The following is an 87095-nucleotide window of genomic DNA, read 5'->3' on the forward strand; positions in this document are numbered from 1 at the left end:
CTGGCTCCCCTACATATACTTAGATTTTTTCATAAATCAAATACTAGTCCTATAGGTGAATAATATGATGTGATGATTGTGATACAAACTAATCATTGTGTAATTCAATGAATCAGAGCAATCTATCGTTACCATCTGGATGTATCCTTCGCAAGGCAACCTCTGCGGATAAGTGGTCGATTCGATTGCTGGTGTTTTCAGCGAAACTCGACCCAAGCCAATTAAATTGGCAACAATTTTGGGTAATTGAATGTGATTGCAATCTGGTAGCTTGTGGACAGCTACGTAATTTCTCAGAGGCGCAAGAACTTGGTAGTTTGGTCGTTGCGTCAGCTTGGAGAGGTCGCGGTTTGGGTACTTTGCTAACGCAACATTTGATTAATACAGCAACGCAACCACTTTATCTTGAATGTTTAGGTGAACGATTGGCGCAGTTTTACAGTCGCTTTGGTTTTGTGCCAATATCTTTTGAAGACTTGCCACAGTTTCCCAGGACAAGCGACTTATCTACGCTCAAGAGTAAATTTAGATTTTCGCAATTAGCTAAAAAACTGCTGAGAGTTCCTGTGGTGTTCATGGAACATCGAGGTAATTCGTAATTCGTAATTCGTAATTCGTAATTAAGATTCGCAAAAAAAGGCTTGATACAAGCTGTTCCCAACCCTTTACTTTCCCCCATTCCCCATTTTCAAATCTGAGGTTTAGCAAAAATCGTTAGTAAGACAGGCCCTAGTAAATAGTGGTGATTCAAACACAACAGCCTAGCAGAGGAGCCAAGAAGTTGACGTTGATTTGGGCTGTAGAGTCTAATTCCACGGGGAGAGATTGGCAATACTTGAGGTTCTGTCTCTTTTTTAGAGGTAATATCAACCAAGTAGAAGCGTCCACCGGGAGAAAGTACCCGTGCTATCTCACTAACCACCTGTTTAGGTTCCAAATAGTGCAAGAAGCTGATAGTGCTGAAAACAGCATCAAATTGACCATCAGCAAATGGAAGAGACTCAGCTTTCCCCTCGATATAAATTAAGCGTGGACGGTGGCGGTTGCTTTGTCTTGCTACCCGCAACATATTACTAGATAAATCCAATCCGGTGCCTTGCAGGTCGGGAAACTCAGTAGCGAGGCGCTCAAGTAAGCGTCCAGTACCACAGCCTATATCAAGTACATTTGCTGGCTTTGGTAAATCGACGTATTCCAGCAACCGTTTGTGAATGGCTCTGTAAAATACTGAGGGAAATAGCCAGTCGTAACTTGGTGCCCAGCGGTCAAAAAGGAACTTTTTGTTGTTAAAAAAGTCATTAGTCATTAGTTTCCGCAGTTTCCCTGAAGCTCATTGCTTTTTTAGGGTAAGTTTAGCTGCGCCTCCAAGAAGTTGTTTATAGCTTTGCAGTCTAGCAATATCTAGCCTAGCGTTTGGCACAATAACATTTCACGAAATTCTTGTTAAAAATACGTTGGTAGGGACATACAGGTATAAGCTCTTACAGGCGATTCATTTGTTTGTTGCAAAAATTTTTGGTAATGGTATCAATCATCCGGAATCTTGGCAATCGAATCTGTAGTTAACAGTGTGCTTAGAGACTCATTCTATTTCTGTAGAGAACTAAAGAACGAGTAATAAGTGCATAAAACTATAGAACCTAACCGTATATATTTATAGCGGTTCAAATAGAACAAACTCAATTTAGCTTGAAACTATTAAGGTGAAACATTATGACAAGCTTTATTCAAACCCGGTTACACAATGATCTACTGCATCCAGTCCGCGAGTGGTTGGAAACCATAGAAATTCATAACTCCAAATTAGCTCATTTTCTGTGTAAAGCTATTCCTGCTCAATGTCCCTTTGAACGAGATATCACGCTCTTTAGCCGTAAGCTATTTCACATTCCTCCGATGTGTAAATTAAATCCCCTATACGAGGAAGTAGTGGGTTTGCGTTTTAAAGCGCTCTGTTATCTAGCCGATGAATGCGGTGAAGATGTCACAGCTTATTGCTAATATAGCGATGCGATTTTATTTCTGAAATTATTTGCGTAGGAAGGCAATAGGCAATAGGCAATAGACAAGAAGCCTCTTTGAGTTACACTGAATTTTTTCACGCAATCAAATATGAGTCCTATAGCCAGTTGACTTGTTATTTGATCAAGGAGCGATCGGTAATTGCAGATTTACGGTTGTTACTTACCCAGGTTTATACTAAGCTAACGTACACCTAATTTAGATGTTTAGCTATTTTAAGTAGCTGGCACCACGAAGACAGTGTTTCCAGACCGTATTTTTGCTTACCGTACCCTGCTTAAATCATTAACATTATCATGACGCACATCTTACTGGTTGAAGATGAAGTCAAACTGGCACGATTTGTCGAATTGGAATTGAATTATGAAGGCTATCAAGTCAGTATTGCCTACGATGGATTAACTGCACTCACCGCAGTGCGTAAGTTACATCTAGATTTAGTAATTTTAGACTGGATGTTGCCAGGTTTATCGGGGTTGGAAATTTGTCGCCACTTGCGAAGTCTTGGTGATAAAGTACCAATAATCTTATTAACCGTCAAAGATGAAGTGAGCGATCGCATTGCAGGCTTAGACGCTGGTGCTGATGATTACCTCGTTAAACCCTTCAGTGTTGATGAATTATTAGCTAGAGTTGGCGCACACCTGCGAAGAAGCCGCCAAGTAGACGGCGCAGATGTTTTAGAATTTGAAGGTCTGAGTTTAAATCGTCGCACGCGCCAAGTGTACCGAGATCAGCGGTTAATTGAGTTAACTGCCAAGGAATTTGACTTACTAGAATATTTACTGGCCCATCCGCGACAGGTAATTACGTGCGATCGCATTTTACAAGAAGTCTGGGGTGACGGCTTCATGGGCGATGCCAATATCATTGAACTTCAGATGCGCTACCTACGTCTGAAACTTGAAGCTAATAACGAAAAATGCCTCATTCAAACTGTGAGTGGTGTCGGTTACACATTGCATGATTGAATTGGGGATGGGGCATGGAGCATGGGGGATGGGGCATAAGTCATTCTCCCTCTGCTTCCTCATCTCCCTAATTTCCCTAATCTCCCCTAGCTTCTTGTTCTTTTTCCAATTCAAATAACGGTAAAACCCCAAAGTTTTCTAATTTAGAAAGATTTGGGGTTTTTGGCAATCTGAGTAAAAACTCATCCAACTTAGGGTTAATTATATTAGGATGCACAAAGCTATCATCATCTAAAATCTTCTAAAACTGCATGACCTATCTAGAAACAGCAGCGCAATTCTACCGCGAAGTTGCCGAAACCCCGCAAGTTGGACTTTGTTGTGTACAAAGTACACCCCTGCAACTACCAGGCTTGAAAATTCCTTTGCCAATGCAGGAAATGAACTATGGTTGTGGCACTACCGTTCACCCCACTGAACTAGGAAACCAACCTACTGTGCTGTATGTGGGTGTTGGCGGCGGCTTAGAAGCGTTGCAATTTGCTTATTTTTCCCGTTATGCAGGCGCTGTAATTGCCGTTGAACCGGTTGAGGCCATGCGGGAAGCGGCCGCACGCAATCTGGAAATTGCTGCTCAAGAAAACCCGTGGTTTGACACCAATTTTGTAGAAATCCGCGAAGGCGATGCTTTTAACTTACCCGTTGCTGATGCCACTGTTGATATCGTGGCGCAAAACTGCCTTTTCAACATCTTTGAACCAGAAGATTTAACCCGTGCTTTAAAAGAAGCGTATCAAGTATTAAAACCAGGTGGACGGTTGCAGATGAGCGATCCAATTGCCACTAGTCAAATTCCAGCGCATCTTCAACAAGATGAACGACTGAGAGCCATGTGTTTATCAGGCGCACTCACCTATGAAGAGTATACTGAACGGATTACAAATGCTGGCTTTGGTCAAGTTGAAATTCGCGCCCGTCGTCCTTACCGTCTACTAGATTCCCAGACTTATAATTTAGAAGAACATCTACTTTTAGAAAGCCTAGATTCTGTATCCTTTAAAGTTGCTATTCCAGAAGATGGCGCTTGTATCTTTACTGGGAAAACAGCGGTTTATGCTGGCTTGGAACCCTTCTTCGATGACTCAGCAGGCCATCTACTCCAGCTAGGCATTCCCGCAGCCGTATGTGATAAAACCGCTGCTAAACTTGCGGCTATCAAGCCAGCAGAAATAATTATTACAAATTCAACCTGGCACTATAGCGGTGGTGGTTGCTGTTAATTTATAAACCCCAAAATGTTGTTAATTAGTCTATTTATTGCCACGCTTTTTTTAGGATATTCCAATGGTGCGAATGACAACTTTAAAGGGGTAGCAACGTTGTTTGGTAGCCGAACTAGCAGCTATCAAACAGCAATTCTGTGGGCAACGTTTACAACTTTCGCTGGTGCAATTGCTGCCACTTTTCTGGCAAGTACACTAATTAAAAACTTCTCTGGGAAAGGACTAGTGCCTGATGCGATCGCTAATGCACCGGAGTTTCATCTGGCAGTTGCGATCGCTGCTGGTTTAACTGTGCTCATAGCCACCTTCATGGGGTTTCCCATTTCCACAACTCACAGTTTAACAGGTGCGCTAGTTGGGGCTGGATTAGTTGCGATCGGACTCAAAGTTAATTTTGCAGCTTTGGGAACTTCCTTTATTTTGCCTTTATTACTCAGTCCAATCATTGCTATTCCCTTGGGAGCAGGAATTTATAGCTTATCTGGCTATATCAATTCTAAATGGAACCTAGCAGTCAATCAGAAAATGATTGATACTTGCCATTTTCTCAGCGCTGGAATTGTCAGTTTTGCTAGAGGATTAAATGATACTCCCAAGATTTTCTCACTCATTCTAGTTATTGAGTATTTTTCGATTCAGGGAGGAATGATCACGATTGCGATCGCAATGGCACTCGGCGGTTTACTCAACTCCCAAAAAGTTGCTGTCACCATGAGTGAAAAGATTACCTCAATGAATCATACTCAAGGCTTATCAGCAAATATAGTAACTGGAGTTCTAGTCATTGCAGCTAGTTGGTTTGGGCTTCCAGTTTCCACAACTCACGTTTCAGTTGGTTCTATTTTTGGAGTTGGATTGACTGGTAAAAAATCCAATATGCGTGTTTTTTATCAGATATTATTATCATGGATTTTAACCCTGCCTACTGCTGCAATTATTAGTGGAATAACCTACAGATTATTACAAGGTTAAAAAATAAATATATTTTGGTTTTAGAAATAATAAATCATGCAACTTCAATCAAAATCTACACTAGGTTCAACAGTCACACCATTTAGAAATAAACTCAATTCTCCTTTGACAAAAAAGGAAATCACTGTTTTACAAATTAATCTAGGTAAGCGTTGTAACCTTGCCTGTACACACTGTCATGTCGAAGCTGGGCCAAAACGTACAGAAGAACTTTCTCCTGAAATTTGCGAACAATTGATTTCGCTAATCCATAAATTTCCCGAAATTAAAATTGTAGATTTGACTGGTGGCGCACCAGAAATGAATTATGGATTTAAGCCATTGGTTGAAGCAGCAAGAGCAACTGGTAAGCAGGTGATTGTCCGATCTAATTTGACCATTTATTTTGAAGATGGATTCGCTGATTTACCAGAATACTTTGCTCAACATCAAATAAGAGTTGTAGCTTCTCTACCCTGCTACTTAGCAGATAATGTTGATAAAATGCGTGGTGCTGGTGTTTTTGATAGTTCAGTCAAAGCTTTGCAGTGGCTTAACCAACTTGGTTATGGTAAAGAGCCAAATTTAATTTTGGACTTGATATTTAATCCCCAGTTGCCCACGGATGAAAAATTTTCCTTAGCTCCCGAACAGATCAACCTAGAACGAGATTACAAAATGTTCTTGCAAGAACATTTTAATATTGTATTTAGCAACCTCTTCACCATTACCAACCTACCAGTTGGTAGAACCAAGATGCATTTAGAACGCAGAAAACTGTACACCAGTTATTTGCAGTTTTTAGAGTCGCATTTTAATCCCGATACAGTTGAACATTTAATGTGCCGTGATGAACTTTCGATTGACTATCTGGGCAATGTATATGATTGCGACTTTAACCAAATGATGAATTTACCTGCGAAAAATCGCAATGGTGAAGTCTTGTCAGTTAGCAAACTGTTAGAAGCCGACAGTTTAGACTTAATTAGTGAGATACAAACTGCTGCTTATTGCTATGGTTGTACTGCTGGATGTGGTTCTAGTTGTGGTGGTGCTTTGCTCTAAGGTGAACTAAAAGATAAAATTAAAACGAGTCAATATAGTTTGAGCTAGCAGCCTGTAATCTGATCACACCTTACGCTTGAGAGTGTCATCGCCATAAAAGTCTGTTACCAAAATTGTTACGAGTGCGTTGTTGTTGGGCAGTTACTTTATCATGATATATAGTTAAGCTCCTTACACCACACAGAAAACCGTGAAACAGTATGTTTCACGGTTTTTTTTGTTGCTAACCACAAATCAATAACGCGTTCTGTAATCACTTCACTACTTTACCCAGAGACTGTGCCTAAATCCAATCTCCATTCCTGTTTGAGCAATTCCTGGAAAGTCTTTTCCCGAATCATCATCTGCTCATACAGCACAAGCAAAAATTCTTGAGCTTGTTCATGAGACATATGTTGCACTTTGTCGGCAAAGCAACGGATATTAAATTCTTGCTCTAATGATAATTTCATGGGCTGATTCATCTTTGGATTTTGTATTAATTGAGGGCGAAAACAAGGAGCTAGATACTACCTAGATGTCTTGGAGTAACGTAGACTCCTTGAAAAAAAATGAAATTAAGTTAGCTTGATCAGGATTCCAGGTATCTACATCAGTTCTTTTAGATGCTGACTTGAAAGGTTAGGTTATGTGAGAACGAAAAATTAGGCACTTCCAAGCGTGTTTGCGATCGCTCCAAGCTAGAGTGTTTGATATGTTGAATCCCCAGAATCCAAATTCAGGCTTTCTAATCACCGTCTCCGGATTTTAGTTAGTAGCCAACCTACACAGAAATATTAAAGTAGGTTGCCCAAAGAGTTCCGGTTACTCCAAGAGCGATTAAGAAGTATGTAAAAAATCTGCCTAATTCAGGTTCTTGTCCTAGCACCTTGTCTTCTTTACCAGCAGTGAAAAATAATGACCAAGCTTGATTGGCATTAATTTTCTCAAAGTTGTTAAAACTAGGTCTAAAAACGACTGTTCCAAGCAAATTTTTGTTGGGATAATCAAAATCGGTTTTCATGATGTTCTCTCTATTGTTTTATTGATTTGACAAGCAATTCTTGTCGTGTATTAACTAAATTACTTAGCAGAATTTAAGTGATTATTGTGCATTCTGGCATCAGGCATTTTTGCCCTTCTTAGATTCGTCCTTAGGGTGATTCATTTCAAATCTGTCTAAGCATATCGGCTTAAAACTTGGCCGGCATCCATATTGGCTGCTTCGCAACGAGTAGCGTTGTCGCTGTATATCTTTTATTATAGCTATGTTTCGGAATATTTAGTTTTATTTCAGCAAATGGATAAATACTTGACTTTTTTCATATCTACCTTTACATATGCTCCTTGTTGTCAAACATCGCAGTTTTCCCTCAGACATAACTTTGTGTCCACCCTCTTGCGCTAAAGTTGCAAATGAACGTGCATCTAAAGCCAGGAGGAAAGAGTTGTGAAAGCAGTCTTGATGACAGCAGCTGGCAGTCCCGAAGTTCTGCAACTACAAGAAGTGCCAAACCCTGCTGTTCCTGTAGGAAATACTGAACTTTTAGTGCGTTTGGTGGCGGCTGGCATTAACCCCATTGACACTAAACTTCGTAGCCGAGGCACTTTCTACCCCGATCGCACACCGACAATATTAGGATGTGATGGTGCTGGTATAGTCGAAGCAGTGGGTGCTGGGGTTCAGCGTTTTCGCACAGGCGATGAGGTATATTTTTGCTATGGCGGATTGGGCGCACACCAAGGTAATTATGCTGAATATACCGTTGTGGATGAGCGGTTTGTGGCACGTAAACCCGCGTCTATCTCTTTTGCCGAAGCCGCAGCAGCACCTTTAGTCTTAATCACAGCCTGGGAAGCTTTATACGAACGGGGACGATTGGAACCTGGGGAAAGAGTTTTGATTCATGCGGGTGCTGGTGGTGTCGGGCATGTAGCAATTCAATTAGCGAAACTCAAAGGTGCTACTGTTTCTACCACAGTGGGTTCTGAAGAAAAAGCTAATTTCGTCAAACAACTAGGTGCAGATCATGTAGTTTTTTACAAACAAACAGACTTTGTACAAGCAGCATTAGATTGGACTAACGGCGAAGGCGTAGACTTGGCTTTTGATACCATAGGCGGCGAAACCTTTCACAAAACTTTCCCCGCAGTGCGAGTCTATGGTGATATTGTGACGATTCTCGAACCAGATGCTAATACTGTTTGGAAAACTGCTAGACAACGCAATCTCCGCATTGGTTTAGAATTAATGCTCACACCAGCGTTGCTAGGATTAGAAGAAAGCCTCCAGCACCATGCAGAAATTCTCAAACAATGTGCCACTTGGATCGATGAAAGCAAATTAAAAATCCATGTTAGCCACAAATTCCCTTTAGAAGAAGCGGCTAAGGCGCACCAACTAATTGAAAGCGGTTCTGTGACAGGTAAAATTGTTCTACTCATTAGCGACGATTGATCGAACAATTTGCATAATTTATTTTTTAAACACAAATGCACCCAGAGGTTAAACCCAAAGATACCCAGAAAGCTCTCTCTGCGTACCTCTGCGCTTCCCTTTGCGTTCCTTTGTGTTTTACTTCTCCTCCTCCCCCTACCTACTTCAGCAGCACAAACACAACCAGAACGCACACCCTTAACTCTGGAATTATTACAAGAACGTCTACGCACACCCACACTCCGCGAAGGCAATTTGACGGTAGATTTGCAGAAGATGGTGATTGATTTGCGCCCAGAAAACGCTAGCTTTCGTGATGCTTTTTACCAACTGCTGCGAAAAGGATTAGGTGCAAAACCTCTGGGTTTAGACCTCAGCTATGCCCTAATTTTGGGGGATTTCGTGGGCAGCGATTTGGGTTTAAGAACACCCTTGTACGCCCAAGCCATTGCTGCGATTTTCACCACTACCGAACAAGAAGAACTAGAGCGTTTGCGCTTCGTTTGTCTGGAATCACTCACGAACTCCAAAGATTGTCGATCGCTCTTAGGAACAAAGTCAACTCCATCGATTGAAATTGCCGTCTTTCGTGGTGTCCTGACACTCGTGCAAACTCGTTTCAATGGCGAAATGAGGCTCTCTAATACATTCTTTCTTCAGTCTGTGGATGCCCAAGGTGCAACTTTTCTCCAATCTTCTAATTGGGCTGAAACCCGATTTGGTCGTCCTGTCAGCTTTAGCGGTGCTAAATTCAAGCAACCAAGCAATTTCCAGGGCAGTATTTTTTTTGACAAAGCTAATTTTAAACAAACTCAATTCCAAGAACTCGCTGATTTTCAAGGCAGTATCTTTGAAAAGACTGCCAACTTTAACCAAGCAACTTTTAAGCAATTGGCTAAATTCAATAGTGGGCAGTGGCAAGAGAATGCTGATTTTTCTGATGTCCACTTTGCGAATCAAGCCCAGTTTACTAAAGCAAATTTTAATCAGTTCCTCCTTTTAACAGATGCAACTTTTGAGCAAGCTGTGACATTTCGAGAAGTGGAGTTTAATCAATCGGTGAATTTGCAAGGGGCGAGCATTCTTAACCAAGCAGATTTTAGCGATGCGAGGTTTTCTCCAGAAGCTTGTTTAAGCGTACCTGGTTTAACTTTTAACTCTAATCAAGCGAAAATTTTAGGTAATCCTGGTCAGATTGGTAAAATGTTTTGCATCCCTACATTGCAAGGTAATGAAAACATATTGCGGAATTTGGGGCAAAATTTCCGTCAACAACAACAAGTTGCCGATGCTAACGAACTGGAATACACAAAACAACAACTGCGATTAGTAGAAATGAGTCGCCGTTTGACAGCTACAAATATTAATAGTGCATCCGTCGCAAGTTTGATTAATCTGGGTTTTTCTGCAACTCAAGCCGAAGCGATCGCCCAGCGTCGTCTGATAAAATCATTTCGCAGTAGCAATGAGTTACTCACCTTAGCAGACATCGATTTAGAAAAATACACACAACTGAGCGATCGCTTAATTGTTGGCGAACCCCTTTCTATCGTTGGGTGGTTACTGCAAGCTTGGAGTTGCTTGGGGTTGAGTGTACTGCTGTTGTTGAGTGGCTATGGTACAAATTTTTGGTTAGTGTTTGGTGTGGGAGGAGTTGCGATCGCTTATTTCGGCTTACTGTTTTGGTTAGTGGATCGCTATCGTCGGCTGCATCCCGTACCAATTATTCCCACATCCTACGAAACCATTTCAATATTAGTGAGTTTTAGCGTTTTAGAATCCTTCAGCTTACTAGCCATCTTTCGCAATGCTCAACAACCTTGGCTGACATTGGGTTGTCTTTTAATTATTATTGTCCCCATCCCAATGGCTTTATTGATTCGGCTTTACCAACAAGGCCGTTATCACGATTTAATGGACGTTTCTTACTTCACAGAAGACGGCACATTTCGCCAGTTACGGTTGCTGATTGGACGTTTGCCAGTGATACCAAGGAATCAGACATTTCGGGAACGATATATGCCTCTGTTGTGCGATCGCCGTTGGAACTGGCTCAACTACTATGATTTTAGTCTTAACAACCTAGTTAAATTAGGATTTAACGACATTCGCCTGCGAGACGAACACCTACCTGGCATCATTTCTGCACTTGCTTGGTATCAATGGAGTTTAGGTTTAATTTACATCACTCTCGTTTTGTGGACACTTTCCCGCACAATTCCGGGATTGAATTTGCTGATTTATCTGAAGTAATCGCTGCACGAACCTTTTTTCAAGGCACTTCGTAGTGGTGCTAATCTGATGCAACCTATTGTGGGGTAACAGTAACGGTGTTATTTATTATCAGTCTCGCGGTATAAGTAAGTGGCGTAAATAATTAAAGGTTTGTAGTGAGGGTTGAAGCCTTTACTACGAAGTAATTTCAATGTATTTAACATTAGTTGATATAGTTTAAGTTATTCTCACCGACTTACTTAATCTAAGATAAAAGTGATAGAATTTCGGATAAATGCAGATTAATTAAATATCTAAAAAATTGGCAAATTTATCAAAAGATTCTTCATTGCAATATAGTCTTTAAACCAAATTAAATTTTATTATACATACATCTAAGTTAACTTTTTCAAATTATTGTCTAGAAGTATCTACAAGTTTGATAAATATATCAAAATATTTTTCATTGCCCTTCAAAATTAAATCACATAGATTGTAAGTGTGAAGTGGCATTGATTAAAAATTGATTATCTACACCTAATTAAAGATAACCAAATAATCTAATAGCTACCAACTAGTTTTGCTAACAAAAATACAGCAAATAAGTCATGAACTAAACTTAATTTCTGTCTATTTTATGTTGCGATGCTAGCAAGATTTTTATCCAAACAATAGCGAGGATTAATCCTAATGGCAGAAGATATGAGTAAGAGTGGTAGCGGTCAGTCCTCTACTAGCGGGAACGATGCGATTGGACAATTTGGACAATCACCTTTCGGTCGCTTGAAAGAAGTTGTCCCTGAGAAAGACCTCCCCAAGATATTCAGTGGTGTTGGTGATGGAGAAGGTGGCGGTAGCCCATTTGGTGGCGGTGCTGCTGGTGGTGCTGCTGGTGCTAGCAGCGGTGGCAGTCAGCCTGATTTACCCTATGGTGGTAATCCTTTCGCTGGTGACAACTTCTGGAATATCTTTGCAGGCGGTGTAAACCCATCAAACCCATCCGCAGGCGGTGGTGGTAACTCACCCGCAGGCGGCAACACAGGCGGCAACCCATCCGCAGGCGGTGGTGGTAACTCACCCGCAGGCAGAGATCCTTTGACTGGTGCTAGTAGCCAGACCTATGGTATTAGCACAACTGAAATACCGGACGGGTTCACTTTGAGGGCTACTATTGACAAGCTAATTGACTCAAGGCTTGACAAAGAACTGGGTGGCGGTGCCGGTGGCGGTAACCCATTTGGTGCCGATGGCGGTGTCGGTGGCGGTAACCCATTTGCTGGCGGTACCAGTGGAAGTAACCCATTTGCTGGCGGTGCCGGTAGCGCTAATAACCCATTTGGTGACGGTGCCGGTGGTGCTAATAACCCATTTGGTGGCGGTGCCGGTGGTGCTAATAACCCATTTGGTGGCGGTGCCGGTGGCGCTAACCCATTTGGTGGTCGATAAATTCCGTTCGCTTAATAGAATTCTTGCGAGAATCAGCAGATAAGAGGAGAACAATAATGAGTTCTTCAGTACATAGTATGCTAGTACAGCTTGGCGCAAATAAACATACCATCCGATAAAGCTGAAAAGCGTGTATTATCAATGATGTGCCTTATGTACTAGTGTGCTATTTTACGCCCTGTAACTCTTTACAGATAAGGATTTAGGCAATATTTTCTGTTACTTTGACAGTCAGATAATTAAAGCCTTTATTTTAGAGAGATTTTGTGTTTAGCAAATTCATAATTGGTATCAAAAGTGCTAAATAGCCCATAATTTTTTAACTAAAAATAGGATAATCAGTACCAATGGAAGAGTCTGCTGTCAATCCCCTTAATGGTGGAGTTAATCCCTTAAGTGTAGGTGGTGCTAGCAACCCATATAACGGTAATTCCTTTGCTGCCAATGGCAGTTTGTCTGCTGAAGGCAGCCTGTTGACGGGTGGTAGCAATCTGTTATTAGGTAACGGTAACAATTCCTCCATTGCAGGTGGCGGTATTAACCCGTTTGCAGGCGATGGTGGCAGTGGGCTTCAGCAATTAATCTTTGATCGATTAAAGTTAATTTTGGGTGATAACTTTTTCAAAGATATTGACAACACATTGGCAGGAGGTAGTAACCCGTTTGCAGGCGGTGGAAACCCGATCACAGGAGGTAGCAACCCATTTGCAGGCGGTGGTAATCCGATCGCAGGAGGTAGCAACCCATTTGCAGGCGGTGGTAATCCGATCGCAGGAGGTGGAAACCCGTTTGCAGGCGGTAGCAACCCATTTGCAGGCGGTGGTAATCCATTTGCAGGAGGTGGAAACCCATTTGCAGGCGGTAGTAATCCATTTGCAGGAGGCAGTAATCCTTTTGCAGGCGGTGGTAATCCGATCGCAGGAGGCAGTAATCCGTTTGCAGGTGGTGGTAATCCGATCGCAGGAGGTAGCAACCCATTTGCAGGCGGTGGTAATCCTATCGCAGGTGCTGGAAGTTTGCTTCAACAATCACCTTTCGATCCGTTGAAAGAAGTCCTTGGTAATGGAAATAATATACCCTTTAGTAACGGTGGGAATACATCTAATCCGGGTAGCCAACGCTTTAATGAGGGCAACGCACCGATTGGTAATGGTAACAGGAACTTTGGTGATAATAACGCAACTATTGGTAATTTTAACTCGGATTATGGCAGTGACAGCGCAACCATTGGGAATGGTAACTGGAACTTTAATAATGACAACACAACCATCGGTAATGGCAACTGGCTATTTGGAAAGAGTAATACAACTCTTGGTAACGGCAACTGGTATTGGGACGACGGAAGTAATAATTCAACATTAGGTAATGGTAATTGGCACTTCGGCAGTGACAACGCAACCATTGGAAACGGCAATTGGGACTTTGGTACAAATAATACAATTATTGGTAATGGTAACTGGGTTTTTACCAGTGGAAATGAAATTATTGGTAATGGCAATTGGTTAGCGAATACTGATAATACAAAAATTGGAAACGTCAATAATCTCAGCAGTTTACAGTTATCCCCACTAGGGATCAAGACTGATGTTAACAATCTGATTGACTCTCTTATAGGTAAAATAGGTCAAAATTTTCTTGGGTTTACAGAAAATTTTGATGAATCGAGTAGCCAAACCTTTAACCGCCTCATCTCTTCTAAAAGTGTTGGTAATGATACTGATATATCTATCGATATTGAGCAACTTTTGGCATCACTTAGCCCAATTCAAGAAAATTTCATCAATTATCAGCCTCTGCAAAACCCTCAGCCTGTCCCAGAATCTGCTTCTTCAGTGCCATTGGTAGTAATGGGACTCGTGTGTTTGCTGTTGTCACTATTCAAAAAACAACAACACTGTTAAGGTAAATTCAATCCTTCTAAGCTTATTGCGATCGCAACCCTATGTAATATAGCGGTTCTCGTTTACGTGAGGTACATCCGTAGGGGCACGGCACTGCCCATTGGTGTAAACTTAACGTGAAAGCCCAGTCTGATAAGCATTTCAAAATTTTTCGATGTACCATCTAGATTTTAGATCCCCTCTAACCCGCCTTAAAAAGGCTACCGTGTATACACAAGTGGGATGTAAAGTAGGTACAGAGGATTTTCAAGAGGCAAAAACAGTGGATAATCCCATCTTACGTAGCAATTTATCGGGGCGTTGGGGGGATCTTCCAGGATCATCTTAACAAGGACTTATTAGGTGTTAACTGGCTCTCAAAACGGCTGTAAACAACTTGAGTTGGATACCAAGAAGAAAACCAGTACAAATCTTGAATAACTTTGCAATAACTACTCCCATCTGCTAACTCAAAGTGAACCAGACCTAAATTATTAAATCCAACTACTTCTCGCCCCTCTTGAACCCAACGAAATTTCCAAAACATCAGGGGTTGTAACCATTTCCATTTAGCATTTTCGGCACGTTTCCAGGGAGCTATCAATGATGAGATATCTGCTTTGAAGCGAGAAGTCTGAACGCTGTTTCGAGGTATCCACTCCAGCACACAATGCCACTCAGAGTTAGTTAGCATGTGGCGATTATGGTCTAATTGTTTCTCTGAAACTTCTACCATATTGGGTGGATTAATCCAACCTATCCAATGACGCACCTTTTCTGGTAGTAGCCAATGTTTCAATCGTGTATGAATGAGCCGCGTCAAAATCTCTTCATTCTTCAATGCACTAGCGGTTAACTGCACTAAGACAGACTGTAATTTGGAATGAGTGCGTGCATAAGACAAGTGAGCAACAGAACTGTAGTGGATATCCCCAGATAGAATAATCACTTGTTGACGTTCTTCAAACAAGGTAGTTAGAAATTTCGCCAGTGCTTCAGTATTAATGTTCCAGGCATCTCCAACATCTGTTGAAAAAACTTTCTCCTGTTGTAACTGCCAATGATGAATCCAATCAATCACTTGTAATCCAAATACATTTGTGGGCGCAATCACAAATGTAGTTTGAATCTGAGTTTGTTCAACTATTTCTTGTAAAGGTAAAACTAGTTGTTGCTCAAAGGCTTTTGGACACAGCAGCATGGGCGGCGCGATCGCTTTTTGATCGGCTGGATAACCGCGCCAAGTCCGTGTATCCAGCACAATTACTTCATGGCAATTGCTCCTGACTATGTAGTTCCAAGTGATTGCTTCAGGATGTCGATCCAGAATGAATACTGCACCATCTCGGACTAAAATAGGTAAGTTTGTGTGGGGATCGTTGGCTGGCATACCTACATAGCGAGCGATCGCCTCATTAGCCTTTGCATCTCTCCCTTGAGAAACTGACCAAGCTTGTGCAGCCGCTAACAGCTTTTCACCAGATTGACCTTCTGCAAATTGCTCAGGCGTATTGCCCCAACCCTGAAACACCGTGTAAGCTAACAATGCATTTTGGACTATTCTTCGTCCCAAAGGATGTCCCAGAACTCGCAAACACCAAGCTTGGTTTAAATTCCAGTCATCAGTAACATCATGGTCATCAAAGATGGTGTACATGGGAATATTGGCAAGGGCACGGCGCACTTTCCAAAGCGTATAAATAAATTGTCGCAAATGCCGGACTTGTCGGTTCCAGTTCTTGATGGCTTTGCTCTCACGCGTTACTTGGTGTCCTTTGGGAAATGCGACCGGCCAACACACTGGCGACCAAGCTAGTAAATAAGTAGCGTAATATTCACCGAGACTGAAAAGATGACTGTTAACTTTCTCAGGTTTATTATGTAATCCTGCGGTTAAGCCAGCTTGATTTGTCGCCACATCAGCCCGTTCTCCAGGGGGTAGCTGCTGGGGAGTGCAGTATACTCCATTCACAGGAAGTTGTTCCTCCCAACCCAAGAGGGCATCACCAAGAGTGCTGGCAACCCACAAAGATGGTTCTGCTACATCATCGCCGTAAATTTGATCTCCGGTGAGGAATAACTGGTGCGGACGGTGTTGGGGTTGATTTGCTTTTGCCTCAATCAAACCGTCGAGAATCGGCAGTGCATCAAATCCATGACCATGAGGTTTACGGCAGGAAGCATGGATAATTTGCAAATCTTCTAGACGGTTTGGCGGCAGAACAAAGGTTGGTTTTTGATGTTCAAAGTAGCTGATGCTGACTGTCAAAGAGGAGTTTGAGCATAATGCTTGTTGCAGCGTTTGCAAGCTTTGGTCAGCAACAGTAAATTGCAGGTCGTATGCATAGATGCGGTTATTAACTAAACGATACCCTTCCGTAGACCGAGCCGTTATAGCAGCAATGTGAAGATACTTGCCCAAAGCGATGGTAGAGCGTTGCCCCTCTAATAAGCAATTTCCTAGTGCTTCACCATCATTTGTTGTGTCATAAACCTTGAGTTCTATCTGACAAGACTGTTTCAGTGCCACCCATACCGTCACTGAGTCGAGTTCAGTATGTTTTAAAATTGGCCCCGCCAAAATTAGTGGCAGTTCTCGTAAAAACTCGTCCCCAACTTGATACTTCATTGCAAACAGTTGACAAAGTGATGGTGTTTTGGATGATTCTGCTTTATTTATAATCCAATCACCAAATGGGGACGAGTGTTTCGCCAGTCCTCAATCATAATGAGCGATGCCTTTGGCGGGCTAGGCTTACGCAAAACTGTAAAATATGCTCATCAACTGTAAAACCAACCACTTGCCTAAATCACTAGGGTGAAAACCGACAGTATCTTTTATCGCATCTTTCAAAGCTTCCCCAGCACCTTCTTTGAACTCATTAACCAACCGCCATCACTGGCCAATGCTTACCAATTTTCTTCAGTCGAAGTCAAACAACTGGCATTTAGAATTGATGGTGTATTTTTACCCAATACTCCAGAATTACCCATTTATTTTGCTGAGGTGCAATTTCAACCCGATAAAAAAATTTATTCCCGTTTATTCGCCGAGATATTTAACTATCTCGACAAGACTGAATTAACTAACACTTGGCGTGGTGTTGTCATCTTCCCCAATCGCAATGTTGATAGTGGAGATACAGACAGATACGCAGAATTACTTAACTCACAACGAGTGACTCGCGTTTACCTGAACGAGTTAAGCTCAATTCCCACATCATCAATCGGGATTGAGACAGTCAAACTAATCATAGAACCAGAATTAACTGCAACAACGAAAGCTATAGAGATTGTAAACAGCGCCCGAAAAGAAATTTTCAATGCCGCCCAACAGAGGGAAATTATACAATTGATAGAAACGATATTAATCTACAAATTGCCGCGCTTGAGCCGGGAGGAGATGGGAAAAATGTTCGGATTAAGTGAGTTAAAGCAAACTAGATTTTACCAAGAAGTTTTTGCAGAGGGAAAAGAAGAAGGCAAAGAAGAGGGTAAAGAACAAGGCAAACTAGAAGGCAAGTTAGAAACAATACCTCAGCTATGGGCGTTAGGATTGACTATTGAACAGATAGCCCAAGCATTAGGTTTGGACGAACAAGTTGTTAGGCAAGCTGTACAACCGAAATCATAAAATGATGGAGAGTACCCAAAATGCTTTGCTGGTTTTGGCAATTTCCCTATGGAGATTGCATATAAGGATATGCTGTGGGACGGGCGAAATGCCTATCCCACAAGAGTCATTATTTTAATTAATTCCGAGCGATACCTTCGTGACGTGCTGCTTGTTGTACAGCAGCAGCAACAGCAGTAACGACACGCTCATCAAAGACGGAAGGGATAATATGTTCCCGATTCAAGTCTGAAGGCTTGACTAAAGAAGCGATCGCATTTGCAGCTTCTAGGTACATTGTGGTGGTAATTGTCTGGGCCCGACAATCTAAAGCACCACGGAATACCCCAGGAAAAGCTAAAACGTTATTGATTTGATTCGGGTAATCACTGCGACCAGTAGCGATGACAGCTACATCTTTACTGATTAATTCTGGTTGAATCTCTGGAATCGGATTTGCCATTGCAAACACAATTGGATCTTTCGCCATCGATTGCACCATTTCTGGTGTCAAAACTCCCGGTGCGCTAACTCCAATAAATACATCTGCCCCTTGCATTGCACCTGCTAATGTACCCTGAGCTTTCACGGCAAATTCGAGTTTTTCTTCTGTCAAATCGGTGCGACTAGTAGAGATAATCCCTTTAGAGTCACACATCCAGATTTTTTCTGCCCCAGCTTTCCTCAGTAACCGAGCGATCGCCACTCCAGCCGCCCCAGCACCATTAATCACGATGCGGATTTCCGCCATTGCCTTTTGTACCAGCTTTAGAGAATTGAACAACGCTGCCAAGGTGACAATTGCTGTACCATGCTGGTCATCATGAAAAACGGGGATATCTAACTCTTGGCGCAATCTCTTTTCAATCTCAAAGCAGCGAGGTGCAGCGATATCCTCTAAGTTCACACCCCCAAACACCGGAGCGATATTCTTAACTGTCTGAATAATTTCATCTGTATCTTGGGTGGCAAGGCAGATGGGAAAAGCATCTAGCCCCGCAAATTCCTTGAATAGCATTGCTTTGCCTTCCATGACTGGGAGAGCAGCAGCTGGGCCGAGATTTCCCAAACCCAAAACAGCGCTACCATCGGTAACAATGGCAACAGTGTTTTGTTTTATGGTTAGCTTGTAAACTTCCTCTGGATCTTGAGCGATCGCTGTACAAATTCGACCAACTCCAGGTGTGTAAGCCATTGCTAAATCAGACACACTTCTTAAAGGAATTCTACTAGCAATGCTGATTTTGCCACCGCGATGCAAATTAAAGGTGCGATCGTAGACGCTGAGTAACTTGATGTCTGGCAATGCTTTTACTGCTTGCACAATGGTTTCAGCATGTTCGGTACTAGCAGCATCAACGGTAATATCGCGGGTGGACTCTTTGCGGGTTTGCTCGATTAAATCAATTTGACCAAGATTACCGCCAGTGGTTGCGATCGCCTGGGTTACGGATGCTAACATCCCTACACGATTGGGAATTTGCAAGCGCAGTGTCAAACTAAAACTAGAATTAGGAGTTAGGTCAGCCATGTTGATTTTGGATTTTAAGTTTTAGATTTTATATTGAATTGAGACAAAAACTAAAATCTGAGATTTGTAATCAGTGGAAATACAATGAATCTAAACCTCAGTAGTTAGTTTACTCACTAGTCACAGTTTTGATAATTATTTTTATTTATACCAATGCATTTACTAAAATATATGAGTAACAATTTAGTAATTGTACCCAAATACACCAGATATTTTTTTAAAATTTTATCTGTGTCACTATTTGTATAACTATAACTTCATAAAAAAAGCACCCTCCAGACGGAGAGCGCAGTGAATTTTAACTTACAATTAACCGTGAATTGCAGGTGCTTGCAAAGCCACTGGCACTGCTTCACCAGCCGCCAAATCCAAGGGGAAGTTGTGAGCATTACGCTCGTGCATCACTTCTATACCCAAATTGGCCCGGTTTAGCACATCTGCCCATGTATTAATTACATGGCCTTTAGAGTCCAGAATTGAGTGGTTAAAGTTGAACCCGTTGAGATTAAATGCCATCGTACTGATGCCCAATGCCGTCAACCAGATACCAACTACAGGCCAAGCGGCTAAGAAAAAGTGCAAAGAACGCGAGTTGTTAAAGCTCGCATATTGCCAGATTAACCGCCCAAAGTAACCGTGAGCCGCTACAATACTATAGGTTTCTTGTTCTTGACCAAACTTGTACCCATAGTTTATAGATTCAGCTTCAGTTGTCTCTCTGACTAGAGAGGAAGACACCAAAGAACCGTGCATCGCGCAGAACAGCGCACCACCGAACACCGCCGCTACGCCCAGTTGATGGAATGGGTGCATGAGGATATTATGCTCGGCTTGGAACACGAACATGAAGTTAAATGTGCCGCTAATGCCCAGAGGCATCCCGTCAGAAAAGCTACCTTGACCAATAGGGTAAATTAAAAAGACAGAAGTCGCAGCAGCTACAGGAGCGGAGTAAGCTAGGCAAATCCAGGGACGCATCCCCAAACGATAGCTTAACTCCCATTGCCGACCGAGCCAGCAGAAAATACCAATCAAAAAGTGCAAGACAATGAGTTGATAAGGCCCGCCGTTGTAGAGCCATTCATCCATTGAAGCAGCTTCCCAAATGGGATAGAAGTGCAAACCAATGGCATTAGATGTGGGTACAACAGCACCAGTGATGATGTTATTGCCGTATAATAAAGAACCAGAAACTGGCTCCCGGATGCCGTCAATATCAACGGGTGGTGCAGCAATAAAGGCAATAATGAAACAGATGGTAGCGGTCAATAGGGTAGGAATCATTAAAACGCCGAACCAGCCGATATAAAGCCGATTGTCGGTGCTAGTAATCCATTGACAGAAACGATCCCACAGTTTGCCGCTTTCGCTTCTTCCTAGAGTTGTGGTCATAGCTGTGTTGTTTATAAATCACTGACAACAAACTTTCCCAATTTTTAAGAATTGAGAATTAAGCTGTTTTCAAAGACTTTCGCTAAATACCTTCCCCCTAATCGCCGGGACTCTCTGGAATTACCTCACACGAAAAATGCTGTTAACTAATTTCCCAAGGGAGACTGTCTGAAAAAAGGGAAAACTTTCCCGGCTTCTAATATCACGTTTTACATTAATAATTTGTATTTTTCAAGACATTATTTTTAAGTTTTGCTAAGTTAAATGCTCAAGAAACTCAGCGTGTTCTTTTGAATTCAATCCTTGTTGCAACACTGCTAAAACTTTCGTCATATCTCCTGTAATTAGTGAGGTGACATCTAACCATAAACCCGGAAATACTCTACTTCTAATCACACTATCTGCATCTGCCACAAGTGGTAAATATTCACCATTTTGCAAGCAGAACCAGTCGAGTTTCTTTTCTAAAGTTTGCCACACGATATATTCCTGCACTCCGTTGCGGCGGTACGCGCGTTTTTTATCGTACAAATCAATAGATGCACTACTGGCTGCTACTTCTGCTACTAATTCCGGTGCGCCTTCTACGTAATCATCTTCAGTGATTTGTGCTTGTCCCCTGGCTGGTTTATCTATCAACAGCAAAACATCAGGCTGTGGTTCATTATCTAAATCTAAGCGGACGGTAGCATTATCGCCTAGTTCTACGCCTGGGGTGGAAACTTTGTAATTCCCTAACCAGATAATTAAGTTTCCATGAGGTAAACAATGACTTCTAAAACGCAGGGGTGATGCTACGTAGACGACTCCTTCAATTAATTCTGCTTTTTTATCGGGCATTGCTGTATAACGACGCTCGAATTCGTGGCGGGTTAAGCGATCGCCACTTTCTAAAGGAGGAATAAAAGCGCTATTATCTAAGCCATGTTCCACAGAAGCAGCCATTACCTGATTCCTCATCCGCAGGAGTTGTAGCTTGAATCTAACAAAAAAAGCGCCCCCCATTTCTGGAGGGCGCTTTTTATTTAGCTAATACTGAAGTATTAACCGTTGATAGCAGGAGCAGTCATTGCTACAGGAGTAACTTCACCAGCAGCTAAGTCTAAGGGGAAGTTGTGAGCGTTACGCTCGTGCATTACTTCCATACCCAAGTTAGCGCGGTTGATTACGTCTGCCCAGGTGCTGATAACGCGACCTTGGGAGTCAATTACTGATTGGTTGAAGTTGAAACCGTTCAGGTTGAATGCCATCGTGCTGATACCCAAAGCGGTGAACCAGATACCGACGACAGGCCAAGCTGCGAGGAAGAAGTGCAGTGAACGGCTGTTGTTGAAGGAAGCGTATTGGAAGATTAGACGACCGAAGTAGCCGTGGGCTGCAACGATGTTGTAGGTTTCTTCTTCTTGACCGAACTTGTAACCGTAGTTAAGAGATTCAGTTTCGGTGGTTTCACGCACCAAAGAAGAAGTTACTAGAGAACCGTGCATTGCAGAGAACAAGGAACCGCCGAATACACCAGCCACACCTAACATGTGGAAGGGGTGCATCAAGATGTTATGTTCTGCTTGGAACACAATCATGAAGTTGAAGGTTCCAGAGATACCCAAAGGCATACCATCAGAGAATGAACCTTGACCAATTGGGTAGATCAAGAATACTGCGGTAGCAGAAGCCAAAGGTGCGCTGTAAGCTACGCAAATCCAAGGACGCATACCTAAGCGGTAAGAAAGTTCCCACTGACGACCCAGGTAGCAAGCGCAACCGATCAAGAAGTGGAAAATTACCAATTGGTAAGGGCCACCGTTGTACAACCACTCATCTAAGGAAGCTGCTTCCCAAATTGGGTAGAAGTGCAAACCGATAGCGTTAGAGGAAGGAACAACTGCACCAGAGATGATGTTGTTTCCGTAGATCAAGGAACCTGCAACAGGTTCGCGGATACCATCGATGTCTACTGGAGGTGCTGCGATGAAAGCGATTACAAAGCAAGCAGTAGCAGCTAGTAGGGTTGGGATCATCAATACACCAAACCAACCGATATAAATACGGTTGTCAGTGCTGGTAATCCACTCGCAAAAGCGATCCCATACGTTGGCGTTTGAGCGCCGTTGTAAGGTTGTGGTCATTGTTTTATAAGTGCTATGGGTTGTTAAATATGGAACAAGCAGATTTATTTTTCGCCTGTTGAAATACAGTCTACATGAATTTACTTTGACCCGAACTGTGGCTTAATATTCTGTAACAAAATAGTTTAAAAAGCTCATCGAACTGTAAAGTTTTTCTACTATAAACAATAGTCATAGATTGAGGCTTTGTAAGCTATTTCAATACCAAACTAGCTATAACTTTCAATGACGCGATCGCCTAGTTAATTGTCTTTACATTTATTTACAAATACCCTGGTTCAAAAATTCTAAGTTTTGTCGATTTGTAACGAAATAATAAGTTGTAAGTTGTCTAATGTTTCTGTTGATTGTTTGTAGAAACTTAAAAATCAAAGTATATGTAGGGCAAACTGCCTTCAGGAGCGAATAACCAAACAGCGTAGAAACATAGAGGGATGAAGACAAGCTTAAGAGGCCAGTTAAACTCTAACTTCAGCATTCGGTTGAAGAAATAGACTACAGTCATTAGGGCAGCTATAGCTAGAAGTACCCAAGTGAGTTGGTATTGGCTCATATTCAAGGCATCAACATAAACCTTTTGAGCAAACTGGGCATCAGCAGGATAACCCCAAAGATGCCGAATTACTAAAGAAGAGTCTTGGAGATTAGGTAGGCGGAACCAAATCCAAGAGGTAAAAACCATCAGTTGGGTCAATAACCAAGCGACAAAGATACCTAGAGGATTTTGCCAGAATTGTTCTAGCTTTTCAAAGCGATCGCTCATAGTATCTGTAAGTCGATGAACCACCAAGGCTAAACCGTGGAATATGCCCCAAACTACATAACCCAAAGCAGCACCATGCCAGATACCAGCGATTAACATGACAATAAATAAATTCCAGCAGGTACGGACTAAACCCTGACGGGAACCACCCAAAGGAAAGTAGACATAGTTACGTAGCCAATCTCCTAGAGTCATGTGCCAGCGCCGCCAAAATTCGGAAATATTGGTGCTGAAATAGGGAAAGTCGAAATTCTCAGGTAGAACCAAGCCGAAAAGCAAAGCACTACCACGGGCAATGTCTACATAACCGTTGAAATCTAGATATAACTGCAAGCCATAGGCGAATGTAGCTAACCACAGATCGTTACTACCCGCCCGTTGTAGGTTCCCAAAACATAAATCAACGAAAATCCCCAGGTGGTCTGCAAATATACCTTTTTTAACTGCGCCCCTAGCAATTAACCACAGTGCCTCAGCCACTCTATCACTACTGGGGAAGTCTACTGTATTGAATTGATTTGCTAAGTTGTGGTAGCGCGTAATTGGGCCTGAAATCAGTTTGACGAAGAATAATTTGTAGGTAGCAAATTTGATAAATTTATCAGTAGCAGGGGCACCGCGATAAACATCTACTAAATAAGCAATGCATTCAAAGGTGAAAAACGAAATACCTAACGGTGCAATCAACTTAAAAGAGCTATCTGGTGAGTTTGTTTGCACATGAAAAACAAACTTAAATAAAGGGGTAAAATACTTAAATGCTAATAATAGTAAAACGTTTAGTATTATACCTAACCACAAAACTTTTAGACGACGGCGATTCCAGTCACCTTGGGCAAATTGCCACTCTTCATTAGAAATTTGCCAGTCAAGGGAATGTTTTCCTGGCGATGTGTTGTTACCAATCTCTAGCCCCACCCGGAAATTAATAAACGTCAATGCTAATAGTAATGGTATGTACTGGATGTGCAAAGATGCGTAGAAAACCAAGCTGGCAATTAGTAACGTCCACAATCGCAGTTTCTGTTGTGCTAAAGACCAGTAAATTCCTAACACACTCAATAAGAACAGCCCATAGAAAATTGATATAAAGTTCATTTTTTTGTCATTTTTCATTTGTCATTGGGCATGGGGCATTGGGCATTGGGCATTGATCAATAATTAATAGTTATTCTTCCCCTGCTCCCCCTGCTTTCTCATCCCCACTCCCTACTCCCTACTCCCTACTCCCCTACTTCACTGGCCAAGGAATCATCGGGTCATTAGCCAACTTTTTGGAGACTTCGTATGCCCCAAAACGGTTGAGGTGGCTGGGGTCAGAAAAGTAGTCATTTGCTTTTGGCCACTGTTGGCTTAAATCTCGATAAATAAAGTTGGGACTAGTAGCTAGACGCAACATATATTCCTGAAATTCTTGCTCATGTTGTTTACGCACTGGATCTAGATAATCTCCTGTGAGAGGCATGTTGACAAACACTAAGGAAATTTTCTGAGACTGGGCAAACTGAAGCACTTCTTGAAAGGCAGCATCTTGCTGTCCTTCTATTTGGAAAGATTTATAGTCGTTGTCGTAATTTCCGGGAACTCTAGAATGTTTTTGATAGTATCTAGCAGGATTGAAGCGAACAGACAAAGGTAGAAAGCCATCAAAATCAACTGCTTGCTGAGAAGTACTCTCATCTGAAGTACCATCTGTTAGCTGCCTTTGTGATGCAACTGTTTGATTGTGACCAAGTAAAAGCAGTTGTTTTTGCAGTAAACTTTTAATTTGGTCGCGGTTTGGGTAGCTAGTAGAAAGAGATGCTATAGCCTGATTTAACGACTGATTGACAGCTTCATAGGCGCTAATCTCCTGTTTTTCTTCTTTTATTTTTTGTTCTCCCGAATTGGCCAGATTTTCAGGCGTATCACTGCTATTTGCAGTTGTTGGCGGTTTTTGGAATACTTGTTTATAACCAGCCGATGCAGCGATGGATTTAAAGGTCATATCCTCACGTCCGCCGTTGAAAGCACGGGCCCCATCTGCCCAGAGAATAATTTTAGGCAGTTCTGATGGTTCCAGTACGTGGCGAATCACAAATTCTACAACTTGTGCGGTAGCACCGTTGATCCCAAAGTTAAACACGTCAACATTTGGATAGCCTTGAGTCGCTAAAGCTTTAGAAAGTGCTGCTGGATCTACTCCCCTGAGGGCGCGGGAGGAGCCAATAATTAACACATCTGGAGGAGTACCAGTTGTAGCCAAACGCTGTTTATATAATGCTAGTTGCTCATCTAATTGCCTGACATTGAAACTTGGCATCTGCGATCGCGCTGCTAAAAGAATAGCGGTAGCGGTTGCTTTCTCCTTCAGTGGTGCGGCTGCCAAATTATTTGTCGGAGTATCATCACTTTGGGTAAACTCAGAAGCGTTAAATACAGAACTCTGATTTGAAGGAGATTTTTTCTTGGAAGTGCTGGTAAAAAATGTGGTTTTCTCACTCTGAGTTTTCCCAGATGTCAAAGATGCCTTTTGCCCAGAAGAAGATGGAAGCGAGACATTACCGACTTTTGGTGTCGGCGTAGTCCGTGCAATCATTCGACCCAACACCCAATCAGTTTGGAGGGTAAGTAATAATCCCAGTGTCCCCCAAACTAAAGCAATCTTAAGTCCTTGAACGTCAGGGCTTTGTTCTGCTGACTGGTGGCTTTCGGTAAATAGTTGGCTTTGCAACAGGAATTTTTTCGCAGTTGCACTAGCCGTTGCCATCCAATCTCGCGCTACTTCGGTAACAAAATTTTGAACTTCTTCTGTAGTTAAGTCGGGGCGCAAAATTGGCTCACTAGTCTCAGACGTTACCAGATCATCAATGTATTTAGAAGTGGCAGCAAATTCTGGAGTTGCTTCTGGCACTAAACGTTGGCGATGCTCAAGATCAATGCCATAGTGCCAAAAAGGTTCTTTATTCCCAGCACGGCGACCGTATACACGTACTCCCATAATACCAGGAATTTTTAAATGGCGGATAAACTGCGTAATTTTACTTGCTACTTGTTGACGCCCTGGACATACAGGTGCATCGCACATGATGTGTAATAAATCATGTTTGTTCAGCAGCAGTATGCGAATTCCGCCTGTCAATAGACGCCAATCTAGGTCAGGATTGAGTAAACGCTCTAGTAAAAATACGATGGCTGGTTCATCGCCAGTATTTGCCAAATCTAGCGGTGATGTGGCAAAGGCGGGATACTTTGCAGCGGGTAAAGCCATCCAATCAATCCAATTAGGTTCCTTGTCGCCTGCTTTTTGTCCGTACACAGTAGCGGCGAGAATGCCTTGAGGAGCGATCGCTTCTAGCTGGGGTAAAATCGCCTCTAAACATACTTCTTTGTCGGGTATTGGGGCAGTTCCTAAGGGATCAAAAGCTGGGATACAAAAGATATGTAGTGTTGATTCTTTGAGAGAAACTTGTACACCAACTTTTAACCCTGACAATACCTCAGTTAATAATCGCGCGATCGCTTGGACATCTCCCCAACGCGCCCACTCTTTCAGCATCACCTCTGGTGGTGTCAAATCCACCCTTAGCAGCCAATCGGGTGCAGTTTCGCCACTCACTTGGGAAACAATTACTGCATCTTGGTAGCCGGAAAGCTTGAGATAACGCAACTTTTGTGCTATTGGTTCAGCAAGCAATGATGCATCAGGACTATAGCTCGACTGGCAAAATATCCACAGGCGATTTTCTTCCGGCTGAGAGTTCTTTGGCTGATATGGCTTAATCTTTGCCTGTACCGATACACCTAATGTACTCAGAGTTTCGCTGAGATATCGAGCGATCGCCTCTGGGTTGCCTTGGCGTGCCAAACTTTCGTTAGAGACAATCAGCGCCCCACCCGATTGTTTTAATTTTTCCGAGTCTGCTAGCAGCGCTTGCTCCACCTGCTCCAGATGCTTATCTATTTGATTCAAGTAAACCCGATGGCACCATTTGGGGCGCTGTTCCCCTTTTCTGCGCCCATAGACAAATACTTGATATATTGAGGGTTGTTCATTGCTTGTGAGGATATCTAAGTTTGTTTGCTGTAGTGCTTGCAGCAAGTCAGACAAAGTGCGCCAACGCTGAGGACATTCTGTACCTTCACAAAGAATATGAAGGTCATTTCCCCGCAACCGGACTTTCACCCCGAAAGTGTTTATCCCTGTTGCTTGGCTTACCCATTGCACTAAGGATTGCTGGCTATCTGGTAATACTGCTGTTTTCATGGGAAGTTAACTTTACAGGAAGCGATTGTTGGGGGATAGTGCCTGCACTTGTAAACTAGAACCATAGGTCTATCACACTCTGACGTTTTTTTTTAACAATTTTGTTACCTTCGTAGCTCACAAAATCGGACAAGATAGTCTTGTACAGGTTGCAAGTCTGACTAATGTTGAGTTTTGCGTTTATTTTACTAATAGGGAGTCATAAATTAGAAGTTATAAGTTAGCAGCCGGGAGTCAGAATAATTCTATATGACTGGCTGATGACTTGTCGTTTAAAGCCGGACTAGCGTCCCACTAAGCTAACGACCCTGATGGGCAAAACAAACAACAAGCTTATCTCATTTCAACTCCATCCCTTTATTGTTGGAGTCATCTTAACTCGTGTACAGACACGATTAATCGCGTCTCTACTAATATTTCCCATAACCAAGAATTAGCAATGCCTCCTGCCAACCAACAACCCTCAACTAACCCCGCATCTAATCTCGATTTATTTAACATTCCCCAGTCTTTCCTTTTACAAATAGGTACAGCGTCTATATTACTGCTGCTCATTACAGGAAAAACCACAGTAAGAGCACTAGAAGCCATAGGGGAAGCCAGTGAAGAATTGTTTCGAGGCGATCGCCTACCCATTCTCGACTTCCCAAATGAACACGAAATCAATCAAGATGAGAAGATATACAACAAATAATTATTTGCTCAGGAACAACCCGGTGAGCATTAAGTGCAAAACCTAGAAGCGTAAACAGTAATTAGCTTTACAACAATAGAGAATATGGGTTCCCTTTTATACTCTTCGTCTCAAACTGCGGATATATACCCGGTGTCGGAATTATTTTTGCGTCATCGTCTCCAGGTAGTGGAAGAATTGTGGGAGTCAGTTCTCCGGCAAGAATGCGGTCAAAACATGGTAGATTTGTTGCGTCAGTTGCGCGATTTATGTTCACCAGAAGGACAAGCAACAAATGACCAAGCATCATCAGCCGTAAAATTGATTGAACAACTAAATATCAACGAAGCAATTCGCGCGGCTCGTGCTTTCGCTCTGTATTTTCAGTTGATTAACATCATAGAGCAGGAATACGAACAACGGCAGCAATTGAGTCGCTATGAGGCAGAAACAGAGCCTACAGACGCAGAAACAGCATCCAATGTCAATTATTCGTCCAATCAAAGAGAAGATGACGCGCCTGTTAGCAAGGGAATAGCAGCAGAATTGCTGGCAAAGAGTTATCTAGAAAAAGCGCAAGTCAAACCAAAAGGTACTTTCGCTGCTTTGTTTCCCTATTTATTCAAACTGAATGTACCACCCCAGCAAATTCAACGTTTAATTGCACATCTAGATGTGCGTTTAGTTTTTACAGCGCACCCGACGGAAATTGTTCGCCATACCATCCGAGATAAGCAGCGCCAGGTGGTACAACTTCTGCAAAAACTGGATACCTTGGAAAACCATTTTGGTGCTACCACCGGGGGATATGCTTGGGAAGCAGCAGATGTCCGCGAACAATTGCTTGAAGAAATTCGCCTGTGGTGGCGCACAGATGAACTTCACCAGTTCAAACCCACTGTGTTAGATGAAGTAGATTATGCGCTGCACTACTTCCAAGAAGTATTATTTGATGGTATTCCTCAACTTTATAAACGTTTCAAACACACTCTATCTAGCACCTTTCCTTGGCTAGAACCACCGAGTAAAAACTTTTGCTCTTTCGGTTCTTGGGTAGGCTCAGATAGGGATGGAAACCCATCAGTTACGCCCGAAATCACCTGGCAAACAGCTTGCTATCAGCGCAAAATGGTGTTGGGGAGATATATTCAGTCAGTGAAAAATCTGATTGAATTGTTGAGTGTGTCGATGCATTGGAGCGATGTCTTACCAGATTTGCTGGAATCTCTAGAATTGGATCAGTCCCAATTGAGTGAGGTGTATGATGCACTGGCACTGCGTTATCGACAAGAACCATATCGGCTCAAACTGGCTTATGTGCTGAAACGGCTAGAAAATACTCGCGATCGCAATTTAGCTTTGTACAATCGGGAAACGCCAAAAAATCAAGAAAGCCCCCTGTATCGTTCGGGAGCCGATTTTTTAGCAGAACTGCGGATGATTCAGCGCAACTTGACAGAAACAGGTTTAAGCTGTCGAGAATTAGAAAATCTAATCTGTCAGGTAGAGATTTTTGGTTTTAACTTGACACAGCTAGATATTCGCCAAGAATCATCCCGTCATGCCGATGCCCTGAATGAAATACTTGAATACCTGCAAACATTACCTCAACCTTACAACGAACTATCTGAGGAGCAAAGAGTCGCTTGGCTCACAGGAGAACTGCAAACCCGCCGGCCATTAATTCCAGCAGAATTGCCATTTTCCGAAAAAACCAACGATGTAATTGAAACCTTTCGCGTCGTGCGATCGCTGCAACAAGAATTTGGTCTAAATATCTGCCAAACTTACATTATCAGCATGTGCCGCGACGTGAGCGACGTGCTGGAAGTACTACTGTTAGCCAAAGAAGCCAGACTTTTTGACCCCGCCATTGCTGTCGGAACTATTCAAGTTGTCCCCCTATTTGAAACAGTAGAAGACTTACAACGCTCCAGAAGCGTTATGCGGAAACTCTTTGAACTCCCCTTATATCGCGCTTTGTTAGCCGGCGGCTACGAACAGACAAAAACAGAAAGCGTTGTCATGGATGAAAATTCATCCCCCCCTGCCTCCCCTGCCTCCCCCTCCCCCTCCCCCCTCACCCCTAACTTACAAGAAGTAATGCTGGGGTATTCTGATAGCAACAAAGACTCTGGGTTTTTAAGCAGCAACTGGGAAATTCATAAAGCTCAAAAATCACTGCAACACATAGCAGAAGGCTACGATCTAAATTTGCGGATTTTCCACGGACGCGGCGGTTCTGTGGGACGGGGTGGCGGCCCTGCTTACGAGGCAATTTTGGCTCAACCAGGTCATAGTATCAATGGGCGAATCAAGATTACCGAACAAGGAGAAGTTTTGGCTTCCAAATACTCGTTGTTGGACTTGGCTTTGTACCACATGGAAACCATCACCACTGCTGTAATTCAAGCTAGCCTGCTGCGGACAGGGTTTGATGATATTGAACCCTGGAATGAGATTATGGAAGAATTAGCAGTGCGATCGCGTCAACATTATCGTGCCCTAATCTACGAACAGCCAGATTTTGTTGACTTCTTCCACCAAGTAACTCCAATTGAAGAAATTAGCCAACTACAAATTAGTTCCCGTCCAGCCCGCCGTCCATCTGGTAAGAAAGATTTAAGTAGTCTGCGAGCTATTCCTTGGGTATTTAGCTGGACACAAACCCGCTTTTTGCTGCCTTCCTGGTACGGCGTTGGCACAGCATTACAAGAATTCTTGAACGCAGAACCAGAAGAACACTTGAAATTACTGCGCTACTTCTACGTTAAGTGGCCGTTCTTCAAGATGGTGATTTCTAAGGCCGAGATGACTTTGGCAAAAGTAGACATGCAAATGGCACACCACTACGTCCAAGAACTGTCAAAACCAGAAGATCAAGTTCGTTTTGCGAAGGTGTTTGACCAAATTGCCAGCGAGTTCTATCTGACAAGAGATTTGGTGTTGAAAATCACCGATCATAATCGGCTGTTAGATGGCGATCCTGTCTTGCAACGATCTGTGCAGCTACGCAATGGCACAATTGTCCCCTTGGGATTTATCCAAGTTTCCCTACTCAAGCGTCTACGCCAGTCGATGAATTCTAATGCTACTTCTGGAGTCATCCACTCTCGTTACAGCAAAGGCGAGTTACTGCGAGGAGCATTGTTAACTATTAATGGGATTGCAGCCGGAATGAGAAATACAGGTTGATGGGGAGTGGGGAGTGGGGAGTGGGGAATGAGGGGGCAAGGGGAGCAGGGGAGGCAGGGGAAGTAGAGGAGAATAATTAATAACCAATGACAAATGACTAATGACAAATGACTAATGACTAATGACTAATGACTAAAAATAGAATTTTAGTTTGCACTTTTTTAGCGCTGTCATCAGGTTTTTTTGGTGCTTACACTAGTGGGCAAATTACCATAATGCTGCATAGCCAAAAATGCCAAAACCAACCCTGGGGTTTAAAGGAGATGTGCAATGCTTGGATGACACCAGGAGCAATATGGCAAGGTAGCACAACAGGACTATGGACAGGCACTATCTTAGGAGCGTTTGTTGGTGGTTTAGTGACGCGACAAGCTCGTGATTAGTCTAGCGTGAGTTCGATGAACCTCTCCCTGCCTTGAACTAAAGTTCAAGTCTGTCCCTCTCCGAGTCGGAGAGGGAAGGTTTAGTGTCAACAAGACTGGTAAAATCTAGCCATAGCGAAGAAGAGTAAATCACCATGTCTACCGAAACTAACCCAGGAAATCAAACTACCACAGGTGCTGATGCGATTGATGAAGCGATCGCACAAGGAATTGATTTTGATGGTTCTCCCATTCCGCCTGCCAAGCTAGAACTTTATGGTAAAGTTATGGCGCTAGAAGGCAATAGACAGCGCAGTGGCGTATCTAATACGATGCGATCGCGTATTGTGCGAATTGGTGCAAAACACATTCCCCAAGCAGAACTCGACCAATTACTTGTAGATGCTGATTTCGCACCCCTAAAAGAAAAAGAAATTGCCTTTTTTTATAGCGGAAAATAAATTATGTTGACGAGTTTCGACTTCTCTGCGAGACGCTACGCGTTAGCGGAGCTTCCGGCAGGGAAGTAGAAACCAACGGCTATGGTAGTTTTATTACTACAATTCACCTTAAAACTCCAAATGTGTGTAACATCGTGTTGTTTTATTGATTCCAAAAAATGACTGCAAATCTGTTAGTGCGACTTAGACAAAAAATATCCAAAAAATAGCCTCAAGCCTATATAAAGATGGGCTTTGGCATCGTTTTGCTTGTTTAATTAATATATCTGGGTTTGGGGTATTTTTGAGCATTTGATGTATTTACCTTACTCTACATGGGTTTGAGGCTTGTTTCTACCTCCAAAATATTTAAGTTAGGTTAATTTGATCTTTAATTAGCAGCAAACAAAATCTTTACTCAAAATTCAATCTATCAAAATAGTGAATTCGTTTAATAACTAATGACGCAAGAACTTCTATCTAGGGATCGATATGGCTCATGAGCTAAATGAAGTAGAAATAGTATACTAAGTCACATGAGATTGTATTCTATGAAATTGAATTATGTTACAAAACAGCTTTCTACAGTAAAACGCTGGATGGCTACAACACTGTTTTGTATGTTAGCGATCGCCTTCGTTTGGCAAGGTGCATTTTTATCGAACACTTCAGCAATGGCTGCTCCTCATGCAACCTTGATTGCATCATCAAACGCAGGCGATAAAGTTCAAGAAAAAACCAGTAAAGATGCTGGACGAGCCAAAAATTTCATCGAAGATACAAAAGATAAAGTTAAGGAAGCTGCCAAGAGCAACGCCAGTAAAGTTGATCAAGCAACAGACAATGGTAGTTTTGTTGAGCGCAAAGCAAAGAGAGATGCGGCTACAATTCAAAGAAGAGCAGACGAAGATTCGGCTCGGACTAAAGAAGCCGTAGACAACACAAAGAATGTTGTTGAGCGCACTGTTGATAATATCAAAGATGCTTTTGGTAAATAGTAATCCTATTTGATTTGGTTCAAATCCAAAGCTTTAGATTCCCGACTTTTGCAAGAAGTCGGGAATCTTACTGTTTACGAATAATTTAAGAAAGTCTAAATTTATTTATTGCACAGATTAATTTATCAAGAAGGGGAAGGGGGAAGGGGGAAAGGTAAAAACCTCGCCTTTTGTAGGTGGCTTAAATTAATTGCGAATTGCGAATTGCGAATTGGTTTCATCCACTTTGTGATGTGATTCTAATCGGCATGTTATTTGCTTGGCAAAAGCGAGTGATCTAGTTAAGAAATTTTCGCAAACTGCTGCTGAATACTTGTTTTTGATACGACCCTGACACGGTTTTTAAGTAGCATCACTTATTGACAAATGTGCTGTAAGCTTAACTGATTGCAATCTTGTTGGGACGAATTGTTAATGGATAACAAATTTTTCACCATTATTAATTACGAAGTTATACTTTCCGCTACAACTTAGTAACAATGTAAGAGTCTGATTATGTGAACAACCCGACCGTGGGAAAATCAAAATACCGAAAACCTGAAGTTAGAGAGGAAAACCCTATAATATGCATCTGAGCGAAATCACCCATCCTAATCAGTTGCACGGTTTATCTGTTCGCCAACTGCAACAGATTGCCCGTCAGATTCGAGATAAGCATCTCCAAACCGTAGCAGTTAATGGTGGACACTTGGGGCCAGGGTTGGGTGTTGTAGAGTTAACACTAGGACTTTACCAGACACTGGACTTAGATCGGGATAAAGTGATTTGGGATGTAGGACACCAGGCTTATCCCCACAAACTGCTTACAGGGCGCTACGATCGCTTCCACACCCTCAGACAAAAAGACGGAGTTGCAGGTTATCTCAAACTCTGTGAAAACAAGTTTGACCATTTTGGGGCTGGACATGCTTCTACAAGTATTTCAGCAGCGTTGGGCATGGCTTTAGCGCGAGACTTAAAAGGGGAAAAATTTAAAGCCGTTGCTGTTATTGGCGATGGAGCGCTGACTGGGGGTATGGCTTTAGAAGCCATCAACCATGCCGGACACATGCCGAAAACTAATCTGTTAGTTGTTCTCAACGACAACGACATGTCTATATCTCGCAACGTCGGCGCGATTCCCCGCTATCTGAACAAAATGCGCCTCAGCCAACCGGTGCAATTTATTAAAGATAATCTTGAGGAACAGTTTAAACAAATTCCCTTCGTGGGTGAATCACTGTCTCCCGAACTCGGACGTATCAAAGAAGGTATGAAACGCTTGGCTGTTCCCAAGGTAGGTGCAGTTTTTGAAGAACTCGGCTTTACCTACATTGGGCCAGTGGATGGGCATAATCTCGAAGAATTGATTGCCACCTTCCAACAAGCACATCAGATACCAGGCCCAGTTTTGGTACATGTAGCAACAGTCAAAGGCAAAGGTTATGAAATTGCCGAACTAGATCAAGTTGGCTACCACGCCCAAAGCCCCTTCAACGTAGCAACTGGCAAAGCTATTCCTTCTAGTAAACCTAAACCCCCGGCTTATGCCAAAGTCTTTTCTCACACTCTGGTGAAACTTGCCGAACAAAACCCCAAAATCGTTGGGATTACTGCGGCTATGGCAACGGGGACAGGCTTAGATAAACTTCAAGCAAAACTGCCCAATCAATATGTTGATGTAGGTATTGCTGAACAACACGCTATCACCCTAGCAGCAGGGCTGGCAACTCAAGGGATGCGCCCCGTAGCTGCCATTTATTCTACCTTTTTGCAACGCGCCTATGACCAGATAATCCATGATGTCTGCATCCAAAACCTCCCAGTCTTCTTCTGCTTAGATAGGGCAGGAATTGTCGGAGCTGATGGCCCCACCCACCAAGGTATGTATGACATCGCTTATCTGCGTTGCATTCCCAACATGGTAATGATGGCACCCAAAGATGAAGCAGAAATGCAACGCATGATAGTAACTGGTGTTAACCATACCAGTGGACCGATCGCCATGCGTTATCCTCGTGGCAATGGCCACGGTGTGCCATTGATGGAGGAAGGTTGGGAACCGTTAGAAATCGGCAAAGGAGAAATTTTGCGGACAGGCGATGACGTGTTAATTGTCGCCTATGGCACAATGGTCTATCCAGGGATGCAAGCTGCTGAACTTCTCAGCGAACACGGCATTGAAGCAACTGTAATTAATGCGCGTTTCGTTAAGCCTTTGGATACCGAGTTGATTTTGCCTTTGGCTAAGAAAATCGGTCGCGTTATTACTTTAGAAGAAGGTTGTATTATGGGTGGCTTTGGTTCTGCGATCGCAGAAGCCTTAATGGATGCAGATATTCTAGTTCCTGTCAAGCGATTTGGTGTTCCAGATGTGTTAGTAGATCATGCTGAACCCAATGAATCTAAGACAGAATTAGGTTTAACTAGTCATCAAATAGCAGAGAGAGTCTTGCAAGCTTTCTTTCAACAACAACTATCTGCTGTTGTCTAGTTAGTTTAATCCACAATAGTTTTATGAAAATAACCCCGAACCTTGGGGTTATTTTCATGAAGATACAAGAAAGCTGCGATCGCATATTTAATCTACCTATGCTTGTCTACCTAGATGAACGAGAAGACTATGGAGAGGAACGGTATCTCGGCATTGGACTCCTTGATGGACGAATTGTAGTAGTTATTTACACAAGCCAGGTGAAGAAATGGTTCGGATCATCTCATTAAGAAAGGCACTGTCTCACGAACGAAAAAGCTATGAACAATACCTCAAGAACTGATTGGGTTAGAGTCGATGCAATGAGTGACGAAGACATCGACACCTCAGATATTCCATTCTTGTCAGAAGAATTTTTTGCTAAAGCACAATTGCGAATGCCCAAGTCACCTGTAACAATAACAGTTAAGGTAGATCCTGAAACTTTTGCTTGGTTCAAAGAGCAGGGAGAGACTGCCGAACAGCAGATGGCTGTAGCATTAAAGATTTATGCAGAAGCACACAAAGCTTATCCAGCGTCTGAGGCGAAGTCAACCTAATACAATACTAAATTGGATGTCTTTAACAATAACTTCAGTGCAGCAAACAAGCGATGTCTACGATGGTCACTGAGCTTGTCGAAGTGCGGGCTATTCGGCGTCGCACTCGGCTTGACGCTAGAATATTAGTCGCAATCTTGTAGAGATGATTGGCAATGAAAATTAAAGCAGTTATCTGGCAAGAAGACGGCGTGTGGTGTGGTTGTGTACCTGCCCTACCAGGATGTCACACTTGGGGAGACAGCTATGAACATTTGTTAGAAATGTTACAAGATGCAATTCCAGTTTGGTTAGAAGTTGCCAGTCAACGAGAAGATCAGCTTGATTTAGCATCATTCTCATTACATTACGCAGCTTCAATTTTCCCTGAAAGTGAGCAGACAGTTTAGTGACATTCAACCCCGGTCATGTAGTCACAGTTCATTTTCCCGATGTCACTGGTATGAGTTGAGCAATTTACTCATGAACTACTGCTAATTTCTACAATTGCTTCTCCTTGCCGCAGTCGTTCTATTGCATCAGGTAAAGCGATGGCAAGTAGTCGCTGCAAATTGCGATTTGTGACATTACCACAAGTCAGCCAAAGAATTTGAGGTGGTATTCCTAAACGACAGGCCAAGTCAACAAAATCGCTATCTTTGGTCATGATTACTGCCTTAGCAACTCGTGCTGCCTCAAAAATTTCCACATCTTTAGCATCTCGTAATCCAAGCTCTCTTAGGGCAGTAGCCTCTACGTCAAAAGTCTCAGTCAGCCAAAGTGCTAATGTAGGAGGCAACTGAGCATCAATCCAAATTGTCATGCTGTCAAGCGAGGAAAGTCAGTTCGCCGTGCTGCAAACAATAGACAGGCTTGGATATCTTCGAGTTCAAGATCGGGAAAATCCTCTAAAATCTCAGAAACACTGACATTCTCAGCCAACATTTCTAAAATATCACTCACACGGATCCTCATGCCTCGAATACAAGGACGACCACCACACTGACCAGGAGTTTGAGTAATGCGAGTCAACAAATCAACCCTTGAGTTCATGCAAGTATTTTAATATCGGGTACTTTTATTTAACTCTAGTTCTGCGAATATTTTTGATGCAGGTTTTGGTAAATATATTTATTAAGCAACCCGCTTTTACGATTTCTATGGTCAAGGTATTAGTTGCTTTATAGATATAATTCCCTAGCCAGGAACCTAATTAACGTTAAGGCAGCGAAAATTACAAAATCTGGTGAATCTATAACAAAGTTTCTGGATCAACACCTAGCGCATTCAACCTTTCAATTAACATTTTCACTTTTTGTTCTGCTTCCACACGCCGCTGTTCTTCAAAAGCTGTGCGTTCTTCGGCTTCCCTGATGCGTTCTTCTGGTGTCAGCAATCTTTGCCCTTCCTCGTCATACCAGTACAGCCACTCTCGCACTATACCTTGATAAATTCCCCGTTCTCGCCCAATTCCTAAGCCAATCTCTGGTAGCCAAACAGGATTTCCTGATATTAAGATATATTCTCCATCAACTAAGTGATACACCTCCAAAGGTGTTTTTTTATGCCGAAGGGGACTATATACAACGTAGTATAAAATTCCTAATTCTTTGGCATAAAATTCTTTCTTAGTGCTATATTCTTCGCGATAAATTTGAGAAACAACTTCTAATGCTAAAATTGGCTGCTTCTTTTCTTCCCACAGCACATAACTTAGACGTAAATCCTCATCAACGAAGCGTTTAACTCCTAAGCTGAGAAACCCATCAGGGACAACGGCTGGTTTGTCTGGGTGATAATAAATACCCATATCAACACCAAAGAACCAATCCCAACGATCGCACCAAACTAAAGCTAGTGTTGTTTTCAGCAAGCCAGGAATTAAATTTTGAAGTTCATTATCCACAGGGGTGTCATTGGAGTCGGGTAGCTCTTCGGAAGATGGCAAACAATGCAGCGGATTGTAGTTTAACATGAGCGGTTTTGCCAAATCTGATTCTAGATAGATTGTAGGTAATCTATTGACACTGCGATCGCAGCGCAAGAATAAAGAACCATTTTTAGCGTAGTGATAGCCTGTTATAGACATCGCCTCTGGATCTTTTCTCAGTAGTCACAGACTTGTTATTGCAAGATTTTACATTAAAGTCGTGGTTTTTCAATACTGACTACCAGAGTCTTTAAAGTCTTTAAATGACAATAGCCAGAAAGGGCAGAATATTTTTTTGGTATTGTACATTGCGTTCCCAAAGAAAGCGTACCAAAAAAGGGCAGGTTTTGTACCTACCCTGAAAGTTATATTAATTTAAACTAAACTCGCGATCGCAACTTAATTACCAATTTGGGGCGCACTCAAAGAAACCTTTAACGTTTCTTCTTTTTGCTGTGCTAATGTCGGCACGGAATCACGCAATCTTGCCGTCAATTGTACAGTTGTAGCGTCATACATCTGAGTCAGCAATTTTGGATAGAAACCAATACCAATAATTGGAATTAACAAACAGGCAATGATAAATACTTCACGGGGTTCGGCATCTATCAAAGCTTGGTGAGAAACTAATTCCTCGTTTTCTTTACCGTAGAAAATTTCTCGCAACATCGACAGCAGATAAATTGGAGTTAAAATTACTCCCACTGCCATCAAGAACACTACAATGACTTTGAAGGTAGAGCTATAAGCATCGCTAGTAGCAAAGCCGACAAATACCATTAATTCTGCCACGAAACCGCTCATCCCTGGCAATGCCAAAGAAGCCATTGAACAGGTGGTGAACATGGCGAAAATTTTCGGCATTCTCTTAGCGACACCGCCCATTTCATCCAACATCAGGGTGTGGGTGCGATCGTAAGTTGCGCCAACCAGGAAGAACAAACTCGCCCCAATTAACCCGTGGGAAACCATTTGCAATACTGCTCCACTCAATCCCAAATCGGTGAAGGAGGCAATACCAATCATCACAAAGCCCATGTGAGAAATTGAGGAGTAGGCAATTTTTCGCTTTAGGTTTCGCTGGGCAAAGGATGTCAAGGCAGCGTAGATGATATTAACTACCCCCAAAACTACCAACACTGGTGCAAAATAAGCGTGGGCATCGGGGAGCATTTGGGCATTCATCCGAATTAAGGCGTAACCGCCCATTTTCAGGAGAATACCTGCTAATAACATGTGTACGGGGGCTGTAGCTTCACCGTGGGCATCAGGTAGCCAAGTGTGCAAGGGAATAATCGGCAACTTGACGGCGTAAGCAATCAGGAAGCCAGCATATAGGGCAAGTTGGAAATTCAGGGCGAAGTCTTTTAGGGCGATCGCTCTCATGTCGAACGTCACCGTATCGCCGTAAAATCCCATTGTCAGGGCAGACAGCAAAATAAACAGCGAACCGCCGGCGGTGTATAAAATGAATTTGGTCGCTGCATATTGCCGCCTTTTGCCTCCCCAAATCGACAGCAGAAAGTATATCGGTACTAGTTCCAGTTCCCACACCAGGAAAAATAACAGCATATCCTGGACAGCGAACACGGCAATCTGACCGCCATACATCGCCAAAATCAAGAAGTAAAATAGCTTGGGCTTGAAGGTGACAGGCCAAGCTGCTAAAATCGCCAGCGTGGTAATGAATCCAGTCAAAATAATTAGGGGCATGGACAAGCCATCAGCCCCTACTGACCAATTCAAACCCAATTGTGGTACCCAGGGGTAACTTTCCACCAATTGCAAATCTGGATTGGAGAAATCATACCCAGTATAAAAAGCATAAACAATTAGTGCAAAATCTATCAGCCCCACGATAAGGGAGTACCAGCGCACTGTTTTGCCTTCTTTATCAGGAATGACGGGAAGAAGTAGCGACGCGGCTATCGGAAACAGAATAATCGTCGTCAGCCACGGAAAATTAGCTATATTCATCACAATTCGTCTGCTATCAAAATCATGTTTGGCAAAAAGTCACTAGTTATTAAGTAACAGCTTTTTGGGGATTTCGTCTTCCTCGTTAGGTTGATTTAATTAAATTAGCAATCCCTCATTTTTTTCGCTTAGGAGTCTTTTTTGACATTTGGGGTGCGGAATGTGCGTTGTGATACTCCCGGTTAAATCAAAAATTTACCTAAAAAAGCCGGTAAAATTATAGATTAGGGGCGCGATCGCAATGATAAAGCTCTTCTTCTACTTGTTCAAGGGGATAGAGAGTCAATATTTGCTTTCGCAAAATTAAGAATTTCGATAGTTCTCTGAATAATCTGATCCGCATCAGCTTGAGTAATATTAGGATCAGTATTATAGTCACCGCGTAAACGAGTTCTTTCTGCATCAATTAAATAACGATGAAATTCACGAGGAACTCGTTGTGACGTGCAAATCTTTCTCCAAAAGCAGCAATTACGGCTGAATGTTTAGAGTAAGCCAGTCCTTCCCCTTCTAAAAAAGCGGTAGCAATATAAAACATCGCGTAATAACCACGAGATGCTGCAAATTCAGCAAAACCTTTTTGGTTGAGTTCTTCGGCGGCTTGCAAACTTCTCTCCGCTTTTTCTAGGAGTCTTTGTTGTTCAGGGGTCATATTAATAACCCATCTTGTCTGACATTACGAAAGAAACCACTATTATAATTTTCTAGTTGTTCACTAGTAGCAAAAGCACAACTAATTAAAACATTATATTCTAAACATAAATCAGCAATAATTTGACTTATTTTTTCACTTTCTTGAGAATAGTTAAAGACATCTTTCAATACAATTAAAATATCAATATCTGAGTCAGGTTGTGCTGTTCCTCTGGCTTGTGAACCAAATAAAGTTGTTTTAAGTTTTCGCGTATTTTGGGTAAAATTGTTGAAATTGGTTGATATAGCATAAGAAATCAACAATTACTTAGTTTTATGCCTATATTAACTCAAAAGCGATGTCTTCTCTGCGTAGGGCAGCATATCGTAGCGATCGCAGTTATGACTAAATAGCTTGTCTTCACTTTTTAATAGAGAAAGCGCGATCGCCCGCGATCGCATATCATTTATCTACTGTGTAGTCTGTCTCCCATAGCAATAACTTCATGCCTTTCTCCGATTTCACTAATCCTTACCAAAATCCGGCTAACATACCACAGAAGTATCACCAGCATATAAATCTACTAAAGTTATTTAAAGCTGATGGTTCTTATGTGCGTCCAGCAGAAGACCCTGTGGCGATGTGGGCGCTTCAGATTTTGGTAGAAGAGTACGGTGTTCCACTAGAGGCATGAGATTATGTTTGAACCGCCAGATAATGTAAAAGAAGACTTGAATATTTAACAAAATTTAGGAGGTTAAAATCCCCTACTAATTGATTTCTGAATTCTATTCTCGACCAATCCAGTAGACAGGTTTACGTTTGTGATGTGCTATAGCTAGAATCCGAATTAAATTATCATCAACAACACGGTATAGGAGTGAATAAGGAAATTTAGGCAGAATCAGCCGACGAACAAATCCTCGAACTACTACACCAGCAGCAGGATAACGCATAAGGAGATTGATTGCACCTTCTACTTCTGTCAAGTAATCTAGCCCTAGCCCCTGATTTTGTTCCTCGTAATAACTTGCGACATCAACCAGTTCTTGCTCTGCCAATGGATGAAATACAACTCTTGTCATTGTAAAGATGCACGAACTCGTTGAAACACTTCTTCAGCCGGAATACCAGTAATTTGATTGGTGTTCATATCTTCATCACGCTTCTGGGCTTCTTCAGCCCAACTAGCCGCAATTTCTCGATCTATTCCACTTTCTTGACCCAACCTTTCCAGTAATCTTGCTAATAAAATCACTTGAGAATCTTTTGGAAGTGCAAGAACTTCGGCTTCAAGCTGTTCAAGGGTCATAGTGAGTACCTAAACTCTCTAGTATAATTACCTCTTATTCTAAGCATTAGCCAGCTTCATAACTAAGCATCTTAATAATATGTTTTGCAAGTTGCTCTTTGATTTCTCTATGTCTGGGAACAGCTTGATAAATTTTTGTTATTGGATTCTGATACCAATCATGTTTGCCACCATGACAAACGAAGATACAACCCATTTCTTCAATCTTACTGATTAAATCTCTTCATTTCATGAAACTTCAAGTTCTGCAACTTTACGAATATTTTGGATATTTCCACTTGTTAATTCACTGTAAATATCGAGTAGATTTTCTCTTAGCTCCTCTTCTGTTTTACCCTGAGTCCAATAGTCAGGATATTCTTCGAGATAACCTAACCACATATCATCATCTTGCCAGTAAATGTATTTCTTCTTTGTCATGTGCCTATTCGCTGCCTTTTTCTGAACTACGAGGTTTTTGAGTACTCTAGAAGACTGTATATTAAATTACTGAACTATTAGGCAAAAAAAAGGAGTCTAATTTAGACTCTTAAAAAAAACTTAGAGGTGGACATCCGTCCACCCCGATTAAAATCAGGTAACACCAAAGACAATCACTAAGCCCAAAACCGCCCCAAACACAATCAAGGCATAGAATTGAGCGCGACCGTTTTCTAGGTACTTCAGACCTTCACCGCTAACAAGGGTAAAAAAGCCTGTGAGGTTAACAGCACCATCGACAACGCGGAAGTCAACTTCCATAACCTGTCTAGCTAGGCGACGCAAGCCGAGGACAAAAACCCGATGGTAAATGTCATCAAAGTACCACTTGTTGAGAGATAACTCATAAAGTGGTTTAATTTGAGCAGCGATCGCACCTGGGTCAATTTTACGGCGCAAATACATCAGCGAAGCCAGGGTAATCGCAATCAAAGAAATTCCGACTGAGGCACCCGCCATAATGTAGAATTCCGTCGGATTGAACTCGGCAGACTTTTCTATAACTTCGGAGAGAGTTTCACTAGGAGGAAAGATAAACTCTTCAAAATAATTGGCGTAGGGAGTTCCCACCAAACCAATCAAAATCGAAGGCACAGCCAAAAGTGCCAACGGCAGTGTCATTGTCCACGGCGATTCGTGGGGGGAGTCGCTGTGATGCCCGTGGGAGTCATGGGAATCATGATGCTGACTAGTTGCCGCCAATTCTCCTTTCTTCATCGCCCCAGGCCCAAAATTCGGGGCTAGTTCTTCTGACTCTAATTCCAGGACAATTGTGGCCGCAGCTTTTTTAAGTTTTTCCTTGATTTTCTCGTCAGTACCCCGGAATTTGCCTTCAAATGTCATGAAATACATTCTGAACATATAGAAAGCTGTAATCCCGGCAGTTAGCCAGCCAATCAACCAGAGGAGTGGGTTAGCCTCAAAAGCCTTACCCAGAATTTCGTCTTTTGACCAGAAGCCAGCAAAGGGTGGAATACCAGAAATTGCCAAGCAACCAATTAAGAAAGTAGTTGCTGTGACAGGCATATACTTTCGCAGTCCGCCCATCAAGCGCATATCTTGCGCTAAGGCGGGGTCGTGCCCAACGACACCTTCCATGCCGTGAATTACAGAACCTGAACCCAAGAACAGCATCGCCTTGAAATAGGCGTGGGTCATCAGGTGGAATAGTCCAGCACTGTAGGAACCTATTCCCATTGCCATCACCATGTAACCAAGTTGGGAAATGGTGGAGTAAGCCAAGCCCTTTTTGATGTCGTTTTGGGTAATGGCAATAGTTGCCCCCAAAAACGCCGTAAACGCCCCAGTAAATGCAATGACATTCATTGCAACTGGAACGCCTTCAAATACTGGGTACATCCGGGCAATGAGGAAAACACCCGCTGCCACCATTGTTGCCGCGTGAATCAAGGCAGAAATGGGGGTGGGGCCTTCCATCGCATCTGGTAGCCAGACGTGGAGAGGGAATTGGGCTGATTTCGCCACTGGGCCTAAGAAAACTAAAATCGCAAACAGGACAGCGAGAAAATTGCTGATAGAACCTGATTCTACGAGTTGGGCGAGGCGATCGCCCATGATATTAAAATCAAAGCTTCCTGTTGCCCAGAACAGCCCTAAAATGCCGAGTAATAGACCAAAGTCGCCCACCCTATTGGTTACAAACGCTTTTTGAGCGGCATCTGCTGCTGACTTGCGATCGTACCAAAAACCGACCAGCAAGTAGGAACACATCCCGACCAGTTCCCAGAATATATAAACTTGTACTAGGTTGGGGCTGACCACCAGACCTAACATTGAGGAGCCAAACAAACTCAGATAGGCATAAAACCTCACGTAGCCGGGATCGTGAGCCATGTAGCCATCGGTGTAAACCATGACTAAGCAGGCTACTGTTGTGACAATCACCAGCATTAGGGCTGTCAGGTGGTCAATAGTGTAGCCCATGCTCAGGTGAAAATTACCTGCTGCCGCCCACTCAAAGGTGCGAATATAAGACGGATGTCCTTGAATTTGACTCCACAACAAGGCAAACGACAGTGCCATAGCTGCTGCCATCATGGAGATAATCACCACAGCATTAAGCTGGCGGAGGCGGTTTGTCACCTGATTCAACGAGATTAACCCTAGACCGACCAGCATTGCCCCAAGAAGAGGGAACACCGGAATCAGCCAGGCATACTGATAGATTACTTCCATCACTGACGCCTACTTTTAAAATTCTTGATTTAGCGTGTCGAAACTGTTAATAATTGTGACACACACCCTTTAGGATAAAATAACCCACCCAAGACTGAGTTGGGTGGGGTGTTAAGCATGGTTTTATATTTGGTCATTAGTCATTGGTCATTGGTCATTGGTCATTAGCCCCATGCCCTATGCCCTATGCCCTATGCCCTATGCCCTATGCCCTATATCCATCAGGCTGACCGACACTCTAAATCCAGTGTTTTTGAATTCTTATAAATTTTCGGGTAATTGCTGTAGCTAGCTTTAATATCTTCTAAAGCTAGACGTAAATCCTCTCTGCCGCGAAAACCTTCCAAGCGATGCCGAACAGTGCCATTTTCAATCAATAGTAAAGTTGGCAGTGACTTTAGCCGATAAGTAGTAGACAATTTAAAATTTTGATCGGCGTTGACCCCAACTAATTTAATTTCTTCGCCACATTGGGCTTGAAATTGCAATAGCAGTGGGTGGATAATCCGACACAAGCCACACCAAGGTGCTTCAAAATTAACTAAAACAGGAATAGGAGATTCTAAAACTTCTTGAGTAAATGTCCGCTCACTAACCGACAACACCATGACGCCTCTTGGATTATAAGGTTTTTATATCAAATTACCTAGTCAGCACTGAAGTGAAGGAATGGCAAGTCAGTAACTGCCGATAGATGCTTTCAGGAACCAAATTTCAGGACACAGAATAATTGGGCAAAAAATGAATGTATTGATATGTCTCTGATAAAAAAGCCAGAGGGACTCTTACGGTGGCTTTTTTGAATGTTAAGCTCCTGATTGCCGTAGCCGCCTGGGTATTTGACTGAATCTGCCATTTATTCCCCAGGAAAGACAACGGGCCTTCAACTACCAATATAAAATCTTAAGCTAACTGAACGCACCCCCATAGATAGACGTTTGAACTTATCCTACATTGATTTGGGACAATTGATAACCTGAAACGCTCATCTATTTTGGATTTTATGCTGATACTGGGGATCGCCTAGATTTCCCATTTTATCTTACTGGTTGCTTCCAGCAACAGAGGGTGCGACCACCAAAGCAAAGCTATAAAAATAGCAACTCCTAAATAGGAAGGGCGAATAAATTCCTGCCACTTGATAGATTGACGTCCGTCAATAATTGCTTTAAAGGGAATAATTGAAGTCCGTTGTTTAGCAATTTCAAAAGCTTCCCCATAACGATGTAAGAGACGGCGATCCCCGTGCCAAACTCCAAACAAGTGATGCAACACCAATCCAATGGAAGTCACAAGGGTAAAGGTAGTACCTAGCCACAGAGTATGAGCAACACACCAAATTATTTGTCCTACCATCTGGGGATGACGGGTAATCCGAATAATTCCTGTTTCGTAGAGATGAACTTGGGGCTTTTGAATGGCAGCAATTTCTAGTAGATTGAAGGTAGCAGGATATAAAAATAAAAACGAGATCGCTGACAGCAGCCAAACAAATTCTCGTACTCCTGGCACTCCTTGTACCTGCCAAAGTTGCAAACCATCATAGCGATGCCCAAAAAAGTAAATAATTAATATCACAGCCAACGGTAGGCTGACTAATGCAAAGAGAATGCGATAAAGCCTTGGACCAATATATTTTTCGGCCCTTGGACGCAAAGCAGCGCCTCCACTGTGAGCGATCGCAAACACTATTTGTAACCCCAGTATGACAAAATGACTGGGTGTCAACCAAGAAATCAACAGCATATCCACAGGTGAAGTAATTTAAATAAAATTGAATTCAGTACAACCAATACCACAAAGTATTCAAAAGGAGACTTTAGTCAAGATGTTGTGCTACTGTCTTTTTCGAGTTAAGCCTTCAAGTTTAATATGTAACAAATCATGCCCAGCTGATTGCTGCCAAACCTGATTTGTTGCGTGCATCCGCTCCTTTTAAAGTTTGTGGATTGAGCCTTATGTCTGACCTTCCTTTCACTTTAGATCAGTTACGTATTTTAAAAGCGATCGCCCAAGAAGGAAGCTTCAAGCGTGCCGCTGATAGTCTTTATGTCTCCCAGCCAGCCGTGAGCTTGCAAGTGCAAAACCTCGAACGGCAACTAGATGTCCCTCTATTCGACCGTGGAGGGCGACGCGCCCAATTAACCGAAGCAGGGCATCTACTCCTAAGTTACGGTGAAAAAATCCTCAGTCTGTGTCAGGAAACCTGCCGCGCGATCGAAGATTTACAAAATCTCCAAGGCGGGACTTTGATTGTCGGTGCTTCTCAAACTACTGGCACTTATCTTTTGCCCAGAATGATCGGTATGTTCCGACAAAAATATCCAGATGTGGCAGTGCAATTACACGTCCACTCTACCCGGCGGACTGCTTGGAGTGTTGCTAACGGACAAGTTGATCTGGCAATTATCGGTGGTGAAATTCCCAGTGAACTCTCAGAATCTTTGGAAGTTCTTTCTTACGCTGAAGACGAACTAGCGCTAATTCTACCTATCTTTCATCCCTTTACCAAACTGGAAAAAATCCAAAAAGAAGACCTCTACAAATTACAATTCATTGCCCTAGATTCCCAATCTACTATCCGTAAAGTCATTGATCAAGTGTTAGCACGCTGTGAAATTGATACCAGACGTCTTAAGGTTGAAATGGAATTGAATTCCATTGAAGCAATTAAAAATGCTGTGCAATCTGGTTTGGGAGCTGCTTTTGTTTCAACTAGTGCGATCGCTAAAGAGTTACAAATGGGTGTTCTGCATCGTACCCCCATTGAAGGTGTCGTCGTCAAACGGACACTGTGGCTGATTTTTAATCCTAATCGGTATAGATCCAAGGCCGCAGAAGCTTTTAGTCGCGAAATTTTGCCCCAGTTTGCTAATCCTGGATGGAGTCAAGATGTGTTAACATTGGCACAAAAAAACATAGTGTTAGCTACATTGGATGGAGCAATGCCCACCTCCTCCGGCGAGGGCTAACAATCTGGTTATTAGTCCTAACCTTTGGGCGTCTATGTTATTTGTCCTGTGTTTTTTTTAAGTGACCAATGGCCAAATAATTCGTAATTCGTAATTCGTAATTATTATCTCATAGCTTTTCCTGTAGCGTACCGTAGGTAAGCTAAGAATTTGACATCAGTAAAAAAGTTTCCTGTTCCTGATCAAGAAGTTTAGTTTCTATATAACCTGAATGAATTACGAATTACGTAGCTTGCTCCTCGCCGGAGGCGAGTATTATCAATTACGAATTATTTTGACTAATGACTAATCACGAAAATGGAAGTTTACTGTACCCGTCCACGTTGCCCACGCCCACAAAACTATTTTGCTGATTTAGATGATATTACGACGCTGAAAACAACGCAGCAAAAGTACTGTACTACCTGTGGTATGCCATTGCTGCTAGATGGTCGATATGTCCCCATGAAGCTGCTGGGAAGGGGGGGATTTGGTGCAGCCTTTTTGGCACGCGATCGCCGAATACCAGGAATGCGCCAATGCGTAGTTAAGCAGTTTCAACCATCGGGAAATTTAACCTTAAATCAACTGCAACAAGCACAGTTGATGTTTGAGAGAGAGGCAGAAGTTTTAGCACAACTTGGTAACGATCACGAGCAAATTCCTGACTTGTTTGCCTTTTTCCCAGTCATAGTAAATAGCTTGCAACCAGGACAGCAAGACCAGTTTTTTTACTTAGTACAAGAATACATTGATGGGCAAAACTTAGAAGAAGAATTAGTTCAACAAGGCAAATTTTCTGAACAGCAAGTGTTGGAGGTGCTGCAAGAAATCCTGAAGGTGCTAAAGTTTGTCCATCATAGAGGCATTATCCACAGAGATATTAAACCCTCTAACATCATGCGCCGTCGTGATGGGAGACTTTTTTTACTAGATTTTGGTGCAGTTAAGCAAATAACAAATGCTGCACTTGGTTCTGCTGCTTCTTCCACAGGAATTTATTCTATGGGATTTGCACCGCCTGAACAGATGGCTGGAGGTCAAGTATTCCCATCTACAGATTTATACGCCTTGGCTGTAACTCTTGTTACTCTATTGACAAATAAGGAAGCAGTTCAACTATTTGATGCCTATAGCAACCAGTGGAAATGGCGAACCCAAGTGACTGTCAGCCCTCGCCTTGCTGACATATTAGACAAAATGCTGCTACCTGCTGCTAATCAGCGCTTCCAGTCAGCCCAGGAAGTTATAGATGCACTTAACTCACAGGCGGTTCAAGCCCCTACACAACTTAATTCGCCCTCTGTAACACTTCCGCCACAACCGGCAAAAGGTTCTAATCCCGTCGTTCCCCGCCGTCCACCAACTCAACCAGCGTTTTCTACAATGGAATTATTGGGTGGGGCGGCATTTAGTGGATTTGAAGGAGCATTGATAGCGATCGCTCTCTTCAGTCTCGTAAAAGAACCAATAGTTACTTTAAGTGTTGCATGTGTGATTTTAGGAATACTTATATATGCCCAAACCAGGCGATGGATTGAAAAGTTCGATTTATTAATTATTCCGGCAATTACTTTTGCGATTATTTTTTTTCTTCCCTTTTTACACGGGGGTCTTGGTATCCTGGAAGTAGTAATTTTATCAGTTGCATCAGCCTTAGTAGCCATTTCACTGACAGCTATATTTAGACTTATTTATAAATTATTATCTCTGATACTTTAAAACTTTTTCTTTATTCAAATTTGTTCATGTCACAAAAGAATGAAACCACAATTTTAGCTTTGGCACTGCTGCTGACAGTTGGCATAGTTGGCGGTGGAATTTGGTGGTTTACTAATGGCTCTGTAGTCAAAATTGGTAATAACATCATTCCAAGTTCGGAACTAGGCAGCAATCCATCCCTACAAGACCGCATTAGTTTTGGGGAAAAAACTTTGACTCCAGGTACGGTTGCTCCTGCAAAAAAAGAGGGCGTACAGGCGATCGCAGCTAAAAGTTATGATAAAGCGATCGCTAATTTCACAGCTGCCCTAAAACTCAACCGTAACGATCCAGAAGCGCTGATCTTTCTGAACAATGCCCGCATCGGTTCTTCCAAAAGCTACACCATTGTGGCTTCTGTACCAGTAGGCACTGACCCGAATGCTGCTTTAGAAATTTTACGTGGCATCGCCCAAGCCCAAAATGAAATTAATACCTCTGGAGGAGTCAAGGGAGTGCCGTTGAGGGTGGGGATAGCCAACGACAACGACAATCCAGAAATAGCCAAGCAAATCGCTTCTAACCTAGTCAGTAATTCAGAAGTATTAGGTGTAGTTGGGCCTAATACTAGCGATTCCACCTTAGCAGCAGGTACTATTTATACTTCTGGACAACTTGTAGCAATTTCCCCTACCAGTACATCTGTAAAAATTTCTAACTTTAGCCCCTACATTTTTCGCACGGTTCCCAGTGATTTCATGGCTGCTAGAACTTTAGCCAACTACATGGTGAAAACCTTGCAGAAAAAAAATGCAGCGGTTTTCTTTAATTCTCAGAGTAACTATAGCCAGTCTTTAAAGTCAGAGTTTGTTTCATCTGTTTCCCTAGAGGGTGGACAAGTATCCAGCGAATTTGATTTGTCTCAGGTGGGTTTTAGTGCCGCTAAAAATGTAGAACAAGCAACTAAACAAGGTGCAGAAGTATTGATGTTAGCTGCTAACACTGAAACTTTGGACAAAGCGCTGCAAGTAGTTCAGATTAACCAGAAACGGTTAACTTTACTGGCGGGAGATGATGTTTACACCGTCAAAACTTTAGAAATTGGCAGAGAACAAGCTACAGGGATGCTAGTAGCTGTTCCCTGGCATATTGATGGCGATCGCAATTCAGACTTTCCTCAGAAATCCCGGCAGTTATGGGGCGGTGATGTGAGTTGGCGAAGTGCCCTTAGCTATGATGCTACTGTAGCTCTGATTGCGGCATTAAGACGCAACCCCACACGTTCTGGAGTCCAACAAGCACTGTCTTCCTCTGACTTTTCTGCCACTGGCGCTTCTGGTACAATTCGGTTTTTAGCATCAGGCGATCGCAATGCACCAGTCCAACTTGTAAAAATCGTTCCTGGTTCTCGCTCTCGAACTGGTTATGACTTTGAACAAGTCCGATAATCAGCAATAAAAAACTAAAAATTAACCAATAGTTAACCTAAAAAAACCCTCAAAATGCGAAATTGAGCTTTATGGGGAAAATTTTAGGTCAAATAGCAACTTATTTATCCTTACCAACACTCAAGCCTTGAGAGAAAAGACGAATAATCCAGGAAAAATTTATTATACTTTGGCTTCTAAACTAGTCAGAAGTGAGGATTTGTCAGTATTCGTTAACAAAACACCCGTCCTCCCAATACAATCTCAAGTAGCAAGCACCTATCAAGTCAAGCACTTATATTGAATGGACGCACGGGTAATTCTACTATGTCCCAAAAAAATGAAACAACTATTCTTGTTTTATCCATCCTAATCACGGCCGGGCTAATAGCTGGCGGTTTTTGGTGGTTTACTAGAAAGTCTGGTGTTGACCTAAATACAATCAACTCTAGTAACAGCAAAACGCCCCAAACCGGATCAAAACAGTCTAGTGGCAATACTTTCACTTCAGTAGAGGAAGTTCCTACAGGATTATTCAATTACGGAGGCAGTACATCTTGGGCACCAATTCGGCTGGTAGTTGATTCGGCAATTCAAGCGGCGCGACCAGAACTTCGGCTGCGTTATGTAGAACCCAGCAGTGCATCTCCTGGTTCTGGTACTGGCATCCAGTCACTAATAGACGGTCAACTAGTCTTTGCTCAATCCTCCCGACCAGTTTTAGATCAGGAGTTAAGCCGTGCCCAGCAGCGTGGGTTCAGTTTGAAACAAATTCCTGTGGCAATTGATGGTTTGGCAGTCGCAGTTAACCCTAATCTCAATATCCCAGGAATAACGGTAGAGCAGTTAAAGTCAATTTATACAGGCAAAATCAATAATTGGAGCCAGGTGGGCGGCCCCAATATTCCAATTAAACCCTATTCTCGCCGTATTGCTGATGGCGGTACAGTCGAACTTTTTGTCCAAGACATATTGGGTGGTCAAGCTTTCAGCCCCAATGTGGAATTTATCTCCACAACCACCCAAGCCTTGCAAAAATTGGCTGGTAGTCCTGGTAGCATTTACTACGCTTCGGCCCCAGAGGTGATTCCTCAATGCTCAATCAAGCCCTTGCCGTTGGGGCGGACGCAAGGGCAATATATTGCTCCATACCAAGAACCATCTGTCCTCCCGTCCGAATGTCCTGGTAAACGAAACAAATTGAACATTGAGGCTTTCCAATCAGGAAAATACCCGATTACCCGCAATCTGTTTGTGGTGGTGAAACAGAATAATCAGATTGAGCAGCAAGCAGGTGTCGCTTACGCCAACTTACTGCTGACTGAGCAGGGACAGGAACTGATTACCCAAGCTGGGTTTGTCAAAATTCGCTGACAACTGCGATTGCACTCAGGCAGAGTGGCGGAAATCGCCGCTCTGAACTGTGCTTTAACCAGCTCTATTAATCGACTCTGCTGGCAAGCAAATTAGATTATCCCCTTGGGTAAGGATTAAGCCACGTTGACGTAGCTTACCCATCAAACGGGTGACGGTGACACGGGTCGAACCAATCGCGCTCCCAATTTGGGCATGGGTGAGGGGGAAGGGCAGACAATAGCCGCGAATCACATCAGGATCAGTGTCGCTCATTGCTGGCTCTCCATATTCCTCAATTAACAATGTGAGAAATCCTAAGAGTCGGTCAATTGTGCGGCGTTGTCCCAAGGCACTCAGCCACAGTAGCTTACGCTGGTGCTGATACCTAAAGGCATCCATAACTTCACGACGGAAGTGAGGCCAGTTGTCTAAATCATGCCAGTACATCCACAACACCGCAGTTTGGTCAACATGGGCGTAGGACTGGAGTGTAAATGGTGATTGAGCAACAATTTCAAATGGCTGTCCCGCTCCCACAAAACCCAAGAACGCTTCTTCTGGGGTTCTGTTAATTCGTCGAGACGTTAGCTGGCTAGCAGTCGCACTAACTTGGGCGGTTCCTACCATACGGATCGCACCCCTTTGCACCAAATATAGCAATCCAGGCCGGGCTGGAATGCGCTCATCTTTGCTAAAGGTACGGCAGCGGTAGTGTTCTTGAGCCCAGTCAAGAATGCGTTGCCAAGTTAAAAAAGGCCGTGATGCCTCAGAAAAGGAGGATGGAGATTGCATAGGTAACAAAGAGCGTTCGGCTGAAGACAAAGACGTGATCAAAAGGTGCAAGGAGTGTCTTTGTGTTGGCGAGGCAGGCATAACGCCTAACAGCGCCAGCCAATCCAAAGAATAGAAAGCAAATTACTCTCTACTCTTTTGTTATACTTCCTACTGTACAATGATGGTAGTAAAGTTTACTTACTATTCATCGATTATTCATTAAATTTTATCCTCTTCTCATTTTTCTTCATCTGAATTAAATTTATATCGCAAGATAGATGACAGAAAATCAACTAATATATTTTACATGATTATATACATAAAGTTACGTGCATCATAAATTACTAGTTAGCAAGTATACGTCAATTAAACAGCTAGTATGTAGCTACTTACTAAATGCACCAAGTATTAATACTTACGACGTAAAAAATTTATGCATAAAAGCCGAAAATAAACATCTATATAAAGATAGAGATAAAAACAATGTTCTATATATCTCAAGTGTGGCTCTAAGACTATCAAAATCTCAGAATCGAAAAGTTATGGAGCTTGCCAGTGCGATCGCCTCTGATTTAGCAAAGAATTGTTGCGACGTTTTTAGCGTCCAAATTGTTCCCCCTGGGTGGATACATTTTGAATTGACTGACTCGGCGTTAGCGAGTTGGTTACAAAATCTGGCAGTGGGGAGCCTAGAGGGAGAGGCGGAGATGGGAGTAGGGGAAGATGAGGGAGATGAGGGGACAAGGGGACAAGGGGACAAGGAGAATAACCATGCCCAATCCCCAATGCCCAATCCCCCATCCCCAATATCTAATTCATTGTTTACTTTTCAGTACGTCCATTCACGTTGCTGTTCGCTAGTGCTACTGGCTTACCGAGAGGGATTGATTAAACTTAGAGAACCAGTTCCAAATACTAGTCCAGCTTTTTGGGATGTTATCTCTCCTAACCCTTTACCTTGGCTCAATGGTGATGGAACACTGCGGCTAAATCATCCAGATGAGCGTCGTTTAATTGCCGAGTTAGTAGAAGTGCTAGACACCATAGAGGGCGCTGATGTTAAGAGTTCTGTGAAATGGGAAAAATTAGCGCTGAGTTTGAGCCAAGCTTTTGAAAACTTCTGGTCTAATTGCCGGATTTGGGGTGAGGTAAAAATGACCTCACCAAAGCTAGCCCAAGCTAGACTCGGATTGCTTATGGCTACTCAGTCAGTATTAAGATATGTGCTAGAGGAAAACTTGGGTATTTTTGCGCCCTTGGAGTTATAAATCGGTAATGTCGCTTAGACAGAAATAAAAACTTTTATAATAGCTATTGACTCAATGCATCACCTCAGCTACATTAGCAGGTGTGTGAGGAGCGAACCAGCTAGGGCACCGAGACGAAACACGGCCAGTCGTCGGTGTCCTTTCTGATTTGTATGGGTTAGGTTTGAAATAGTGCCCTCATTACAGCAAAAACTTTGCAATTGCTACTGCTGCTCCGTCTTCCTCTACGCTAGGAGCTACCCACTGCGCGATCGCTTGCACTCCTGCTGGTGCGTTGCCCATAGCTACACCGAGGCCAACATACTCCAGCATTTCCAGATCATTGAAGTTATCGCCAATAGCCATGACGTTGGCTATCTGTAATCCTAGCAATTCTTCAGCTAGGTAACGCACAGCAGTTCCCTTGCTCACAGAGGCGTTAGTTGCTTCAAAGAAGGTAGCAACAGATGTTGTGAGATAAAGTTCAGCAGGTGTGTATTGGCGGCGCAAATTCCCTAATAGCTGATCGATTACATCTGTGTCATCGCACAAAGCAAGAATTTTTGTCGGTTCATTCGTTAAGGCTTGGCGCAAATCACCTACTGGAATCGGGGTAATACCAGAACGTTCTGCATAAATTTTGGTTTCTCTAGTTACCTCACGGACGTATAGCTGATCGTTGATGTAGAAGTGGACAGATAGGAGCGATCGCAATTCAGGCTGTTCAAAATAGTCGAGTAACTGGTAGGCGATTTCCCTAGAAACAGGCCAGTGGCGATGGATTTTTTGGGTAATCGGGTCTTGAATCCAGGCTCCTTGATAAGCCATTAATGGTAGGGTAGAGCCGATTTCTTGGTGAAAGCGCAAGGCTGAACGATACATTCGACCTGTAGCGATCGCTACTTGAATTCCTTTTGCTTGCGCTGCAATAATAGCTTGCTTTACACCTGCACTGATGGTGTTGGAATGTCCTGCGATCGTGCCATCTATATCCAAAACTAGTAGTTTAATGTCTTTTGCAGCAGCCTGATGATCAGTAGATGCCAAGTGTGTAGCAGATGCTTTCGGCATAATTTCCTAGATTTTAAGTTCCAGTAAGAGGTTAACTCAGAACTTGTACCAGTCCCCACGACCGCCTCAGAATGAATTCTGAGGCTTATAGCTAAAGTCTATCTATTGAAGACTAAGTAAGGGTTCTAGCCCACGCTTAGTGGATTTGGGCTATAAGAAAAGAGAATTTATTCTCAGGCGGGATAGGGGACTTCCAAGAAATAAATTATCCAATCTTGTGAGGTGGGCATCTTGCCCGCTTTTGGTTACTGGGCGGGCGAGACGCCCACCCCACAATAAATAGTTGGATATTTTTTATTTAGAAATCCCTTGGTACACAAAAACTTCACTATTGTTACCAAAGCCAAGCTGAACGAGCATCTAAAATTGCTAACTATGTGACAAACCTTCTGGCTAAAATAGTGCTATGTCTGAAATCACTTCTGCAACCGCAACACGCCCCACGTTCATCCTCGTAGATGGACACTCGCTGGCTTATCGTTCATATTTTGCTTTCGCCAAAGGGCGAGATGGAGGGCTGCGTACAAAAACGGGCATTCCTACCAGTATATGTTTTGGTTTTGTGAAGTGCCTGCTGGAGGTAATGGCAACACAACAGCCCCAAGCAATGGCGATCGCTTTTGATTTGGGTGAGGCCACTTTTCGCCACGAAGCTGACGATACTTATAAAGCCGATCGCAAAGAAACGCCAGAAGACTTCATTCCCGACTTAGAAAACCTGCATGAGTTGCTCAATGGCTTCAATCTACCAATTTTCACTGCCCCTGGTTATGAGGCAGATGATGTTTTGGGAACATTATCACAACGAGTAACTGCTGCTGGCTATAGGGTGAAGATTCTCACTGGCGATCGCGATTTATTTCAACTGATCGACTCTGACAAAGAAATCACTGTTCTGAATTTTAGTCCAGATGCCTTAAAACGCTCTACAAATAGCATCACGGAATTTGAAGCAGAACAAGTCAAAGAAAAAATGGGCGTTTTACCTTCACAAATTGTTGATTTCAAAGCTCTTTGTGGTGATAAATCCGATAATATTCCTGGTGTCAAGGGAATTGGGGAAAAGACAGCAGTGCAGCTGTTAAACACTTATGGTTCACTTGATCGTGTTTATGCTGCGTTAGATGAAATTAAAGGCGCAACTCAGAAAAAACTGGCAACGGGTAAAGAAGATGCTGAGAAGTCTCGCTATTTGGCAACCATAGTTTTAGATGTTCCTATAGAGTTTAATTTAGAAGATTGCAAGTTAAAAGGCTTTGATACAAACGTATTAGCACCAATTTTAGAAAAATTAGAATTCAAGTCTTTTTTAGGTAAAATAAACGATCTTCAACAACGTTTTGGTGGCAAAGTCGAAGAAAATCAAGAAGCCAAAACAGACGCAATTAATCCCAATACTAACTCAGAATTCAGCACTGATGAAGATAATGATTTGTGGTTTTTCAGTGCTAGTGATACAGCAGCAGCTCCACAACAATCTACTTCCCCAATTACACCACGCATCATCAATACTGAAGCAAAACTAACTGAGTTAGTGGAACTTTTGCAAACATTCACTAACCCAGAAATACCCGTTGCTTGGGACACTGAAACTACTGCTTTAGAACCAAGAGATGCTGAGTTAGTAGGAATTGGTTGCTGTTGGGGAACTGAACCAGATGAGGTGGCCTACATTCCTATGGGGCATAAAACTGTGGAAAATTTGCCTAAAGATTTGGTGTTAGAAGCATTACGCCCAATTCTTGAAAGTGCCGATTATCCCAAAGTTCTACAAAATACCAAATTTGACCGCTTAGTTTTAAAGTGTAAAGGAATTAATTTGGCGGGAGTAGTGTTTGATCCTATGCTGGCAAGTTATATTCTAAATCCAGATTCTAGCCATAATTTAATGGATTTAGCGCAGCGATATTTAGGATTGATCGCAAAAAGTTATTTAGATTTAGTTCCTAAAGGCAAAACCATTGCTGATATAGATATTCCTGCCGTAGCAGATTACTGCGGTATGGATGCTTATTCTACTTTTGGCTTAGTATCAAAATTGCGTGAAGAACTGAATCAAATTCCAACTTTGTCTAAGCTATTAGTGGAAGTGGAACAGCCGCTAGAAGCAGTTTTAGCCCAAATGGAATATACAGGCGTCCGCATTAATTCAGCTTATTTACAAGAACTTTCGCAGCATTTAGAGACTGAGTTAGCTAGGTTAAAAGAGGAAGCTACTGAAATAGTTGGGGAAAATTTTAACTTGGGTTCTCCTAAGCAGTTGAGCCAAATATTGTTTGAAAAGTTGGGGTTAAGTACTAGACATTCTCGTAAAATTCAAACGGGCTTTTCTACAGACGCAGCAACACTAGAAAGACTCCAAGAAGATGATAAATCTGGTTTTGTTGAAGCGATCATTGAGTATCGCACCTTATCTAAATTAAAGTCTACTTATGTTGATGCATTGCCTGCATTAGTGCGTCCAGATACCCAACGCGTTCATACTGATTTTAACCAAGCAGCCACATCAACTGGTAGGTTATCTTCTTCTAATCCGAATTTACAAAATATCCCCATTCGTACAGCTTTTAGTCGCCAAATCCGTAAGGCATTTTTGCCAGAACCAGGCTGGTTAATGGTGGCTGCTGATTACTCACAAATTGAATTGCGGATTTTGGCTCATTTGAGTCAAGAACCAATATTAGTGCAAGCATATCAGCAAAATGAAGATGTTCACACTGTTACCGCACGGTTAGTATTTGAAAAAGAAGATATAACCTCAGAAGAACGAGGGATGGCAAAAACTATTAATTTTGGCGTAATTTATGGAATGGGTTCTCTAAGGTTTTCACGCTCAACTGGGATAGATAAGAACATTGCCAACGAGTTCATTAAGCGGTTTAATGAAAGATATCCGAAAGTATTTGCATATTTAGAGCGAATGAAAAAAGAAGCGATCGCTCTTGGTTATGTAGAAACTATTTTCGGTCGTCGTCGTTATTTTGACTTTACTAATAACAGTTTACGCAGATTAAAAGGCAGTAACCCAGAAGAGATTGATCTGAGTAAATTGAAGAATTTGGGTGCTTATGATGCAGGTTTACTACGCTCCGCTGCTAATGCACCAATTCAAGGTTCCAACGCCGATATCATCAAAATTGCAATGGTAAGACTGCATGAGGTTTTGAAGAACTATCAGGCGCGTTTGTTGTTGCAAGTTCACGATGAATTAGTGTTTGAAATCCCTCCTCAGGAATGGGAAGCATTACAGCCACAAATTAAGTCGGTGATGGAAAACGCAGTCCAATTGAGTGTGCCGTTGCTGGTGGATGCGCGTGTCGGTGAAAATTGGATGGAGACGAAATAAGTTTAACTGTAACAAGGCTTTTAGCTAGAAAAGTGTTAATCAGTTTATTTGAAAATTTAAAAATCTGACATATATCAAGTTGACAAATTAATCAAGAGCCAAAAGTATTGACTCTTGATGATAGAGTCGGCAATAGTTAAGAATTAACCGCCACGCTTCAGTGCTGCTTCTACCTGCTGTAACTCTTTCTCTAAACGATTTTTGAGTTTTTCGGGTACAGAACGATTTGGGTAAGAACTGTAGTGTCCAGCTAGGGAGTTGAGGGCTGTTCGCATGGTTGTAAAGGAGCCAAGACCAGAAACAGAGTTAACCCGCTGATAGCGGGCTGAAAAGTCATTAATTTTTTGACGCGCTTCCGCTTGAACTGCTGCTTTGTCTGGTGAATCTTGTGATACATCCAGAGCTTGTCTCATAATATTGACCACAGCTAAGGTGTCTTGGCGATAATCCCCAGTCAAACTATCTGGACTGCCAGAACAGCCCATTAAGCCGATAGATACAACCAAAACCAGCGCAAGCAAACGCGACCAATAGCGCTTCATATGCATTAAGTAAAAGAATACGTAAATCAACGTCCATCCTATCTTGGATTGGTAACTTGGGGATCAATTTATTGCTGAGTTAGAACAGACGCGATTAATCGTGTCTGTACAGGAGTGAGGAGTTAGAAAACTCCATTCATCCACCTCAGAATTTTGTTCATACAACTAATTACACGTCATACTTAAAAAGGGACGGAAATTATGCGGCAATAGCGAGGTCACATTCTTCTTGAGGTTTATGCTTATAACTCAGCCCGCAGACTTGACCAGTGCGGGTATCAAATTCATCTACCTTATTGCTTTTTAGTTATTTCAATTCGGATACTTGAGATATGGAAAAAGCATATTCTGGTTTCTCGTTTCACCTTAAAAAAATATCTTCCTCTATTTCCGACCTATTTCTGCGATGACATGTACTTAGTAGCTGCGACTATTTAAAAATTCCGGTATCAAATGCAGGTGAGTAAAATATGTTGAAAATCAAGCATTCGCAACTGAATTGGCTTTTAGCAGGCATGACTTTAGCAGTTATGGGTGTAAGCATTGCTCCAGCTTCTGCCCAGCGTGTGATAGTAATTGACGGCGCTTATGGAGCTAGGCGTAGCTGCGGGGCAGCTTGTCGTCAGACATCGCCTTCTGTTGGTTCGTTTATTTATGGTAGTCCGATTCCCACACCTATGCCTGTAAATCCAACAACGGGACAGATGCTACAACGCAATCATTACCCCGATTATTCCTATCCCCAGTTCAGGCAGAACGTGAGAAATTCTACGCTGATTAATCCAACTTTGATTAATCCGACAATTCGAGACTCAAACGTAGTTAATCCAGTGATTATAAATAATTCATGGCGTCGTACACCATTTAGGGGTGGGCGATCGCGGGTTATTATTACCTATCCCCGTTAGGAGGCAGGGGGCAGGGGAAAATGATTTGTAACTGTAATTTTGTGTAAATTAAAATTCGTCTTTTCCTCGTTCACGAGTCTTTAATATTTACCTCCCCTGCTCCCCCTGCTCCTCCTACCTCCCCTGCTCCCCCTGCTCCTCCTACCTCCCCTGCTCCCCCTACTCCTCCTACCTCCCCTGCTCTCTTCCTCTACGAAGTAAACTGCGAACCGAGAATCATCGTCCCAATCCCTACATCAGTAAAGATTTCTAGTAACAGGGCGTGAGGAATGCGACCATCAATGATGTGTGCTGCACGGACTCCTTGAGCAAGCGATCGCACACAACAACTCACTTTGGGAATCATCCCACCGCTGACTATACCATTAGCAATCAACTCGCGGGCTTCACGGATATCTACTTTCGGAATTAAAGTAGATTGGTCTTTGTAATCTTTTAAAATTCCACTGGTATCAGTCAGTAAAATTAACTTTTCTGCTCCCAGTGCAGCAGCTATTTCTCCAGCTACGGTATCGGCGTTAATGTTATAAGCTTGCCCCGTTTCGTCTCCGGCGACGCTAGACACTACCGGAATATAACCATTGCTAGCCAGGGTGTCCAGAATCTTAATATTGACATTGCTGACTTCTCCCACAAAACCGATGCCTTCTTGACCTTGGGGACGGGCTGTAAATAGATTACCGTCTTTACCGCAAAGTCCTACAGCCAATCCACCAGCTTGGTTAATTAGCGCAACAATTTCTTTGTTAACTCGACCAACTAAAACCATTTCCACCACATCCATTGTGGCGGCATCAGTGACTCGCAGACCATTCTTAAATTGTGGTTCGATGCCCAGCTTATCTAACCAACTGTTAATTTCTGGACCACCGCCGTGGACTACAATTGGACGCAAGCCGACGCAGGATAAAAATACAATGTCGCGGATAACTTTGTCTTTGAGTGTGCTATCTTTCATCGCTGCGCCGCCATATTTAACAACAACAGTGCGACCGGCAAATTGTTGAATATAAGGTAGTGCTTCGCTTAGTACACGTACACGAGTGGCTTCAGCTTGCCTGATGTATTCAGAATCGTTGACCGTCATGAGGAGCCTAACAGAGAGAGTTAAAACCTATTTCAGTCAGTGTAGAAGACTTTGTAACTCCTCACAATCTCTGCTGCCAAAGTCGAGTATGTTTGTACTGATAAAGCATAGCTGTTTAGTTCGTCTCAGAAATGTGAAAATCTATAAAAGAAGGACTAGTACCGCAAGGCGGAAGTCAAAAGTCAAAAGTCAAAAGTATTATGGAATAAGCTCTTGAGAGATTTTAAATGGTTGCTCTATTTACGCCGTGGCGTACTAGCAACCAAAATCGAAAATTATCAGGAGAAATATGGATACACCGATTCTCGATCGGCTAATTGAAGAATTAAAAGTGATGCCTGAAGACTTGCAATATCGAGTGCTGGAGTTTGCCCGACAGAAGCTTGGTGAATACGCTGAAATAAATATTCAGGAAAATCGTGTAGGTTGGGTGCAGCATTAGCGGAACCCAACATATTAGGTTAGGCGATCGCTCCTTCAAACCTCTAAAATTGAAATCATTCGGCTATAAGCCACCCATACCGTTCCCATTGCGAGGGCTGAAGCTAGGGAATGAAAATTACCACGCTGCTAATCCAAACTGAAAGCACACCTTTGAGAGTTAATTTTCCCTCGCTTGTGCAGATGACAAATGAGCAGTACCAGGGTTTATCCTACGGATGACCAGAATTTGGTAATTTGAGTCTTCCTAATCAGAAACTTGTGTTTTGAGAACGCTAGGAATTGTTTCAAGTATTCGTTTGGCAATGTCTTCAGGTGTATCTGCCTCTTGCACGGTGATGTGCAAATCAGCTTGAGAGTAAAGTGGTGTTCGTTGTTCGAGCAGCGATCGCAATTTGCCTTTAGGATCAGCATCTTGCAAGAGTGGTCTTGTGGTATCCTCAGCTAAACGGCTGTAAATTAGCTCCACTGGCGCATCTAGCCACACTATCAAACCGTGGTGCAAGTAACCCCAATTTTCTCGCCGCAGTACAATGCCTCCACCTGTTGATATAGTTAATTTTGTAATAGCACAAACTTGTGAAAGCACGTCACTTTCTATCTGGCGAAATCCTGCTTCCCCTTCTTGGGCAAATAACTGATTGATAGATTTACCTGTTAGTTGGGCAATGACATTATCGGTATCCAGAAATCCATAACCCAGTTCCTTTGCCAGTAAGCGCCCTACTGTCGTCTTACCAACGCCCATCATCCCAATTAAGTACAGGTTGACTCCTTTTAATAAATTGCTCACCAGTTGCTTCGCTCCAATTATGAGTGCTGAGTCACAGTTTATAATTATAAATTCAATGACTCAATCTCGGATTTAAAAATACGTAGTTTTGCACCTATCGCGCAACAGGATAAAATTACTTGATTAGCGATCGCTAATCAGGTGATAATTAAAATATAATTTGTTCTTATAGGAGTGTTTCTTGGATAAAATGTCTAAGATACCAGTAATCTCAGAACACATTGAAATTACTCCAGATGGGCGTAAACCACGCATTGCTGGACACCGAATTAGAGTGCAAGATATTGTTATTTGGCACGAACGGATGGGGCTTTCGCCTGACGAAATCGTTTATCATTATCCCAGTATCACTTTAGCTGATGTTTATGCTGCTCTAGCTTATTACCACGATCATCTAGATGAGATCAGGCAAGAAATTGCAGAAGGAGAAGCCTTTGTCAGAGAAATACAGGCTAAAACTCCTTCGATTCTGCAAGAGAAACTAAAGAATCGAAATGACACAAAAAATTCGATTCCACCTAGATGAGAATGTAAGTAATGCTATAGCAGATGGCTTACGTCGTCGTGGTATTGATGTGACGACTACATCAGGAACAGGACTGATAGCTGCATCAGATGAAGAACAGCTTTATTTTGCAATGTCTCAGAATCGGGTAATTTTCACCCATGATGATGACTTTGTGATACTTCATCATGGTGGCTTTATTATGCACGCAGGAATTATTTACTGCGCTCAGAACCGTCACTCAATTGGGGAAATATTGAAAAGTTTAATTTTAATCTGGGAAGTTCTTGACCCAGAAGAAATGAGCTATCAACTTGAATTTATTTGAAAGGTTTTATTTGTTTTTAAATTCTACAAATTCGTCTTCTATTTGAGTTAAATCAACCGTCGTTATTACTATTGTTAATGTATTTAAAGTAACCAAGGCAATAAATTAACGATTTTTCTGCAAAATTACCATAATATAAACGAAGAATTGCTTAGGAATGTAGTAAGTTCCCTCAATTAACTTTGTATTTGCTGCATAGCGATCGCTATGCTTAACAGAAAAAATAATATAGCTTCTTTGAAACTTTATTCAAACAATTTCTGTCTATCTAAATAATCAGAACTTTCACTCTAGTGGTTAATTTTAAGTATACCCAATACTGTGTTTTTACTAGCACATACTCGTTATTCTAAAAGTTCAGTTATAACAAGCCCTAATCAATTAAATATTTCCGAGAAAGGTGTAAATAATGACTTATATCCTGCGATCGCCCAAAAAAGCTTGGCAATTTTGAAATTTTGGCACAAAAACTACTGCATATTTCACCCCAATAAGCCTGAATGAATAAATATAGGATGAATGAGGCGTCAACTATGAATCGAATTCGTGACGTTGTACAAAAAGCTTTAGCAACTGGCTATTTGACAGTGGAAGCTGAAAATCAACTACGACAACTGTTGACTACCCGTTATGACTTGGAAGATTTTAATGCTTTCATGACTTTGCAGGAAGCTGCGATGACTGGTAAGGTCAAGCAGGAGTCTAGAGAGCGGTGTGGCATCAAGTAGAGACGTAGCCCACTACATATTACCGACGAGAGCGTTTATCATCATCCTCAAAATCATCATCATCATCATTAAAAAATTCCCAATCATCATCATCGGCTTGATTGGTAGTTGGGGGCTGATAAGGGGGGATGATTACACGGTAATCAGCATCGTAAATTGATTCAGTTTTTCCCGCAGCCGTATTTTTTGGCTCACGGTAACTGTAGGAGTAAACTGAACCAGACTGAGAGCTACTTTTGGCTTCTGATTGACGTTCATAAGTTTTAGAGTCTTTAGTAGGTTGAGCTTGAGGATTAGAAGTAGGCGCTTCCTCCGACTTTTCATCAAAGTCCCAATCATCATTACTGCCATTTGTCTCCCAATCATCAAATACATCACTAGTAGGCTCTTCCTTTTTACTAGCTGGTGGTGGAGAACTGGTAGGACGAGATGTAGGTTCTTCTCTCCGGTTTGCCTTGGCGCGAGGTGAAGTTGCGCTTCGGCGGTCAGGAGTTTGGCGTTGTCCTCCCCCAAAATAATTGGATAAGTTAAACAAGGTAGCAATCAATATAGATGTGAAAGCACCAGTGGTAGTACTGAACAAAATCCATATCGCTAGTGGTAATGGTTGAGTTCGCACGCCCAAAAATACTAGCGATAGGGCAGGTGAGAAATTTTGGACTAACAACAGCGTTAGCCCTCCCAGTACTGCCACCAATAGAATTAAGCGAATTACAGCCATAGCAATTTTGTCAGTTGTCAGTTATCAGTTGTCAGTTGTCAGTGGTCAGTTATCAGTCTGATTACTCTTCACTAATTACTGTTCACTGACTACTGACACTATCAGCCATCTCTATCATTACCTTTTTAGGACTATTGTGAAATTTACAATAAATCCGTTCAGGGCGTTAGCGACGACCTTGCCACCGCTGAATTGGAATGCAGTCAATATCCAGTTGATCTAAAGCACGGGCAACTACAAAATCAACTAAATCCTCGATGGTTTGGGGATTATGATACCAGGCGGGAATAGCGGGGACAATTCTCACTCCAACTTCTGCTAGAGAGGTCAAGTTACGGAGGTGAATGAGGCTAAAAGGCGTTTCACGAGGAACAATGACCAGCTTTCGCCCTTCTTTGAGTTGGACATCCGCTGCCCGTTCTAGTAAATCGGAACTCAAGCCAGCCGCTAGCTTTGCTACTGTACTCATGCTGCATGGAATGATCATCATCCCCAGAGTGGCAAAGGAACCACTGGCAATCCCGGCTCCAACGTCACCCCAAGGATGGCAGCGGAGTTTACCCGAAAGTGCAACTCCAGCTTGCTCTCGCCAAAATTGTTCTTGCCCGGTTGGTTCTGGTGGCATCCGAATTTCCTGTTCTGACTGCCAAACCATGTAAGTAGATTTAGAGGCAACCAATTCAATACTATAATCCGCTTCTAGCAAAAATTTGATCGCGCGAACAGCGTAAATCAGACCAGATGCGCCCGATACGCCTAAAATTAGAGGCTTGGTGTTGTTTGACACGTACTATCTACTTTATATTACTCATCCTCAGAGTAGGGATCTATCTCATCAGACTCCATATCATTTGGTAAGTATAGGTCTGAAAATTCGTCACGAGAATCATTGCCAGTTAAACCTTTGGCGACACCATCGCTACCTACTGTTACCAAATCAATTTGCTGACGGTAGTAATCGACACTTTTAACTTGCACGGCGACGCGATCGCCTAGTCTATAAGAAGCGCGATTTTTGCGACCAAACAGTGCTTGTTGTCTGGCGCGATATTCATACCAATCGTCTTTGAGAGAACTGACGTGTACCAATCCTTCTACCCGCAAAGGCACACCAGGATTACTGCTGGATTCTACCTCAGCGGCTGGTACTTCAATTTCCACAAAGAAACCGTAGGATTGAACACCAGTAATCACACCTTGAAATACCTGACCGATGCGTTGCTTCATCAGTTGGGCTTTTTGCAGTCCGGCTAAATCGGCTTCGGCCTCTTGGACTTCTTTTTCTCGGTCGTTGATTTGGACAATTACCCTAGTTAAATCGCTTTGCAGTTCTTGTTGCAACTCTGGGGGTAAAACGTTCCAATTAATTTCCTCGTGGCTGGAAGAGTGGCGCAGGTTAACTCGCTCTCTCACACGGGTATTGCGGCGATCGCGTCCGTTTTCGAGTAGCGAGTAATACACTCTCTGCATCAGCAAATCTGGGTAACGCCGCAAAGGAGCGCTAAAGTGGACATATTGCGGTAGTGCCAGACCAAAGTGAGAACCTTTAGTGGTGCTGTATGCCGACGGCTTCAGGGTATCTTGCAATAAGTAAGTAAGAACTTGCTCAGAGGGAGATTCCGCGAAAGCTGTGGTCAAATGTTGATAATCTAAAGGTTGGATATCGACTTCTGGATCAAGGGTGAGGTCAACGCCTAAATTGACTGCCAATTTCAGCATTTCTTGGACATCTTCAACATCAGGTGTGCCCTGGACTCGCCAAATAGCGGGAACACCAAGAGCATTTAAGTGAGTTGCGATCAGTTGATTAACTAGCAGCACCAACTCCGTGAGTAGCGATCGCACTGGTAAATCATTCACCACCACAGCGCCGAGAATCCCCTCATCATAATAGGCGTTTTGGCTGGGCGGTAAATTCAACTGGAGGCTACCACGAGTCAAGCGTACCTGTTTCACGGCTGTTTGCAAGGCTTGGAGGTCTTGCAGGATTTGGAAAACCTGTGATGATTTATCTTGCGCTTCACCTGTGAGAATTGCTTGAGCTTGTTCTGTACTTAGTGCAGTCTCTACGTTAATTACACTGGGTTGAATTTCCCACTCCAGCACTTGTCCCGATTGGGGATCAATTGTAATTAAAAAAGAGATGGTTAAGCGATCGCTCCCAGGTACTAAAGAACAGCGTTCTGCCACAGTTGGGGGCAAAATTGGCAGTACTAATTCTCCCAGATACACTGATTTACCCCGTTTGAGTGCTTCTCTATCTAGAGGTTCATCAGGTTGGACATAGTGAGAAACATCGGTAATATGAACGCCCAAAAGCCAATTTCCGGCTAAGTTTTTTTCTAAACTAAAAGCGTTTTCTATAACTTTTGTATCGCCATTTACCCCTTCAATGGTGAAGGTAAATAAATTACGTAAATCCAGCCGATTTTTCAGGTCTGCTTTGAGTAGCTTTTTGGGCAACTTAGCAGCTGCTTCTAGGACATGATCGGGAAAAGTCCGGGAAAGATCGTGTTTGCACGTAACTAAATCTATATCAGCAGCAGCTTCGGCATCACTGCCGAGGACTTGCACCACTCGACCAAGGGGAGGATATTGTGCCAACGGGTAACGCAAGACTTCCACATGAACAAGGTGATCGATCGCTTCTTCCAACTTCGCTTCGTTGGGTTGGATTTTGAGTTCAAACAGCAATCGATCATCTAAAGGCACAGCCCGGAAACCAGTTTCCACCTGCTTAATTCGTGCCAGTAACGTGTGGTTGGAACGTTCTAGAATCAGCTTCACTTCACCTTCAGGAGAGCGACGGCGACTGCCTTCTTTGAGAACTCTGACCAAAACGCGATCGCCATTCCAAGCATTACTCAAATGACTTTCGCGGATGTAAATATCCTCAGCTCCTTCCACATCTTGAATAGCAAAGCAAAACCCTTTACTAGAACACCGGAGCTTTGCCTCGATTATTCCCTCTTCGGAGACACGGCGGTACTTGCCGCGTTCTTTTACTAAAATACCGATTTTTTCGAGAACATCTAAGGCAATGTGAAGTTTTTGTAAGCTTTTTTCATCTTCACAGCCAAGTTTCTTTTCTAAAACCTTCCGAGCTACCAATTTATCATCGGTGAAATTGGCAAGGAGTGTAGCGATTGAAAATTCCATGCAGTGAACCGACCTTTGGTCAAAACATCATTGGTTGTTTAATCTGGTTCTTTCCTGTATACCCTCACGGCTTACAGAAACAAGCTGGAAACGAATTGCCCAGAGGCAAGGCTTCCTAAGTTCTAAGGAAAGGAAGCCCAACCCAGCCTTGTGGGAAACTACTCCAGCAGTTCCGAGCAAAGGAAGCCTACCCACGGATAACTCTGGGTATCTACGAACTTCTCACTGCACGATGCTCTCAGAATTCGCCTGTGTTAAAGTCCCTTCACCTAACCAAACTTAAGATCGCACGCCTGATTAAAATTTAGCCCCGCTAGGTAATTACGCGACGGGTTTTTGAGAAGTTGGGTTTAGAGAATCCATACTGCCCAAAAGCGCTATGCAGGGTAGCCACTGCGACCTTCTCCCTTGGCGTTAGCCTCTCCCTTTGGGAGAAGGGGAGACGCTAAAAGCGATAGCGCAGCGTTAGCGAGTCTGCGAGCGTCTGGGGCCTCCCCAAGTGGAGGAGGCAGTGCGGTCTTGGGGTCTCCCCAAGTGGAGCAGCTGCCGTCAAGTGGCGTGGAAACTACAGGTGTTCGATTGTCTAGAGTGAAGGTAATTTTACGCCATTAGAATCTGATTTTTAACTAGGAGGAACTGCCGGTGAACCCAATTTTCCCACATGTAGAATCGGTAACAATTAGGTGAGCAGCTTAATGAGCAGTTAGGGCGAACCTTATCTTCATTATTGTAGATTTAGAGCACACTTCCAGAAAATAGTTCTAGATATCGAGTTGGGTAATCAGTATAGCATTGCAAGCAAGACTACCCAGATAAGTTAGCACTAGCCAAAAATTTCGTCAAAAAAGAGCTACTGCTACAATTGGAACACGAGACAAAGCAAAAATATTACTTTAAAAGGGACTGGGGATTGGGTATTAGGGATTGGGTATTAGGGATTGGGATTAAAATAATTCTTTCCCAGTAACCAGTCCCCAGTCCCCAGTCCCCAGTCCCCAGTCCCTAGTCCCCAACAGATTTAAATTGGTAGCAGTATTATGTTGGCTCAATTCCAGAGCTTGTATCCCAAGGGCAGTATTATTTCTGAATTAATCCAAATTTTTCAAGGAAAATATATTGTCCGGGCAAGCGTGCAAATAGAAGGCGTAACCCGTGCTACGGGTATGGCAGCAGCAGAAACAGTAGAAGCAGCAGAAGACCAAGCCAGAACCAGGGCACTGATAGTTTTGGGTATTACAAATGCGCCACCTGAATCAGTGGCATTTACCTCAAATCCAATTTCCCCGGAACAGCTAAACCCTTCCTTAAATACCAAAAATCGATTAAATGAATCTGCCTATTCCTCTGCAAAAGATGGGGATTTTGTTGGTAGTCATTGGTCAGTGGTCAGCGACAAAGAAATATCTATGCCGCCCTCCAGAGTCCGGAACATTAAACCAGAAGTAGTAACAAATAAAAATGAACAGTACGGTGACACCAATGCTGTTCCCCTACCAACTGAGACAGGAAGTGCAAGTACAAGCGATACCTATAGCCAGGATTTCGGTCAAAGCTTTCCTGTAACTGCTAACCAGGAGCTAGAATTTGCTCCTCCAGTTGAAAACTTGGAAATAACCTCTGATAACCAGATGGAAAATCAAACCTTTCCAGGAATTTCTGCCAATAATGTCACACCATTTACGCCTCGGAGTTATAGCCCTCAAGAGGATGTCGTCACCCCGTCAGTGACAGGAAAGAGAAAGAAAAAAGCTGAACCCGTGGATTTATCGGATGTAATCGCTAAAACAGATGTCGAACTTCAGCGTTTAGGCTGGACACCAGAACAAGGACGGGAGCATCTGATTAAAACCTACGGCAAGCGGGGGCGGACTTTGCTGACTGAAGAAGAATTGCATGGATTCCTCAAATTCCTCCAATCTGAGCCAGACCCAATAGCGGGATTTTGATTTGTCATTTGTCATTGGTCATTAGTCATTTGTAAGGGCTAATGACTAATAACATAGGCTTTTGAAACAATAACGAAGCTATGGAACCTGTGAATTTTGCTGAACTACTTGCTAAAACAGATATCGAAATACAGCGATTAGGCTGGACAACAGAGCAGGGACGGGAGCATCTTATTAAAACTTATGGGAAGCGATCGCGTACTTTGCTGACTCATGAGAAATTGCATGAATTCCTGCAATACCTTGTATCTCAACCTACACCAACATTACACGAAGTTCTAATTGCTAAAATTAATTTTGAAATCGAACGTTTATGGTGGACAGAAGAGGAGGCATGGGAACATCTCAAAAAAACTTATGGGAAGCGATCGCGTACTTTACTGACAGAAGTAGAATTATTAGACTTCTTCCAATACCTTGTATCTCTACCTACAGTAGAACCCCCCACGGATTTTGATGCGGAATATGAAGAGTTCCAAGATTTCTCTACATACTCAGAAGAATCAGACAATGTAATTACTAGAATATCTTCTGAGGATTTATCTGAGATATTGGATAAAACCGATGTACAAATGCAGCGTTTAGGCTGGACAACAGAACAAGGACGGGAGCATCTGATTAAAACCTATGGTAAGCGCTCGCGTTTTTTGCTTACAGAAGTCGAATTATTAGACTTCCTCCAATATCTCCAATCTCAGCCAGACCCACTAGTTTGATGGATGAATAAGTTCGTAGTAAGGACTTTAGTCCTTGGTTTGAGCGCTAAAGCGCTCACTACGAACCAAGCAAACTTGACTTGACAGACTACTAGCGGAATTTTAGTTAGTCATTTTTGCAAATCGGTATTAGGTACTTGAGTAGACTACCCATTGTAAAAATAACCCCTTTTCATACCTGAAGAGGGGTTATTTTTAGGGTTTAAGAGAATTAAAAATGGTAAATCACCATTTAGCAATCGGGACTATTAATTAAGAACAGCAACTGCTGGGCGGCTACCAGCGGCGTGACGGTCAATCACTTGGTCAATTAAACCGTATTCCCTAGCTTCCTCTGGTGACATAAAGAAGTCACGTTCAGTATCTTCAGCAATGCGCTCAATTGGTTGACCTGTATGGTCGGCTAAATAGTCATTTAGCCGCTTCTTATGGTACAAAATTTCCCGCGCCTGAATTTCAATATCAGTCGCCTGTCCTTGAGCGCCACCGAGAGGTTGATGAATCATAATCCGAGAATGAGGTAAACTCATCCGCTTACCCTTAGCACCCGCGCTGAGAAGGAAAGCGCCCATACTCGCCGCCAATCCGGTACAAATTGTACAGACATCAGGGCGAATGTGTTTCATAGTGTCAAAAATGCCCATACCAGCCGTCACCGAACCACCGGGAGAATTGATGTACATATAAATGTCTTTCTCCGAGTCTTCGGCATCCAAATACAGCAGTTGGGCAACAATCAAGTTAGCAATGTTGTTGTCAACTTGTTGTCCCAAAAAGATGATGCGCTCACGCAACAGCCGTGAGTAGATGTCAAAGGCGCGTTCGCCTCGACCCGATTGTTCAATAACGATAGGAATCATGGAAGCGTGTTTGTGGCTACTTTAAATACATTTTATCGGTGTCAGCACGAAACTGGGGTTTATCTCTACTGTTCTCAGGCAGATAAATTAAACCTTTCTCGTTTTCCCTTCTCTAATAAGGTAGCAAAAGTTGCTTTTGCAATAAATTTAACTTCTAAGGGCACTTTTTAGCGGCAAAAGGTGTCTAAGAGAATGTCTTCGTTTAGAAAAGAAAAAATCAAAAAACTTCAGTTGTCGCCCTAAAATGTCTTGGCTTTTGTTACACAACCTTGGCTATGTGGTGATTGTACCAATAACAAAATCAGATTTTCTTGGGGAATTATGTTAAATATTCAATAACATTTTCAACTTTTTTTTAGAATTTACCTCAGCAAATATCAGATTATTTTTGTTAGATTCAGTAAGTCGATAGTAAAAATTGTATTCAGAATCACTAGTCATACTTGAAATGCTATCCACCCAGAGATATGTACCATGTGGGAAAAACTTGTACAAGCTGCCATCATCACCTTCTTGCTCCACCTGATAGCAGGACTTAGCCCAAATACTTTAATTCAGACAAAGACAGCATCACCTGTACCAGAAACGCCACCAAATATCGTTAGCTTGCTATTGCGATCGTTTCAGTAAAATATTTTACAAAATACACAATCAAAGACATGCAGTGCTACCTCTTACCCAAGGGGTAATTCGCTCGTAGGATTTCTTGCGTATGTACATAGCCGTCTAGGCTAACAATCCTGGGAAAAGGGTAGACTGAGCAAAGAAGGCAACTACTTGCATTTGATCATGACTAATCGTCTTGCTGAAGCTAAGAGCCTCTATCTCCGCAAACACGCCGAAAACCCGATTGATTGGTGGTCTTGGTGTGACGAAGCACTTGCAACTGCAAGGGCGCAAAATAAACCGATTTTTCTCTCCATTGGCTACTCTAGTTGCCATTGGTGTACTGTCATGGAAGGCGAAGCTTTTTCTGATATTGCGATCGCTGACTACATGAATACTAATTATCTTCCCATCAAAGTAGATAGAGAAGAAAGACCTGACCTCGATAGCATCTACATGCAGGCTTTGCAGATGATGAGTGGTCAAGGGGGTTGGCCTTTAAACGTATTTCTTTCCCCAGAAGATTTAGTGCCTTTTTACGCTGGTACTTATTTCCCTGTAGACCCGCGCTATGGTCGTCCTGGATTTTTACAGGTGTTGCAAGCACTTCGCCGTTATTACGATACTGAAAAAGCAGAATTGCAGCAACGCAAAGCTTTAATTATTGAGTCGCTGCTCACGTCTGCGGTGTTGCAAGATGGTACAACCGATGAGCTTGAAGACCGAGAATTACTCCGCCAAGGTTGGGAAACCAGCACAGGTGTAATTACTCCTAGCCAATCTGGTAATAGCTTTCCGATGATTCCCTATGCTGAATTGGCATTGCGGGGAACTCGATTTAATTTTGAATCTCAGTATGATAGCAAGCAAGTTTGTACCCAGCGCGGATTAGACTTAGCGCTGGGAGGTATTTATGACCATGTGGGCGGTGGGTTTCATCGCTATACTGTTGACTCTACTTGGACAGTACCGCATTTTGAAAAGATGCTCTACGACAATGGACAGATTGTGGAGTATATAGCTTCTTTATGGAGTGCAGGAGTACAAGAACCAGCCTTTGAGAGAGCAGTTGCTGGTACTGTACAATGGCTGAAGCGGGAAATGACCGCACCTGAAGGTTACTTCTATGCTGCTCAAGATGCCGACAGCTTCATTGATCCCACGGCAGTAGAACCAGAAGAAGGAGCCTTTTACGTCTGGAGTTACAGCGAATTACAACAACTGTTAACACCTGAAGAATTAACGGAATTACAACAACAATTTACTGTTACCCCTAACGGCAACTTTGAAGGACGTAACGTTTTACAAAGAAGGAATTCAGGTCAATTGAGTGCAACGCTGGAAACGGCACTGAACAAGCTGTTTACCGCTCGTTATGGCGTTAGTTCTGAGTCGCTAGAAACTTTTCCCCCGGCTTGTAACAACCAGGAAGCAAAAACCACTAACTGGCCAGGTCGCATTCCCTCGGTGACAGATACGAAGATGATTGTCGCCTGGAATAGCTTGATGATTTCTGGGCTGGCGAGGGCTGCTGGGGTTTTCCAAGAACCGTTATATCTGGAATTAGCAGCACGAGGAGCGAATTTTATCTTGGAAAATCAGTTTGTCGATGGGCGTTTTCAACGACTCAACTATCAAGGAGAACCAACCGTTTTAGCGCAGTCTGAAGATTACGCCTTGTTTATTAAAGCTCTGCTAGATTTACAAGCTTCCAACCCTGAGCATAAGCAATGGTTAGAAAAAGCGATCGCTATTCAAGATGAATTCAACGAATTTCTCTGGAGTGTAGAATTAGGTGGTTACTATAATACATCTAGTGATTCTAGTCAAGATTTAATTGTACGGGAGCGCAGTTACGTTGATAATGCTACACCATCAGCGAATGGAATTGCGATCGCTAATCTTGTTCGCCTCGCCCTACTCACTGATAATCTAGATTATTTGGATTTAGCAGAACTTGGTTTGAAAGCTTTTCGGAGTGTGATGCATCGCGCTCCCCAAGCCTGCCCCAGTTTGTTTACAGCTTTGGATTGGTATCGTAATTCTACCTTAATTCGCAGCACCACTGAGCAGATCAACTCTCTGATCCCCAAGTTTTTGCCAACGGCTGTGTTTGCAATAACATCTGATTTTCCAGAGGGAAGCGTTGGGTTAGTTTGCCAAGGTTTGAAGTGCCTTGCACCAGCCGAAAGTGTAGAACATTTATTGCAGCAAGTAGAGAAAAGTCAGGTGAGGGCGTGAAATCGCTCTCAAGAAGAGATTAAATACTCAATATTCTCATTGAGATGCCCAACCGCCAAGGGTTATAAACCCCTGGCTAATAGCTTAAGTCCTCTAAAAGAGGACTTAATCAGTCCATTTCAACTCAAGTGGACTGAAACTCTTTGTTAGTCTTCTTTAGAAGACTTTCGCTATTAGCCTTAGAATTCATTCTGAGGCGGTCGTTGGGATTGATGCAAGATGTCAGTTTCAATGCACTTTAGATATTAGCCAGCGATTTGAATCGCTGGCGAGTGATGCACACAAGTGCAAGATATATTTCTACTCTATATTTTTTTGACGAATGACTATTAACTCATGTCGCAAATTAACCGCCATTGTATTAGCTGGGGGTAAGAGTTCTCGGATGGGTCAAGATAAAGCCCTGATTCCCATTCAAGGAGTGCCGTTGTTGCAGCGAGTTTATAGCATTGCTCAAAGTTGTGCTGATGTTGTTTATATAGTCACTCCCTGGCCAGAACGCTATCAAGATTTGCTTTTGCCTGATTGTCAGTTTATTCGGGAAGTACCTTTATCTGGAGAATCTCTCGCCCACGGCCCTCTAGTTGGGTTTGCCCAAGGGCTAGCCGAAGTCAAAACAGAATGGGTGCTGCTGCTGGCTTGCGATTTGCCGAGGTTGCGGGTTGAAATTTTGCAAGATTGGGTAACTAGACTTGATAGGGTGGGACATGATAAAATCGCAGCTTTAGCTCATAATCCTAAAGGTTGGGAACCTCTGTGTGGTTTCTATCGCCGTAGCTGTTTGCCACAACTTTTAGAGTTTATCAACCAAGGGGGGCGATCGTTTCAACAGTGGCTTCGGCAATATCCTGTAGAAGTTTTGCCCTTAGCAGAACCCGAAATGCTGTTTAACTGTAATACACCAGAGGACTTGACTTTAAGTTAATTCTGAGTAAAAAATGCTAGTCTTTAACGATTAGTTCGCTTTTGTATCATTCACTATGCCTATCTACGGGCCCGATGCGATTAATTTTGACGGCGTAAATGGTCATCGCTATTGGTTTCACGAGCCTTTTTCTTATACTGGGGTAGCTGATATTGATGAACGATTAAGCGGTTTTCCGGTTGCTGTTTTTTTACCACATAATCGGTCTTCACAAGATACGCCTTTGGTGATTGGCTTGCAAGGAATGACCGCGCCCTATAGCTGGAACGGCTTCATCGTATCGACGCTGACCCAAATGGGTATAGCTGTAGCTTTATTCGATACACCCTTGGCTGGTGAGCGCAGCTTGGTACGTACCTTCACAGCGATCGCAGACCATGAGATTAAACCTTTAATTGACAGGGGTATCTCATTTGATACTGAGTTACTTTTGTGCTTATTTCGCACAACTGCGACTGATATTGCTAGAGTCCGTGACTTTTGTGGCGATCGCTATGCCCTCGGTAATCGATTGGCATTATTCGGTGTCAGTATGGGAGTTTTGCAAGCCGCTTATGCCTTTACTGCTGATGGTATCGGGGAACGGTTATTGGGTGCGATCGGTCATGCTGATCTCCAGTCTTTTGCCAAAAGTTGGGGTTACTTGGTTTTGCCAGATTTAGCAGCTTCACCCTTGGGTGGAGTCGCAGAAGCAGTGCTGGATCGAGTGCAACCGAATCTAAAACCTGTAGTTAAGCTTTTACAATTAGCTAAAAATCTGAAATACCCTGATGAGTATGCTCAGGCGTGCAACCCTATGACTTATATTGAGCGGGTAAAGCCTCCTCGTCGGGTTCGCTTTTTAGTGGGCGCTAGCGATCGCATTGTCAACATTAAAGATGCTCGTGCTTGCGCTAGGCGCTTTGCTGATGGTGACTGTTATGTTGTTCCTGGGATGGGACATGGAACCCACAATTGGGGCCCATCATTTGTAGATCATGTGCGCTATTTCCTGACGACACAATTGGGTGATTGGCGAAATTGACCCTTTGCTATTTACCGAGTGCGGCAAAATTTGCGATCGTTATCATTCTGAGGATATTGCCAAGAATAGGCAAAATGGCTAACTCCCTTCAGTTGGGGAGCAAATTTACGAAGTGCTTGCATTTGCGCTTCTAGTGATGGACGATTACTAATCGATTCTCCCCATTTGCCGGCTAAAGCTGGAATCACTTGAGTACCAGGTTTTGTCATACTCAAAACCCGTTGCACTTGCGCCACAATACAACTAACATTATTGCAATTCCCATAAGCCATAGGATGCCATTCTAATGTAGTCGGGAAGCGATCCCAAGGTTGTAAGCGGGAATCATACCCTTGTCCTACAGTTTGGTTGCCATCAGGGAAAAACACGACTCCCGCGGAAATACCTTGCTGTTTTGCTGGGTAACTGGCTATGGTGACAAAATCTAGAATTCCTTGCATGGCGTGGGCAACGGCGAGCTGCCACAATTCCCATTGCAAAAGTGGCTGTCTATCGGTTACAGGCAGGATTGATTTTTGCCCTGGTTGGATAATGCGTCCTTGCCATAGGGGTTCCCCTTCCTGGGGATAAAGTTTATCGACTTGAGTTATATCTCCACCAGTGACATATCCCTTACTTAAAAAGCGCCGAATCAAGTCTAGCCCTTTGTAATTCTGTGCCCGTTTAAACAAAGCTTCTTGAATTGCAGGACTAAATAGCCATAAATCTGAAACTTTGGTAGCGATGGAATCACTTCCTGCTTGTCGGGGATAGCGCACGTAATCTAATAGCAAGCCATCTGGGCGACGGCGTAAAACTTCCTGTACTAGTTGGTAGTAGTCGCGTTTTGCTTGTGTGTTGTAGGGGTCGATAAATAGTTGAGAACCGTTATCTACCACATATAAACTCGTTTGACCTTTGCCATTACGAGCGATCGCATCTTCTCTATCTCGGCGTTGGGCGTAAGTATAGCCGAAATTGGTGGTAAACATCCAGGCGTAGACTTTCAAACCGCGTTGCCGACCTTTTGTAATTGCTGTAGCGAGTAAATCGACGTTTTCTGCTCCTGGAGTGCGAATCACAGAAGGCCAAGCCGTCGGGTTAGCTGTTGCTGGCAATAATACCTGCCCGTCGTAAAATACTTCTAAATAAACTTGGTTATAGCCACGGTTGACAATTCGATCCATAATCTGATCAATTATTCCTGGCTGAATATCACAGGGATACAAGCGCAACCACAGAGCTTGGATTTGCGGCCAATTCCGAGTGCGGCACTTCTGTAATTCCTGTGCCTGTTTTTTTACTAAGTTTTGGTAGCGGGTTTGGGCATCTTGCTTGCCTTTGAGGGCTAATAAACGTAAGTTTTCTTTTTCTTGCGCCGCCGCTGATGATAGCTGACAATACTGGCTTACTTGCGCCCTTGCTGGTTCGCTTCCCAAGTTTGGGAACAACGAACTACTAGTGAAAACAATAGCGAATAGACGCCGCCAAAATAATGTTGATTTTGCAACGTTCAAGGGATGGTTAGACATATCTAGCAGTAGATGGACACAATAATCATCGACCCCAACTCAGATAATTGTGGGCAACGTGTATCGAATTATATAGTTAAGCAGTAAGGGTATTAAAACCTATTTTTTCAAGACTGCCAAAGGACTATTTGTGTTGCCGCATTTTTTTATAAATACATAAATATAGAGTCCAGTATAAAAAACCTGAATATACATTGAGTTTAGTCTGCTATTCGGTAGATTTTGCTTTGACCTCAGTTAGTAAAAATCTGTCAACACCAGTAGGATTGAGTATGTTTCTTATACCATTCTTACCCCAGAAGGAATTTTAATATGTATCGTCGTTGGTTCTTATCTGCTTTAGCACTTTTGATGAGTATATTTTTAGCTGCCTGTACTACAGTAACCACTCAGCAGCCAGAAATAAAAGTCACAAACCCTACTGGGACGACAAACACAAATTCTCAGCCAAAAGGGTCAGCCAAAAGAGTTGTTGCTCTTTCTTCTCTTTCTGCTGACATTATCTCTCGACTTGATAAAACAAAAATTGTCGGAATGACTGGTAGCAAATTATTTAATAATGACTCAAGATTCAAAGATATTCCCCGTGTTAGTGAAGGGCAAAGTCCGCCAAATTTAGAGAAAGTGGTAGCCCTAAAACCAGATTTAGTGATTGGTGCGGAAGGTTTTTCTAACATCCCAATTCAAAAACTTCAGCAGCTAGGAATTCCGACTTTTCTCACTAAGGTGAACAACTGGGAATCTCTAGAAGAACTTACTAAAACACTTGCTAAATCAATTGATGCTGATCCTCAGCCTTTGTTAAATCGTTATAAAACTTTCTTGCCAGAAAAGCCAACTCAAGGTTTTTCTACTTTAGCACTGGTTAGTCGTCAACCAATTTTAGCACCGAATAAAAATAGTTGGGCAGGGGATTTGCTGGCGAAATTTCAGGCGAAAAATATAGCAGCAGATTTACAAGGAAAAAGCCCAATTGGTGGCTATGTGACGCTTTCGGCTGAGAAAGTTTTAGAAGCAAATCCAGAGGTGATAATTTTGGTCAATCCCCCGCAAGGAAATTCGGAAGCTGGGCTTTTAGATTCGCTGAAGAAGGAAGCTTTTTGGCAACAACTGCAAGCAACCAAAAATAACCGAGTCTATGTGTTTGATTATTATGGACTGGTGAATCCAGGTAGTATAGATGCAATTGAAAAGGCATGTCAGCAGCTTAAGCAAGCGTTGTTTGCACCACAGGGAACTTAGCTCAACTAACCTAATTATGAGTAGGGGAGGCAGCAGCCCTCTTAATAGGCATTCCCAGTCAGAGACTGGGAACGAGGAAAGAAATATAAAATTGATTGTGCTTTTAATCCTTTGCAGAACTAATTGGTTTTTGAGCAAAGGGGATATTTTTTTTACCTTCAGGAGAAGCACCTCCAAGGCTACGAAAATACAGCCCTCCAATGGTGAGTAAAAACGTAACATATCCCACTGCTTGCACAAGATAGAGATTGTCTCTATAACCAAATAAAGATTTGAGGATAATGCCAGGAAACTTTTCGTCAGGCAAGATTGTGGAAGTATTTGCAACCATTGGCCCCAAAATACAGGAGTGGACTTTTGTAAAATGTTCGTAATAGAAACAAAGGTTTTCTGTAGCGCGACTGCTAAGGGCAAGGTTAGCTACTGCTTCGTCAAAATGTTTCAAGGCTGAAACTACCAACCCAGCGACAATTAACACTAATAAAACGCCCATTACCTGGAAAAACTGGCGGATGTTAATTTTGACACCCCATTTAAATAGCAGCACTCCAATGGCAGATGCTGTTATCAAACCACCAATAGCACCCAAAGCAGGCATTAATCCCTGTTGAAAATTAGCAGCAACGAACAGAACAGTTTCAAAGCCTTCGCGGACAACAGCAACTAGAATTAAAATAAAAACACCCCAACCAGCATTTGAGTTTTGTGTCAGTGCTTGTGTAACTGCTCCCTCAACTGTAGCTTTCATGAATCTGGCTTGTTTAGTCATCCAGATTAGCATCCAACTGAGCATTGCGATCGCTAACACACTAAACACACCTTCCAATGCTGGCTCAACTACGGTGGTGTATTGAGGATTCGCTGCTCCCAGTACTTGAATTATCCAACTGAATAGCACCCCTATTAAGGCACTGACGACAATACCAACGCCGACACCAGCGTATACCCAAGAATTGAGTCGGGATTGTTTAGCTTTTTTCAGCAAAGCTAGCACAATACCAACAACAAGAGCAGCTTCCACTCCTTCTCGGAGCGTTATTACAAAAGTAGGTAGAGCAGTACTAAAATCCATCTTTTATCCTTTGTCTTTTCTCCTTTGCCATTAGTCATTTGCCAATAACCAATAGATATCTCCAGGAATTAATGATGCTTTATACATTAACCGTTGTAGAGACGTAGCAATGCTACGTCTCTACTTTTTCACAGATGTCTAATGACCAATGACTAATGACTATTAACTAAAATCACGTAGCATCTTTTTCAGTTCGAGATTATGCATCTCTTCTTGACCAATCATACCGCGAGCGAATTCTTCAAGATAAATGCTGGCATTGGTAACAGTTTCAAGCAGATTTTTATACAGATCCAATGCCTTTTTTTCGTGGGATAAGCTTTCTTCCAAGATATCCTTTACTTTATGCTGGTAGGTTTCTTCCATTGGGGCAATCTTCAGGGAGGGATGCCCATCTAAACCGGTGAGAATTTCCCCCACTTGTTCGGCATGAAGTAAAGATTCACTTGCCTGTGCTTTGAAAAAGGCCACAATTGGAATACGGTTAGGGCCTGTCACCATCAAAGAATAATGTGTATAACGCACTACCCCTGCTAGTTCAAATTCCATGATGGCGTTCAGCAGGTCAATAGTCTTTTTATGGTCAAGTTCTTGCATCAGTTGTTAGTTCAAGTAACGGATGGAGTGTAATGAGTTAGGAGTTCGTAATTCGTAACTTCTAACGATTTCATTATTTTAAACTCTTTACTTTATGCTTCCCATTAAATCAAAATGTTATCGCTGTGCTTGGGTATTGGATTTATTAACCACTTTTTGAGAGTTTTCCTCAATGGTTTTCACCAGCTTGGTAACATCATTAGGTGTTTTGACTGCTTTTGCTGGTGGGATGGCGGCGGGCCAAACTTTTATTAGTTCAGCGAAACTAGTCTCGATCGCTTTGTGTGCTTCGGGATCTGCTTGAGTTACTTGACTAGAAATGCCTTTGTATAAATCATTGGCGTAAACGACAAAACCACGAGAGTCTTGATACTCAATTGGCGCAGTTATTTTACCATTTGCGATCGCAGCGCCATATTCGGAGTTCGCTGCATCTAGCAATTCGTTAATTACCTGTAGCACAAATCCTGGTTTTGAGCGTTGAGCTTCTGGCAAAGCTGCGATCGCACCATCAACTGCTTGCACTGAAGAAGTAAAATTAGTTTTAACTTTGCTATCCTTCGGACTAGATTTCACTAAATCTTGCAAACTTACCAATGTTGTCTTAAATTCTTTGACTTTGCGCTCATCTAATTGTTCTTCTACATCAACGTAAATCTCTTCAACTGGATGTCCAATATGAGGTTCTGCCTGTTTCGGCTGATTCTGATCCAGCAGTTCTTGTGCTACCAAAAGATGCCCTTTCATTAAGCCTAATTTAGACATATAGTCAACATCTTTTGCCTCACCTGTAAGTACCACTTCTTGAACACCAACCTGGTCTTTAATTTGGTCGAACTGTTCTTGAGTAATTACTTTTTTAGTAACTAAATCTTCTGGGCTGCCATAGGGACGAGCTGCCTGGATTTTGTTCGATAAAGCCGGAACGCCTAGTTTAGCTTCAAACTTATCCAATTCTGACAATATAGCAGTGTTAATGTTAATTTTGTCTTTGCCACCGTGACCACTATGGCTGTTATTACTTGCTGCCTCTGTAGCTTGAGGGCTAGCAACTGGTGCTGATGGATTTTCTGCGGTTGGTGTACTACTACAGGAACTTAAGGTAACTATTACGGCTGCTGCTGCTGTTAAACAGATATAACGAAGTTTTATCATCTTTGCTCCTCGCACAATTAAAAAGGTATTAATTAGAACATGTCAAACTATTGCTATAAGCTGTTTGTTTGACACATTGTCATAGACCTTACTGTTGCATATAATGATATTTTTTATCAACTAATTAGCTGAACTTTAATAAATTAATTACAAATTATCTAGTTAAGACTGGTTAACAGCATTTTGAGACTTACTCTGGGCAAGTACTTCAAATTGACCCATACAACCGTTTTCTGCGATCGCATCCTGATGCGGATGGAACATATACTTACCCGGATAGCGAAAAGCAAATTCTAAGATGTGCCTTTCTGCTACGCCCATCGTAATCACATCAGTTTTCTCACTAGGAGTCATACTCATGCCAGAGCGATAAACATCAAAGAAGTTGGCGTGGAGGTGAAACGTCACAGCCGGATCGTATTCAATGATGTTGAGGACATACAGCCGAATCAACTGATCTTTGTAAATGCGAATGGGATGATGCATGTAATAGTGGGGCAGACCATTGAAGGCGTAATAATCATTATGGCTATCATCATTCACGTCATACCCACCCATCACTAGTACAATTTCATCAGCCGGGGGACGGGGAGTTGGTGGATCGATGATAAACATTCCATACAGTCCCTTAGCAATGTGGCGAGTGACTGGTTCAATATGGCAGTGGTATAAGTGAACACCATAGGGTTCAGCATCAAATTCATAAATTGTGGCTTTGCCGTTGCTAATTGGGCGAACACCATCCATTTCCGCCGGATGAACACCATGAAAATGCAAAGAATGAGAATGTCCTGCATTGTTGAGAAATAGTACACGGATGCGATCGCCCTGTTTTGCCCGTAGCGTTGGCCCTGGTATGCGACCGTTTAAATCCCAGATGTTGTAAGAGACAGCACTATTGAGTTTTATTATGGAAGTACCCGCAGTTAATTGAAATTCCCGAATAGTCCGCCCATTTTCTTGCTTCACTGTTCCATAATCAAAATCCCTTAACATCTTCATCGGGTTAGTCGCGTCGTCAGGTGCTTCTATATCAAATGGTGGCACTTTGACTATTGACTGACTTTGTAGATTTAGCATCTGCAAAAGTGCAGCTGCACCGGTTACTCCAGCACCTGCTAGTCCCAGCTTTATTAATTGACGGCGGCTCCACGGTTTTCCATTACCCAGAGCGAAGTTGTTGGGCATGACATTTAGTTACGGTTAGCGCCAAAAAGAATTGCAAAAGATTTTCAATTGCTTTTAAATACTAGAGGAATTAATAATTATTGTCAATAATTTTTCAGTGCTTTAAAACTGCTATGGCAATCCAAAATCATTCGTGAAAAAAATCTGTTGCCTACCTCCACGAATAATTTCACAATCTCATTTAGGAAGGATCGCTATACTTAAGTTGTTAAATTTAGAACAAGCGAGAATCAGTCTCGGAAAACTCTAGCCAAATTTTATTAACTTTAACAGTATTGATCTATTAATTTATGTATAAATAATATCCACAAAAATATAACTGTTTCATACTTTTCCTTGATATGCTTATGCTTTAGCAGTATAAACAGTGAGTATAATAGCATCTTGGATATGGAGGTAAGCAGGTAACTGTAGGTAATCTGTGGCGTATTTAATTGGCTTAGAGATGACAAAAATCGCATTTCAAGGAGTTTTGCATGTTTGGCAACTTGGCGATTTTTCATTAATGTGGATCTATTATTTTCGTGCTATTGGGGTTGGAAATGCTGTCACTCAAAACAATGTGTCATTCTTTTGTTATTTGTATGGACTCTGTATGTAGATATCTTCATTGCAATCAAGCCGATGTTGAAAGGATAGTATAGTATTCACTAAGGTCAAATTACACAATACATTTGATATACACTTGTCAAGTACAAAGTTGATCGTATATCTTTTTGCAATCAACCGGCATCACGCCCTTTGATTGGTGAATTACCCAAATTAATTATAAGAGGACAAAAATGACTGCTTTTACCCGCATTTCAGTATTGCAGAAGACCGCAGGTATTACCTTATCCAAACCTGTGCAGATAACGCTCTATATGATGCTATCTTCTTTGGTTATCTGGACTGTCTTGTTCTCCACCTATCCTGCGGCTCATAACACAGCACACTCAGCACGTCACCACGCTTTAGGCGTTGCATGTCACTAAATTATCATAATTCCAAGCTGTTTTAGGTGGACTAGACAATGCTTTAACACCTAACAAAGTTATCAAGAAAGGATTCAGGAGTCAGGAGCCAGAATTTCCAAGCTGAATTCTGTACAATTAGTGGATTAATAAACGGCGTTTTTGCACTCCAACCAAATTATAGATTTGGTCATCTTTAATTACAGGGATGTTGCAATCCCCCACTCTTTTATTCTGACTTCTGAATTCTGATTTCTTAATTCTTCTTAAACGTGCATTTTTATGAAAAAATATCGGCTTTTTGGAGTTATTAGTGCTGTTTGCATCACTTTGTCAATTCTTTATTCCTTAGTAGGGAATTCCCAAATTCCTAGTTCTAGGGTATTACTCTCCACCAACCCACCTTTAGAAAATATTCTTCCCTTTGAAGCAGGAACAGAAAAAGAGCAATCTCCTGTTACCCTGACACTACAAGCTGTTGATGCTGCGGGTAAGTCGTTAGAAAATGCCAAAATTAGCTTACAAATTCTCACGCCTAATCCGAATCCTTGGTTAACAACAGATTTTCCCATTGTTGAGGGAACAAAATTGTTGCAAATGAATGTTGCTGCACCCGATGGTAAGCTAGAAATTCAGCAGATGTTTCCTATCCGTGGTAACTACCAACTGCGGATGAATGTGTCACCTTTAGTAGCAAATACTTTTGATCCCTATGAACAAACCTTAAATTTCAATGTCCGAGAAAATCCAATCAAATATAAATATTTTGCTGTTATTGCAGCTATTTTACTATCAGTTGGATTGTTGGGTGGTTGGGTTATTGGCGGACAACAAGAACTGCAACAAGGGGAAATTGCACCCCAGTCAGTGCGCCTTTTATTAAGTACCTTGACAGTGATAGCTATAGTAGCCCTATTAGTTATCAACATTAGTGCAGAAGTTGCCGAAGCTCATGGTAGTGGGCACAACTCAAGCATTACCGAAGTTATCGCACCATCATCTCAAAAATCTCAGGGATTAGAAATTAGCCTTGAGGGAGATCAAAATGCGACTGTCGGAAAACTTGCAAATTTAGCGCTACAGGTTAAGGATACCGCTACAGGACAACCGATTAAAGATGTAGCGTTGCAGGTAAAAGCGATCGCTCTTGAAGATAATTTAACAGTCTTTGCCTACAAAGGACTTACCGACCAAGAAGGTAAGTTAACATGGCTTGAACAATTTTTTGATGGTGCGCCTCATAAAATCGAGGTAGAAACAATTCCTAACCCCGGATCTAACCGTCAATTTCCACCGATGAAAGTAGCGCAAGAAGTTGAAGTGGAAGCGATCGCACCACCAATTTATATCCGATTGATTGGTTTATTCTACTTTACAGCATTTGTCGGCATTGGTATGGCGATCGGATTGCTAATACAACATCGACGAACACCACAAGCAAGGGCGAATTAGTATTCTTAGAGCTTGATTAAAGATTCTTACGAATACAAAGATGTGGATTAATAAATCAAAATAGTTGTGGTAAAATCGCACTATTTTTCTGTTAATGGTTTATATAAATTAACGTGAGTCTCCGTTGGAGACTCACGTTAATTTACAGGTAGAATTTTATTATTTCCCAAATCATAAAATCAAAATTTACTAAGAAATTAAAAAAGTAATGCTGACAAAAATTGCTGTTGAAAAAATTCTTGACCATGCCTTGATGGGATACGACTTATCTCCCGAAGAGGGAGTGGTATTATTACAACAAACTGACCCAGAGGCGATCGCAGCAATACGTACTACATCCGACACACTCCGCCACACTCAAGCAGGCGATACGGTTACATACGTAATTAATCGTAATATCAACTTTACTAACATTTGTGAGCAGCACTGTAGTTTTTGTGCTTTCCGTCGAGATGATGGTGATGCGGGTGCATACTGGTTAGATTCGGCGCAAATTTTGGAAAAGGCAACAGATGCAGTGCAACGGGGCGCGACAGAAATCTGTATGCAGGGGGGATTAAATCCACAAGCACAGATAAATGGTAAATCTTTGCCCTACTACCTCAAAGTCGTAGAAACGATTAAACAGGAATTTCCCCACATACATTTACATGCTTTTTCCCCGCAAGAAGTGGAATTTATCGCCAGACTTGACGGACTGGAATATGCTGATGTGATTGCTGCTTTGCGTGACGCTGGTGTTGGCTCAATGCCGGGAACAGCAGCAGAAGTATTGGACGATGAAGTAAGGCGGATACTGTGTCCAGAGAAGATTAACACAGCCACTTGGCTAGAAATTGTTAGCACTGCTCACAAATTAGGCTTGCATACCACCAGCACGATGTTATCTGGGCATATTGAAACCCATGAACAGCAAATCGGGCATTTAGAAAAATTGCGATCGCTCCAAAAAACTGCCATCAATCAGGGATATCCAGCACGGATCACAGAATTTATTTTATTACCCTTCGTTGGGCAAGAAGCGCCCAAACCCTTACGTCGCCGTGTCGGCCGCGATCAACCAGTTTTAACAGATGCACTGCTGCTAGGGGCTGTGGCACGGATTTATTTAGGTAATTGGATTCCTAACCATCAGCAGAGTTGGGTAAAATTGGGGCTTAGTGGTGCGACAGAAGCCTTAGTTTGGGGTTGCAACGATATTGGTGGCACATTGATGGAGGAGCATATCACCACAATGGCAGGTGCTTTGGGTGGTACATGTATGGAAGTGGAAACCTTGGAAACTGCGATCGCTTCTTTAGGGCGACCTTACCAACAACGCAATACTCTTTATCAAGAAATTAAGGCAGGCAATAGGCAATAGGCAATAGGCAATAGGCAATAGGCAATAGGCAATAGATTTTTTTCATGAATGATTTAGTTAACGTGAATTCGACAGACCTCTCCCTCCCAGCCTCCCTCTCCGAAGCGGAAAG

Annotated in this window: 78 protein-coding genes and 1 pseudogene; 42 read left to right on the top strand and 37 right to left on the bottom strand. The window is 42.5% G+C overall.

The window, feature by feature from the left end:
• Positions 1-107: 107 nt before the first annotated feature.
• Positions 108-599, top strand: a complete 492-nt coding sequence (locus tag VB740_RS00005) for a GNAT family N-acetyltransferase (protein ID WP_323198063.1) — start codon at positions 108-110, stop codon at positions 597-599.
• A gap of 89 nt (positions 600-688) precedes the next feature.
• Here VB740_RS00005 and VB740_RS00010 read toward each other — a convergent pair whose 3' ends face one another.
• Positions 689-1306: a class I SAM-dependent methyltransferase gene (locus VB740_RS00010; protein WP_323198064.1), complete on the bottom strand. Its 618-nt coding sequence runs from the start codon at positions 1304-1306 to the stop codon at positions 689-691.
• Between the two features lie 407 nt (positions 1307-1713).
• Here VB740_RS00010 and VB740_RS00015 point away from each other — a divergent pair, with 407 nt between their 5' ends.
• The 5 genes from VB740_RS00015 to arsS all read left to right on the top strand — a co-directional run bounded on the left by VB740_RS00015 (position 1714) and on the right by arsS (position 6232).
• On the top strand, positions 1714-2001 hold the full coding sequence (locus VB740_RS00015; protein ID WP_323198065.1) for a Mo-dependent nitrogenase C-terminal domain-containing protein: 288 nt from the start codon (positions 1714-1716) through the stop codon (positions 1999-2001).
• 317 nt (positions 2002-2318) lie between these two features.
• Entirely contained in the window at positions 2319-2993 is a 675-nt protein-coding gene (locus tag VB740_RS00020) for a response regulator transcription factor (RefSeq protein WP_323198066.1), read from the top strand.
• 251 nt (positions 2994-3244) lie between these two features.
• Positions 3245-4213, top strand: a complete 969-nt coding sequence (gene arsM / locus VB740_RS00025) for an arsenosugar biosynthesis arsenite methyltransferase ArsM (protein ID WP_323198067.1) — start codon at positions 3245-3247, stop codon at positions 4211-4213.
• Between the two features lie 15 nt (positions 4214-4228).
• On the top strand, positions 4229-5188 hold the full coding sequence (locus tag VB740_RS00030) for an anion permease (protein WP_323198068.1): 960 nt from the start codon (positions 4229-4231) through the stop codon (positions 5186-5188).
• Positions 5189-5224: 36 nt separating this feature from the next.
• A complete protein-coding gene (gene arsS / locus VB740_RS00035) occupies positions 5225-6232 on the top strand; it encodes an arsenosugar biosynthesis radical SAM (seleno)protein ArsS (protein ID WP_323198069.1) in 1008 nt (335 codons plus the stop codon).
• A gap of 266 nt (positions 6233-6498) precedes the next feature.
• Here the strand turns inward: arsS and VB740_RS00040 are convergent, their stop codons facing one another.
• Both VB740_RS00040 and VB740_RS00045 read right to left on the bottom strand, forming a co-directional pair.
• Positions 6499-6696 carry an NblA/ycf18 family protein gene (locus VB740_RS00040; protein WP_323198070.1) on the bottom strand — a complete coding sequence of 66 codons (198 nt, stop codon included), beginning with the start codon at positions 6694-6696 and terminating at the stop codon, positions 6499-6501.
• A 299-nt stretch (positions 6697-6995) separates the two neighbouring features.
• Complete coding sequence (locus VB740_RS00045; protein WP_323198071.1) at positions 6996-7235, bottom strand: hypothetical protein; 240 nt, start codon at positions 7233-7235, stop codon at positions 6996-6998.
• A gap of 426 nt (positions 7236-7661) precedes the next feature.
• On the opposite strand from VB740_RS00045, the gene VB740_RS00050 reads away from it, so the two are divergent.
• From VB740_RS00050 to VB740_RS00065, 4 genes are all read left to right on the top strand, one after another.
• Entirely contained in the window at positions 7662-8669 is a 1008-nt protein-coding gene (locus tag VB740_RS00050; protein ID WP_323198072.1) for a zinc-dependent alcohol dehydrogenase family protein, read from the top strand.
• A 9-nt stretch (positions 8670-8678) separates the two neighbouring features.
• Complete coding sequence (locus VB740_RS00055) at positions 8679-10901, top strand: pentapeptide repeat-containing protein (RefSeq protein WP_323198073.1); 2223 nt, start codon at positions 8679-8681, stop codon at positions 10899-10901.
• Positions 10902-11552: 651 nt separating this feature from the next.
• A complete protein-coding gene (locus VB740_RS00060; protein ID WP_323198074.1) occupies positions 11553-12308 on the top strand; it encodes a hypothetical protein in 756 nt (251 codons plus the stop codon).
• A 347-nt stretch (positions 12309-12655) separates the two neighbouring features.
• Positions 12656-14209, top strand: a complete 1554-nt coding sequence (locus VB740_RS00065; RefSeq protein ID WP_323198075.1) for a hypothetical protein — start codon at positions 12656-12658, stop codon at positions 14207-14209.
• Between the two features lie 319 nt (positions 14210-14528).
• Here the strand turns inward: VB740_RS00065 and VB740_RS00070 are convergent, their stop codons facing one another.
• The gene (locus VB740_RS00070; RefSeq protein WP_323198076.1) at positions 14529-16817 is read right to left on the bottom strand and encodes a PhoD-like phosphatase; all 2289 of its coding nucleotides are present in this window, start codon (positions 16815-16817) and stop codon (positions 14529-14531) included.
• A 189-nt stretch (positions 16818-17006) separates the two neighbouring features.
• Here VB740_RS00070 and VB740_RS00075 point away from each other — a divergent pair, with 189 nt between their 5' ends.
• The gene (locus VB740_RS00075; protein WP_323198077.1) at positions 17007-17822 is read left to right on the top strand and encodes an Rpn family recombination-promoting nuclease/putative transposase; all 816 of its coding nucleotides are present in this window, start codon (positions 17007-17009) and stop codon (positions 17820-17822) included.
• 118 nt (positions 17823-17940) lie between these two features.
• Here the strand turns inward: VB740_RS00075 and VB740_RS00080 are convergent, their stop codons facing one another.
• From VB740_RS00080 to VB740_RS00105, 6 genes are all read right to left on the bottom strand, one after another.
• A complete protein-coding gene (locus VB740_RS00080) occupies positions 17941-19332 on the bottom strand; it encodes a malic enzyme-like NAD(P)-binding protein (RefSeq protein ID WP_323198078.1) in 1392 nt (463 codons plus the stop codon).
• Positions 19333-19641: 309 nt separating this feature from the next.
• Positions 19642-20724, bottom strand: coding sequence for a photosystem II q(b) protein (psbA, locus tag VB740_RS00085; RefSeq protein WP_323198079.1), 1083 nt, complete (start codon positions 20722-20724; stop codon positions 19642-19644).
• A 255-nt stretch (positions 20725-20979) separates the two neighbouring features.
• Positions 20980-21669 (bottom strand): Uma2 family endonuclease, encoded by a 690-nt coding sequence (locus VB740_RS00090; protein ID WP_323198080.1) that lies wholly within the window; start codon positions 21667-21669, stop codon positions 20980-20982.
• A 98-nt stretch (positions 21670-21767) separates the two neighbouring features.
• Positions 21768-22850, bottom strand: a complete 1083-nt coding sequence (gene psbA / locus VB740_RS00095; protein WP_323198081.1) for a photosystem II q(b) protein — start codon at positions 22848-22850, stop codon at positions 21768-21770.
• Between the two features lie 361 nt (positions 22851-23211).
• Positions 23212-24711: an MBOAT family protein gene (locus VB740_RS00100; RefSeq protein WP_323198131.1), complete on the bottom strand. Its 1500-nt coding sequence runs from the start codon at positions 24709-24711 to the stop codon at positions 23212-23214.
• Positions 24712-24844: 133 nt separating this feature from the next.
• A complete protein-coding gene (locus VB740_RS00105) occupies positions 24845-27859 on the bottom strand; it encodes a DUF1574 domain-containing protein (RefSeq protein ID WP_323198082.1) in 3015 nt (1004 codons plus the stop codon).
• 439 nt (positions 27860-28298) lie between these two features.
• On the opposite strand from VB740_RS00105, the gene VB740_RS00110 reads away from it, so the two are divergent.
• From VB740_RS00110 to VB740_RS00150, 9 genes are all read left to right on the top strand, one after another.
• Complete coding sequence (locus VB740_RS00110; protein ID WP_323198083.1) at positions 28299-28553, top strand: hypothetical protein; 255 nt, start codon at positions 28299-28301, stop codon at positions 28551-28553.
• Between the two features lie 84 nt (positions 28554-28637).
• Positions 28638-31727, top strand: coding sequence for a phosphoenolpyruvate carboxylase (locus tag VB740_RS00115; protein ID WP_323198084.1), 3090 nt, complete (start codon positions 28638-28640; stop codon positions 31725-31727).
• A gap of 128 nt (positions 31728-31855) precedes the next feature.
• A complete protein-coding gene (locus tag VB740_RS00120; protein WP_190729319.1) occupies positions 31856-32110 on the top strand; it encodes a hypothetical protein in 255 nt (84 codons plus the stop codon).
• Positions 32111-32244: 134 nt separating this feature from the next.
• Positions 32245-32550 (top strand): DUF4090 family protein, encoded by a 306-nt coding sequence (locus VB740_RS00125; protein ID WP_323198085.1) that lies wholly within the window; start codon positions 32245-32247, stop codon positions 32548-32550.
• Positions 32551-33080: 530 nt separating this feature from the next.
• Complete coding sequence (locus VB740_RS00130) at positions 33081-33527, top strand: hypothetical protein (RefSeq protein WP_323198086.1); 447 nt, start codon at positions 33081-33083, stop codon at positions 33525-33527.
• Positions 33528-34092: 565 nt separating this feature from the next.
• Entirely contained in the window at positions 34093-36000 is a 1908-nt protein-coding gene (gene dxs, locus VB740_RS00135; RefSeq protein WP_323198087.1) for a 1-deoxy-D-xylulose-5-phosphate synthase, read from the top strand.
• 56 nt (positions 36001-36056) lie between these two features.
• Positions 36057-36230 (top strand): BrnT family toxin, encoded by a 174-nt coding sequence (locus VB740_RS00140; RefSeq protein ID WP_323198088.1) that lies wholly within the window; start codon positions 36057-36059, stop codon positions 36228-36230.
• 30 nt (positions 36231-36260) lie between these two features.
• Complete coding sequence (locus VB740_RS00145) at positions 36261-36539, top strand: hypothetical protein (RefSeq protein WP_323198089.1); 279 nt, start codon at positions 36261-36263, stop codon at positions 36537-36539.
• A 155-nt stretch (positions 36540-36694) separates the two neighbouring features.
• Positions 36695-36928 carry a type II toxin-antitoxin system HicB family antitoxin gene (locus tag VB740_RS00150; RefSeq protein ID WP_323198090.1) on the top strand — a complete coding sequence of 78 codons (234 nt, stop codon included), beginning with the start codon at positions 36695-36697 and terminating at the stop codon, positions 36926-36928.
• A gap of 71 nt (positions 36929-36999) precedes the next feature.
• Here VB740_RS00150 and VB740_RS00155 read toward each other — a convergent pair whose 3' ends face one another.
• From VB740_RS00155 to VB740_RS00180, 6 genes are all read right to left on the bottom strand, one after another.
• Positions 37000-37341 (bottom strand): DUF5615 family PIN-like protein, encoded by a 342-nt coding sequence (locus VB740_RS00155; protein ID WP_323198091.1) that lies wholly within the window; start codon positions 37339-37341, stop codon positions 37000-37002.
• Positions 37338-37571, bottom strand: coding sequence for a DUF433 domain-containing protein (locus VB740_RS00160; RefSeq protein ID WP_094347793.1), 234 nt, complete (start codon positions 37569-37571; stop codon positions 37338-37340). The genes VB740_RS00155 and VB740_RS00160 overlap by 4 nt, the downstream gene beginning before the upstream one ends.
• A 199-nt stretch (positions 37572-37770) precedes the next feature.
• Positions 37771-38493 carry a Uma2 family endonuclease gene (locus tag VB740_RS00165; RefSeq protein WP_323198132.1) on the bottom strand — a complete coding sequence of 241 codons (723 nt, stop codon included), beginning with the start codon at positions 38491-38493 and terminating at the stop codon, positions 37771-37773.
• 354 nt (positions 38494-38847) lie between these two features.
• Complete coding sequence (locus VB740_RS00170; protein WP_323198092.1) at positions 38848-40425, bottom strand: NAD(P)H-quinone oxidoreductase subunit 4; 1578 nt, start codon at positions 40423-40425, stop codon at positions 38848-38850.
• Between the two features lie 406 nt (positions 40426-40831).
• Entirely contained in the window at positions 40832-41077 is a 246-nt protein-coding gene (locus tag VB740_RS00175; RefSeq protein ID WP_323198093.1) for a HEPN domain-containing protein, read from the bottom strand.
• Entirely contained in the window at positions 41074-41382 is a 309-nt protein-coding gene (locus VB740_RS00180; RefSeq protein WP_323198094.1) for a nucleotidyltransferase domain-containing protein, read from the bottom strand. Before VB740_RS00180 ends, VB740_RS00175 begins: the two co-directional genes overlap by 4 nt.
• 182 nt (positions 41383-41564) lie before the next feature.
• On the opposite strand from VB740_RS00180, the gene VB740_RS00185 reads away from it, so the two are divergent.
• Complete coding sequence (locus VB740_RS00185) at positions 41565-41753, top strand: hypothetical protein (protein WP_323198095.1); 189 nt, start codon at positions 41565-41567, stop codon at positions 41751-41753.
• 94 nt (positions 41754-41847) lie between these two features.
• On the opposite strand, the gene VB740_RS00190 is transcribed toward VB740_RS00185, so the two are convergent.
• From VB740_RS00190 to VB740_RS00220, 7 genes are all read right to left on the bottom strand, one after another.
• Complete coding sequence (locus VB740_RS00190; RefSeq protein ID WP_323198096.1) at positions 41848-42144, bottom strand: type II toxin-antitoxin system RelE/ParE family toxin; 297 nt, start codon at positions 42142-42144, stop codon at positions 41848-41850.
• On the bottom strand, positions 42141-42371 hold the full coding sequence (locus VB740_RS00195; protein ID WP_323198097.1) for an addiction module protein: 231 nt from the start codon (positions 42369-42371) through the stop codon (positions 42141-42143). Before VB740_RS00195 ends, VB740_RS00190 begins: the two co-directional genes overlap by 4 nt.
• A gap of 46 nt (positions 42372-42417) precedes the next feature.
• On the bottom strand, positions 42418-42585 hold the full coding sequence (locus VB740_RS00200; protein ID WP_323198133.1) for a type II toxin-antitoxin system HicA family toxin: 168 nt from the start codon (positions 42583-42585) through the stop codon (positions 42418-42420).
• 14 nt (positions 42586-42599) lie between these two features.
• Positions 42600-42791 carry a type II toxin-antitoxin system HicB family antitoxin gene (locus VB740_RS00205; RefSeq protein ID WP_323198098.1) on the bottom strand — a complete coding sequence of 64 codons (192 nt, stop codon included), beginning with the start codon at positions 42789-42791 and terminating at the stop codon, positions 42600-42602.
• A 153-nt stretch (positions 42792-42944) separates the two neighbouring features.
• A complete protein-coding gene (locus VB740_RS00210) occupies positions 42945-45047 on the bottom strand; it encodes an NAD(P)H-quinone oxidoreductase subunit 5 (RefSeq protein WP_323198099.1) in 2103 nt (700 codons plus the stop codon).
• A gap of 221 nt (positions 45048-45268) precedes the next feature.
• Positions 45269-45655: a thioredoxin family protein gene (locus tag VB740_RS00215; RefSeq protein ID WP_323198100.1), complete on the bottom strand. Its 387-nt coding sequence runs from the start codon at positions 45653-45655 to the stop codon at positions 45269-45271.
• Positions 45656-46070: 415 nt separating this feature from the next.
• Entirely contained in the window at positions 46071-46793 is a 723-nt protein-coding gene (locus VB740_RS00220) for an NnrU family protein (protein ID WP_323198101.1), read from the bottom strand.
• Positions 46794-47005: 212 nt separating this feature from the next.
• Here VB740_RS00220 and VB740_RS00225 point away from each other — a divergent pair, with 212 nt between their 5' ends.
• From VB740_RS00225 to VB740_RS00240, 4 genes are all read left to right on the top strand, one after another.
• The gene (locus tag VB740_RS00225) at positions 47006-48019 is read left to right on the top strand and encodes a LysR family transcriptional regulator (RefSeq protein WP_323198102.1); all 1014 of its coding nucleotides are present in this window, start codon (positions 47006-47008) and stop codon (positions 48017-48019) included.
• 297 nt (positions 48020-48316) lie between these two features.
• Positions 48317-49720 (top strand): serine/threonine-protein kinase, encoded by a 1404-nt coding sequence (locus VB740_RS00230; RefSeq protein ID WP_323198103.1) that lies wholly within the window; start codon positions 48317-48319, stop codon positions 49718-49720.
• Between the two features lie 26 nt (positions 49721-49746).
• On the top strand, positions 49747-51147 hold the full coding sequence (locus VB740_RS00235) for an ABC transporter substrate-binding protein (RefSeq protein ID WP_323198104.1): 1401 nt from the start codon (positions 49747-49749) through the stop codon (positions 51145-51147).
• A 306-nt stretch (positions 51148-51453) separates the two neighbouring features.
• Positions 51454-52500 carry a PstS family phosphate ABC transporter substrate-binding protein gene (locus VB740_RS00240; protein WP_323198105.1) on the top strand — a complete coding sequence of 349 codons (1047 nt, stop codon included), beginning with the start codon at positions 51454-51456 and terminating at the stop codon, positions 52498-52500.
• Between the two features lie 54 nt (positions 52501-52554).
• On the opposite strand, the gene VB740_RS00245 is transcribed toward VB740_RS00240, so the two are convergent.
• Complete coding sequence (locus VB740_RS00245; RefSeq protein ID WP_100901811.1) at positions 52555-53274, bottom strand: Crp/Fnr family transcriptional regulator; 720 nt, start codon at positions 53272-53274, stop codon at positions 52555-52557.
• Positions 53275-53798: 524 nt separating this feature from the next.
• On the opposite strand from VB740_RS00245, the gene VB740_RS00250 reads away from it, so the two are divergent.
• Entirely contained in the window at positions 53799-54524 is a 726-nt protein-coding gene (locus VB740_RS00250; RefSeq protein ID WP_416288898.1) for a DALR anticodon-binding domain-containing protein, read from the top strand.
• Between the two features lie 180 nt (positions 54525-54704).
• Here the strand turns inward: VB740_RS00250 and VB740_RS00255 are convergent, their stop codons facing one another.
• Positions 54705-55574, bottom strand: coding sequence for a Cof-type HAD-IIB family hydrolase (locus VB740_RS00255; RefSeq protein ID WP_323198107.1), 870 nt, complete (start codon positions 55572-55574; stop codon positions 54705-54707).
• A 406-nt stretch (positions 55575-55980) separates the two neighbouring features.
• On the opposite strand from VB740_RS00255, the gene polA reads away from it, so the two are divergent.
• Positions 55981-58920, top strand: coding sequence for a DNA polymerase I (polA, locus tag VB740_RS00260; protein WP_323198108.1), 2940 nt, complete (start codon positions 55981-55983; stop codon positions 58918-58920).
• 143 nt (positions 58921-59063) lie between these two features.
• Here polA and psb27 read toward each other — a convergent pair whose 3' ends face one another.
• Entirely contained in the window at positions 59064-59468 is a 405-nt protein-coding gene (gene psb27 / locus VB740_RS00265) for a photosystem II protein Psb27 (protein ID WP_190911177.1), read from the bottom strand.
• Between the two features lie 464 nt (positions 59469-59932).
• On the opposite strand from psb27, the gene VB740_RS00270 reads away from it, so the two are divergent.
• Positions 59933-60370, top strand: a complete 438-nt coding sequence (locus VB740_RS00270; RefSeq protein WP_323198109.1) for a hypothetical protein — start codon at positions 59933-59935, stop codon at positions 60368-60370.
• 190 nt (positions 60371-60560) lie between these two features.
• Here the strand turns inward: VB740_RS00270 and argB are convergent, their stop codons facing one another.
• On the bottom strand, positions 60561-61457 hold the full coding sequence (gene argB, locus VB740_RS00275) for an acetylglutamate kinase (RefSeq protein ID WP_323198110.1): 897 nt from the start codon (positions 61455-61457) through the stop codon (positions 60561-60563).
• Between the two features lie 289 nt (positions 61458-61746).
• Between argB and VB740_RS00280 the strand changes: the two genes are divergently transcribed.
• Complete coding sequence (locus tag VB740_RS00280) at positions 61747-61899, top strand: hypothetical protein (protein WP_323198111.1); 153 nt, start codon at positions 61747-61749, stop codon at positions 61897-61899.
• 246 nt (positions 61900-62145) lie between these two features.
• On the opposite strand, the gene VB740_RS00285 is transcribed toward VB740_RS00280, so the two are convergent.
• Positions 62146-62691: a shikimate kinase gene (locus VB740_RS00285; RefSeq protein ID WP_323198112.1), complete on the bottom strand. Its 546-nt coding sequence runs from the start codon at positions 62689-62691 to the stop codon at positions 62146-62148.
• A gap of 190 nt (positions 62692-62881) precedes the next feature.
• Here VB740_RS00285 and VB740_RS00290 point away from each other — a divergent pair, with 190 nt between their 5' ends.
• From VB740_RS00290 to VB740_RS00300, 3 genes are all read left to right on the top strand, one after another.
• Positions 62882-63217: a DUF433 domain-containing protein gene (locus VB740_RS00290; protein WP_323198113.1), complete on the top strand. Its 336-nt coding sequence runs from the start codon at positions 62882-62884 to the stop codon at positions 63215-63217.
• Complete coding sequence (locus tag VB740_RS00295) at positions 63186-63524, top strand: DUF5615 family PIN-like protein (RefSeq protein WP_323198114.1); 339 nt, start codon at positions 63186-63188, stop codon at positions 63522-63524. The genes VB740_RS00290 and VB740_RS00295 overlap by 32 nt, the downstream gene beginning before the upstream one ends.
• A gap of 533 nt (positions 63525-64057) precedes the next feature.
• Positions 64058-64252 (top strand): hypothetical protein, encoded by a 195-nt coding sequence (locus tag VB740_RS00300; RefSeq protein ID WP_190895038.1) that lies wholly within the window; start codon positions 64058-64060, stop codon positions 64250-64252.
• Between the two features lie 19 nt (positions 64253-64271).
• On the opposite strand, the gene VB740_RS00305 is transcribed toward VB740_RS00300, so the two are convergent.
• The 3 genes from VB740_RS00305 to VB740_RS00315 all read right to left on the bottom strand — a co-directional run bounded on the left by VB740_RS00305 (position 64272) and on the right by VB740_RS00315 (position 68132).
• On the bottom strand, positions 64272-64973 hold the full coding sequence (locus VB740_RS00305; RefSeq protein ID WP_323198115.1) for a LapA family protein: 702 nt from the start codon (positions 64971-64973) through the stop codon (positions 64272-64274).
• A gap of 166 nt (positions 64974-65139) precedes the next feature.
• A complete protein-coding gene (locus tag VB740_RS00310; protein ID WP_323198116.1) occupies positions 65140-65760 on the bottom strand; it encodes a flavin prenyltransferase UbiX in 621 nt (206 codons plus the stop codon).
• 17 nt (positions 65761-65777) lie between these two features.
• A complete protein-coding gene (locus tag VB740_RS00315) occupies positions 65778-68132 on the bottom strand; it encodes a ribonuclease R family protein (RefSeq protein WP_323198117.1) in 2355 nt (784 codons plus the stop codon).
• A 1037-nt stretch (positions 68133-69169) separates the two neighbouring features.
• Here VB740_RS00315 and VB740_RS00320 point away from each other — a divergent pair.
• Complete coding sequence (locus tag VB740_RS00320; protein ID WP_323198118.1) at positions 69170-70078, top strand: hypothetical protein; 909 nt, start codon at positions 69170-69172, stop codon at positions 70076-70078.
• Positions 70079-70614: 536 nt separating this feature from the next.
• A pseudogene (locus VB740_RS00325) lies at positions 70615-70794 on the top strand (hypothetical protein); the annotation flags it as partial.
• 248 nt (positions 70795-71042) lie between these two features.
• Here VB740_RS00325 and clpP read toward each other — a convergent pair.
• Positions 71043-71654, bottom strand: coding sequence for an ATP-dependent Clp endopeptidase proteolytic subunit ClpP (clpP, locus tag VB740_RS00330; protein ID WP_323198119.1), 612 nt, complete (start codon positions 71652-71654; stop codon positions 71043-71045).
• A gap of 474 nt (positions 71655-72128) precedes the next feature.
• Between clpP and VB740_RS00335 the strand changes: the two genes are divergently transcribed.
• The 4 genes from VB740_RS00335 (at position 72129) to VB740_RS00350 (ending at position 76450) form a co-directional block, all read left to right on the top strand.
• Entirely contained in the window at positions 72129-72284 is a 156-nt protein-coding gene (locus VB740_RS00335; protein ID WP_323198120.1) for a hypothetical protein, read from the top strand.
• Between the two features lie 159 nt (positions 72285-72443).
• Positions 72444-74501: a thioredoxin domain-containing protein gene (locus tag VB740_RS00340; RefSeq protein WP_323198121.1), complete on the top strand. Its 2058-nt coding sequence runs from the start codon at positions 72444-72446 to the stop codon at positions 74499-74501.
• Positions 74502-74823: 322 nt separating this feature from the next.
• Positions 74824-75426: a molybdenum cofactor guanylyltransferase gene (locus VB740_RS00345; RefSeq protein WP_323198122.1), complete on the top strand. Its 603-nt coding sequence runs from the start codon at positions 74824-74826 to the stop codon at positions 75424-75426.
• A 55-nt stretch (positions 75427-75481) separates the two neighbouring features.
• Entirely contained in the window at positions 75482-76450 is a 969-nt protein-coding gene (locus VB740_RS00350) for an alpha/beta hydrolase (RefSeq protein WP_323198123.1), read from the top strand.
• A gap of 11 nt (positions 76451-76461) precedes the next feature.
• On the opposite strand, the gene VB740_RS00355 is transcribed toward VB740_RS00350, so the two are convergent.
• Complete coding sequence (locus tag VB740_RS00355) at positions 76462-77961, bottom strand: family 10 glycosylhydrolase (RefSeq protein WP_323198124.1); 1500 nt, start codon at positions 77959-77961, stop codon at positions 76462-76464.
• A 312-nt stretch (positions 77962-78273) separates the two neighbouring features.
• Here VB740_RS00355 and VB740_RS00360 point away from each other — a divergent pair, with 312 nt between their 5' ends.
• Complete coding sequence (locus tag VB740_RS00360; protein WP_323198125.1) at positions 78274-79203, top strand: ABC transporter substrate-binding protein; 930 nt, start codon at positions 78274-78276, stop codon at positions 79201-79203.
• A 103-nt stretch (positions 79204-79306) separates the two neighbouring features.
• Here VB740_RS00360 and VB740_RS00365 read toward each other — a convergent pair whose 3' ends face one another.
• The 4 genes from VB740_RS00365 to VB740_RS00380 form a co-directional block, all read right to left on the bottom strand.
• Positions 79307-80275 (bottom strand): FTR1 family protein, encoded by a 969-nt coding sequence (locus VB740_RS00365; protein WP_323198126.1) that lies wholly within the window; start codon positions 80273-80275, stop codon positions 79307-79309.
• A 162-nt stretch (positions 80276-80437) separates the two neighbouring features.
• Entirely contained in the window at positions 80438-80872 is a 435-nt protein-coding gene (locus VB740_RS00370; protein WP_190899961.1) for a ferritin-like domain-containing protein, read from the bottom strand.
• A gap of 117 nt (positions 80873-80989) precedes the next feature.
• Positions 80990-82027 (bottom strand): helix-hairpin-helix domain-containing protein, encoded by a 1038-nt coding sequence (locus VB740_RS00375; protein ID WP_323198127.1) that lies wholly within the window; start codon positions 82025-82027, stop codon positions 80990-80992.
• 162 nt (positions 82028-82189) lie between these two features.
• A complete protein-coding gene (locus VB740_RS00380; RefSeq protein WP_323198128.1) occupies positions 82190-83215 on the bottom strand; it encodes a multicopper oxidase domain-containing protein in 1026 nt (341 codons plus the stop codon).
• Positions 83216-84081: 866 nt separating this feature from the next.
• Here VB740_RS00380 and VB740_RS00385 point away from each other — a divergent pair.
• The 3 genes from VB740_RS00385 to cofH all read left to right on the top strand — a co-directional run bounded on the left by VB740_RS00385 (position 84082) and on the right by cofH (position 86983).
• A complete protein-coding gene (locus VB740_RS00385) occupies positions 84082-84189 on the top strand; it encodes a CbtB domain-containing protein (RefSeq protein ID WP_323198134.1) in 108 nt (35 codons plus the stop codon).
• Positions 84190-84450: 261 nt separating this feature from the next.
• Positions 84451-85620, top strand: a complete 1170-nt coding sequence (locus VB740_RS00390) for a hypothetical protein (protein WP_323198129.1) — start codon at positions 84451-84453, stop codon at positions 85618-85620.
• A 208-nt stretch (positions 85621-85828) separates the two neighbouring features.
• The gene (cofH, locus tag VB740_RS00395; RefSeq protein WP_323198130.1) at positions 85829-86983 is read left to right on the top strand and encodes a 7,8-didemethyl-8-hydroxy-5-deazariboflavin synthase subunit CofH; all 1155 of its coding nucleotides are present in this window, start codon (positions 85829-85831) and stop codon (positions 86981-86983) included.
• Positions 86984-87095: the final 112 nt, after the last annotated feature.

It is taken from the genome of Nostoc sp. UHCC 0251, assembly GCF_034932245.1.
Classification (GTDB): domain Bacteria; phylum Cyanobacteriota; class Cyanobacteriia; order Cyanobacteriales; family Nostocaceae; genus Nostoc.

Bases quoted from the DNA above. Each gene is read 5' to 3' on its own strand.
- VB740_RS00150 (WP_323198090.1), top strand. From the start codon at position 36,695: ATGAAAATTAAAGCAGTTATCTGGCAAGAAGACGGCGTGTGGTGTGGT.
- VB740_RS00080 (WP_323198078.1), bottom strand. From the start codon at position 19,332: ATGGCTGACCTAACTCCTAATTCTAGTTTTAGTTTGACACTGCGCTTG.
- VB740_RS00155 (WP_323198091.1), bottom strand. From the start codon at position 37,341: ATGACAATTTGGATTGATGCTCAGTTGCCTCCTACATTAGCACTTTGG.
- VB740_RS00020 (WP_323198066.1), top strand. From the start codon at position 2,319: ATGACGCACATCTTACTGGTTGAAGATGAAGTCAAACTGGCACGATTT.
- VB740_RS00270 (WP_323198109.1), top strand. From the start codon at position 59,933: ATGTTGAAAATCAAGCATTCGCAACTGAATTGGCTTTTAGCAGGCATG.
- VB740_RS00320 (WP_323198118.1), top strand. From the start codon at position 69,170: ATGTTGGCTCAATTCCAGAGCTTGTATCCCAAGGGCAGTATTATTTCT.
- VB740_RS00145 (WP_323198089.1), top strand. From the start codon at position 36,261: ATGAACAATACCTCAAGAACTGATTGGGTTAGAGTCGATGCAATGAGT.
- VB740_RS00380 (WP_323198128.1), bottom strand. From the start codon at position 83,215: ATGCCCAACAACTTCGCTCTGGGTAATGGAAAACCGTGGAGCCGCCGT.
- VB740_RS00230 (WP_323198103.1), top strand. From the start codon at position 48,317: ATGGAAGTTTACTGTACCCGTCCACGTTGCCCACGCCCACAAAACTAT.
- VB740_RS00140 (WP_323198088.1), top strand. From the start codon at position 36,057: ATGAAGATACAAGAAAGCTGCGATCGCATATTTAATCTACCTATGCTT.
- VB740_RS00010 (WP_323198064.1), bottom strand. From the start codon at position 1,306: ATGACTAATGACTTTTTTAACAACAAAAAGTTCCTTTTTGACCGCTGG.
- VB740_RS00045 (WP_323198071.1), bottom strand. From the start codon at position 7,235: ATGAAAACCGATTTTGATTATCCCAACAAAAATTTGCTTGGAACAGTC.
- VB740_RS00345 (WP_323198122.1), top strand. From the start codon at position 74,824: ATGACTATTAACTCATGTCGCAAATTAACCGCCATTGTATTAGCTGGG.
- VB740_RS00220 (WP_323198101.1), bottom strand. From the start codon at position 46,793: ATGCTGTTGATTTCTTGGTTGACACCCAGTCATTTTGTCATACTGGGG.
- VB740_RS00245 (WP_100901811.1), bottom strand. From the start codon at position 53,274: ATGCAATCTCCATCCTCCTTTTCTGAGGCATCACGGCCTTTTTTAACT.
- VB740_RS00215 (WP_323198100.1), bottom strand. From the start codon at position 45,655: ATGGTGTTGTCGGTTAGTGAGCGGACATTTACTCAAGAAGTTTTAGAA.
- VB740_RS00350 (WP_323198123.1), top strand. From the start codon at position 75,482: ATGCCTATCTACGGGCCCGATGCGATTAATTTTGACGGCGTAAATGGT.
- VB740_RS00250 (WP_416288898.1), top strand. From the start codon at position 53,799: ATGGAGCTTGCCAGTGCGATCGCCTCTGATTTAGCAAAGAATTGTTGC.
- VB740_RS00110 (WP_323198083.1), top strand. From the start codon at position 28,299: ATGCCTCCTGCCAACCAACAACCCTCAACTAACCCCGCATCTAATCTC.
- VB740_RS00255 (WP_323198107.1), bottom strand. From the start codon at position 55,574: ATGCCGAAAGCATCTGCTACACACTTGGCATCTACTGATCATCAGGCT.
- VB740_RS00100 (WP_323198131.1), bottom strand. From the start codon at position 24,711: ATGAACTTTATATCAATTTTCTATGGGCTGTTCTTATTGAGTGTGTTA.
- psb27 (WP_190911177.1), bottom strand. From the start codon at position 59,468: ATGCATATGAAGCGCTATTGGTCGCGTTTGCTTGCGCTGGTTTTGGTT.
- VB740_RS00365 (WP_323198126.1), bottom strand. From the start codon at position 80,275: ATGGATTTTAGTACTGCTCTACCTACTTTTGTAATAACGCTCCGAGAA.
- VB740_RS00375 (WP_323198127.1), bottom strand. From the start codon at position 82,027: ATGATAAAACTTCGTTATATCTGTTTAACAGCAGCAGCAGCCGTAATA.
- VB740_RS00225 (WP_323198102.1), top strand. From the start codon at position 47,006: ATGTCTGACCTTCCTTTCACTTTAGATCAGTTACGTATTTTAAAAGCG.
- VB740_RS00105 (WP_323198082.1), bottom strand. From the start codon at position 27,859: ATGAAAACAGCAGTATTACCAGATAGCCAGCAATCCTTAGTGCAATGG.
- arsS (WP_323198069.1), top strand. From the start codon at position 5,225: ATGCAACTTCAATCAAAATCTACACTAGGTTCAACAGTCACACCATTT.
- VB740_RS00385 (WP_323198134.1), top strand. From the start codon at position 84,082: ATGCTATCTTCTTTGGTTATCTGGACTGTCTTGTTCTCCACCTATCCT.
- VB740_RS00295 (WP_323198114.1), top strand. From the start codon at position 63,186: ATGACACAAAAAATTCGATTCCACCTAGATGAGAATGTAAGTAATGCT.
- VB740_RS00280 (WP_323198111.1), top strand. From the start codon at position 61,747: ATGGATACACCGATTCTCGATCGGCTAATTGAAGAATTAAAAGTGATG.
- VB740_RS00300 (WP_190895038.1), top strand. From the start codon at position 64,058: ATGAATCGAATTCGTGACGTTGTACAAAAAGCTTTAGCAACTGGCTAT.
- VB740_RS00065 (WP_323198075.1), top strand. From the start codon at position 12,656: ATGGAAGAGTCTGCTGTCAATCCCCTTAATGGTGGAGTTAATCCCTTA.
- VB740_RS00290 (WP_323198113.1), top strand. From the start codon at position 62,882: ATGTCTAAGATACCAGTAATCTCAGAACACATTGAAATTACTCCAGAT.
- psbA (WP_323198081.1), bottom strand. From the start codon at position 22,850: ATGACCACAACCTTACAACGGCGCTCAAACGCCAACGTATGGGATCGC.
- VB740_RS00240 (WP_323198105.1), top strand. From the start codon at position 51,454: ATGTCCCAAAAAAATGAAACAACTATTCTTGTTTTATCCATCCTAATC.
- VB740_RS00360 (WP_323198125.1), top strand. From the start codon at position 78,274: ATGTATCGTCGTTGGTTCTTATCTGCTTTAGCACTTTTGATGAGTATA.
- cofH (WP_323198130.1), top strand. From the start codon at position 85,829: ATGCTGACAAAAATTGCTGTTGAAAAAATTCTTGACCATGCCTTGATG.
- VB740_RS00130 (WP_323198086.1), top strand. From the start codon at position 33,081: ATGAAATTGAATTATGTTACAAAACAGCTTTCTACAGTAAAACGCTGG.
- VB740_RS00390 (WP_323198129.1), top strand. From the start codon at position 84,451: ATGAAAAAATATCGGCTTTTTGGAGTTATTAGTGCTGTTTGCATCACT.
- VB740_RS00060 (WP_323198074.1), top strand. From the start codon at position 11,553: ATGGCAGAAGATATGAGTAAGAGTGGTAGCGGTCAGTCCTCTACTAGC.
- VB740_RS00115 (WP_323198084.1), top strand. From the start codon at position 28,638: ATGGGTTCCCTTTTATACTCTTCGTCTCAAACTGCGGATATATACCCG.
- argB (WP_323198110.1), bottom strand. From the start codon at position 61,457: ATGACGGTCAACGATTCTGAATACATCAGGCAAGCTGAAGCCACTCGT.
- VB740_RS00120 (WP_190729319.1), top strand. From the start codon at position 31,856: ATGACTAAAAATAGAATTTTAGTTTGCACTTTTTTAGCGCTGTCATCA.
- VB740_RS00160 (WP_094347793.1), bottom strand. From the start codon at position 37,571: ATGAACTCAAGGGTTGATTTGTTGACTCGCATTACTCAAACTCCTGGT.
- VB740_RS00090 (WP_323198080.1), bottom strand. From the start codon at position 21,669: ATGGCTGCTTCTGTGGAACATGGCTTAGATAATAGCGCTTTTATTCCT.
- VB740_RS00315 (WP_323198117.1), bottom strand. From the start codon at position 68,132: ATGGAATTTTCAATCGCTACACTCCTTGCCAATTTCACCGATGATAAA.
- VB740_RS00125 (WP_323198085.1), top strand. From the start codon at position 32,245: ATGTCTACCGAAACTAACCCAGGAAATCAAACTACCACAGGTGCTGAT.
- VB740_RS00165 (WP_323198132.1), bottom strand. From the start codon at position 38,493: ATGTTAAACTACAATCCGCTGCATTGTTTGCCATCTTCCGAAGAGCTA.
- arsM (WP_323198067.1), top strand. From the start codon at position 3,245: ATGACCTATCTAGAAACAGCAGCGCAATTCTACCGCGAAGTTGCCGAA.
- VB740_RS00340 (WP_323198121.1), top strand. From the start codon at position 72,444: ATGACTAATCGTCTTGCTGAAGCTAAGAGCCTCTATCTCCGCAAACAC.
- VB740_RS00210 (WP_323198099.1), bottom strand. From the start codon at position 45,047: ATGGAAGTAATCTATCAGTATGCCTGGCTGATTCCGGTGTTCCCTCTT.
- VB740_RS00170 (WP_323198092.1), bottom strand. From the start codon at position 40,425: ATGAATATAGCTAATTTTCCGTGGCTGACGACGATTATTCTGTTTCCG.
- dxs (WP_323198087.1), top strand. From the start codon at position 34,093: ATGCATCTGAGCGAAATCACCCATCCTAATCAGTTGCACGGTTTATCT.
- clpP (WP_323198119.1), bottom strand. From the start codon at position 71,654: ATGATTCCTATCGTTATTGAACAATCGGGTCGAGGCGAACGCGCCTTT.
- VB740_RS00235 (WP_323198104.1), top strand. From the start codon at position 49,747: ATGTCACAAAAGAATGAAACCACAATTTTAGCTTTGGCACTGCTGCTG.
- VB740_RS00185 (WP_323198095.1), top strand. From the start codon at position 41,565: ATGCCTTTCTCCGATTTCACTAATCCTTACCAAAATCCGGCTAACATA.
- VB740_RS00355 (WP_323198124.1), bottom strand. From the start codon at position 77,961: ATGTCTAACCATCCCTTGAACGTTGCAAAATCAACATTATTTTGGCGG.
- VB740_RS00175 (WP_323198093.1), bottom strand. From the start codon at position 41,077: ATGACCCCTGAACAACAAAGACTCCTAGAAAAAGCGGAGAGAAGTTTG.
- VB740_RS00370 (WP_190899961.1), bottom strand. From the start codon at position 80,872: ATGCAAGAACTTGACCATAAAAAGACTATTGACCTGCTGAACGCCATC.
- VB740_RS00015 (WP_323198065.1), top strand. From the start codon at position 1,714: ATGACAAGCTTTATTCAAACCCGGTTACACAATGATCTACTGCATCCA.
- VB740_RS00205 (WP_323198098.1), bottom strand. From the start codon at position 42,791: ATGACAAAGAAGAAATACATTTACTGGCAAGATGATGATATGTGGTTA.
- VB740_RS00070 (WP_323198076.1), bottom strand. From the start codon at position 16,817: ATGAAGTATCAAGTTGGGGACGAGTTTTTACGAGAACTGCCACTAATT.
- VB740_RS00030 (WP_323198068.1), top strand. From the start codon at position 4,229: ATGTTGTTAATTAGTCTATTTATTGCCACGCTTTTTTTAGGATATTCC.
- VB740_RS00005 (WP_323198063.1), top strand. From the start codon at position 108: ATGAATCAGAGCAATCTATCGTTACCATCTGGATGTATCCTTCGCAAG.
- VB740_RS00195 (WP_323198097.1), bottom strand. From the start codon at position 42,371: ATGACCCTTGAACAGCTTGAAGCCGAAGTTCTTGCACTTCCAAAAGAT.
- VB740_RS00305 (WP_323198115.1), bottom strand. From the start codon at position 64,973: ATGGCTGTAATTCGCTTAATTCTATTGGTGGCAGTACTGGGAGGGCTA.
- VB740_RS00335 (WP_323198120.1), top strand. From the start codon at position 72,129: ATGTGGGAAAAACTTGTACAAGCTGCCATCATCACCTTCTTGCTCCAC.
- VB740_RS00040 (WP_323198070.1), bottom strand. From the start codon at position 6,696: ATGAATCAGCCCATGAAATTATCATTAGAGCAAGAATTTAATATCCGT.
- polA (WP_323198108.1), top strand. From the start codon at position 55,981: ATGTCTGAAATCACTTCTGCAACCGCAACACGCCCCACGTTCATCCTC.
- psbA (WP_323198079.1), bottom strand. From the start codon at position 20,724: ATGACCACAACTCTAGGAAGAAGCGAAAGCGGCAAACTGTGGGATCGT.
- VB740_RS00190 (WP_323198096.1), bottom strand. From the start codon at position 42,144: ATGACAAGAGTTGTATTTCATCCATTGGCAGAGCAAGAACTGGTTGAT.